This window comes from Streptomyces sp. NPDC048277 (assembly GCF_040652235.1).
GTDB lineage: Bacteria > Actinomycetota > Actinomycetes > Streptomycetales > Streptomycetaceae > Streptomyces.
Genome location: NZ_JBEZLQ010000004.1, coordinates 412,435 through 526,574 on the forward strand (window position 1 = coordinate 412,435; position 114,140 = coordinate 526,574).

103 protein-coding genes, 1 pseudogene and 1 riboswitch (1 of these 105 running past the window's edge) are annotated in these 114,140 nt (G+C 71.1%); of the genes and pseudogenes, 82 read left to right on the forward strand and 22 right to left on the reverse strand.

Features of this window, described 5'->3' with window-relative positions; translation table 11 throughout:
• Positions 1 to 424: 424 nt before the first annotated feature.
• The 5 genes from yajC to AB0D85_RS12235 all read left to right on the forward strand — a co-directional run bounded on the left by yajC (position 425) and on the right by AB0D85_RS12235 (position 7,298).
• Entirely contained in the window at positions 425 to 943 is a 519-nt protein-coding gene (yajC, locus tag AB0D85_RS12215; RefSeq protein ID WP_362317586.1) for a preprotein translocase subunit YajC, read from the forward strand.
• A 141-nt stretch (positions 944 to 1,084) separates the two neighbouring features.
• Positions 1,085 to 2,884, forward strand: a complete 1,800-nt coding sequence (gene secD / locus AB0D85_RS12220; protein ID WP_362317590.1) for a protein translocase subunit SecD — start codon at positions 1,085 to 1,087, stop codon at positions 2,882 to 2,884.
• Between the two features lie 3 nt (positions 2,885 to 2,887).
• Entirely contained in the window at positions 2,888 to 4,000 is a 1,113-nt protein-coding gene (gene secF / locus AB0D85_RS12225) for a protein translocase subunit SecF (RefSeq protein ID WP_362317593.1), read from the forward strand.
• Positions 3,997 to 4,545 carry an adenine phosphoribosyltransferase gene (locus tag AB0D85_RS12230; RefSeq protein WP_362317596.1) on the forward strand — a complete coding sequence of 183 codons (549 nt, stop codon included), beginning with the start codon at positions 3,997 to 3,999 and terminating at the stop codon, positions 4,543 to 4,545. The genes secF and AB0D85_RS12230 overlap by 4 nt, the downstream gene beginning before the upstream one ends.
• A 227-nt stretch (positions 4,546 to 4,772) precedes the next feature.
• Positions 4,773 to 7,298 (forward strand): bifunctional (p)ppGpp synthetase/guanosine-3',5'-bis(diphosphate) 3'-pyrophosphohydrolase, encoded by a 2,526-nt coding sequence (locus AB0D85_RS12235; RefSeq protein ID WP_362317599.1) that lies wholly within the window; start codon positions 4,773 to 4,775, stop codon positions 7,296 to 7,298.
• A gap of 85 nt (positions 7,299 to 7,383) precedes the next feature.
• On the opposite strand, the gene AB0D85_RS12240 is transcribed toward AB0D85_RS12235, so the two are convergent.
• Both AB0D85_RS12240 and AB0D85_RS12245 read right to left on the reverse strand, forming a co-directional pair.
• On the reverse strand, positions 7,384 to 8,613 hold the full coding sequence (locus AB0D85_RS12240; protein ID WP_362317602.1) for a DUF349 domain-containing protein: 1,230 nt from the start codon (positions 8,611 to 8,613) through the stop codon (positions 7,384 to 7,386).
• 135 nt (positions 8,614 to 8,748) lie between these two features.
• A complete protein-coding gene (locus tag AB0D85_RS12245) occupies positions 8,749 to 9,570 on the reverse strand; it encodes a peptidylprolyl isomerase (protein WP_362317605.1) in 822 nt (273 codons plus the stop codon).
• Positions 9,571 to 9,748: 178 nt separating this feature from the next.
• Between AB0D85_RS12245 and AB0D85_RS12250 the strand changes: the two genes are divergently transcribed.
• Together AB0D85_RS12250 and hisS are read left to right on the forward strand one after the other, a co-directional pair.
• On the forward strand, positions 9,749 to 10,456 hold the full coding sequence (locus tag AB0D85_RS12250) for an MBL fold metallo-hydrolase (protein ID WP_362317608.1): 708 nt from the start codon (positions 9,749 to 9,751) through the stop codon (positions 10,454 to 10,456).
• A 13-nt stretch (positions 10,457 to 10,469) separates the two neighbouring features.
• Positions 10,470 to 11,732 (forward strand): histidine--tRNA ligase, encoded by a 1,263-nt coding sequence (hisS, locus tag AB0D85_RS12255; RefSeq protein ID WP_362317611.1) that lies wholly within the window; start codon positions 10,470 to 10,472, stop codon positions 11,730 to 11,732.
• A gap of 158 nt (positions 11,733 to 11,890) precedes the next feature.
• Here the strand turns inward: hisS and AB0D85_RS12260 are convergent, their stop codons facing one another.
• From AB0D85_RS12260 to AB0D85_RS12275, 4 genes are read right to left on the reverse strand one after another with little or no spacing between them, the layout of a single operon-like run.
• Complete coding sequence (locus AB0D85_RS12260) at positions 11,891 to 12,346, reverse strand: response regulator transcription factor (RefSeq protein ID WP_362317614.1); 456 nt, start codon at positions 12,344 to 12,346, stop codon at positions 11,891 to 11,893.
• On the reverse strand, positions 12,343 to 13,539 hold the full coding sequence (locus AB0D85_RS12265; RefSeq protein ID WP_362317617.1) for a sensor histidine kinase: 1,197 nt from the start codon (positions 13,537 to 13,539) through the stop codon (positions 12,343 to 12,345). The genes AB0D85_RS12260 and AB0D85_RS12265 overlap by 4 nt, the downstream gene beginning before the upstream one ends.
• The gene (locus AB0D85_RS12270) at positions 13,536 to 14,384 is read right to left on the reverse strand and encodes an ABC transporter permease (protein ID WP_362317620.1); all 849 of its coding nucleotides are present in this window, start codon (positions 14,382 to 14,384) and stop codon (positions 13,536 to 13,538) included. The genes AB0D85_RS12265 and AB0D85_RS12270 overlap by 4 nt, the downstream gene beginning before the upstream one ends.
• Positions 14,381 to 15,247: an ABC transporter ATP-binding protein gene (locus AB0D85_RS12275; protein WP_362317623.1), complete on the reverse strand. Its 867-nt coding sequence runs from the start codon at positions 15,245 to 15,247 to the stop codon at positions 14,381 to 14,383. Before AB0D85_RS12275 ends, AB0D85_RS12270 begins: the two co-directional genes overlap by 4 nt.
• Positions 15,248 to 15,393: 146 nt before the next feature.
• Here AB0D85_RS12275 and AB0D85_RS12280 point away from each other — a divergent pair, with 146 nt between their 5' ends.
• From AB0D85_RS12280 to rpsD, 3 genes are all read left to right on the forward strand, one after another.
• Positions 15,394 to 16,050: a vitamin K epoxide reductase family protein gene (locus tag AB0D85_RS12280; RefSeq protein WP_362317626.1), complete on the forward strand. Its 657-nt coding sequence runs from the start codon at positions 15,394 to 15,396 to the stop codon at positions 16,048 to 16,050.
• Positions 16,051 to 16,093: 43 nt separating this feature from the next.
• Positions 16,094 to 17,449 (forward strand): replication-associated recombination protein A, encoded by a 1,356-nt coding sequence (locus AB0D85_RS12285; RefSeq protein WP_362317629.1) that lies wholly within the window; start codon positions 16,094 to 16,096, stop codon positions 17,447 to 17,449.
• A gap of 303 nt (positions 17,450 to 17,752) precedes the next feature.
• Entirely contained in the window at positions 17,753 to 18,367 is a 615-nt protein-coding gene (rpsD, locus tag AB0D85_RS12290; RefSeq protein WP_181803162.1) for a 30S ribosomal protein S4, read from the forward strand.
• A 27-nt stretch (positions 18,368 to 18,394) separates the two neighbouring features.
• On the opposite strand, the gene AB0D85_RS12295 is transcribed toward rpsD, so the two are convergent.
• Positions 18,395 to 20,560 (reverse strand): AAA family ATPase, encoded by a 2,166-nt coding sequence (locus tag AB0D85_RS12295; protein ID WP_362317634.1) that lies wholly within the window; start codon positions 20,558 to 20,560, stop codon positions 18,395 to 18,397.
• 151 nt (positions 20,561 to 20,711) lie between these two features.
• Between AB0D85_RS12295 and AB0D85_RS12300 the strand changes: the two genes are divergently transcribed.
• The 13 genes from AB0D85_RS12300 to nusB all read left to right on the forward strand — a co-directional run bounded on the left by AB0D85_RS12300 (position 20,712) and on the right by nusB (position 33,749).
• Positions 20,712 to 21,152 (forward strand): DUF948 domain-containing protein, encoded by a 441-nt coding sequence (locus AB0D85_RS12300; RefSeq protein ID WP_362317637.1) that lies wholly within the window; start codon positions 20,712 to 20,714, stop codon positions 21,150 to 21,152.
• 12 nt (positions 21,153 to 21,164) lie between these two features.
• A complete protein-coding gene (locus AB0D85_RS12305) occupies positions 21,165 to 21,512 on the forward strand; it encodes a hypothetical protein (RefSeq protein ID WP_362317640.1) in 348 nt (115 codons plus the stop codon).
• On the forward strand, positions 21,512 to 24,184 hold the full coding sequence (alaS, locus tag AB0D85_RS12310; protein ID WP_362317643.1) for an alanine--tRNA ligase: 2,673 nt from the start codon (positions 21,512 to 21,514) through the stop codon (positions 24,182 to 24,184). Before AB0D85_RS12305 ends, alaS begins: the two co-directional genes overlap by 1 nt.
• A gap of 14 nt (positions 24,185 to 24,198) precedes the next feature.
• Complete coding sequence (ruvX, locus tag AB0D85_RS12315; protein ID WP_362317646.1) at positions 24,199 to 24,663, forward strand: Holliday junction resolvase RuvX; 465 nt, start codon at positions 24,199 to 24,201, stop codon at positions 24,661 to 24,663.
• Positions 24,664 to 24,785: 122 nt separating this feature from the next.
• Entirely contained in the window at positions 24,786 to 26,519 is a 1,734-nt protein-coding gene (gene mltG / locus AB0D85_RS12320; protein WP_362317649.1) for an endolytic transglycosylase MltG, read from the forward strand.
• 72 nt (positions 26,520 to 26,591) lie between these two features.
• A complete protein-coding gene (locus AB0D85_RS12325) occupies positions 26,592 to 27,431 on the forward strand; it encodes a shikimate dehydrogenase (RefSeq protein ID WP_362317652.1) in 840 nt (279 codons plus the stop codon).
• A gap of 249 nt (positions 27,432 to 27,680) precedes the next feature.
• Positions 27,681 to 28,865, forward strand: coding sequence for a chorismate synthase (aroC, locus tag AB0D85_RS12330; protein WP_362317655.1), 1,185 nt, complete (start codon positions 27,681 to 27,683; stop codon positions 28,863 to 28,865).
• An 11-nt stretch (positions 28,866 to 28,876) separates the two neighbouring features.
• Positions 28,877 to 29,380, forward strand: a complete 504-nt coding sequence (locus tag AB0D85_RS12335; protein ID WP_362318011.1) for a shikimate kinase — start codon at positions 28,877 to 28,879, stop codon at positions 29,378 to 29,380.
• Complete coding sequence (gene aroB, locus AB0D85_RS12340) at positions 29,377 to 30,468, forward strand: 3-dehydroquinate synthase (protein WP_362317658.1); 1,092 nt, start codon at positions 29,377 to 29,379, stop codon at positions 30,466 to 30,468. The genes AB0D85_RS12335 and aroB overlap by 4 nt, the downstream gene beginning before the upstream one ends.
• A gap of 143 nt (positions 30,469 to 30,611) precedes the next feature.
• Positions 30,612 to 31,439 (forward strand): Pro-rich N-terminal domain-containing protein, encoded by an 828-nt coding sequence (locus AB0D85_RS12345; RefSeq protein WP_362317661.1) that lies wholly within the window; start codon positions 30,612 to 30,614, stop codon positions 31,437 to 31,439.
• 150 nt (positions 31,440 to 31,589) lie between these two features.
• Complete coding sequence (locus AB0D85_RS12350; protein WP_362317664.1) at positions 31,590 to 32,696, forward strand: aminopeptidase P family protein; 1,107 nt, start codon at positions 31,590 to 31,592, stop codon at positions 32,694 to 32,696.
• Positions 32,697 to 32,748: 52 nt separating this feature from the next.
• Positions 32,749 to 33,315, forward strand: coding sequence for an elongation factor P (gene efp / locus AB0D85_RS12355; RefSeq protein WP_046726575.1), 567 nt, complete (start codon positions 32,749 to 32,751; stop codon positions 33,313 to 33,315).
• 2 nt (positions 33,316 to 33,317) lie between these two features.
• Positions 33,318 to 33,749, forward strand: a complete 432-nt coding sequence (gene nusB / locus AB0D85_RS12360) for a transcription antitermination factor NusB (protein ID WP_189264621.1) — start codon at positions 33,318 to 33,320, stop codon at positions 33,747 to 33,749.
• Between the two features lie 295 nt (positions 33,750 to 34,044).
• Here nusB and bldD read toward each other — a convergent pair whose 3' ends face one another.
• Positions 34,045 to 34,548 carry a transcriptional regulator BldD gene (gene bldD, locus AB0D85_RS12365; RefSeq protein WP_020938842.1) on the reverse strand — a complete coding sequence of 168 codons (504 nt, stop codon included), beginning with the start codon at positions 34,546 to 34,548 and terminating at the stop codon, positions 34,045 to 34,047.
• Between the two features lie 253 nt (positions 34,549 to 34,801).
• On the opposite strand from bldD, the gene pyrR reads away from it, so the two are divergent.
• The 13 genes from pyrR to metK all read left to right on the forward strand — a co-directional run bounded on the left by pyrR (position 34,802) and on the right by metK (position 49,170).
• Positions 34,802 to 35,392, forward strand: a complete 591-nt coding sequence (gene pyrR, locus AB0D85_RS12370; RefSeq protein WP_362317670.1) for a bifunctional pyr operon transcriptional regulator/uracil phosphoribosyltransferase PyrR — start codon at positions 34,802 to 34,804, stop codon at positions 35,390 to 35,392.
• Positions 35,393 to 35,477: 85 nt separating this feature from the next.
• Complete coding sequence (locus AB0D85_RS12375) at positions 35,478 to 36,458, forward strand: aspartate carbamoyltransferase catalytic subunit (RefSeq protein WP_362317673.1); 981 nt, start codon at positions 35,478 to 35,480, stop codon at positions 36,456 to 36,458.
• 5 nt (positions 36,459 to 36,463) lie between these two features.
• Positions 36,464 to 37,750: a dihydroorotase gene (locus AB0D85_RS12380; RefSeq protein WP_362317676.1), complete on the forward strand. Its 1,287-nt coding sequence runs from the start codon at positions 36,464 to 36,466 to the stop codon at positions 37,748 to 37,750.
• Positions 37,747 to 38,316 (forward strand): hypothetical protein, encoded by a 570-nt coding sequence (locus AB0D85_RS12385; protein ID WP_362317679.1) that lies wholly within the window; start codon positions 37,747 to 37,749, stop codon positions 38,314 to 38,316. Before AB0D85_RS12380 ends, AB0D85_RS12385 begins: the two co-directional genes overlap by 4 nt.
• Positions 38,313 to 39,455, forward strand: coding sequence for a glutamine-hydrolyzing carbamoyl-phosphate synthase small subunit (gene carA, locus AB0D85_RS12390; protein WP_362317682.1), 1,143 nt, complete (start codon positions 38,313 to 38,315; stop codon positions 39,453 to 39,455). Before AB0D85_RS12385 ends, carA begins: the two co-directional genes overlap by 4 nt.
• The gene (gene carB, locus AB0D85_RS12395; protein ID WP_362317685.1) at positions 39,448 to 42,759 is read left to right on the forward strand and encodes a carbamoyl-phosphate synthase large subunit; all 3,312 of its coding nucleotides are present in this window, start codon (positions 39,448 to 39,450) and stop codon (positions 42,757 to 42,759) included. Before carA ends, carB begins: the two co-directional genes overlap by 8 nt.
• A gap of 121 nt (positions 42,760 to 42,880) precedes the next feature.
• Positions 42,881 to 43,987: a quinone-dependent dihydroorotate dehydrogenase gene (locus tag AB0D85_RS12400; RefSeq protein ID WP_362317688.1), complete on the forward strand. Its 1,107-nt coding sequence runs from the start codon at positions 42,881 to 42,883 to the stop codon at positions 43,985 to 43,987.
• Entirely contained in the window at positions 43,984 to 44,829 is an 846-nt protein-coding gene (gene pyrF, locus AB0D85_RS12405) for an orotidine-5'-phosphate decarboxylase (protein WP_362317691.1), read from the forward strand. Before AB0D85_RS12400 ends, pyrF begins: the two co-directional genes overlap by 4 nt.
• Positions 44,830 to 45,096: 267 nt before the next feature.
• Positions 45,097 to 45,420, forward strand: coding sequence for an integration host factor (locus tag AB0D85_RS12410; protein WP_003977346.1), 324 nt, complete (start codon positions 45,097 to 45,099; stop codon positions 45,418 to 45,420).
• 60 nt (positions 45,421 to 45,480) lie between these two features.
• Positions 45,481 to 46,074 (forward strand): guanylate kinase, encoded by a 594-nt coding sequence (gene gmk, locus AB0D85_RS12415; protein WP_362317694.1) that lies wholly within the window; start codon positions 45,481 to 45,483, stop codon positions 46,072 to 46,074.
• A gap of 51 nt (positions 46,075 to 46,125) precedes the next feature.
• Positions 46,126 to 46,398, forward strand: a complete 273-nt coding sequence (gene rpoZ, locus AB0D85_RS12420) for a DNA-directed RNA polymerase subunit omega (protein WP_005319902.1) — start codon at positions 46,126 to 46,128, stop codon at positions 46,396 to 46,398.
• 118 nt (positions 46,399 to 46,516) lie between these two features.
• Complete coding sequence (gene coaBC / locus AB0D85_RS12425; protein WP_362317697.1) at positions 46,517 to 47,722, forward strand: bifunctional phosphopantothenoylcysteine decarboxylase/phosphopantothenate--cysteine ligase CoaBC; 1,206 nt, start codon at positions 46,517 to 46,519, stop codon at positions 47,720 to 47,722.
• Between the two features lie 239 nt (positions 47,723 to 47,961).
• Positions 47,962 to 49,170, forward strand: a complete 1,209-nt coding sequence (gene metK, locus AB0D85_RS12430; RefSeq protein ID WP_362317700.1) for a methionine adenosyltransferase — start codon at positions 47,962 to 47,964, stop codon at positions 49,168 to 49,170.
• 350 nt (positions 49,171 to 49,520) lie between these two features.
• Here metK and AB0D85_RS12435 read toward each other — a convergent pair whose 3' ends face one another.
• Positions 49,521 to 50,861 (reverse strand): MFS transporter, encoded by a 1,341-nt coding sequence (locus AB0D85_RS12435; RefSeq protein WP_362317703.1) that lies wholly within the window; start codon positions 50,859 to 50,861, stop codon positions 49,521 to 49,523.
• Between the two features lie 182 nt (positions 50,862 to 51,043).
• On the opposite strand from AB0D85_RS12435, the gene AB0D85_RS12440 reads away from it, so the two are divergent.
• Positions 51,044 to 53,191 (forward strand): primosomal protein N', encoded by a 2,148-nt coding sequence (locus tag AB0D85_RS12440; protein ID WP_362317704.1) that lies wholly within the window; start codon positions 51,044 to 51,046, stop codon positions 53,189 to 53,191.
• A 96-nt stretch (positions 53,192 to 53,287) separates the two neighbouring features.
• On the opposite strand, the gene AB0D85_RS12445 is transcribed toward AB0D85_RS12440, so the two are convergent.
• A complete protein-coding gene (locus AB0D85_RS12445) occupies positions 53,288 to 53,836 on the reverse strand; it encodes a hypothetical protein (RefSeq protein ID WP_362317706.1) in 549 nt (182 codons plus the stop codon).
• Positions 53,837 to 54,128: 292 nt separating this feature from the next.
• Between AB0D85_RS12445 and fmt the strand changes: the two genes are divergently transcribed.
• From fmt to AB0D85_RS12475, 6 genes are all read left to right on the forward strand, one after another.
• Positions 54,129 to 55,061 carry a methionyl-tRNA formyltransferase gene (fmt, locus tag AB0D85_RS12450; protein ID WP_362317709.1) on the forward strand — a complete coding sequence of 311 codons (933 nt, stop codon included), beginning with the start codon at positions 54,129 to 54,131 and terminating at the stop codon, positions 55,059 to 55,061.
• Between the two features lie 83 nt (positions 55,062 to 55,144).
• A complete protein-coding gene (locus AB0D85_RS12455; protein ID WP_362317711.1) occupies positions 55,145 to 56,563 on the forward strand; it encodes a transcription antitermination factor NusB in 1,419 nt (472 codons plus the stop codon).
• Positions 56,564 to 56,692: 129 nt separating this feature from the next.
• Positions 56,693 to 57,112 (forward strand): YciI family protein, encoded by a 420-nt coding sequence (locus AB0D85_RS12460; RefSeq protein ID WP_362317714.1) that lies wholly within the window; start codon positions 56,693 to 56,695, stop codon positions 57,110 to 57,112.
• The gene (locus AB0D85_RS12465; protein WP_362317717.1) at positions 57,109 to 58,263 is read left to right on the forward strand and encodes a DUF6596 domain-containing protein; all 1,155 of its coding nucleotides are present in this window, start codon (positions 57,109 to 57,111) and stop codon (positions 58,261 to 58,263) included. The genes AB0D85_RS12460 and AB0D85_RS12465 overlap by 4 nt, the downstream gene beginning before the upstream one ends.
• Positions 58,264 to 58,384: 121 nt before the next feature.
• Complete coding sequence (rpe, locus tag AB0D85_RS12470; protein ID WP_362317720.1) at positions 58,385 to 59,071, forward strand: ribulose-phosphate 3-epimerase; 687 nt, start codon at positions 58,385 to 58,387, stop codon at positions 59,069 to 59,071.
• Between the two features lie 78 nt (positions 59,072 to 59,149).
• Complete coding sequence (locus AB0D85_RS12475) at positions 59,150 to 60,193, forward strand: sugar-binding domain-containing protein (RefSeq protein ID WP_362317723.1); 1,044 nt, start codon at positions 59,150 to 59,152, stop codon at positions 60,191 to 60,193.
• Between the two features lie 52 nt (positions 60,194 to 60,245).
• Here AB0D85_RS12475 and AB0D85_RS12480 read toward each other — a convergent pair whose 3' ends face one another.
• Both AB0D85_RS12480 and AB0D85_RS12485 read right to left on the reverse strand, forming a co-directional pair.
• Entirely contained in the window at positions 60,246 to 60,833 is a 588-nt protein-coding gene (locus tag AB0D85_RS12480; protein WP_362317726.1) for a TetR/AcrR family transcriptional regulator, read from the reverse strand.
• A 55-nt stretch (positions 60,834 to 60,888) separates the two neighbouring features.
• Positions 60,889 to 62,190, reverse strand: coding sequence for an MFS transporter (locus tag AB0D85_RS12485; protein ID WP_362317729.1), 1,302 nt, complete (start codon positions 62,188 to 62,190; stop codon positions 60,889 to 60,891).
• A 191-nt stretch (positions 62,191 to 62,381) separates the two neighbouring features.
• On the opposite strand from AB0D85_RS12485, the gene AB0D85_RS12490 reads away from it, so the two are divergent.
• From AB0D85_RS12490 to AB0D85_RS12505, 4 genes are all read left to right on the forward strand, one after another.
• Positions 62,382 to 63,344 carry a Dyp-type peroxidase gene (locus tag AB0D85_RS12490; RefSeq protein ID WP_362317732.1) on the forward strand — a complete coding sequence of 321 codons (963 nt, stop codon included), beginning with the start codon at positions 62,382 to 62,384 and terminating at the stop codon, positions 63,342 to 63,344.
• A gap of 92 nt (positions 63,345 to 63,436) precedes the next feature.
• Positions 63,437 to 63,748 carry a barstar family protein gene (locus tag AB0D85_RS12495; protein ID WP_362317735.1) on the forward strand — a complete coding sequence of 104 codons (312 nt, stop codon included), beginning with the start codon at positions 63,437 to 63,439 and terminating at the stop codon, positions 63,746 to 63,748.
• 151 nt (positions 63,749 to 63,899) lie between these two features.
• A complete protein-coding gene (locus tag AB0D85_RS12500; RefSeq protein ID WP_362317738.1) occupies positions 63,900 to 65,342 on the forward strand; it encodes a GuaB1 family IMP dehydrogenase-related protein in 1,443 nt (480 codons plus the stop codon).
• Positions 65,343 to 65,648: 306 nt separating this feature from the next.
• Positions 65,649 to 66,101: an Lrp/AsnC family transcriptional regulator gene (locus tag AB0D85_RS12505; protein ID WP_123978555.1), complete on the forward strand. Its 453-nt coding sequence runs from the start codon at positions 65,649 to 65,651 to the stop codon at positions 66,099 to 66,101.
• A 183-nt stretch (positions 66,102 to 66,284) separates the two neighbouring features.
• Here AB0D85_RS12505 and AB0D85_RS12510 read toward each other — a convergent pair whose 3' ends face one another.
• Positions 66,285 to 67,025: a GntR family transcriptional regulator gene (locus tag AB0D85_RS12510; RefSeq protein WP_362317743.1), complete on the reverse strand. Its 741-nt coding sequence runs from the start codon at positions 67,023 to 67,025 to the stop codon at positions 66,285 to 66,287.
• 210 nt (positions 67,026 to 67,235) lie between these two features.
• Between AB0D85_RS12510 and AB0D85_RS12515 the strand changes: the two genes are divergently transcribed.
• The 10 genes from AB0D85_RS12515 to AB0D85_RS12560 all read left to right on the forward strand — a co-directional run bounded on the left by AB0D85_RS12515 (position 67,236) and on the right by AB0D85_RS12560 (position 78,727).
• On the forward strand, positions 67,236 to 68,396 hold the full coding sequence (locus AB0D85_RS12515) for an extracellular solute-binding protein (RefSeq protein ID WP_362317746.1): 1,161 nt from the start codon (positions 67,236 to 67,238) through the stop codon (positions 68,394 to 68,396).
• Entirely contained in the window at positions 68,393 to 69,292 is a 900-nt protein-coding gene (locus tag AB0D85_RS12520) for an ABC transporter permease (protein WP_362317749.1), read from the forward strand. Before AB0D85_RS12515 ends, AB0D85_RS12520 begins: the two co-directional genes overlap by 4 nt.
• On the forward strand, positions 69,277 to 70,095 hold the full coding sequence (locus AB0D85_RS12525; protein WP_362317752.1) for an ABC transporter permease subunit: 819 nt from the start codon (positions 69,277 to 69,279) through the stop codon (positions 70,093 to 70,095). Before AB0D85_RS12520 ends, AB0D85_RS12525 begins: the two co-directional genes overlap by 16 nt.
• A 3-nt stretch (positions 70,096 to 70,098) precedes the next feature.
• Positions 70,099 to 71,175: an ABC transporter ATP-binding protein gene (locus AB0D85_RS12530; protein ID WP_362317755.1), complete on the forward strand. Its 1,077-nt coding sequence runs from the start codon at positions 70,099 to 70,101 to the stop codon at positions 71,173 to 71,175.
• Positions 71,176 to 71,209: 34 nt separating this feature from the next.
• A complete protein-coding gene (locus tag AB0D85_RS12535; RefSeq protein WP_362317758.1) occupies positions 71,210 to 72,676 on the forward strand; it encodes an HAD-IA family hydrolase in 1,467 nt (488 codons plus the stop codon).
• A 78-nt stretch (positions 72,677 to 72,754) separates the two neighbouring features.
• Positions 72,755 to 75,139 carry a nitrate- and nitrite sensing domain-containing protein gene (locus tag AB0D85_RS12540; RefSeq protein WP_362317761.1) on the forward strand — a complete coding sequence of 795 codons (2,385 nt, stop codon included), beginning with the start codon at positions 72,755 to 72,757 and terminating at the stop codon, positions 75,137 to 75,139.
• Complete coding sequence (locus AB0D85_RS12545; protein WP_362317764.1) at positions 75,129 to 75,656, forward strand: roadblock/LC7 domain-containing protein; 528 nt, start codon at positions 75,129 to 75,131, stop codon at positions 75,654 to 75,656. Before AB0D85_RS12540 ends, AB0D85_RS12545 begins: the two co-directional genes overlap by 11 nt.
• 7 nt (positions 75,657 to 75,663) lie before the next feature.
• Positions 75,664 to 76,044 carry a DUF742 domain-containing protein gene (locus AB0D85_RS12550; protein WP_362317766.1) on the forward strand — a complete coding sequence of 127 codons (381 nt, stop codon included), beginning with the start codon at positions 75,664 to 75,666 and terminating at the stop codon, positions 76,042 to 76,044.
• Positions 76,045 to 76,189: 145 nt separating this feature from the next.
• Positions 76,190 to 76,978, forward strand: a complete 789-nt coding sequence (locus AB0D85_RS12555; protein WP_362317769.1) for a carbon-nitrogen hydrolase family protein — start codon at positions 76,190 to 76,192, stop codon at positions 76,976 to 76,978.
• Between the two features lie 51 nt (positions 76,979 to 77,029).
• Positions 77,030 to 78,727 (forward strand): NAD(P)/FAD-dependent oxidoreductase, encoded by a 1,698-nt coding sequence (locus tag AB0D85_RS12560; RefSeq protein ID WP_362317771.1) that lies wholly within the window; start codon positions 77,030 to 77,032, stop codon positions 78,725 to 78,727.
• On the opposite strand, the pseudogene AB0D85_RS12565 reads toward AB0D85_RS12560, so the two are convergent.
• Positions 78,724 to 79,536 (reverse strand): annotated as a pseudogene (locus AB0D85_RS12565) (LLM class F420-dependent oxidoreductase). The gene AB0D85_RS12560 and the pseudogene AB0D85_RS12565 overlap by 4 nt on opposite strands.
• A gap of 94 nt (positions 79,537 to 79,630) precedes the next feature.
• Positions 79,631 to 80,317: a DUF5995 family protein gene (locus tag AB0D85_RS12570; protein ID WP_362317774.1), complete on the reverse strand. Its 687-nt coding sequence runs from the start codon at positions 80,315 to 80,317 to the stop codon at positions 79,631 to 79,633.
• 149 nt (positions 80,318 to 80,466) lie between these two features.
• On the opposite strand from AB0D85_RS12570, the gene AB0D85_RS12575 reads away from it, so the two are divergent.
• A complete protein-coding gene (locus tag AB0D85_RS12575; protein WP_362318014.1) occupies positions 80,467 to 81,567 on the forward strand; it encodes a glycoside hydrolase family 6 protein in 1,101 nt (366 codons plus the stop codon).
• Here AB0D85_RS12575 and AB0D85_RS12580 read toward each other — a convergent pair.
• Complete coding sequence (locus tag AB0D85_RS12580) at positions 81,546 to 82,925, reverse strand: solute carrier family 23 protein (protein WP_362317777.1); 1,380 nt, start codon at positions 82,923 to 82,925, stop codon at positions 81,546 to 81,548. The two genes, AB0D85_RS12575 and AB0D85_RS12580, sit on opposite strands and share 22 nt — an antisense overlap.
• A gap of 140 nt (positions 82,926 to 83,065) precedes the next feature.
• Here AB0D85_RS12580 and AB0D85_RS12585 point away from each other — a divergent pair, with 140 nt between their 5' ends.
• Complete coding sequence (locus AB0D85_RS12585; protein WP_362317780.1) at positions 83,066 to 84,334, forward strand: alginate lyase family protein; 1,269 nt, start codon at positions 83,066 to 83,068, stop codon at positions 84,332 to 84,334.
• Between the two features lie 71 nt (positions 84,335 to 84,405).
• Positions 84,406 to 84,864, forward strand: a complete 459-nt coding sequence (locus AB0D85_RS12590) for a thioesterase family protein (RefSeq protein ID WP_362317783.1) — start codon at positions 84,406 to 84,408, stop codon at positions 84,862 to 84,864.
• Here the strand turns inward: AB0D85_RS12590 and AB0D85_RS12595 are convergent.
• On the reverse strand, positions 84,824 to 86,038 hold the full coding sequence (locus AB0D85_RS12595; protein WP_362317786.1) for an MFS transporter: 1,215 nt from the start codon (positions 86,036 to 86,038) through the stop codon (positions 84,824 to 84,826). The two genes, AB0D85_RS12590 and AB0D85_RS12595, sit on opposite strands and share 41 nt — an antisense overlap.
• 122 nt (positions 86,039 to 86,160) lie before the next feature.
• Here AB0D85_RS12595 and AB0D85_RS12600 point away from each other — a divergent pair, with 122 nt between their 5' ends.
• The 10 genes from AB0D85_RS12600 to AB0D85_RS12645 all read left to right on the forward strand — a co-directional run bounded on the left by AB0D85_RS12600 (position 86,161) and on the right by AB0D85_RS12645 (position 95,297).
• Entirely contained in the window at positions 86,161 to 87,396 is a 1,236-nt protein-coding gene (locus AB0D85_RS12600) for an ROK family transcriptional regulator (RefSeq protein ID WP_362317789.1), read from the forward strand.
• A 235-nt stretch (positions 87,397 to 87,631) separates the two neighbouring features.
• Positions 87,632 to 87,762: riboswitch (FMN riboswitch) on the forward strand.
• Between the two features lie 156 nt (positions 87,763 to 87,918).
• Entirely contained in the window at positions 87,919 to 88,524 is a 606-nt protein-coding gene (locus AB0D85_RS12605) for a riboflavin synthase (protein WP_362317791.1), read from the forward strand.
• Positions 88,521 to 89,162, forward strand: coding sequence for a nicotinamide mononucleotide transporter family protein (locus tag AB0D85_RS12610; protein ID WP_362317794.1), 642 nt, complete (start codon positions 88,521 to 88,523; stop codon positions 89,160 to 89,162). The genes AB0D85_RS12605 and AB0D85_RS12610 overlap by 4 nt, the downstream gene beginning before the upstream one ends.
• A complete protein-coding gene (locus AB0D85_RS12615) occupies positions 89,159 to 90,451 on the forward strand; it encodes a bifunctional 3,4-dihydroxy-2-butanone-4-phosphate synthase/GTP cyclohydrolase II (protein ID WP_362317797.1) in 1,293 nt (430 codons plus the stop codon). Before AB0D85_RS12610 ends, AB0D85_RS12615 begins: the two co-directional genes overlap by 4 nt.
• Positions 90,452 to 90,473: 22 nt before the next feature.
• Positions 90,474 to 90,959, forward strand: coding sequence for a 6,7-dimethyl-8-ribityllumazine synthase (ribH, locus tag AB0D85_RS12620; RefSeq protein ID WP_362317799.1), 486 nt, complete (start codon positions 90,474 to 90,476; stop codon positions 90,957 to 90,959).
• Positions 90,960 to 90,993: 34 nt separating this feature from the next.
• Positions 90,994 to 91,266, forward strand: a complete 273-nt coding sequence (locus tag AB0D85_RS12625; protein ID WP_362317802.1) for a phosphoribosyl-ATP diphosphatase — start codon at positions 90,994 to 90,996, stop codon at positions 91,264 to 91,266.
• Positions 91,267 to 91,311: 45 nt separating this feature from the next.
• Positions 91,312 to 92,160, forward strand: coding sequence for an ATP phosphoribosyltransferase (gene hisG / locus AB0D85_RS12630; protein WP_362317805.1), 849 nt, complete (start codon positions 91,312 to 91,314; stop codon positions 92,158 to 92,160).
• A 14-nt stretch (positions 92,161 to 92,174) separates the two neighbouring features.
• Complete coding sequence (locus tag AB0D85_RS12635; protein ID WP_362317808.1) at positions 92,175 to 92,630, forward strand: PH domain-containing protein; 456 nt, start codon at positions 92,175 to 92,177, stop codon at positions 92,628 to 92,630.
• Between the two features lie 256 nt (positions 92,631 to 92,886).
• The gene (locus AB0D85_RS12640; RefSeq protein ID WP_362317811.1) at positions 92,887 to 94,215 is read left to right on the forward strand and encodes a hemolysin family protein; all 1,329 of its coding nucleotides are present in this window, start codon (positions 92,887 to 92,889) and stop codon (positions 94,213 to 94,215) included.
• Positions 94,212 to 95,297, forward strand: a complete 1,086-nt coding sequence (locus AB0D85_RS12645; protein ID WP_362317814.1) for a hemolysin family protein — start codon at positions 94,212 to 94,214, stop codon at positions 95,295 to 95,297. The genes AB0D85_RS12640 and AB0D85_RS12645 overlap by 4 nt, the downstream gene beginning before the upstream one ends.
• A gap of 108 nt (positions 95,298 to 95,405) precedes the next feature.
• Here the strand turns inward: AB0D85_RS12645 and AB0D85_RS12650 are convergent, their stop codons facing one another.
• A complete protein-coding gene (locus AB0D85_RS12650; RefSeq protein ID WP_362317816.1) occupies positions 95,406 to 97,268 on the reverse strand; it encodes an AAA family ATPase in 1,863 nt (620 codons plus the stop codon).
• A 430-nt stretch (positions 97,269 to 97,698) separates the two neighbouring features.
• The gene (locus tag AB0D85_RS12655; protein WP_362318017.1) at positions 97,699 to 98,319 is read right to left on the reverse strand and encodes a hypothetical protein; all 621 of its coding nucleotides are present in this window, start codon (positions 98,317 to 98,319) and stop codon (positions 97,699 to 97,701) included.
• Positions 98,320 to 98,570: 251 nt separating this feature from the next.
• Between AB0D85_RS12655 and AB0D85_RS12660 the strand changes: the two genes are divergently transcribed.
• From AB0D85_RS12660 to AB0D85_RS12695, 8 genes are all read left to right on the forward strand, one after another.
• Positions 98,571 to 99,521: a hypothetical protein gene (locus AB0D85_RS12660; protein WP_362317819.1), complete on the forward strand. Its 951-nt coding sequence runs from the start codon at positions 98,571 to 98,573 to the stop codon at positions 99,519 to 99,521.
• Positions 99,522 to 99,608: 87 nt separating this feature from the next.
• Entirely contained in the window at positions 99,609 to 101,063 is a 1,455-nt protein-coding gene (locus AB0D85_RS12665; RefSeq protein WP_362318020.1) for an amino acid permease, read from the forward strand.
• A gap of 179 nt (positions 101,064 to 101,242) precedes the next feature.
• Positions 101,243 to 102,625 carry a peptidase C39 family protein gene (locus AB0D85_RS12670; RefSeq protein ID WP_362317821.1) on the forward strand — a complete coding sequence of 461 codons (1,383 nt, stop codon included), beginning with the start codon at positions 101,243 to 101,245 and terminating at the stop codon, positions 102,623 to 102,625.
• 96 nt (positions 102,626 to 102,721) lie between these two features.
• Positions 102,722 to 102,862: an SCO1431 family membrane protein gene (locus AB0D85_RS12675; protein WP_362317824.1), complete on the forward strand. Its 141-nt coding sequence runs from the start codon at positions 102,722 to 102,724 to the stop codon at positions 102,860 to 102,862.
• Between the two features lie 65 nt (positions 102,863 to 102,927).
• The gene (locus AB0D85_RS12680; RefSeq protein ID WP_362317827.1) at positions 102,928 to 103,587 is read left to right on the forward strand and encodes a TetR/AcrR family transcriptional regulator; all 660 of its coding nucleotides are present in this window, start codon (positions 102,928 to 102,930) and stop codon (positions 103,585 to 103,587) included.
• A gap of 413 nt (positions 103,588 to 104,000) precedes the next feature.
• On the forward strand, positions 104,001 to 105,173 hold the full coding sequence (locus AB0D85_RS12685) for an acyl-CoA dehydrogenase family protein (protein ID WP_362317830.1): 1,173 nt from the start codon (positions 104,001 to 104,003) through the stop codon (positions 105,171 to 105,173).
• A gap of 352 nt (positions 105,174 to 105,525) precedes the next feature.
• Positions 105,526 to 106,626, forward strand: coding sequence for a hypothetical protein (locus AB0D85_RS12690; RefSeq protein WP_362317833.1), 1,101 nt, complete (start codon positions 105,526 to 105,528; stop codon positions 106,624 to 106,626).
• Between the two features lie 11 nt (positions 106,627 to 106,637).
• Positions 106,638 to 107,741, forward strand: coding sequence for a phosphotransferase family protein (locus AB0D85_RS12695; RefSeq protein WP_362317835.1), 1,104 nt, complete (start codon positions 106,638 to 106,640; stop codon positions 107,739 to 107,741).
• A gap of 1 nt (position 107,742) precedes the next feature.
• Here the strand turns inward: AB0D85_RS12695 and AB0D85_RS12700 are convergent, their stop codons facing one another.
• Positions 107,743 to 108,201, reverse strand: coding sequence for a hypothetical protein (locus AB0D85_RS12700; protein ID WP_362317838.1), 459 nt, complete (start codon positions 108,199 to 108,201; stop codon positions 107,743 to 107,745).
• A gap of 266 nt (positions 108,202 to 108,467) precedes the next feature.
• Between AB0D85_RS12700 and AB0D85_RS12705 the strand changes: the two genes are divergently transcribed.
• From AB0D85_RS12705 to fxsA, 4 genes are all read left to right on the forward strand, one after another.
• Complete coding sequence (locus AB0D85_RS12705) at positions 108,468 to 108,908, forward strand: Lrp/AsnC family transcriptional regulator (RefSeq protein ID WP_004002750.1); 441 nt, start codon at positions 108,468 to 108,470, stop codon at positions 108,906 to 108,908.
• Between the two features lie 125 nt (positions 108,909 to 109,033).
• Positions 109,034 to 110,647 carry an amidohydrolase gene (locus tag AB0D85_RS12710; RefSeq protein ID WP_362317842.1) on the forward strand — a complete coding sequence of 538 codons (1,614 nt, stop codon included), beginning with the start codon at positions 109,034 to 109,036 and terminating at the stop codon, positions 110,645 to 110,647.
• Between the two features lie 608 nt (positions 110,648 to 111,255).
• Complete coding sequence (locus AB0D85_RS12715; RefSeq protein WP_362317845.1) at positions 111,256 to 112,050, forward strand: polyprenol monophosphomannose synthase; 795 nt, start codon at positions 111,256 to 111,258, stop codon at positions 112,048 to 112,050.
• Between the two features lie 105 nt (positions 112,051 to 112,155).
• The gene (fxsA, locus tag AB0D85_RS12720; protein WP_362317848.1) at positions 112,156 to 112,719 is read left to right on the forward strand and encodes an FxsA family membrane protein; all 564 of its coding nucleotides are present in this window, start codon (positions 112,156 to 112,158) and stop codon (positions 112,717 to 112,719) included.
• Between the two features lie 146 nt (positions 112,720 to 112,865).
• Here fxsA and AB0D85_RS12725 read toward each other — a convergent pair whose 3' ends face one another.
• Positions 112,866 to 113,240 carry an RNA polymerase-binding protein RbpA gene (locus tag AB0D85_RS12725; RefSeq protein WP_010046329.1) on the reverse strand — a complete coding sequence of 125 codons (375 nt, stop codon included), beginning with the start codon at positions 113,238 to 113,240 and terminating at the stop codon, positions 112,866 to 112,868.
• A 268-nt stretch (positions 113,241 to 113,508) separates the two neighbouring features.
• On the reverse strand, positions 113,509 to 114,140 hold the 3' portion of the coding sequence (locus AB0D85_RS12730) for an MFS transporter (RefSeq protein ID WP_362317852.1). It continues 715 nt past the right edge of the window; only the last 632 of its 1,347 coding nucleotides appear in the window; its start codon lies beyond the right edge, outside the window — the gene reads right to left on this strand; it ends in the stop codon at positions 113,509 to 113,511.

Genomic DNA, 114,140 nt, shown 5'->3' on the forward strand with positions numbered 1-114,140 from the left:
GGATCCTGCGTCGGCCTGTCGGCCGGGCCCTGCGTCGGTTTGTCGGCCGGATCCTGCGTCGGTTTGTCGGCCGGACCCCGCACCGGTCCGTCCGCCGGTCCCCGCACCGGCTCGTCGGCGTACGTGGCCCCGGGTCGGCCCTGCGCTGCCCTGCCCGCCCTGTCCTCCCGGGTCGGCCCCGCCCCGTCCGCGTCCCGGCCTCCGGACTCATCGCCGTCCGCCCGGTAGGGTCCCGCGGCAGACGTGATCTCTTCGTGACGGCGGGGCATTGGCGGGGTCAGGAACCCAGGTGCCATGCTGAGCGTTGTTCCATGCGCGCGGACTCGCTTAGACTCCGCCGATGCCGCCCTTGCGGGTGGCGCCCACCACGCCCCCATCATCCAGGCCGCTCACCGCCGCGGCTGCGCGAAGGAAATTCCGTCCCGTGAATACCTTGACCCTTCTCCCGCTCATCGTGCTCATCGCGGCCATGTTCCTGCTGACGCGCTCGAACAAGAAGCGGCAGCAACAGGCCCAGAACATGCGGAACGATCTGCAGCCCGGCAGCGGCGTCCGCACCATCGGGGGCATGTACGCGACGGTCAAGGAAGTCAACGAGGACACGGTCCTCCTCGACGCCGGCCCGGGCGTCGAGCTTCTCTTCGCGAAGAACGCGATCGGCGCCATTCTCACCGACGACGAGTACAACCGCATCGTGCACGGCGTCGAGCACGACCTGAAGGCCGACACCGACATCGTCCCGGACGACGCCTCCTCCCTCACCGAGACCGACGACGAGCCTGCCGACGCTGCCGCCGCCTCCGACGACAAGGCCGTCGACCTCGGGAAGAAGGACGCCGCCGAGGAGAAGGCCGAGGAGGCCGCGACCGCCGAGGCCGAGACCGCCGAGGCGAAGGCCGACGAAGAGCCGAAGAAGACCGACGGCGACTCCGACGCGAAGTAGCCGCGACCCGGGGAGCGGTGCGCGCACCATGCGCGCACCCCGCACCCCGGGCGCGTCTGTTTCTCGCACGGGATCCCGACACCATGTCATGGCCGACCGCGCCGACCAGGAGCGCGGCGGCCCGAGAGGGAGTACAAGAAGGTGGCAGCACCTAAGAGGGGCCGGAGCGCGAGTGCCCAGAGCAGGCCAGGGCGCTCGCTGGCCCTGATCCTGATCGCCATCGTGGCGCTCACCGGGGGAATGTTCGCCTCCGGAAACACCACTCCGCGTCTTGGTATCGACCTGGCCGGTGGTACGAGCATCACGCTTCAGGCGCAGAACGAGCCGGGCCAGCCGAACGCGATCAACAAGGCCAACATGGACACCGCGGTCGAGATCATGAACCGCCGTGTCAACGGTCTGGGTGTGTCCGAGGCGGAGGTGCAGACCCAGGGGACGAGCAACATCATCGTCAACATCCCCAAGGGCACCAACTCCGAGGAGGCCCGTCAGCAGGTCGGCACCACCGCGAAGCTGTACTTCCGCCCGGTCCTGGCCACCGAGGCCAGCGTCGGCGCCGCGTCGTCCGCCTCTCCGAGCGCGTCCTCCAGCGCCGGCTCCAGCTCCTCCCCGAGCGCCACCCCGTCGAGCAGCGCGTCGGCGTCCCAGAAGGCGACCGGGTCGTCCTCCGCCTCGCCGTCGTCCTCGGCCACCTCGCAGGGCCGCGCCGTCACCGACGCCCTGAAGGCCGGCTCCACGCCGTCCTCCTCGGCCTCGGCGAGCGCGTCCGCCTCGGCGAGCCCCTCCGCGTCCTCCTCGGCCGATGCGAGCGCCTCCGCCGCGGCCAGCAAGCTGGAGGCCGAGTACACCGCGCTGGACTGCTCCAAGCAGGCACAGCGCGCCACCGCCGGCAAGGGCGCCAAGCCCACCGACTCCACCGTGGCCTGCGGCAAGATCTCCGGTGTCTGGTACAAGTACGTGCTCGGCCCGGCCGCCGTCGACGGCACCGAGGTCAAGAAGGCCCAGGCCGTCTTCGACACGCAGGGTGCCTCCGGCTGGCAGGTCCAGATGAACTTCAACTCCAGCGGAGCCAAGAAGTTCGCGAACATCACCGCCGAGCTGGCCAAGAACTCCCAGCCGCAGAACGAGTTCGGCATCGTGCTCGACGGCGAGGTCGTCTCCAGCCCGTACGTGAGCCAGTCCATCACCGGCGGCCAGGCGGAGATCTCCGGCAGCTTCACCCAGGAGGAGGCCCAGAGCCTCGCCAACATGCTGTCGTACGGTGCGCTCCCGCTCACCTTCAAGGAGCAGAGCGTCACCACCGTCACCGCCGCCCTCGGCGGCGAGCAGCTGCACGCCGGTCTGATCGCGGGCGCCATCGGTCTCGTCCTGGTCGTGCTCTACCTGCTGGTCTTCTACCGCGGTCTGTCGGTCGTCGCGATCCCCTCGCTGCTGGTCTCCGGCGCCCTCACCTACGTGATCATGGCGCTGCTCGGCCCCGCGATCCACTTCGCGCTGAACCTGCCGGCCGTCTGCGGTGCGATCGTCGCGATCGGTATCACAGCGGACTCGTTCATCGTGTTCTTCGAACGCATCCGGGACGAGATCCGCGAGGGCCGCACGCTGCGTCCCGCCGTCGAGCGGGCCTGGCCGCGTGCCCGGCGCACCATCCTGGTCTCCGACTTCGTGTCGTTCCTGGCCGCCGCCGTGCTGTTCATCGTGACCGTCGGCAAGGTCCAGGGCTTCGCGTTCACCCTCGGTCTGACCACCGTGCTCGACGTGGTCGTCGTCTTCTTCTTCACCAAACCGCTGATGACGATCCTCGCCCGTCGTAAGTTCTTCGCGAACGGCCACAAGTGGTCCGGGCTCGACCCGAAGGGCCTGGGCGCCAAGCCCCCGCTGCGCCGCACCCGCCGTCCCGCCGGTCCCGTCGCCGGCCCTGTCGACCCGAAGGAAGCGTGAGCGATGTCGAAACTCGGCAACCTCGGCGCCCGACTCCACCGCGGCGAGATCAGCTACGACTTCGTCGGTAAGCGCAAGATCTGGTACGGCGTCTCCATCCTGATCACCATCACGGCCATCCTCGGCCTGGCGGTGCGTGGCCTGCACATGGGCATCGACTTCCAGGGCGGCGCCGTCTTCACCACCCCGAAGACCAGCGTCTCGGTGGCTCAGGCGGAGACCTACGCGAAGGATGCCTCCGGCCAGGAAGCGGTCGTGCAGAAGCTCGGCACGGGCGGTCTGCGCATCCAGATCGCGGGCATGGACACCACCAAGTCGGACGCGACCAAGGCCGCGCTGGCCAAGGACATGAAGCTGAACCCCGAGTCCATCGCCGCCGACCTGGTCGGCCCGAGCTGGGGTGACGAGATCGCCAACAAGGCCTGGGAGGGCCTCGCGATCTTCATGGTCCTGGTGGTCGTCTACCTGGCGATCGCCTTCGAGTGGCGCATGGCGGTCGCGGCCCTGGTCGCGCTGATCCACGACATCACCATCACGACCGGTATCTACGCCCTGGTCGGCTTCGAGGTCACGCCCGGTACGGTCATCGGTCTGCTGACGATCCTCGGTTACTCGCTCTACGACACGGTCGTCGTCTTCGACAGCCTCAAGGAGCAGACGAAGGACATCACCAAGCAGACCCGGTTCACCTACAGCGACATCGCCAATCACTCGATCAACGGCACCCTGGTCCGTTCGATCAACACCACGGTCGTCGCACTGCTGCCGGTCGCGGGCCTGCTGTTCATCGGCGGCGGCTTCCTCGGCGCGGGCACGCTCAACGACATCTCGCTGTCGCTGTTCGTCGGTCTCGCCGCCGGTGCCTACTCGTCGATCTTCATCGCCACGCCGCTCGTCGCCGACCTCAAGGAGGCCGAGCCGCAGATGAAGGCCCTGAAGAAGCGCGTCCTCGCCAAGCGGGCCCAGGCCGCCGCCGAGGAGGAGATGGCCGAGGCCCGGGGCACCGGCGCCGACGAGGACGAGTCCGACGACGCCGCCCCGGCCGTGGTCGGGCCGCGCAACCAGCCCGCGTCCCGCACCCGGGGCCGTGGCCGCCCCTCGGGGAAGCGCCGATGACCGAGCTCGCCGACATCACGACACTCCTGCTCAGCCGCATCCGGGACGTCGAGGACTACCCGGAGCAGGGCGTGATGTTCAAGGACATCACCCCGCTGCTGGCGGACCCGGCCGCGTTCACCGCGCTCACCGACGCGCTGGCCGGGATCGCGGCCGACACCGGCGCCACCAAGGTCGTCGGCCTGGAGGCCCGGGGCTTCATCCTGGGCGCCCCGGTCGCCGTCCGCGCCGGCCTCGGCTTCATCCCGGTCCGCAAGGCGGGCAAGCTCCCCGGAGCCACCCTGCGCCAGGCCTACGAGCTGGAGTACGGCTCGGCCGAGATCGAGGTGCACGCCGAGGACCTCGGCAAGGACGACCGGATCCTGATCGTCGACGACGTGCTCGCCACCGGCGGCACCGCCGAGGCCTCGATCCAGCTGATCCACCGCGCCGGCGCCCAGGTCGCGGGCGTCGCGGTCCTGATGGAACTGGGCTTCCTGGGCGGCCGCGCCCGTCTGGAGCCCGCGCTGGACGGGGCGCCGCTGGAGGCCCTCCTCCAGGTCTGAGCGTCGTACGGCCGACAGAACGCCCGCCCCCCGGGGCGGGCGTTCCGCATGTCCGCAGGGCCCCTGGAAACCCACGGGACACCCCCGAGGAATCCCCCGGCAGCCTCCCGTGTTTCTCCCGTATACGGTCCTCGGTTCGGCCTCCAGGCGATGACATGGCTCAGGCTCGCTACCATGGGGTCTCCGGAGCCTGACTGGGGGACCCGGATCGCGCACGAGGAGTCCTCTTGCCAGACGAGGCCCAGCACCTGACCGCCGCCAAGCCCGAGCCGGCCTCGGCAGCCGCGGCCAAGCCCGCGCCGAACGTGTCGCAGACGAAGAACGACACTCGCGGGCCGGTCGAGCACGCCCAGTCCGCGCCCGCCGAGAAGTCGGCCGAGACCTCGCGCCCCAAACCGACCCCGCCCGAGCGCCCCGCGGCCCGCCCCAACACGGGCCAGCCCGCGCGCTCCGGCTCCTCCAACCGCGTCCGCGCCCGCCTGGCCCGGCTCGGCGTGCAGCGCGCGAACCCGTACAACCCGGTCCTGGAACCGTTGCTGCGCATAGTCCGCAGCAACGACCCCAAGATCGAGAACGCCACGCTGCGCCAGATCGAGCGCGCCTACCAGGTCGCCGAGCGCTGGCACCGCGGCCAGAAGCGCAAGAGCGGCGACCCGTACATCACCCACCCGCTCGCGGTCACCACGATCCTCGCCGAGCTGGGCATGGACCCCGCGACCCTGATGGCCGGGCTGCTGCACGACACCGTCGAGGACACCGAGTACGGCCTGGAGGACCTGCGCCGCGACTTCGGCGACGTCGTCGCGCTGCTCGTCGACGGCGTCACGAAGCTGGACAAGGTCAAGTTCGGCGAGGCCGCGCAGGCCGAGACCGTGCGCAAGATGGTCGTCGCCATGGCCAAGGACCCGCGCGTCCTGGTCATCAAGCTCGCCGACCGCCTGCACAACATGCGCACCATGCGCTACCTCAAGCGCGAGAAGCAGGAGAAGAAGGCGCGCGAGACCCTCGAGATCTACGCGCCGCTCGCCCACCGGCTGGGCATGAACACCATCAAGTGGGAGCTGGAGGACCTCGCGTTCGCGATCCTCTACCCCAAGATGTACGACGAGATCGTCCGGCTGGTGGCCGAGCGGGCGCCGAAGCGGGACGAGTACCTGGCCATAGTGACCGACGAGGTCCAGTCCGACCTGCGCGCCGCCCGTATCAAGGCGACCGTCACCGGCCGGCCGAAGCACTACTACAGCGTCTACCAGAAGATGATCGTCCGCGGCCGGGACTTCGCGGAGATCTACGACCTGGTGGGCATCCGCGTCCTGGTGGACACCGTCCGCGACTGCTACGCGGCCCTGGGCACCGTCCACGCGCGCTGGAACCCGGTTCCGGGGCGCTTCAAGGACTACATCGCGATGCCCAAGTTCAACATGTACCAGTCGCTGCACACGACGGTCATCGGCCCCAACGGCAAGCCCGTCGAACTCCAGATCCGCACGTTCGACATGCACCGCCGCGCCGAGTACGGCATCGCCGCGCACTGGAAGTACAAGCAGGAGGCCGTCGCCGGCGCCTCCAAGGTGCGCACCGACGTGCCGAAGGCCGGCAAGGGCAAGGACGACCACCTCAACGACATGGCGTGGCTGCGCCAGCTCCTCGACTGGCAGAAGGAGACCGAGGACCCCAGCGAGTTCCTGGAGTCCCTGCGCTTCGACCTGTCCCGCAACGAGGTCTTCGTCTTCACCCCCAAGGGCGACGTCATAGCGCTCCCGGCCGGTGCCACCCCCGTCGACTTCGCCTACGCGGTGCACACCGAGGTCGGCCACCGCACGATAGGCGCGCGGGTCAACGGCCGCCTGGTCCCGCTGGAGTCCACCCTGGACAACGGCGACCTGGTGGAGGTCTTCACCTCCAAGGCACCTGGTGCGGGGCCCTCCCGTGACTGGCTCGGCTTCGTCAAGTCGCCGCGCGCCCGCAACAAGATCCGCGGTTGGTTCTCCAAGGAGCGCCGGGACGAGGCGATCGAGCAGGGCAAGGACGCCATCGTCCGCGCGATGCGCAAGCAGAACCTGCCGATCCAGCGCATCCTCACCGGCGACTCGCTGGTCACCCTCGCGCACGAGATGCGCTACCCGGACATCTCCTCGCTGTACGCGGCGATCGGCGAGGGCCATGTGGCCGCGCAGAACGTCGTGCAGAAGCTGGTGCAGGCGCTCGGCGGCGAGGAGGCGGCCACCGAGGAGATCGACGAGGCGGTCCCGCCGTCCCGCACCCGAGGCCGCAAGCGGCGCAGCAACCAGGACCCCGGCGTGGTCGTGAAGGGCGTCGACGACGTCTGGGTCAAGCTGGCCCGCTGCTGCACCCCCGTACCCGGCGACCCGATCATCGGCTTCGTCACGCGCGGTAGCGGCGTATCGGTTCACCGCAGCGACTGCGTCAACGTGGAGTCACTGTCCCGCGAGCCCGAGCGCATCCTCGACGTCGAGTGGGCGCCCACCCAGTCCTCGGTCTTCCTGGTCGCCATCCAGGTCGAGGCCCTGGACCGCTCCCGGCTCCTGTCGGACGTCACCCGCGTCCTGTCCGACCAGCACGTCAACATCCTCTCCGCGGCCGTCCAGACCTCCCGCGACCGGGTGGCCACCTCCCGCTTCACCTTCGAGATGGGCGACCCGAAGCACCTGGGCCACGTCCTGAAGGCCGTACGGGGCGTGGAGGGCGTGTACGACGTCTACCGGGTCACGTCGGCGCGCAACCGGTCGTAGCAGCGGCCGTAGAGCGCCCTCGGGCATACGACGAGAGGGGCCCCGTACGCCACGTACGGGGCCCCTCTCGGTGTTTCGGGCAACCTCAGCCGCCGAACTCCTGCAGGCCCTTCAGAGCCTGGTCCAGGAGCGCCTGGCGGCCCTCCAGCTCACGCTCCAGCTTCTCCGCCTTGGACGCGTTGCCCTGGGCGCGGGCCTGCTCGATCCCCGCCCTCAGCTTGTCCACGGCGGCCTGCAGCTGACCGGTCAGACCCGCGGCACGCGCGCGTGCCTCCGGGTTCGTCCGGCGCCACTCGGCCTCCTCGGCCTCCTGGATGGCCCGGTCGACCGTGTGCATCCGGCCCTCGACCTTCGGACGCGCGTCGCGCGGCACATGGCCGATGGCCTCCCAGCGCTCGTTGATCGAGCGGAAGGCGGACCGCGCGGACTTCAGGTCCGTGATCGGCAGGAGCTTCTCGGCCTCGCCGGCCAGCTCCTCCTTCAGCTTGAGGTTCTCGGTCTGCTCCGCGTCCCGCTCGGCGAAGGCCGAGCCACGGGCCGCGAAAAACACGTCCTGGGCACCGCGGAAGCGGTTCCACAGGTCGTCCTCGTGCTCACGCTGCGCCCGGCCCGCGGCCTTCCACTCCGCCATCAGCTCGCGGTAGCGCGCGGCCGTCACACCCCAGTCCGACGAGTCGGACAGCGCCTCCGCCTCGGCGACCAGCTTCTCCTTGGCCTTGCGGGCGTCCTCGCGCTGCGCGTCGAGCTGCGCGAAGTGCGCCTTGCGGCGCTTGGAGAACGCCGACCGGGCGTGCGAGAAGCGGTGCCACAGCTCGTCGTCGGACTTGCGGTCCAGGCGCGGCAGCCCCTTCCAGGTGTCCACCAGGGACCGCAGCCGCTCACCGGCGGCCCGCCACTGGTCGGACTGGGCCAGCTGCTCCGCCTCGACGACCAGGTCCTCCTTGGCCTTGCGGGCCTCGTCGGACTGCTTGGCACGCTGTGCCCTGCGCTCCTCGCGGCGCGAGTCCACGGTCTTCACCAGGTCGCCGAGCCGGGTGCGCAGCGCCTCCAGATCACCGACCGCGTGGTGCGCCTCCACCTGCTCGCGCAGGTGGTCGATGGCGACCTGGGCGTCCTTCGCGGACAGGTCGGTGGTCTGTACTCGCTTCTCGAGGAGGCCGATCTCGACAACCAGGCCTTCGTACTTGCGCTCGAAGTAGGCCAGCGCCTCCTCGGGGGAGCCTGCCTGCCAGGAACCGACGACCTGCTCGCCGTCGGCCGTACGCACGTACACGGTCCCCGTCTCGTCGACGCGGCCCCACGGGTCGCTGCTCACAGCGCCTCCTCCACATGATGCCTGCGAGGGGCCTCAGTGCCCCCGGGCATCGTCCACAGTTTCGTCACGGCCAACATAGGCGACCGGCGGGTTGCCTGTCCGCATCCCGCGCGACCGAAATTTCGCAGTTGGTGCTCAGGATTTCGTGACCGTGGCCTTGTTGATCACGACCGTCGCATTCGGTGCTCCGTCACCGGCTCCGGTGCTCTCTCCGGCGGCGGCGATTTTCTTCAGAACCTTCAGTCCGGCGGCGTCGATCGTGCCGAACGGGGTGTAGCTGGCCGGCAACTGGCTGTCCTGGTAGACCAGGAAGAACTGGCTGCCGCCGGTGTGCTTCTGGCCGGTGTTGGCCATCGCGACCGTACCCGCCGGGTAGACACCGCCCTTCAGGCTTTTGTCCTTCAGGTTCTCGTCGGGGATCGTGTACCCCGGACCGCCGCTGCCGGTACCCGTCGGGTCGCCGCACTGCAGCACGTAGATGCCGTTGGTGGTGAGCCGGTGGCACTTCGTGTGGTCGAAGAAGCCCTTCGACGCGAGGAAGTCGAACGAGTTCACCGTGTGCGGGGCCGCCGCGGTCTTCAGCGCGATGTCGATGTCACCGCACGTCGTCGCCAGCTTCATGGTGTAGTTCGCCGACGTGTCGATCGACATCGCCGGCTCCTTCTTCCAGCTGAGCTTCGCGACCTTGCCGGCGGCTGCCTTCTCGCACGGGTCCGGCGCCTTGCTGGCGCTCGGCGAGGCGCTGGGCGTCGTCTCCGAGCTGGCGTTCGCCTTGTCGTCGTTCTTCAGCACGCCGGTCGTGTACAGCGCGACGCTGCCGATCACGATCACGCCGAGCACGGACGCGATCACGGAGTTGCGCATGCGTGACTTGCGTCGTGCGCTGGTGCGCCGCTGCTGCTGCCGCAAGAACTTCTCCCGGGCGAGCTGACGCCGCCGCTGCTCCTGGCTGACCACCGGGTTCTCTCCTCATGCGTGTCGTGTGTCGACCGGTACGCGTGCGTCCTGTGCGCTGTGTGAGCCGACTGCTGCGTGTAGCCCCGTACCGTATATGGGTTCGCTGAGGAAACGGCAGCGCCGGTAGGCTCTGGACCACAGCTTGTAGCCACCCGTATCGACACAACGAAGGACGATCGTGCTCATTGCCGGGTTCCCCGCCGGGGCCTGGGGGACGAACTGTTATCTCGTCGCCCCCGCCGCCGGTGAGGAGTGCGTTATCATCGACCCCGGCCACCAGGCCGCCGAAGGCGTCGAGGAAGCACTGAAGAAGCATCGGCTCAAGCCCGTCGCCGTCGTCCTCACCCATGGCCACATCGACCACGTGGCCTCGGTCGTCCCCGTGTGCGGAGCGCACGACGTACCGGCCTGGATCCACCCCGAGGACCGGTACATGATGAGCGACCCCGAGAAGGCGCTCGGCCGGTCGATCGGCATGCCGCTGATGGGCGAGCTGACGGTGGGGGAGCCGGACGACGTGTTCGAACTGGCCGACGGGGTGCGGCTGGAGCTGGCCGGACTGGGGTTCTCCGTCGCGCACGCGCCGGGCCATACCAAGGGGTCGGTGACCTTCCAGATGCCGGAGACGGCCGAGATCCCCTCGGTCTTCTTCTCGGGCGATCTGCTCTTCGCCGGCTCCATCGGACGCACGGACCTGCCGGGCGGCTCCATGGACGACATGCTGGCCTCGCTGGCCCGCGTGTGCCTGCCGCTCGACGACTCCACCGTGGTGCTGTCCGGCCACGGCCCCCAGACGACCATCGGCCAGGAGCGCGCCACCAACGCCTACTTGCGGCAGGTGGCCGCCGGCCAGGGAGCGCAGGACGCTCCCCGACGAGGAATGTGACGAGAGACCTTCCGTGAGCACCTTTCAGGCCCCCAAGGGCACGTACGACCTGATCCCGCCCCGTTCCGCGAAGTTCCTCGCGGTGCGCGAGGCGATCGCGACCCCGCTGCGCAACTCCGGCTACGGCTACATCGAGACCCCCGGCTTCGAGAACGTCGAGCTGTTCGCACGCGGCGTCGGTGAGTCGACGGACATCGTGACCAAGGAGATGTACGCCTTCGAGACCAAGGGCGGGGACAGGCTGGCCCTGCGGCCGGAGGGAACCGCTTCGGTCCTGCGCGCCGCCCTTGAGGCGAACCTGCACCGGCAGGGCAACCTCCCCGTGAAGCTGTGGTACTCGGGCTCCTACTACCGGTACGAGCAGCCGCAGGCCGGCCGCTACCGCCACTTCTCGCAGGTCGGCGCGGAGGCGATCGGCGCCGAGGACCCGGCCCTCGACGCCGAACTGATCATCCTGGCCGACCAGGCGTACCGCTCGCTGGGCCTCAGCAACTTCCGCATCCTGCTGAACAGCCTGGGCGACAAGGAGTGCCGCCCGGTGTACCGCGCGGCCCTGCAGGACTTCCTGCGCGGCCTGGACCTGGACGAGGACACCCTGCGCCGCGCCGAGATCAACCCCCTGCGCGTCCTCGACGACAAGCGGGAGTCGGTCCAGAAGCAGCTGGGCGACGCGCCCCTTCTGCGCGACTACCTCTGCGACGCCTGCAAGGCGTACCACGAGGAGGTCCGCGAACTGATCACGGCGGCGGGCGTCGCCTTCGAGGACGACCCGAAGCTGGTCCGCGGCCTGGACTACTACACGCGTACGACCTTCGAGTTCGTCCACGACGGTCTGGGCTCCCAGTCCGCGGTGGGCGGCGGCGGCCGCTACGACGGTCTCTCCGAGATGATCGGCGGCCCCGCGCTGCCGTCGGTCGGCTGGGCCCTCGGCGTCGACCGCACGGTCCTCGCGCTGGAGGCCGAGGGAGTCGAGCTCGACATCCCCTCCGCCACGAGCGTCTTCGCGGTACCGCTGGGCGAGGAGGCGCGCCGCGTGCTCTTCGCCAAGGTCACCGAACTCCGCAAGGCCGGCGTCGCGGCGGACTTCTCCTACGGGGGCAAGGGCCTCAAGGCGGCGATGAAGGCTGCCAACAGGTCCGGCGCCCGCTTTGCGCTCGTAGCCGGCGAACGCGACCTCTCCGAGGGCGTCGTCCAGCTCAAGGACATGGAGTCCGGAGAGCAGGTGGCCGTCGGCGTGAATGAGATCGTGGCGGAGCTGGAGTCGCGGCTCGGATGAGAGGTGGGCCGGGCGGCGCATCTGCCCGGCCCACAACCCCGCGTCGGCGGGGAGCACGCTCCGCTTCGGTTGGCGCTCTTCATGGCGCCCGGACCACCCCCGCGGCGGCAGGGAACGATGCTCGGAGCACCCGGTGCAACGAGCCGCGGACCCATTGGTCACAGCAACCCGTGGCGCAGCGCCCTGGTGACCGCCGCCGTTCGGTCGTCCACCCCCAGCCTCGCCGCGACCGACGGCGCCAGGACCGTCTCGCCGCGCACCGCCGCCCGTACCGCGTCGGCCAGTTCGCCCCGGGGCAGGTCCTTCAGCAGGTAGCCCGCCGCGCCCGCCTCCACCGCCCGCAGGATGTCCCGGTCGTTCTCGTACGTGGTCAGCACGACCACCCGGCAGCGCAGGCCCGCCTGCGTCATCCGCACGATCGAGTCGACGCCCCCGCCGCCCGGCATGCGCAGGTCCATCAGCACGATGTCGGGGGCGAGTTCCGCCGCCAGCGCCTCCGCCCGCGGCCCGTCGGACGCATCGGCGACCACCTCCAGGTCCGGCTCGGCGCTCAGCATCGCGCGCAGTCCCTCCCGTACGACGGGATGGTCGTCGGCGAGCACGATCCGGATCACAGCGGATCACCTCCCAGGGGCAGTTGTACGGTCACTGTCGTACCGTCGCCCGGTGCGCTGCGTACCGTCGCCGTACCGCCCGCCTCCGCGGCCCGCGCCCGCAGACCCGCCAGACCGTAGCCGGAGCACTCGGCACCCGCGTCGAACCCGCAGCCGTCGTCGTGGACGGCGACGGTGAGCGCTTCGTCCGTGTAGCTGAGGCGGATGGCGACCGGCACGGAACTCCCCGCGTGCTTGCGCGCGTTGGTCAGGCCCTCCTGGCAGGAGCGGAGGGCGACCACCTCGGTGCCGGCGGGCAGTGGCCGTACCGGGCCGGTCACCTCCAGGGTGGCCGCCCCGTGCCGGTCGACCAGGCGGCGCAGTGCGTCCGGCAGCGACGCGCCGTCCAGGTCCGCCGGCGCGCCCCCGGCGACGAGCGCGCGGGCCTCGGCGAGGTTCTGCCGGGCCGTCCGGTCCATCAGGGCCAGATGGCGGCGGGCCTGCGGCAGATCGTGGTCCAGTTCCGCCTCCACCGCCTGCACCAGCATCAGCAGGCTGGTGAAGCCCTGCGCGAGGGTGTCGTGGATCTCCCGCGCCATGCGCTGGCGTTCGGCGAGTGCGCCGTGCGCTGCCGAGAGGCGGGAGATCTCGTGCCGGCTCGCGTCCAGCTCCGCGATCAGCTCGGCGCGTTCCGAGCTCTGCTCGATGATCCGGATGATCCAGCTGCCGAGTGCCACCGAGAAGACCAGAGTCACCACGGCGAACAGGGAGTTGGCGAACAGGTCAGGGACCTCCGGCCGCCACAGCAGCGCCCAGCCCGCCACCGGAGCCAGGTTGATCACGGTGACCGCGATCAGCGCCCGGCGCATCCGCAGGGTCATGAAGCACTGCGGGATCAGCGCGAACGACATCAGCCGCGTCTCGCCGACCAGCACCGCCGACGGCAGGAACAGCAGCATGGCCCCCGCCAGGTAGCGCACCGCCCGCGACTCGTCCGGATCGCGCAGCTGGATCACCGCCCGGCCGACCACCGCGTACCAGGGCACCAGGGGGACGAGCAGCAGCACGACGACGAGCCGGACCGGCCACCCCGGGTGCTCCGCGCCGAGCACGAAGACCAGGGTGGCCGTCCAGGCGACCGCGAAGTAGGCGTCCCAGAGCCGGATGGTGCGGTCCCAGGCGTGCTCGTCGCGGGCCCCCTGCCACCGGGTCATCCGTCGCGTCGGTTCTTCCAGCGGAAGGTCAGCAGACACAGCACCAATCCTCCGACGCACCAGGCGGCCAGCACCAGCGCGATCCGCCCGAACTCCCAGGCGCCCGCCTGCTCCAGGACCTTCGCCGAGTCGGGCAGGAACACCCCGCGCAGCCCCTGGCACAGCCACTTCAGCGGGAACAGGGCGCCGATGTCCAGCATCCAGCCGGGGATCGTGTCGATCGAGATGTACACCCCGGAGATGAACTGCAGAAGCAGGAAGGGCAGTATGACCACCGAGCTGGCGCTCTTCGCCGACTTCGGCACCGAGCTGATCGCGATGCCGAGCAGGGCGCACCCCGTCAGCCCGAGCACGAAGATCCAGGCGAAGTCCAGCCAGCGGGTCGCGGAGGAGGGCAGCGGGACGTCGTACAACGTCGTGCCCACGACGAGCAGGATCGCTGTCTCCAGGATTCCCGTGCAGAGAACGAGCCAGATCTTGCCCAGGAAGTACGCGGACGGTGGCATCGGCGTGCCGCGCAGCCGGCGCAGGACCTTCTCGTCGCGTTCGACCGCGATGGAGATGCCGAGCGACTGGAAGCTCGTCGACATGATCCCCGAGGCCATCATGGCCGGCACGTACAGCTGGGAGGCGGTGACGCCGGTGCCCCGGACGGCGTCGTGGAAGATCGATGCGAAGAGGAAGAGGAAGACGACCGGGAAGGAGAAGGTGAAGACCACCTGGTCGCGCTGGCGGAAGAACTGCCTGATCTCCAGGGCGCCCCGGCGCAGTCCGATCGTCCAGGCGCTCGGCAGGCGTTCCGCGGCGCCGTGGGTGCGTACGGGTGTGCCGGTCGTCGTGGTCATCGTGCGGCCTCCTGTCCGGTCAGGCGGAGGTAGACGTCCTCCAGGGTGGGGCGGCTCACCCGCAGCCCCGGGATCTCGCCGTCGAAGCGGCGCATGAGCTCGGCGACCGCCTTCGTCGGGGTCTGAGTGTGCTCCGCGCGCGTGGTGCCGTCCGGTTCCGTCCACTCGACGGTGGCGCCGGTGCCGAAACGGTCCCGGAGCGCCTGCGGCTCGCCCTCGGCGACCACCCGGCCGCGGGCCACGATCGCCAGCCGGTCCGCGAGGGCCTCCGCCTCCTCCAGGTAGTGGGTGGTCAGCAGGATCGTCGTGCCCTCGTCGGCGAGGAGGCGGATCAGGCCCCAGAACCGGCGCCTGGCAGCCGGGTCGAAGCCGGTCGTCGGCTCGTCCAGCAACAGCAGATCCGGATCGCCGATCACGCCGAGCGCCACGTCCAGCCGGCGGCGCTGGCCGCCCGACAGCGCCTTGATCCGGCTGTCCGCCTTGGCCTCCAGACCGACCAGCCCGATGACCTGCTCCGGGTCGCGCGGCCTCGGGTAGTAGCGCGCGAAATGCCGTACCGTCTCGCGGACCGTCAACTCGGCGGGTGCCGATTCGTCCTGCCAGACGATTCCCACCCGGGACCGCCACGCGCGCGTGCCCTTGGCCGGGTCCGCGCCCAGCACCGAGACCTCGCCCGCGTCCCGGGTCCGGTTGCCCTGGAGGATCTCCACCGTCGTGCTCTTGCCCGCCCCGTTGGGTCCGAGCAGGCCGAACACCTCGCCGCGCCGGATGCCCAGATCGATGCCGTCCACCGCGGTCACGTCGCCGTACCGCTTGCGCAGCCCCCGGACGTCCACCGCGAGTTCGTTCGCGTGTGCTGTCATGCCCCCGAGCGTCGGCCAGAACCGAGCGTTCCGGGACGACCGTGCGTACTTCCTTATGTCCACCGAACGGTGGACAGGGCGCCTCGTGCGGCACAATGGCCCCTGCCCGAAGAAGTTCCAACTCTCAAACAGACGGAATCGGCGTGATGAGCAAGACGACAGTCAAGGACGTCTCCACCGAGCCCGAGCCCGAGCACGCCTCCGCGGCATCGCGTACGGAGGGCGGCAGTCTCGCCTTCGCGCTGCTGCTGATCATCACCGGCGCCGCCGGACTGCTCGCCGCGTGGGTCATCACGATCGACAAGTTCAAGCTGCTGGAAGCCAAGGTCGAGGGCAAGACGTTCACCCCCGGGTGCAGCCTCAACCCGGTCGTCTCCTGCGGCAGCGTCATGCAGTCCAAGCAGGCCGCCGCCTTCGGCTTCCCCAACCCGATGCTCGGCCTGGTCTGCTACGGCATCGTCATCTGCGTCGGCATGAGCCTGCTGACCCGGGCCCGCTTCCCGCGCTGGTACTGGCTGACCTTCAACTTCGGCACGCTCTTCGGCGTGGCCTTCTGCACCTGGCTGCAGTTCCAGTCCCTGTACCGGATCAACGCGCTGTGCCTGTGGTGCTCGCTGGCCTGGGTCGCCACCATCACCATGTTCTGGTACGTGACCTCCTTCAACATCCGCAAGAGCTTCCTGCCGGCCCCGAACTGGCTGAAGTCCTTCTTCGGCGAGTTCACCTGGGTGCTGCCGGTCCTGCACATCGGCATCATCGGCATGCTGATCCTGACCCGCTGGTGGGACTTCTGGACCAGCTGACAGCACGGGCCGTGTTGTCAGTGCCGTGATTTAGGGTTTCAGCGTGGAACCCGACCTGTTCACCGCAGCCGCAGAAGAACGCCAGGAGAAGGACCCGACCGGCAGTCCCCTGGCGGTGCGGATGCGCCCGCGCACCCTCGACGAGGTGGTGGGCCAGCAGCACCTGCTGAAGCCGGGCTCCCCGCTGCGCAGACTGGTCGGCGAGGGCAACGGCGGTCCCGCCGGAGCGTCCTCCGTGATCCTCTGGGGACCGCCGGGCACCGGCAAGACGACTCTGGCGTACGTCGTCTCCAAGGCGACCGACAAGCGGTTCGTGGAGCTCTCCGCGATCACCGCCGGAGTCAAGGAGGTCCGCGCGGTCATCGACGGCGCCCGGCGCGCCAGCGGGGGATACGGCAAGGAGACCGTCCTCTTCCTCGACGAGATCCACCGCTTCAGCAAGGCCCAGCAGGACTCCCTGCTCCCGGCCGTCGAGAACCGCTGGGTCACCCTCATCGCCGCGACCACCGAGAACCCGTACTTCTCGGTGATCTCCCCGCTCCTCTCCCGCTCCCTGCTCCTCACCCTCGAACCGCTCACCGACGACGACGTGCGGGGGCTCCTGCGCCGGGCCCTCACCGACGAACGCGGTCTCAAGGCGGCCGTCACCCTCCCCGAGGACACCGAGGAGCACCTGCTGCGGATCGCCGGCGGCGACGCCCGGCGCGCCCTGACCGCCCTGGAGGCCGCCGCCGGGGCCGCCCTCGACAAGGGCGAGCCGGAGATCGGCCTGGGCACCCTGGAGGAGGTCGTCGACCGGGCCGCAGTGAAGTACGACCGCGACGGCGACCAGCACTACGACGTCGCCAGCGCCCTCATCAAGTCCATCCGGGGCTCCGACGTCGACGCGGCCCTGCACTACCTGGCCCGGATGATCGAGGCCGGCGAGGACCCCCGCTTCATCGCCCGCCGGCTGATGATCTCGGCCAGCGAGGACATCGGGCTCGCCGACCCGAACGCCCTGCCCATAGCCGTGGCCGCCGCCCAGGCCGTCGCGATGATCGGCTTCCCCGAGGCCGCCCTCACCCTCAGCCACGCCACCATCGCCCTCGCCCTGGCCCCCAAGTCCAACTCCGCGACCACCGCGATCGGCGCCGCCCTGGAGGACGTACGCAAGGGACTGGCCGGCCAGGTGCCCCCGCATCTGCGCGACGGGCACTACAAGGGCGCCGCCAAACTGGGGCACGCGCAGGGGTACGTGTACCCGCACGACCTGCCCGAGGGCATCGCCGAGCAGCAGTACGCCCCGGACACCGTCAGGGACCGCGAGTACTACACCCCGACCCGGCACGGCGCCGAGGCGCGCTACGCCGACGCCGTCGAGTGGACCAGGAAGCACCTCGGTCGCAGGCGGTCCTGAGCAGCCTGTAGACTTCCCCGAAGCGCCGAGTCCCGCGCTGTCAGAGCGGGACAGCCGGCCGGAACCCCCGCAAGGGGGATCCAGGAGCGTCGCGCACCGTCGAACGGTGTCGCGGGCAGCCCACCACCACTCGCCGTACGGCGGAATCGGTCGGTGGGCCACTCGCGTGCTGCACGTTTGTGCCCAGACCAGGGGAGCGGCTGCCCACCAGACCCGGCAACGGATCCGGAGGGTTTCCCCGGCTGCGGATTGCGACCTCCTTCAACCCTGACAAGCCGAATAATCAGAAGGAAGAAAGAGACAGTGGCGAACCAGTCCCGCCCCAAGGTCAAGAAGTCGCGTGCCCTCGGCATCGCGCTGACCCCGAAGGCCGTCAAGTACTTCGAGGCCCGCCCCTACCCGCCGGGTGAGCACGGCCGCGGCCGCAAGCAGAACTCGGACTACAAGGTCCGTCTGCTGGAGAAGCAGCGTCTGCGCGCGCAGTACGACATCTCCGAGCGTCAGCTGGTCCGTGCCTACGAGCGTGCCTCCAAGGTGCAGGGCAAGACCGGTGAGGCCCTGATCGTCGAGCTGGAGCGCCGCCTCGACGCGCTGGTCCTGCGTTCGGGCATCGCCCGCACGATCTACCAGGCCCGCCAGATGGTCGTCCACGGCCACATCCAGGTCAACGGCCAGAAGGTCGACAAGCCGTCCTACCGCGTGCGTCCGGACGACGTCATCCAGGTCCGCGACCGCTCGAAGGACAAGACGCTCTTCCAGATCGCCCGTGAGGGTGGCTTCGCCCCCGACGGCGAGACCCCCCGCTACCTGCAGGTGAACCTCCGCGCCCTTGCCTTCCGCCTGGACCGCGAGCCGAACCGCAAGGAAGTTCCGGTCATCTGCGACGAGCAGCTCGTCGTCGAGTACTACGCCCGCTGATCACCAGCCGGGTGTAGCACCTCAGCGTCAGCCCGCCGTCTCCCCGCCCTTCCGGGTGGGCGAGGCGGCGGGCTTCCGCATGCCGGTGCCGTCCCGCCGCTGCCGTACCGGCCCGCGCGGCGCCGGCAGCACCTCCGGCGGCCGTACTCCGAGGTAGGCCAGCGCCCGCGCCACCGCCGCCTCACGGTCGAGCAGCGCCCCCTGCCGTACGCACTCCGTGTACCGCTCGTCGCCCAGCGCCCGCCGTGCCGTCGCCTCGCACAGCTCGTGCGGGGCGTTGTAGTAGGCCGAGCCGAACAGCGGCAGCCCCACCGACGGCCACATCCGTTCCGCCGCGCCCTGCAGCACCGCGGCCTCGGCCGGATCGCCCTGCGCCACCGTCACCAGGGCGAGGAGCTCGATCGACAGCACCGAGCCCAGCAGGTCCCGGAAACCGTGCGCATGGCCGAGACAGTCGGTCAGCAGCTCACGGGCGGCCGGGTGGTCGCCGTCCCGCCAGGCCGCGTACGCCAGCACGTACAGCGCGTACGACCTGGCCCAGTGCTCGCCGTGGTCCTCGCACACCCGGCGCACGTCCTCGCACAGCCGCACCGCGTCCGCCAGATCACCCAGGAACGCCCTGGCCATCGCCAGCTCGACCTGGCCCATCAGGACGTTGCTGTTGAGCTCGCCGATCTCCTGGTAGCGGCCCAGGGCCGAGCGCAGCAGCGTTTCCGCGCGCGCCATGTCATCCGTGACCAGGGCCAGACAGCCGGTGCGGTGCTCCGCGTACGCCACCGCCGTGGGGTCGGCGACCAGCTCGGCCTCCTCGCGGCACTCCTGGAGCGCGGCCAGCGCGGGCACCGCGTCACCCTGGAGGATCGCCACATAGCCCAGCACCCACAACGCCTTCAGCCGGGACTGCGGGTACTCCGAGTCCAGCTCCAGACTGCGCTCCAGCCAGCGCCGGCCCTCCGACAGCCGTCCGCAGCCCGCCCAGTAGAACCACAGCGAGCCCGCCAGGTACTGGCCCAGATGCGCCTCGTCCGGCTCGGTCAGACAGTGGTCCAGGGCGGCCCGCAGGTTCGGCAGCTCGGCCTCGACCCGCGCCGCCACCTCGCCCTGCCGCGGCGAGAACCAGTCCAGCTCGCACCAGGTCGCCAGGCCCATGAACCAGTCCCGGTGCCGGCGCCGCAACCGCCCCGCGTCGCCCGCCGCCGCCAGCCAGTCGGCGCCGTACGCCCGCACGGTGTCGAGCATCCGGTAGCGCACCCCCGTCGGGGTCTCCTCGCGGGCCACCACCGACTGCGCGAGCAGCTCCGCCAGCACGTCCAGGACGTCCTCGGCGGCCAGCCCGTCACCGCTGCACACGTACTCGGCGGCCTCCAGCTCGAAGGTCCCCGCGAACACCGAGAGCCGCGCCCACAGCAACCGCTCGGCGGGGGTGCACAGTTCATGGCTCCAGCCGATCGCCGTGCGCAGGGTCCGGTGGCGGGGGAGCCCGTCCCGCCCGCCGCCGGTCAGCAGCCGGAACCGGTCGTCCAGCCGCGCCAGCAGCTGCCCCGGTGCCAGTGCCCGCAGCCGCCCCGCCGCCAGCTCGATCGCCAGCGGGATACCGTCCAGGCGCCGGCACACCTCCCGCACGTCCGCGCAGTCCCGCACGTCCAGCCCCTGCCGTTCCGCGCGCTCGGCGAACAGCTCCACCGCCTCGTCCGCACCGAGCGGCGCCAGCGGGAACAGCACCTCACCCGCCACCCCCAGCGGCCGCCGCCCCACCGCCAGCACGGTCAGGTCCGGCAACCGCCGCAGCAGCTCGGCCACCAGCTCCGCGCACGCGTCGACCAGATGCTCGAACCCGTCGAGGACCAGCAGGATCCTGCGGCCCGCGAGATGCTCCAGCAGCGTCTCGCGCGGCAACCGGGTGGTGTGGTCGGTCAGGCCGAGCGCCTCCACGACCGCGTACTCCACGAACTCCGGGTCGCGCACCGGCGCCAGCTCCACCCGCCACACCCCGTCCCGGGGCGCCGCGCCGGCCGCGGCCCGGGCCGCGAGCCGTGACTTGCCGACCCCGCCGACCCCGGTCACGGTGACCAGCCGGCCGGACTCCAGGGCCCGGGCCAGTGCGCCGAGTTCGGCCGAGCGGCCCACGAAGGCGGTCAGTTCCAGGGGCAGATTGCCGTCCGCCGAAGGGCCGGGGCGCTGAGGACCTCGCATGGGACACGGAGCGTACTTAACCGTGTTCGGTCCGTACAATCGCTTCCCGGAACCGAGCCGCCCGCGCGCGGTAATCCGGTACGGAGTCCCATCCCCGGCGCGATAGGCTCGGGACAGACTTTTCGATGTTGAGACACATGTCAGGGAGCGGGTGCGCGCAGTGTCCGGTGGAGAGGTGGCCGGGATCCTGGTGGCCGTCTTCTGGGCGATCCTGGTCTCCTTCCTCGCCGTCGCACTGGTGAGGCTGGCCCAGACGCTCAAGGCGACCACCAAGCTCGTGGCGGACGTGACCGACCAGGCCGTCCCGCTGCTCGCCGACGCCTCCGCGGCCGTACGCTCCGCGCAGACCCAGATCGACCGGGTCGACTCGATCGCCTCCGACGTCCAGGAGGTCACGTCCAACGCCTCCGCGCTCTCCAGCACCGTCGCCTCCACCTTCGGCGGCCCGCTGGTCAAGGTCGCGGCCTTCGGCTACGGCGTGCGCCGGGCGCTGGCCGGCCGCAAGGCGGACGTGCCCGTGAAGGAGCCCAGGCGTACCGTGATCGTGGGCCGGACGGTCCCGGCCGCGCGGCGGAAGAACCGGGGAAAGTAGGAGCCAGGTCAGATGTTCCGCCGTACCTTCTGGTTCACCACCGGTGTCGCCGCCGGTGTCTGGGCCACCACCAAGGTCAACCGCAAGCTCAGGCAGCTGACCCCGGAGAGCCTCGCCGCCACCGCCGCGAACAAGGCGCTGGAGACCGGCCACCGGATCAAGGACCGGGCGGTCGGCTTCGCGCTCGACGTCCGCGACAACATGGCCCAGCGGGAGGAAGAACTGGGGGATGCCCTGGGCATCAACACGGACCCCGAACTCCCCGCGCCCCGGCGGCTCGCCGCCATCGAGAACCGCAGCAACCCGAAGTACGCCGAAGACAGGACGACGTACTCGTACAACCGGAATGAGGACCACTGATGGAGTCGGCTGAGATTCGCCGCCGCTGGCTGAGCTTCTTCGAGGAGCGCGGGCACACCGTCGTCCCTTCGGCGTCGCTCATCGCGGACGACCCGACTCTGCTCCTCGTCCCGGCCGGCATGGTGCCCTTCAAGCCCTACTTCCTGGGTGAGGTCAAGCCGCCCTTCGACCGCGCCACGAGCGTGCAGAAGTGCGTGCGCACTCCGGACATCGAAGAGGTCGGCAAGACCACCCGCCACGGCACCTTCTTCCAGATGTGCGGCAACTTCTCCTTCGGCGACTACTTCAAGGAAGGCGCCATCAAGTACGCCTGGGAGCTGCTCACCAGCCCCCAGGACAAGGGCGGTTACGGCCTGGAGCCGGAGAAGCTCTGGATCACCGTCTACAAGGACGACGACGAGGCCGAGCGCATCTGGCACGACGTCGTCGGCGTGCCGAAGGAGCGCATCCAGCGCCTCGGCATGAAGGACAACTACTGGTCCATGGGCGTCCCCGGCCCCTGCGGCCCGTGTTCCGAGATCAACTACGACCGCGGCCCCGAGTTCGGCGTCGAGGGCGGCCCCGCCGTCAACGACGAGCGGTACGTGGAGATCTGGAACCTCGTCTTCATGCAGTACGAGCGCGGCGAGGGCATCGGCAAGGACAACTTCGAGATCCTCGGCGAACTGCCCAGCAAGAACATCGACACGGGCCTGGGCCTGGAGCGTCTCGCCATGATTCTGCAGGGCGTGCAGAACATGTACGAGATCGACACCTCCATGGCCGTCATCGAGAAGGCCACCGAGCTGACCGGCGTCCACTACGGCGACGCCCACGCCTCGGACGTCTCGCTGCGTGTGGTCACCGACCACATGCGCACCTCCGTGATGCTCATCGGCGACGGCGTGACCCCCGGCAACGAGGGCCGCGGCTACGTCCTGCGCCGCATCATGCGCCGCGCCATCCGCAACATGCGGCTGCTCGGTGCCACCGGTCCGGTCGTCCTCGACCTGATCGACACCGTGATCCGGATGATGGGCCAGCAGTACCCCGAGCTGGTCACCGACCGCGAGCGCATCGAGAAGGTCGCCGTCGCCGAGGAGAACGCCTTCCTCAAGACGCTCAAGGCCGGCACCAACATCCTCGACACCGCCGTGACGGAGACCAAGGACGCCGGTGGCTCGGTCCTCGCCGGCGACACGGCCTTCCTGCTCCACGACACCTGGGGCTTCCCGATCGACCTCACCCTGGAGATGGCCGCCGAGCAGGGGCTCTCCGTGGACGAGGAGGGCTTCCGCCGCCTGATGAAGGAGCAGCGGGACCGCGCCAAGGCCGACGCCCAGGCCAAGAAGACCGGGCACGCCGGTGCCGGCGCCTACCGCGAGATCGCCGACAAGACCGGCGAGACCGACTTCATCGGCTACGGCGACACCGAGGGCGAGACCACGATCGTCGGCATCCTCGTCGACGGCGTCTCCTCGCCGGCCGCCTCCGAGGGCGACGAGGTCGAGATCGTCCTGGACCGCACCCCCTTCTACGCCGAGGGCGGCGGCCAGATCGGTGACACCGGCCGGATCAAGGTCGACACCGGTGCCGTCATCGAGATCCGCGACACCCAGAAGCCGGTCCCGGGCGTGTACGTCCACAAGGGCGTCGTCCAGGTCGGCGAGGTCACCGTCGGCGCCAAGGCCCACGCCTCGATCGACTCCCGTCGCCGTACCGCCATCGCCCGTGCCCACTCGGCCACCCACCTCACCCACCAGGCGCTGCGCGACGCCCTCGGCCCGACGGCCGCCCAGGCCGGTTCCGAGAACCAGCCCGGCCGCTTCCGCTTCGACTTCGGCTCCCCGTCCGCCGTCCCGACGGCCGTGATGACCGACGTCGAGCAGAAGATCAACGAGGTGCTCGCCCGCGACCTCGACGTCCGCGCCGACATCATGGGCATCGACGAGGCCAAGAAGCAGGGCGCCATCGCCGAGTTCGGCGAGAAGTACGGCGAGCGGGTCCGTGTGGTGACCATCGGCGACTTCTCCAAGGAGCTGTGCGGCGGCACCCACGTGCACAACACCTCCCAGCTGGGTCTGGTGAAGCTGCTCGGCGAGTCCTCGATCGGTTCGGGTGTGCGCCGTATCGAGGCCCTCGTCGGGGTCGACGCCTACAACTTCCTCGCCCGTGAGCACACGGTCGTCGCCCAGCTCCAGGAGCTGATCAAGGGCCGTCCGGAGGAGCTCCCGGAGAAGGTCTCCGCCATGCTCGGCAAGCTGAAGGACGCCGAGAAGGAGATCGAGAAGTTCCGCGCGGAGAAGGTGCTGCAGGCCGCCGGCGGTCTGGTCGAGTCCGCCAAGGACGTCCGCGGCATCGCCGTGGTGACCGGGCAGGTCCCGGACGGCACCACCCCGGACGACCTGCGCAAGCTGGTTCTCGACGTGCGCGGGCGCATCCAGGGCGGACGTGCCGCCGTGGTCGCCCTGTTCACGGTCAACAACGGCAAGCCGCTCACGGTCATCGCCACCAACGACGCCGCCCGCGACCGCGGCCTCAAGGCCGGTGACCTGGTCCGCACTGCCGCCAAGACCCTCGGCGGCGGCGGTGGCGGCAAGCCGGACGTCGCCCAGGGCGGTGGCCAGAACCCGGCCGCCGTCGGTGAGGCCATCGACGCGGTCGAGCGCCTCGTCGACGAGACCGCCAAGTAAGGAAACGGTCGGAGATGCGCAGAGGACGTCGACTCTCGATCGACGTCGGGGACGCCCGGATCGGGGTCGCCTCGTGCGACCCCGACGGGATCCTCGCCACCCCGGTCGAGACCGTCCCCGGCCGGGACATTCCGGCGGCCCACCGCCGGCTGCGGCAGCTGGTCGAGGAGTACGAGCCGATCGAGGTCGTCGTCGGGCTCCCGCGTTCACTCAAGGGCGGCGAGGGCCCGGCCGCCGTCAAGGTCCGGGCCTTCACCCAGGAACTCGCCCAGGGCATCGCGCCGGTGCCGGTCCGGCTGGTCGACGAACGGATGACGACTGTAACGGCGAGCCAGGGGCTGCGCGCTTCTGGAGTGAAGGCCAAGAAGGGCCGCTCGGTCATCGACCAGGCCGCGGCGGTCATCATCCTTCAGCAGGCACTGGAATCCGAACGGGTGTCAGGTAAACCACCCGGCGAGGGCGTCGAAGTAGTCATCTGATCGCGATACGGTAACGTTCCGCGCGATGCGATGGTTTTCGAACAGCCACCGCACAGCAAGAGGCGGAACGGTCACCGGCCCACCAGCCGCGTGACGCGCCGCCTCGCGGCTCTAGGGGATCGATGACTGAGTATGGCCGGGGCCAAGGCTCCGAACCGTGGCATCCGGAGGACCCGTTGTACGGGGACGACGGATGGGGCGGACAGCAGGCCCACATGGGCCAGCAGTCCCCCTACGGCGGCCAGCCACAGCACTACCCGCAGCAGTCGCAGCAGCAGCAGTACGGCGACTGGGGCCAGCACCCGCAGGCCGGGTACGACCAGCAGCAGTACACGTACTACGACGAGCAGGGCCAACTCCAGTACGCCGACGGGCACGGTCAGCAGCAGTACGGCCAGCAGCAGTACGACCAGCAGTACGCCGGGCATGCCCCGCAACAGCAGCACCACCAGGGCGGCTGGGACGCCACCGGCACCCACGGTCACGTCCCCTACGCCGCCGACCCGGGCGACCCCTACGGCCAGCAGCCCGTGGCCTACGGCAATGAGCAGCCCGACTTCTACGGCACCGAGGACGCCTATCCGCCGCCGGAGCCCCCCGGCCGCCGGCGCGATCCGGAGCCGGAGGCGCAGACCGAGCCCGCCGTCGAGGAGGAGGAGCAGCACCCCTTCTTCACGGGCGCGGACGACGGCGACGACGACGAAACCGACGACGACCCGAAAGGGCGCCGCGGCGACGACCGGGGCAAGAACGCCAAAGGGGGCAAGGGCGCCAAGAAGCGCCGCAACGGCTGCGCCTGCCTCGTGGTCTGCCTGGTCTTCGGCGGCGGTGCGGCCACCGTCGTCTACTACGGCTGGCACTTCTACAAAAATCGTTTCGGCGCCGCCGCCGACTACGCGGGTAGCGGCAACGGCGAGACGACGACCGTCGAGATTCCCAAGGGCGCGGGCGGCTACGACATCGGCCGCATCCTGAAGGCGGCCGGCGTGGTCGAGAGCGTCGACGCGTTCGTCTCCGCGCAGACGGCGAACCCCGACGGCAAAGCGATCCAGGACGGCGTCTACACGCTGCAGAAGCACATGTCCGCCGCCAGCGCCGTGGCACTGATGCTCGACACGAAGAGCCACAGCAACCTCATCATCGCCGAGGGCCTGCGCAACACCGCGATCTACGACATGATCGACAAGCGTCTCGCCGTGGCGAAGGGGACCACCGCGAGCGTGGCGAAGCAGGACTACAAGTCCCTCGGTCTGCCCAAGTGGGCACTGAACCACGCCAACCTGAAGGATCCGCTGGAAGGATTCCTCTATCCCTCCAGTTACGCCGTGGCGAAGGGGCAGAAGCCCAAGGCGGTGCTGGCCGAGATGGTGGCCCGCGCCAACGAGAACTACCAGGCGCTCGGCCTGGAGAAGAAGGCGACCGGCCTGGGCCTCGACGGGCCGTGGCAACTGCTCACCGTGGCCAGCCTGGTGCAGGCCGAGGGCACCAGCCACGACGACTTCCGCAAGATGGCCGAGGTGGTCTACAACCGCCTCAAGCCCGCGAACCCCGAGACCTACGGCGCGCTGGAATTCGACTCCACGTACAACTACGTGAAGAACCAGAGCAAGATCGACCTGTCGATCGCCGAACTGCGGCGCTACAACAACCCGTACAACACGTACTACGTCAAGGGCCTGCCGCCCGGGCCCATCGACAACCCCGGCGAGGAAGCGCTCAGGGGCGCACTCGATCCGACGCACGACGGCTGGTACTACTTCATCTCGACGGACGGAAAGACCAGCAAGTTCACGAAGACGCTCGCCGACCACGAGAAACTCGTGAACGAGTGGAACGCCTCCAGGAAGAAGAGCTGACCGGTGGCTGACGCGGCCGACCGGTAACATCGCGACGTTTACCGCAAGTCGCGAGGCACAAGGACAGATCCCATGCCAACTCGGGCAACCGACGCCCGCCGGGCCGCCGTGCTCGGTAAGCCCATCGCCCATTCCCTCTCCCCGGTGCTGCACCGGGCCGCGTACGACGAACTCGGGCTCACCGACTGGTCGTACGAGCGCTTCGAGGTCGACGAGGCAGGGCTGCCCGGATTCTTCGGGAAGCTGGGACCGGAGTGGGCGGGGCTGTCGCTGACCATGCCGCTGAAGCGGGCGGTCATCCCGCTGGTCGACGAGATCAGCGAGACGGCCGCCTCCGTCGACGCGGTCAACACGGTCGTCTTCACGGAGGACGGACGCCGAGTCGGGGACAACACCGACATCCCGGGCATGGTCGCCGCGTTGCGTGAGCACGGCATCGAACAGGTCGACAGCGCCGCCATCCTCGGCGCCGGCGCCACCGCCTCCTCCGCGCTGGCCGCGCTCGCCCGGATCTGCACCGGCGAGGTCGTGGCCTATGTCCGCAGCGAAGAGCGCGCCGCCGAGATGCGGCACTGGGGTGAGCGGCTCGACGTCGAGGTCCGCACCGCCGAGTGGGCCGACGCCGAGCAGGCGCTGCACGCGCCGTTGGTGATCGCCACGACGCCGGCCGGTACGACCGACGCGCTCGCCGCGGCCGTGCCGGAGCGGCCCGCCACTCTTTTCGACGTGCTCTACCACCCCTGGCCCACCGCCCTCGCGGCCCGCTGGTCGATGTTCGGGGGCGCCGTGGTGAGCGGCCTCGATCTCCTGGTGCACCAGGCCGTGCTGCAGGTCGAGCAGATGACCGGGCACAGTCCGGCGCCGCTGGACGCGATGCGCCGGGCGGGGGAGAAGGCGCTCGCCGAGCGCTGAGCGCTTCGCCGGAGATGCGGCGACGGACCCGTTCGGCTGCGGCGCCGTTGTGGCTGGTCGCGCAGTTCCCCGCGCCCCTTCGGGACGCCGCCGACGTCCGTCTGCTGGACCGGCGACCGGGTTCGGCGCCCGGACGTGGGAGGATCGGGGTGGCGGACCGGGGCCGCGCACCCGGTCGGGCCGTCGCCGTACGCGAGGACGTGCGTACGCAGGGCAGTAGTACCAGGGCGCGAGCACTGAGGAGCATCGTTGAGCAGGCTGCGTTGGCTGACCGCGGGGGAGTCCCACGGTCCCGCACTTGTCGCAACGCTGGAGGGCCTTCCCGCCGGCGTGCCGATCACGACCGAGATGGTCGCGGACCACCTCGCGCGGCGGCGGCTCGGCTATGGCCGCGGTGCGCGCATGAAGTTCGAGCGCGACGAGGTCACCTTCATCGGCGGCGTCCGGCACGGCCTCACCCTCGGCTCCCCGGTCGCGATCATGGTGGGCAACAGCGAGTGGCCCAAGTGGGAACAGGTCATGGCGGCCGACCCGGTCGACCCGGAGATCCTGGCGGGGCTGGCGCGGAACGCGCCGCTGACCCGCCCGCGCCCCGGCCACGCCGACCTCGCCGGCATGCAGAAGTACGGCTTCGACGAGGCCCGCCCGGTCCTGGAGCGTGCCTCCGCCCGCGAGACCGCCGCCCGCGTGGCGCTCGGCGCCGTCGCCCGCTCGTACCTGAAGGAGACGGCGGGCATCGAGATCGTCTCGCACGTCGTCGAGCTGTGCTCCGTGAAGGCCCCGCAGGGTGTGTACCCCACACCGGCCGACGTCGAGAAGCTGGACGCCGACCCGCTGCGCTGCCTGGACGCGGACGCGTCGAAGGCGATGGTCGCGGAGGTCGACCAGGCCCACAAGGACGGCGACACCCTCGGCGGTGTGGTCGAGGTGCTGGCGTACGGCGTTCCGGTCGGCCTCGGCTCGCACGTGCACTGGGACCGCAAGCTGGACGCCCGCCTCGCCGGAGCCCTCATGGGCATCCAGGCGATCAAGGGCGTCGAGGTCGGCGACGGCTTCGAACTGGCCCGGGTGCCCGGCTCGAAGGCCCACGACGAGATCGTCAACACGCCCGAGGGCATCCGCCGCGTCTCCGGCCGCGCCGGCGGCACCGAGGGCGGCCTGTCCACCGGTGAGCTGCTCCGCGTGCGGGCCGCGATGAAGCCCATCGCGACCGTGCCGCGCGCCCTGCAGACCGTCGACGTCACCACCGGCGAGGCCACCCAGGCCCACCACCAGCGCTCCGACGTCTCCGCCGTGCCGGCCGCCGGCATCGTCGCCGAGGCGATGGTCGCCCTCGTCCTCGCGGACGCGGTCGCGGAGAAGTTCGGCGGCGACTCGGTCACCGAGACCCGCCGGAACGTGCGGTCCTACCTCGAGAACCTGGCCATCCGGTGAGCGGCGCACCGATGGTGGTGCTGGTCGGTCCGATGGGCGTCGGCAAGTCCACGGTCGGGCAGCTGCTCGCCGAGCGGCTCGGCGTCGGCTACCGCGACACGGACGAGGACATCGTGGCCGCCGAGGGCCGCGCCATCGCCGACATCTTCGTCGAGGAGGGCGAGCCCGCCTTCCGCGCCATCGAGAAGTGGGCGGTGCACACGGCGCTGGCCGGGCACGAGGGAGTCCTCGCGCTCGGCGGCGGCGCGATCCTCGACGCGGACACGCGCGCGCTGCTCGCCGGACAGCGGGTGGTCTACCTCTCGATGGACGTCGAGGAAGCCGTCAAGCGCACCGGCCTGAACACGGCCCGGCCGCTGCTCGCCCTCAACCCGCGCAAGCAGTGGCGCGAGCTGATGGAGGCGAGGCGGCACCTGTACGAGGAGGTCGCCACGGCCGTGGTACCGACCGATGGCCGTACGCCCGAAGAGGTCACCCAAGCAGCCCTGGACGCACTGGAGTTGAAGGAAGCATGAGCGAGGCAGTCACCCGGATCCAGGTCGGCGGCACGGCGGGCACCGAGCCGTACGAGGTCCTGGTCGGCCGTCAACTGCTCGGCGAACTGGGTGGGTTGATCGGCGAGAAGGCCAAGCGGGTGGCCGTGATCCACCCCGAGGCGCTCGCCGAGACCGGCGACGCGCTCCGCGCCGACCTGGCCGGGCAGGGCTTCGAGGCCGTCGCCATCCAGGTTCCGAACGCCGAGGAGGCCAAGACCGCCGAGGTCGCCGCCTACTGCTGGAAGGCGCTCGGCCAGTCCGGCTTCACCCGCTCCGACGCGATCGTCGGCGTGGGCGGCGGCTCGACCACGGACCTGGCCGGTTTCGTGGCCGCGACCTGGCTGCGCGGAGTGCGCTGGATCGCCATCCCGACGACGGTGCTGGCCATGGTCGACGCGGCGGTGGGCGGCAAGACCGGGATCAACACGGCCGAGGGCAAGAACCTGGTCGGCGCCTTCCACCCCCCGGCGGGTGTGCTGTGCGACCTGGCCGCCCTGGACTCCCTCTCCGTCAACGACTACGTCTCCGGGCTCGCCGAGGTCATCAAGGCCGGCTTCATCGCCGACCCGGTGATCCTGGAGCTCATCGAGTCCGACCCGGAGGCCGCGCGTACCCCGGCGGGCCCGCACACGGCCGAGCTGATCGAGCGGTCCATCCGGGTCAAGGCCGAGGTCGTCTCCTCCGACCTCAAGGAGTCGGGCCTGCGGGAGATCCTCAACTACGGCCACACGCTCGGCCACGCCATCGAGAAGAACGAGCGCTACAAGTGGCGGCACGGCGCCGCGGTCGCCGTCGGCATGCACTTCGCCGCCGAACTCGGCCGGCTGGCCGGGCGCCTGGACGACGCGACGGCGGACCGCCACCGCACGGTCCTGGAGTCGGTCGGCCTGCCGCTGCACTACCGCTACGACCAGTGGCCCAAGCTGGTCGAGACGATGAAGGTCGACAAGAAGTCCCGCGGCGACCTGCTGCGCTTCATCGTCCTGGACGGCCTCGCCAAGCCGACGGTCCTGGAGGGCCCCGACCCGGCCGTGCTGCTCGCCGCGTACGGCGAGGTCGGGCAGTAGGTCCGCTCCTGTTCCCCGCGCCCGTGTTCGCCTCGCGACACGGGCACTTCGGACCGCCCCCGGCCGTTTCACCAAACGACGACCGCGGGCGGTACCGTTCGGTAACGAGCGCAGCCGAACATGACGAGACGGAGTGGCACCGGATGCAGCACGCAGTGGGATCTCCGCTGCCGCCGCCCCATCAGCCGGGGCAGGGACCGACCGGCTGGCAGCCGGCCGCACACCATCCGGGAGCGCCCCAGGGCTCCGCACCCGTGCCGCCGCCACCGTCCGCGCCGCCACAGCCGTCGATGCCGCCGCTTCCCTCGGCCCCGCCGCCGCCCGACACCACGGGCCATGTCCCGCTGCCGCCGGGCGGCCCGGTGGGGATGCCGAGCGCACCCCCCGCCGCGACGACCGTGCCGGATCCCACGACCACCACCCTGGCCGTCCTTCTGATCGGCCCGGCCGGGGCGGGCAAGACCAGCGTGGCCAAGTACTGGGCGGACCACCGCCGGGTCCCCACGGCCCACGTCAGCCTCGACGACGTCCGCGAGTGGGTCCGCTCCGGCTTCGCCGACCCCCAGTCCGGCTGGAACGACAACTCCGAGGCGCAGTACCGCCTGGCCCGCCGCACCTGCGGCTTCGCCGCGCGCAACTTCCTGGCCAACGGCATCTCCTGCATCCTCGACGACGCGGTCTTCCCGGACCGCCCGGTCGTCGGCCTCGGCGGCTGGAAGCGCCATGTCGGCCCCGGCCTCCTCCCGGTCGTCCTCCTCCCGGGCCTCGACATAGTCCTGGAGCGCAACGCGGAACGCCGGGGCAACCGCCGCCTCACCGACGAGGAGGTGGCCCGCATCCACGGCCGCATGGCGGGCTGGTACGGCTCGGGCCTCCCGATCATCGACAACTCCCAACTGGACGTCCCCACCACGGCCCGCGTCCTGGACGAGGTCCTGGCAAGAGCGATAGCGAGCCCCCCGAACTGGTAGCCGGGGGGACTGAACCCACCTTCTTGTTCTTGGGGGGCACGGGGAACTGCGCAAAGCCCCTCACGCACCCGCACCCGGCAACGGCGCCCCACCACCCCACTCGGCCCTCCCCAACCGGCGCAAATCACCCATGACTCCTACGCTCGTGTCATGTCAGAGGTGTACGCCGCCCGCCGATCCCGCCTACGGGACCGCTGCCAAGCCAGCGGCAGCGCTTCCGCGCTGATCTCGCGCCCCGCCAACGTGAGATACCTCGCCGGCGCCGCCCCGGCCGGCTCCGTCCTGCTGCTCGGCAAACGCGAGGACCTCCTCGTATGCCACGGCCCCCAGGACGACCGTCCCGCCGAGGCCCGCCCCGACGAGTCCCTTCGGCAGCACCTCCTGGAAGGACCCGGCGGTGACCCCGCCGTCGCCGCCGCCGACCTCGCCGCGGCCCAGGACGCCGACACCCTCGCCGTCGAGGAACACCACCTCACCGTGGCCCGGCACCGCGCCCTCGCCTCGGTCGCCCCCGACCTGCGCCTCACCGACCTCGGTTCCGCCGTCGAACAGCTCAGGGTCGTGAAGGACGAGGAGGAGATCTCCTGCCTCCGCATCGGCGCCGAGATCGCCGACCAGGCCCTCGGCGAGCTGCTGGAGTCGATCCTCGTCGGCCGTACCGAACGGCACCTCGCCCTGGAGCTGGAGCGCCGCCTGGTCGACCACGGCGCCGACGGGCCGGCCTTCCGCACCTCCGTCGCCACCGGCCCGAACTCCGGCCGCCGAGGGCACCGCCCCACCGACCGCCGGGTCGAGGAGGGCGACTTCCTCTCCGTCTGCCTCGGCGCCACCTACCGCGGCTACCGCTGCGAGATCGGCCGCACCTTCGTCATCGGCACCTCGCCCGCGGACTGGCAGATCCAGCTGTACGACCTGGTCTTCGCCGCCCAGCGGGCCGGCCGGGAGAGCCTCGTGCCCGGCGCCGCCTACCGCGACGTGGACCGCGCGGCCCGCCAGGTGCTGGACTCCGCGGGCTACTCCGAAGGCCTGCAACCCCTCACCGGACACGGTGTCGGACTCGAAATCGACGAGGAGCCGCAGCTCGCCCCCTCGGCCATGGGTAAACTGGACGCTTGCGTGCCGGTCACCGTCGAACCGGGGGTTCACCTCCCGGGCCGGGGTGGTGTCCGGATCGATGACACGCTCGTCGTCCGCCCTGAGGCGGACGGCGGACCCGAGCTACTCACCATCACGACCAAGGAGCTGCTCGCACTATAGGGAACGTGCGTGCCCCGGGGTCGTCCACGTCAGTCCAGGAGATTCCGCAACCGTGGCTTCCACGAACGACCTCAAGAACGGCCTGGTGCTCAAGCTCGAAGGCGGCCAGCTCTGGTCCGTCGTCGAGTTCCAGCACGTCAAGCCCGGCAAGGGCCCCGCTTTCGTGCGCACCAAGCTCAAGAACGTGCTGTCCGGCAAGGTGGTCGACAAGACCTTCAACGCCGGCGTCAAGGTCGAGACGGCCACTGTCGACAAGCGCGACATGCAGTTCTCGTACATGGACGGCGAGTACTTCGTCTTCATGGACATGGACACGTACGACCAGCTGCACATCGACCGGAAGACCGTCGGCGACGCCGCGAACTTCCTGATCGAGGGCTTCACGGCCGTCGTCGCCCAGCACGAAGGCGAGGTGCTCTTCGTCGAGCTCCCCGCCGCCGTCGAGCTGACCATCCAGGAGACCGAGCCGGGCGTCCAGGGCGACCGCTCCACCGGTGGCACCAAGCCGGCGACCCTGGAGACCGGCCACCAGATCCAGGTGCCGCTCTTCATCACCACCGGTGAGAAGATCAAGGTCGACACCCGTACGAGCGACTACCTCGGCCGGGTGAACAGCTAACCGTGGCTGCCCGCAACACGGCCCGCAAGCGCGCCTTCCAGATCCTCTTCGAGGGCGACCAGCGCGGGGCCGATGTCCTGACGGTCCTCGCGGACTGGATCCGGCTCTCCCGGGACGACACCCGGCAGCCGCCGGTGAGCGAGTACACGATGCAGCTGGTCGAGGGCTACGCGGTGCACGCGAAGCGGATCGACGAGCTGATCGCCCAGTACGCGGTCGGCTGGACGCTCGACCGGATGCCGGTCGTCGACCGCAACATCCTGCGCCTGGGCGCGTACGAGCTGATCTGGGTCGACGAGACGCCGGACGCGGTCGTCCTCGACGAGATGGTGCAGCTCGCGAAGGAGTTCTCCACGGACGAGTCGCCCTCGTTCGTGAACGGGCTCCTCGGGCGTCTGAAGGAGCTGAAGCCGTCGCTGCGCCGTGAGGCGTAGCCGACGGAACGCGAACGCCGGAAGGCCCGCAGCTGCTTGCTGCGGGCCTTCCGGCGTTCGTGCGCCCAATGGGGTGGGTGGTGCGATGGTCGGGCGGCTGACGGTCGTCTGTGGCTTGTCGCGCAGTTCCTCCCCCAGCCTTCGGCCGGGGGTACCCCCAGCGCCCCTGGGGAGGTGGCGGTGGCCCTGCGCCGAGAAGTCCCGTCAGTGCCCCGAAAAGCGAACCGCCGGGCCGACCGGAACCATCCAGTTCCAGCCACCCCGGCGGCACGTTTCTGCTCAGGTGTTGCGCGGCTTACGCGTCCTCGTGCGTGGCCACCGCGCGGCGTGCGTCCGCGTCCAGGACGCCCCAGCTGATCAGCTGCTCGGTGAGGACCGAGGGGGACTGGTCGTAGATGACGGCCAGTGTGCGCAGGTCGTCCTGGCGGATCGACAGCACCTTGCCGTTGTAGTCACCCCGCTGGGACTGGATCGTCGCCGCGTAGCGCTGCAGCGGGCCCGCCTTCTCGGCCGGCACCGTGGCCAGCCGCTCCAGGTCCAGGACCAGCTTCGGCGGGGGCTCGGCGGCACCGCCGGGGGTGGTGCCCGGAAGCAGCTCCTGGACCGGCACACCGTAGAAATCCGCCAACTCGGCGAGGCGCTGCACGGTCACGGCACGGTCGCCGCGCTCGTACGAACCGACCACCACGGCCTTCCAGCGCCCCTGGGACTTCTCCTCGACACCGTGGAGGGAAAGGCCCTGCTGGGTGCGGATGGCCCGGAGCTTGGCCCCGAGCTGTTTGGCGTATTCGCTGGACATATAGCTCCCCGGACACTGTGTCGACGCGGCCGGCCTTGGTTCCCGCCGCGCGGCTGGTAACTCACTGTGAGGTTACGCAGCGTTACTCTCTCGCGTCAAGCCGAATGGTCCGCACCGGCTCTTCCGTGGTTGCGATGACCGGTTACGCCAGGGGGGTGATCGGGGGGCTCTCCGTCACCTGCTACGGTTGATGGCGCAAATCCGACGTCCTTTAAGGTCCGTCCCGTGAGGCGGAGAAGGGGGTCCGTTTCGTATGGACAAGATGGACAAGCAGGAAAAGCCCGAGGCTTCGGCGCAGGGCTCCGATGCACGGCCCGTTCTCGAAGGGCCCGACATCGCGCGGGTGCTGACCCGCATCGCCCACGAGATCGTCGAGCGCGCCAAGGGCGCCGACGACGTGGTGCTCCTCGGCATCCCGACCCGCGGTGTCTTCCTCGCCCAGCGGCTCGCCGTCAAGCTGCGGGAGATCACCGACCGCAAGATTCCCGTCGGTTCGCTCGACATCACCATGTACCGCGACGACCTGCGCATGCATCCGCCGCGCGCGCTGGCCCGCACCGAGATCCCCGGTGACGGCATCGACGGCAGACTGGTCGTCCTCGTCGACGACGTGCTGTTCTCCGGCCGCACCATCCGCGCCGCCCTCGACGCCCTGAACGACATCGGGCGCCCGCGCGCGGTCCAGCTCGCGGTCCTCGTCGACCGCGGTCACCGCGAACTCCCCATCCGCGCCGACTACGTCGGCAAGAACCTCCCCACGTCGCTGCGGGAGACGGTCAAGGTCCTGCTCGCCGAGGAGGACGGTCGCGACACCGTGCTGCTCGGTGTGAAGCCGACCCAGTAGCGAGCCGAGGGGCACGCACCGCTCCGGTGCGCCCCCGCTTGCCCGGAATCTCCCGATACGTGAACTTCCCTACGGAGCCTGACAGATGCAGCGTCATCTCATCTCGGCCGCCGACCTCACCCGCGACGACGCCGTACTGATCCTCGACACCGCCGAGGAGATGGCCCGGGTCGCCGACCGGCCGATCAAGAAGCTGCCGACCCTGCGCGGCCGCACCGTCGTCAACCTCTTCTTCGAGGACTCGACCCGGACCCGGATCTCCTTCGAGGCCGCCGAGAAGCGCCTCTCCGCCGACGTCATCAACTTCACCGCCAAGGGGTCCAGCGTCTCCAAGGGCGAGTCCCTGAAGGACACCGCCCAGACCCTGGAGGCCATGGGTGTCGACGCCGTCGTCATCCGGCACGGTGCCTCCGGAGCCCCCTACCGCCTCGCCACCTCCGGCTGGATCGACGCCGCCGTCATCAACGCCGGCGACGGCACCCACCAGCACCCCACGCAGGCCCTCCTCGACGCCTTCACCATGCGCCGCCGGCTCGTCGGCCGGGACGCCGGGATAGGGCAGGACCTGGCCGGCAAGCGCATCACGATCGTCGGCGACGTCCTGCACAGCCGGGTCGCCCGCTCCAACGTCGACCTGCTGCACACCCTCGGCGCCGAGGTCACCCTGGTCGCCCCGCCCACCCTGGTGCCGGTCGGCGTCGAGCGATGGCCCTGCGAGGTGTCGTACGACCTCGACGCGGTCCTCCCCAAGTCCGACGCCGTGATGATGCTCCGCGTGCAGCGCGAGCGCATGAACGCCGCGTTCTTCCCGACCGAGCGCGAGTACTCGCGGCGCTACGGCCTCGACGGCGAGCGCATGGCGAAGATGCCCGAGCACGCCATCGTGATGCACCCCGGCCCGATGGTCCGCGGCATGGAGATCACCGCGGAGGTCGCCGACTCCGAGCGCTGCACCGTAGTCGAGCAGGTCGCAAACGGAGTCTCCATCCGGATGGCCGTTCTGTACCTCCTGCTCGGCGGCAACGAACCCGCCGTCAGCCATGCCCGCACCACCGAGGAGAAGTAAGACCCATGAGCAAGATCCTGATCCGTGGTGCGAAGGTGCTCGGCGGTGAGCCGCAGGACGTCCTGATCGACGGCGAGGTCATCGAGGCGGTCGGCTCCGGGCTGTCCGCCGAGGGGGCCGAGGTCGTCGAGGCGGCCGGGAAGGTGCTGCTGCCGGGCCTGGTCGACCTGCACACCCACCTGCGCGAGCCCGGCCGCGAGGACTCCGAGACCGTGCTGACCGGCACGCGCGCGGCGGCCTCCGGCGGCTACACGGCCGTCTTCGCCATGGCCAACACCTTCCCGGTCGCCGACACCGCCGGTGTCGTCGAGCAGGTCTACCGGCTCGGCCAGGAGCACGGCTACTGCGACGTCCAGCCGATCGGCGCCGTCACCGTCGGCCTGGAGGGCAGGAAGCTCGCCGAGCTGGGCGCCATGCACGAGTCGGCCGCCGGGGTCACCGTCTTCTCCGACGACGGCAAGTGCGTCGACGACGCCGTGATCATGCGCCGGGCGCTGGAGTACGTGAAGGCCTTCGGCGGGGTCGTCGCCCAGCACGCGCAGGAGCCCCGGCTGACCGAGGGCGCCCAGATGAACGAGGGCGTCGTCTCCGCCGAGCTGGGGCTGGGCGGCTGGCCGGCCGTCGCCGAGGAGTCGGTCATCGCGCGCGATGTGCTGCTCGCCGAGCACGTCGGGTCGCGGGTGCACATCTGCCACCTGTCGACCGCCGGGTCCGTCGAGATCGTGCGCTGGGCCAAGTCCCGGGGCATCGACGTCACCGCCGAGGTCACCCCGCACCACCTGCTCCTCACCGACGAGCTGGTGCGGTCGTACAACCCGGTCTACAAGGTCAACCCGCCGCTGCGCACCGAGCGCGACGTCTTCGCCCTGCGCGAGGCCCTCGCCGACGGCACGATCGACATCGTCGCCACCGACCACGCCCCGCACCCGCACGAGGACAAGGACTGCGAGTGGGCCGCGGCCGCCATGGGGATGGTGGGCCTGGAGACCGCGCTGTCGGTGGTGCAGGAGACCATGGTGGACACGGGCCTGCTGACCTGGGCCGGCGTCGCCGACCGGATGTCCGTCAAGCCCGCGCGGATCGGACAGGCCGCCGGCCACGGCCGTCCCGTCTCGGCTGGTGAGCCCGCCAACCTCACGCTCGTCGACACGGAATACCGTGGCCTGGTGGACCCCGCGGGATTCGCCTCGCGCAGCCGCAACACCCCCTACGAGGGGCGCGAGCTGCCGGGCCGTGTCACCCACACGTGGCTGCGGGGCAAGGCGACGCTCGTGGACGGGAAGCTCACGTGACACCTCTGATCCTGCTGGCGGACGAGAAGAAGTCGGCCGCGGTCACCGACTGGGCCGCGCGTATCGGCTGGCTGGTCGGCCTGGCCCTCTTCGTCGCGCTCGTCTACTGGCTGATGCGCGAGGGCTGGAAGTGGCGCGGCACCCTCCAGGGCGACCTGCCGGAGCTGCCCAGCGCGCCGGACGACCCCGGTGCCGCGAAACTGACGATGAGCGGCCGCTACCACGGCTCCACCACCGCCGGGCAGTGGCTGGACCGCATCGTGGCCCACGGCCTCGGCTCCCGCAGCCGGGTCGAGCTCACCCTGACCGACGCGGGCCTGGACGTCGTACGCCCCGGCGCGACCGACTTCTTCATCCCCGCCGCCGCGCTCCGCGAGGCCCTGCTGGGCAAGGGCATCGCGGGCAAGGTCCTCACCGAGGGCGGACTGCTCGTGGTGACCTGGGCGCACGGCGACCGGCTGATCGACTCCGGCTTCCGCTCCGACCTCGCGGCCGAGCACACCGAGTGGGTCGACGCCATCAACTCCATGATCAAGACAAACAGCACGGAAGGCGCCGAACGATGACGACCTCCACAAGGGGAACCGGCAAGGTTCCCGCGGTACTCGTCCTGGAGGACGGCCGGATCTTCCGCGGTCGCGCCTACGGGGCCGTGGGGGAGACCTTCGGCGAGGCCGTGTTCTCCACCGGCATGACCGGCTACCAGGAGACCCTGACCGACCCGTCGTACGACCGCCAGATCGTGGTCGCCACCGCCCCCCAGATCGGCAACACGGGGTGGAACGACGAGGACGACGAGTCCAGCCGCATCTGGGTCTCCGGCTACGTCGTGCGCGACCCCGCGCGCGTGCCCTCCAACTGGCGGGCCAAGCGTTCGCTGGACGCGGAACTGGTGGCGCAGGGCGTGGTCGGCATCTCCGGGATCGACACCCGCGCCCTCACCCGCCACCTCCGCGAGCGCGGCTCGATGCGCGCCGGTGTCTTCTCCGGCGAGGCGATCGCCACCGACGCAGAGCTCCTCGCGCGCGTGCAGGCGCAGCCGCACATGAAGGGCGCCTCGCTGTACGAGGAGGTCGCCACCAAGGAGGCGTACGTCGTCCCGGCCGTCGGGCAGAAGCGATTCACCGTCGCCGCGATCGACCTCGGCATCAAGGGCATGACCCCGCAGCGGATGGCCGAGCGCGGCATCGAGGTGCACGTGCTGCCCGCGACCGCCACCGAGGACGACGTGTACGCGGTCTCCCCGGACGGCGTGTTCTTCTCCAACGGCCCCGGCGACCCGGCCACGGCCGACGGCCCGGTGGCCCTGATGACCGCCGTCCTGGCGCGGAAGACCCCGCTCTTCGGCATCTGCTTCGGCAACCAGATCCTCGGCCGCGCGCTCGGCTTCGGCACCTACAAGCTGAAGTACGGCCACCGGGGCATCAACCAGCCGGTCCAGGACCGTACGACCGGCAAGGTCGAGGTCACCGCGCACAACCACGGCTTCGCCGTCGACGCGCCGCTCGACAAGGTCAGCGACACGAAGTTCGGCCGCGCCGAGGTCTCCCACGTCTGCCTGAACGACGACGTCGTGGAGGGGCTGCAGCTGCTCGACCAGCCGGCCTTCTCCGTCCAGTACCACCCCGAAGCGGCAGCCGGCCCGCACGACGCCGCCTACCTGTTCGACCGCTTCGTTTCCCTGATGGAGGGCCAGCGTGCCTAAGCGCACCGATATCCAGTCCGTCCTGGTCATCGGCTCCGGCCCGATCGTCATCGGCCAGGCCGCCGAGTTCGACTACTCCGGCACCCAGGCCTGCCGCGTGCTGCGCGCCGAGGGCCTCCGCGTCATCCTCGTCAACTCCAACCCGGCGACGATCATGACCGACCCGGAGATCGCCGACGCCACCTACGTCGAGCCGATCACCCCGGAGTTCGTCGAGAAGATCATCGCCAAGGAGCGCCCCGACGCCCTGCTGCCCACCCTGGGCGGCCAGACGGCCCTGAACACCGCGATCTCGCTCGACGAGAACGGGGTCCTGACCAAGTACGGCGTCGAGCTGATCGGCGCCAACGTCGAGGCCATCAACAAGGGCGAGGACCGCGACCTGTTCAAGGAGGTCGTGGAGGAGGTCCGCCGCAAGATCGGGTACGGCGAGTCCGCCCGCTCGGTCATCTGCCACACCATGGACGAGGTCGTCGCCGGCGTCGAGACGCTCGGCGGCGGCTACCCGGTCGTCGTCCGCCCCTCCTTCACCATGGGCGGCGCCGGTTCCGGCTTCGCCCACGACGAGGAGGAACTGCGCCGCATCGCCGGCCAGGGCCTGACCCTCTCGCCGACCACCGAGGTGCTCCTGGAGGAGTCCATCCTCGGCTGGAAGGAGTACGAGCTGGAGCTGATGCGCGACAAGCACGACAACGTCGTGGTCGTCTGCTCCATCGAGAACTTCGACCCCATGGGCGTGCACACCGGTGACTCGATCACCGTCGCGCCCGCGATGACCCTCACCGACCGCGAGTACCAGATCCTCCGCGACATCGGCATCGCCGTGATCCGCGAGGTCGGCGTCGACACCGGCGGCTGCAACATCCAGTTCGCGGTCAATCCGGAGGACGGCCGGGTCATCGTCATCGAGATGAACCCGCGCGTGTCGCGGTCCTCGGCGCTCGCCTCCAAGGCGACCGGCTTCCCGATCGCGAAGATCGCCGCGAAGCTCGCCGTCGGCTACACCCTCGACGAGATCCCTAATGACATCACGCAGGAGACCCCGGCCTCCTTCGAGCCCACGCTCGACTACGTGGTCGTCAAGGCGCCGCGCTTCGCGTTCGAGAAGTTCCCGCAGGCCGACTCCACGCTGACCACCACCATGAAGTCGGTCGGCGAGGCCATGGCCATCGGCCGCAACTTCCCCGAGGCCTTCCAGAAGGCGCTGCGCTCGCTGGAGAAGAAGGGCAGCCAGTTCACGTTCGTCGGCGAGCCCGGCGACAAGGACACGCTGCTGCGCGAGGCGGTACGGCCCACCGACGGCCGGATCAACACCGTCATGCAGGCCATCCGCGCGGGCGCCACACCCGAGGAGGTCTTCGAGTTCACGAAGATCGACCCGTGGTTCGTCGACCAGCTCTTCCTGATCAAGGAGATCGCCGACGAGCTGGCCGCGGCCGACCGGCTGGACGCCGAGCTGCTCGCCGAGGCCAAGCGGCACGGCTTCTCCGACCAGCAGATCGCCGAGATCCGCGGCCTGCGCGAGGACGTCGTCCGCGAGGTCCGGCACGCGCTGGGGGTCCGCCCGGTCTACAAGACGGTCGACACCTGCGCCGCCGAGTTCGCCGCGCGGACGCCGTACTTCTACTCCTCCTACGACGAGGAGACGGAGGTCGCCTCCCGCGAGAAGCCGGCCGTCATCATCCTGGGCTCCGGCCCCAACCGCATCGGCCAGGGCATCGAGTTCGACTACTCGTGCGTGCACGCGTCCTTCGCGCTGAGCGACGCGGGCTACGAGACGGTGATGGTCAACTGCAACCCGGAGACCGTCTCCACCGACTACGACACCTCCGACCGGCTGTACTTCGAGCCGCTCACCCTGGAGGACGTGCTGGAGATCGTCCACGCCGAGCAGCAGGCCGGTCCGGTCGCGGGCGTGGTGGTCCAGCTGGGCGGGCAGACCCCGCTCGGCCTCTCGCAGGCGCTGAAGGACAACGGCGTGCCGATCGTGGGCACGTCGCCGGAGGCCATCCACGCGGCCGAGGACCGGGGCGCCTTCGGGCGGGTGCTCGCCGAGGCGGGCCTCCCGGCCCCCAAGCACGGCACCGCCACCACCTTCGCCGAGGCCAAGGCCATCGCCGACGAGATCGGCTACCCCGTCCTCGTCCGGCCGTCGTACGTGCTCGGCGGACGCGGCATGGAGATCGTCTACGACGAGACCCGCCTCGCCTCCTACATCGCCGAGTCGACCGAGATCAGCCCCTCCCGGCCGGTCCTCGTCGACCGGTTCCTGGACGACGCGATCGAGATCGACGTCGACGCCCTCTACGACGGCGAGGAGCTGTACCTCGGCGGGGTCATGGAGCACATCGAGGAGGCCGGCATCCACTCCGGCGACTCCGCGTGCGCCCTGCCGCCGATCACGCTGGGCGGTTTCGACATCAAGCGGCTGCGGGCGTCCACCGAGGCCATCGCCAAGGGCGTCGGCGTACGCGGCCTGATCAACATCCAGTTCGCCATGGCCGGGGACATCCTCTACGTCCTCGAAGCCAACCCGCGCGCGTCCCGTACCGTGCCCTTCACCTCGAAGGCGACCGCGGTGCCGCTGGCCAAGGCCGCGGCCCGGATCTCGCTGGGCGCGACTGTCGCCGAGCTGCGCGCGGAGGGGCTGCTGCCCGCGCGGGGCGACGGGGGCGAGCTGCCGTTCGACGCGCCGATCTCCGTCAAGGAGGCGGTCATGCCGTGGTCGCGGTTCCGGGACATCCAGGGGCGCGGTGTGGACACCGTGCTCGGCCCGGAGATGCGCTCCACCGGTGAGGTCATGGGCATCGACTCCGTCTTCGGCACGGCGTACGCCAAGTCGCAGGCGGGCGCGTACGGGCCGCTGCCGACCAAGGGCCGCGCGTTCATCTCGGTCGCCAACCGCGACAAGCGGTCGATGATCTTCCCGGCGCGTGAGCTGGTCGCCCACGGCTTCGAACTGCTCGCCACGTCCGGCACGGCCGAGGTGCTCAAGCGCAACGGCATCAACGCGACCGTTGTCCGAAAGCAGTCGGAGGGCGTCGGACCCGAGGGCGAGAGGACGATCGTCCAGCTGATCCACGACGGCGAGGTGGACCTCATCGTCAACACCCCGTACGGGACGGGGGGTCGCCTGGACGGGTACGAGATCCGGACGGCCGCGGTGGCCCGGTCGGTGCCGTGTCTGACGACCGTGCAGGCGCTGGCGGCGGCTGTGCAGGGCATCGATGCGCTGAACCATGGCGGCGTGGGGGTGCGGTCGCTTCAGGAGCATGCGGAGAGGTTGACGGCCGCGAGGGACTGATAGGCCGTGGTTCGGCTGCGGGCCGGTGGGGGCCGGTCGCGCAGTTCCCCGCGCCCCTTCGGGGGCGCTCGACCGAGGGGGGACTCCGGAGACGGCGTCCCCCCTTCGTGTGAGGACACCGATGTACAAGATCTTTTTCCAGCTCGTCTTCCGGCGGATGGATCCCGAGGCCGCCCACCATCTCGCCTTCCGGTGGATCCGGCTCGCCGCCCGGGTCCCCGTGCTGCGTACCTTCGTCGCGGCCGCCCTGGCTCCCCGCCACAAGGAACTGCGCACCGAGGCCTTCGGGCTGCGGATGCACGGGCCCTTCGGGCTTGCCGCCGGGTTCGACAAGAACGCGGTCGCGATCGACGGGATGTCGATGCTCGGGTTCGACCACGTCGAGATCGGCACCGTGACCGGGGAGGCGCAGCCGGGCAATCCCAGGAAGCGGCTGTTCCGGCTCGTCGCCGACCGGGCGCTGATCAACCGCATGGGCTTCAACAACGACGGCTCGCTGGCCGTCGCCGCCCGGCTGGCGACGCGTGAGCCCGTGTTCAGGACCGTCGTGGGCGTCAACATCGGCAAGACCAAGGTCGTACCGGAGGCCGAGGCCGTCGGTGACTACGTGAAGTCCGCCGAGCGGCTCGCGCCGTACGCGGACTACCTGGTCGTGAACGTGTCGTCCCCGAACACACCGGGTCTGCGCAACCTCCAGGCCACCGAGGCGCTCAGGCCGCTGCTGAGCGCCGTCCGTGAGGCCGCCGACCGTGTGGTGGCGCACCGCCGGGTGCCGCTCCTGGTGAAGATCGCGCCGGACCTCGCCGACGAGGACGTCGACGCCGTCGCCGACCTGGCCGTCGAGCTGGGACTGGACGGGATCATCGCGACCAACACCACCATCGCCCGGGAGGGGCTGGGGCTGCGGTCCGACCCCGGCCTGGTGAAGGAGACCGGGGGGCTCTCCGGGGCGCCGCTGAAGGCGCGCTCCCTGGAGGTGCTGCGGCGGCTGTACGCGCGCGTGGGCGACCGGATCACCCTGGTGGGTGTCGGCGGCGTCGAGAACGCCGAGGACGCCTGGCAGCGCATCCTGGCCGGTGCCACGCTGGTCCAGGGCTACAGCGCCTTCATCTACGAGGGTCCGTTTTACGCTCGCGACCTCCACAAGGGCCTCGCGGCGCGCCTGCGCACCAGCCCGTACGCCACCCTCGCCGACGCGGTCGGCGCCGATGTGAGGACGTCCGTATGAGCCCGCTGGAGCCCTTCGGCGCGCGGCTGCGCCGTGCCATGGACGAGCGCGGTCCGCTGTGTGTCGGCATCGATCCGCATGCCTCACTGCTCACCGAGTGGGGTCTGAACGACGACGTGGCGGGGCTGGAGCGGTTCAGCCGCACCGTCGTGGAGGCGGTGGCCGACCGGGTCGCGGTCATGAAGCCGCAGAGCGCGTTCTTCGAGCGGTTCGGCTCGCGCGGGGTCGCGGTCCTGGAGCGGGTGGTGGAGGAGGCGCGGGCCGCCGGGACGCTGGTCGTCATGGACGCCAAGCGCGGCGACATCGGCTCGACCATGGCCGGGTACGCGCAGGCCTTCCTGAGCAAGGACGCCCCGCTGTTCTCGGACGCCCTGACCGTCTCGCCGTACCTCGGCTACGGCTCGCTCTCCCCGGCCGTCGCACTGGCCCGGGAGAGCGGGGCCGGCCTGTTCGTGCTGGCGCTGACCTCCAACCCGGAGGGGCCCGAGGTCCAGCACGCGGTCCGTGCCGACGGCCGTACGGTCGGCGCGACCATGCTGGCCCACCTGGCGGCCGAGAACACGGGGGAGGAGCCGCTGGGCTCCTTCGGCGCCGTCGTCGGCGCGACGGTCGGCGACCTGTCGTCGTACGACCTCGGCATCAACGGCCCGCTCCTCGCGCCGGGCGTCGGCGCGCAGGGCGCGACGGCGGCCGACCTTCCCGGAGTCTTCGGGGCCGCGGTACGCAACGTGGTTCCAAACGTGAGCCGAGGTGTTTTGCGTCACGGTCCCGATGTCGGGGCACTCCGGGCGGCCGCGGAGCGGTTCGCGGGTGAGATCCGGGATGTCGTCGCAGGTCGGTGAGTCCTCCGATGAGTGCTCCGGCGGGCTCTTCGGCGACGGCTCGAGTGTGAATACATCCTCAAATCCAGGGCAATATGTCTGAAATGTCCGGCCTGGCGGAGGCTGACCAGGACTTTTCCGCTGTTCTCGCTGACTCTGGCGGACTTGCCCGCTAGTCTCCGAGCAGAGTCAACGGGCAAGCGTGTTGCTCGTAGCTCCCCTGGTGTGGGGCGACTAGGTTCCTCACCGGTCCGTATCCGACAGTTCGACATCCGAGGTGACGTAGGCGTGGCTCTTCCGCCCCTTACCCCTGAACAGCGCGCAGCCGCGCTCGAAAAGGCCGCCGCGGCTCGCCGGGAGCGGGCCGAGGTCAAGAATCGACTCAAGCACTCCGGCGCCTCTCTTCACGAGGTCATCAAGCAGGGTCAGGAAAACGACGTCATCGGCAAGATGAAGGTCTCCGCCCTGCTCGAGTCCCTGCCGGGCGTGGGCAAGGTCCGCGCCAAGCAGATCATGGAGCGACTCGGGATCTCCGAGAGCCGCCGCGTGCGTGGCCTCGGTTCCAACCAGATCGCCTCCCTGGAGCGCGAGTTCGGCAGCACCGGCTCCTGATCACCGGGCCGTCCGGGACAGCCGTCCCGGGCAACCTGCGATTGCTGGAATAATCGCTGCATGGCTGCAACATTCCGGGGGACGACCCCCGAGCCCCCGGACGTACGTCCGCGGCTGACCGTGCTCTCCGGCCCCTCAGGGGTCGGCAAGAGCACGGTCGTCGCCCATATGCGCAAGGAACACCCCGAGGTCTGGCTCTCGGTGTCGGCGACCACCCGCAGGCCCCGCCCCGGCGAGAGGCACGGAGTCCACTACTTCTTCGTCTCCGACGAGGAGATGGACAAACTGATCGCCAACGGCGAGCTCCTGGAGTGGGCCGAATTCGCCGGCAACCGCTACGGCACCCCGCGGCACGCGGTGCTGGAGCACCTGGAGTCCGGCGTCCCGGTCCTCCTGGAGATCGACCTCCAGGGCGCCCGGCAGGTCCGCGAGTCCATGCCGGAGGGCCGGCTGGTGTTCCTGGCCCCTCCCTCCTGGGAGGAGCTGGTGCGCAGGCTCACCGGGCGCGGCACCGAGGCGCCCGAGGTGATCGAGCGGCGCCTGGACGCAGCCAAGATCGAACTCGCGGCCGAGCCGGAGTTCGACGAGACCTTGGTCAACACCTCCGTCGAGGACGTGGCACGCGAGCTGCTAGCCTTGATGGACGTTGTGTGATCGTCGCTGATCATTCAGACTGAATCTTTCCCATCCATCGGAAGGCAGAGCGTGTCCTCTTCCATCACCGCGCCCGAGGGCATCATCAACCCTCCGATCGACGAGCTCCTCGAGGCCACCGACTCGAAGTACAGCCTCGTGATCTACGCGGCCAAGCGTGCCCGTCAGATCAACGCGTACTACTCGCAGCTCGGCGAGGGCCTCCTCGAGTACGTCGGTCCGCTCGTCGACACCCACGTCCACGAGAAGCCGCTCTCCATCGCCCTGCGCGAGATCAACGCGGGTCTGCTGACGTCCGAGGCCATCGAGGGCCCGGCGCAGTAGTACTTTCGTATTGAAGTTGACTTATCCACAGGCCCGGCAACCGACTGCCGGGCCTGTGGTGTGTGATGGAGACGTGCGCGGGAGCCGAGCGCACGCGAGCCGAGTGCGGGGAGAGACGGTGGACAAGCCGAAGGTCGTGCTGGGGGTCAGTGGTGGCATCGCCGCCTACAAGGCCTGTGAGCTGCTGAGAAGGTTCACGGAGTCGGGGCATGACGTCCGGGTCGTCCCCACCGCCTCCGCGCTGCACTTCGTCGGCGCCGCCACCTGGTCCGCCCTCTCCGGCAACCCCGTCTCCACCGAGGTCTGGGATCACGTCGAAGAGGTCCCGCACGTCCGCATCGGCCAGCACGCCGACCTGGTCGTCGTCGCCCCCGCCACCGCCGACATGCTCGCCAAGGCGGCCCACGGCCTCGCCGACGACCTGCTCACCAACACCCTCCTCACCGCCCGCTGCCCGGTCGTCTTCGCTCCCGCGATGCACACCGAGATGTGGGAACACCCGGCCACCCAGGAGAACGTGGCCACGCTGCGCCGCCGCGGCGCCGTCGTGATCGAACCGGCGGTCGGCCGGCTCACCGGCGTCGACACCGGCAAGGGCCGGCTGCCCGACCCCGGGGAGATCTTCGAGGTCTGCCGCCGGGTGCTGGCCCGGGGCGTCACCGAGCCCGACCTCAAGGGCCGCCATGTCGTGATCTCCGCCGGCGGCACCCGAGAGCCCCTCGACCCCGTGCGCTTCCTCGGCAACCGCTCCTCCGGCAAGCAGGGCTACGCCCTCGCGCGCACGGCCGCCGCGCGGGGCGCCCGGGTGACGCTGGTCGCGGCGAACGCCACCGGCCTGCCGGACCCGGCCGGCGTGGACGTCGTCCCGGTCGGCACGGCCGTACAGCTGCGCGAGGCCGTGCTGAAGGCGGCCGCCGACGCCGACGCCGTGGTGATGGCCGCGGCCGTCGCCGACTTCCGCCCCGCGGTCTATGCGGCCGGGAAGATCAAGAAGAAGGACGGCCAGGAACCGGAGCCGATCGTTCTCCTGCGGAATCCGGACATCCTCGCGGAGATCTCGGCCGAGCGGGCGCGGCCCGGACAGGTGATCGTCGGCTTCGCCGCCGAGACCGACGACGTCCTCGCCAACGGCCGGACCAAGCTGGAGCGCAAGGGCTGCGATCTGCTCGTGGTGAACGAGGTGGGAGAGCGAAAGACCTTCGGCTCCGAGGAGAACGAGGCGGTGGTGCTCGGTGCCGACGGCAGCGAGACGCCGGTGCCGCACGGGCCCAAGGAGGCCCTGGCCGACATCGTGTGGGATCTGGTCGCGGCCCGTTTGGGTTAACTTATTTCAGCCATATGTCAACTTTCCCGGACGCCACATTGCGGCGTGGTGACTCTGGCCAAGGGCGCCGACCATTGGGCAGAATGCGCGTGCCGCAGGTCACAGCACTCCCGAGTGTCGAGACAGGTGGGCCGGCGGCACAGTGCGACCGATAAACTGTTCTCGGACGACGCCCGGGTGCAGCCCCCGTGTCGTCCGCCAATGATCAGACAGCAGCCGCTGCAACCCCAGGGAGCGTTGTGTCCCGTCGCCTGTTCACCTCGGAGTCCGTGACCGAGGGTCACCCCGACAAGATCGCTGACCAGATCAGCGACACCATTCTCGACGCGCTTCTGCGCGAGGACCCGACCTCCCGGGTCGCCGTCGAGACGCTGATCACCACCGGCCTGGTGCATGTGGCCGGCGAGGTCACGACCAAGACGTACGCGGACATCGCGACGCTGGTCCGCAACAAGATCCTCGAGATCGGCTACGACTCCTCGAAGAAGGGCTTCGACGGAGCCTCCTGCGGCGTCTCGGTGTCGATCGGCGCGCAGTCCCCGGACATCGCGCAGGGCGTGGACACGGCGTACGAGAACCGGGTCGAGGGCGACGAGGACGAGCTCGACAAGCAGGGCGCGGGCGACCAGGGCCTGATGTTCGGCTACGCGACCGACGAGACGCCCACCCTGATGCCGCTGCCGATCTTCCTGGCGCACCGCCTGTCGAAGCGGCTCTCGGACGTCCGCAAGAACGGCACCATCCCCTACCTGCGCCCCGACGGCAAGACGCAGGTCACCATCGAGTACGACGGCGACAAGGCCGTCCGCCTCGACACGGTCGTCGTCTCCAGCCAGCACGCCTCGGACATCGACCTGGAGTCGCTGCTCGCCCCCGACATCCGCGAGTTCGTCGTGGAGCCGGAGCTCAAGGCCCTGCTGGACGAGGGCATCAAGCTCGACACCGAGGGCTACCGCCTCCTGGTCAACCCGACCGGCCGCTTCGAGATCGGCGGTCCGATGGGTGACGCGGGCCTGACCGGCCGCAAGATCATCATCGACACCTACGGTGGCATGGCCCGCCACGGTGGCGGTGCCTTCTCCGGCAAGGACCCGTCCAAGGTCGACCGCTCCGCCGCCTACGCCATGCGCTGGGTCGCGAAGAACGTGGTCGCCGCCGGTCTGGCGTCCCGCTGCGAGGTCCAGGTCGCGTACGCGATCGGCAAGGCCGAGCCGGTGGGCCTGTTCGTCGAGACCTTCGGCACCGCCAAGGTCGACGCCGAGAAGATCGAGAAGGCGATCGACGAGGTCTTCGACCTGCGTCCGGCCGCGATCATCCGCGACCTCGACCTGCTCCGCCCGATCTACTCCCAGACCGCCGCGTACGGCCACTTCGGCCGTGAGCTGCCCGACTTCACGTGGGAGCGCACGGACCGCGTGGAGGCCCTGCGCAAGGCCGTCGGCCTCTGAGCCACAGGCACCCGGTACGACTGACGGCGGCTTCCGTCACCACCGAGCGGTGGTGACGGAAGCCGCCGTCGTTGTGCGGGGAGTGCAGGGAGTGCGGGGAGGGGGCGAAAACGGTGACGGGGTGTCGGTCGATCCGGCCGGACGGCACCTCTTCGATGCCCGACCCCGGTGGAGCCCGGCTGGGCGTCCCGGCAGCCGCGGCGCCCGGCCCGTCCGGGCACCCCTGGCTGGCGTTCGGCCTGGCTGGGCACTCCTGGCTGGTCGAGGGATCTCCGGCGGGTGCGGATCGGGCCGGCCGCGAGAGACGGTGTCGTCGGCCCGCGACGCCGACGGGACCGACCGGACAGCCTCTAGGCCACGCGGGGCTGCTCCGTGTCGGTGTCCGCGGGGGTCGCCGGGAGGGGTGCGTCGGCCGTCAGGGTGCCGCGGATGTAGCGGGCCGCGAGGATCGCGAGCAGGGATGCGGCGGAGAGGGTGTAGAGGCCGCCGTTGGTGGAGCCGGTCGTGTCCTTGAGGTACCCGAACAGGAACGGGGAGACGAAGCCGCCGAGGTTGCCGATCGAGTTGACGAGCGCCAGCCCCGGTGCCGCGATCCTCAGATCCAGGCCGGACTGGGCCATCGGCCAGAACAGGGTGGCCGCGCACTTGGAGCCGACCCCGGCGAGGGTGATGGCGGCGAGTCCGAACCAGGGCGAGCCCAGCGTGGCCAGGTAGGTGCCGATGGCGGCCAGCAGCAGGGTCACCGCCAGGTAGGGGCGCCGGTCGGGGGCGCGGTCGGTGAAGTGGCTCATCGAGTACATCGCGATCATGGACGCGATCGCCGGTATCGCCGAGAGCAGGCCGACCTCGAAGGGCGACAGCCCCTTGATCTCCTCGATCAGGCTGGGCAGCCAGAAGGTGATCGCGTACCCGGTGAGCGTCATCGCGAAGAACGCCCCGGTCAGCAGCGCGACCTGTGGATGGACCATGAGACGCAGCCGCGAGACCTTGGGTGCGCGCTCCCGCTCGGCCTCGTCCTGGGTCACGGCCGCGCGCAGGGCGCCCTTCTCCTCGGCGGACAGCCAGCGCGCGTCCTCGATCCGTGAGACGAGGAAGAAGCCGGCGACGACGCCGACGACGATCGAGAAGGTGCCTTCGAGGCCGAACATCCAGCGCCAGCCGGCGATCCCGCCCGCGCCGTGCAGTTCGAGCAGCGCGCCGGTGACCGGTCCGGTGACGATACCTGCGGCGGCCGAACCGCCCAGGAAGATCGCGGTGGCCCGGCCCCGGCTGGAGTCGGGCAGCCACTGGGTGATGTAGAGCATCGCGCCCGGGAAGAAGCCCGCCTCGGCGACACCGAGCAGGAAACGCATCACATAGAACGTGGTGACGTTGTGGATGAAGCACATCGCCACGATCACCAGACCCCAGGTGATCATGATCCGGGTCAGCCAGACCCGGGCGCCGAAGCGCTCCAGGAGCATGTTGCTGGGCACCTCGAACAGCGCGTACCCGATGAAGAACAGTCCCGCCCCGAGTCCGTACGCGGTCGCGCTGACCCCCACGTCGGCCCGCAGCTCGTCCTGGATGAACCCGACGTTCGTCCGGTCCAGGTTGTTGACCAGCAACATCAGGACCAGGATCGGCATCATCCGACGGAGGAATTTTCCGACCGCCCGCTGTTCGGCCCCTACAACAGCCACGTCTGACATCGTTGTCTCCCGTTCGTGCATGTACGTGAATTGCAGTCACGTAGATGGGCAGATTAGGGAAGCGGATCTTCCGGGTCAATGAGTTGAACCTGTGGACATGTATGTGAACGAGGGGGGTGCTGATGGCGGAACGCCGGTCCGCGGCCCGGCCGTTGTCAGTGGCGTTTGGTAAGAATGCAAGCGTGAGCAGCGAGAACGAGCAGGGGGGCGACGGCGCCGGAGGGGCGCCGCCGGAGCAGCTCGCGCTCATCCGGGAGAGCGTGCGGGGTGCCAAGGTGCCCCGGGCCAAGCCCCGCACCTGGCGGGGGGCCGCGCTGGCCGAGCGGCTGCCGGTCGCGCGGGTGCTCGTGGACAAGGGCGTGCTGCATCTCGACCGGTACTTCGACTACGCCGTGCCGGCCGAGCTGGACGCCGACGCACAGCCGGGGGTGCGGGTGCGGGTGCGGTTCGGCGCCGGGCGGCACCGGGTGCGGGACGGACGCCGGGAGGGCGGCGGGCTCATCGACGGCTTCCTGGTCGAGCGGCTCGCCGACTCCGACTACTCGGGACCGCTGGCCGCGCTGGCCCAGGTCGTCTCGCCCGAACCGGTACTGGGCGAGGAACTGCTGCGGCTCGCGCGGGCGGTCGCCGACCGTTACGCGGGCAGCCTCGCCGATGTGCTGCAGCTGGCGGTGCCGCCGCGCAGCGCGAGGGCAGAGAAGCGGCCGTCGCCCGAGCCGCTGCCGCCCCCGCCCGCGCCCGACGCCGGTTCCTGGGCGCGGTACGAGCACGGGGCCGCCTTCGTCGAGTCGCTGGCCGCCGGCGGCGCGCCGCGCGCGGTGTGGAACGCCCTGCCGGGACCCGAGTGGAGCGCCGAGCTCGCCCGGGCCGTCGCCGCCGCCCTCGCCTCGGGACGCGGCGCGCTCGTCGTCGTACCGGACGGGCGGGCCGCCGCGCGGGTCGATGCCGCGCTGACCGAGGTCCTCGGCGCGGGGCGGCACGCGCTGCTCACCGCCGACGCCGGGCCCGAGAAGCGGTACGCGCAGTGGCTCGCCGTCAGCCGTGGGTCGGTGCGGGCGGTGGTGGGGACGCGGGCGGCCATGTTCGCACCCGTACGGGACCTCGGACTCGTCGCCATCTGGGACGACGGGGACGACAGCCACAGCGAGCCGCACGCCCCGCAGCCGCACGCCCGGGACGTCCTGCTGCTGCGCGCCGCGCTGGACAAGTGCGGCTTTCTGCTCGGGAGCTGGAGCTGCACGGTGGAGGCCGCGCAGCTCGTGGAGAACGGCTGGGCGCGCCCCCTGGTGGCGGGCAGGGAACAGGTGCGACGGTCCGCGCCCCTGGTGCGGACCGTGGGGGACGGGGACCTCGCGCGGGACGAGGCCGCGCGGGCCGCTCGGTTGCCGACGCTCGCCTGGCAGGCCGTACGGGAGGGGCTGCGGCACGGGCCGGTGCTGGTGCAGGTGCCACGGCGCGGCTATGTGCCCCGGATGGCCTGCGACCGGTGCCGGGAACCCGCGCGCTGCCGGCACTGCGCCGGGCCGCTGGAGGCACAGGACGCCGGGGCGCTGCGCTGCGGGTGGTGCGGGCGCGGGGAGACCGACTGGCACTGCCCCGAGTGCGGCGGCTTCCGGCTGCGCGCCCAGGTGGTCGGCGCCCGCCGGACCGCGGAGGAACTGGGGCGTGCCTTTCCGGCCGTACCCGTACGGACCTCCGGGCGCGAGCAGGTGCTGGACACCGTGCCGGGGACACCCGCACTGGTCGTGAGTACACCGGGCGCCGAACCGGTCGCCGAGGGCGGCTATGCGGCGGCCCTGCTGCTGGACGGCTGGGCCATGCTCGGGCGGCCGGATCTGCGGGCCGGCGAGGACGCGCTGCGCCGCTGGATCGCGGCCGGGGCGCTGGTACGGCCGCAGGGGGAGGGAGGGACCGTGGTCGTCGTGGCGGAGCCGACGCTGCGGCCGGTGCAGGCACTGGTCCGCTGGGACCCGGTCGGGCACGCGGTGCGGGAACTGGCCGAGCGGGCGGAGCTGGGGTTTCCGCCGGTGTCGCGGATGGCGGCGGTGTCGGGGACGGCGGAGGCCCTTGCGGAGTTCCTCGGTACGGCCGAACTGCCGTCGGACGCCGAGGTGTTGGGGCCGGTGCCGCTGCCCGTGGTGCGGGCCGGGGCGCCCCGGCGGGTGGGTGCGCCGCCGCCCGGGGAGCACTGGGAGCGGGCGCTGGTACGGGTACGGCCGGGGAGCGGCGCCGCGCTCGCGGGCGCGTTGAAGACGGCTCAGGCCGCGCGGATGGCGCGGGGGAGCGGGGAGCCGGTGCGGGTGCGGATCGATCCGCCCGACATCGGGTGAGGAGCAGACGGGCGTGCACGGCTGCCCTCCCGGATGCTTGCCGGGAGGGCAGAGGGCGGGCGGGGCAGCCGTGGTGTACGTCGGCCGCGGTGTGTGTCAGCCGTTGCGCGGGCCGGGGAAGGCCGTTGGCCTCGCCTCGTCGCGGAGGGTGGGGCTGCCCGCAGTCGGCTGGGTCGGCATGGAGCGGGCGGCCGGGACCGTCGGCACCGTGGGGAGGCCGCCGCCCACGTTGATCGTGCGGGTGCCGGACGGCTCCGTCGACCGCTCGGCCTCGGTGGGCGCCGCTGCCTGGGCGGCGGCGCGACGGGCGCCGTAACGGCGGTGCACCGCCTGCTTGGTGACCCCGAGTGCGGAGCCCACCGCGTCCCACGAGAAGCCGAGTGAGCGGTCGAAGTCCACGGCGGCCGTGACCAGGGTTTCGACACTGTCCCGGAGTTCCTGGGCGAGACGGACCGTCGGGGCGGGGGCGCGTCCGTAGACGACGAAGCCCGTGGACGGGCCGGAGCGGCGCGGGCGGTATACGTTGCCCAACTGGGCGGTGAGCGTGCGCAGTGCGTCCACCTGCCGGCGGACCCGCTCGATGTCCCGCACCAACAAGTGCAGGCTGGCCCGGGCCTGGGCGTCGTGGGTTGCGTGGTCGGCCATGAACAAGCCTCTCGAACCGGCGTTGAAAGGAATGGGCCGCGCGTATGCGGCCCGTTGTGGTCAACTCTCTCTTGACCAACGCGTGGGCGCTCCGCTGGTCACGGTGTGGGGGCGTATGGGCATATGCGTACGCCGGTTGACGGGCCGCGCACCACCGATTCCTCTCCCACCCGCGCACCGTCCGTCCAGGCCGGCCGAGAGGCCGAGCGACCGGTGGGCGGTGGTTTCGGGATGCGGCATAGACTTGTGCGTTGCCCGTGACCGACCCCGTCCGAGAGGCTCTCAGCCGCCCATGAAGCTTGTCTTCGCCGGTACTCCCGAAGTCGCCGTTCCCGCTCTGGACGCTCTCATCGCCTCCGGGCGGCACGAGGTGGCCGCCGTGGTCACGCGGCCCGACGCGCCGGCCGGGCGGGGGCGCAGGCTGGTCGCTTCTCCCGTGGCCGAGCGGGCGATGGAGGCCGGGATCGAGGTGCTCAGGCCCCTCAAGCCGCGGGACCCGGAGTTTCTGGAGCGGTTGGCGGCCATCGGTCCGGACTGCTGTCCGGTGGTGGCGTACGGGGCGCTCCTGCCGCGCGTCGCCCTCGACGTTCCGGCCCACGGGTGGGTCAACCTGCACTTCTCGCTGCTTCCCGCGTGGCGGGGGGCCGCGCCCGTCCAGCACTCCATCATGGCGGGGGACGAGATCACCGGGGCCTCCACCTTCCTCATCGAGGAGGGGCTCGACTCCGGGCCCGTCTACGGGACCGTCACCGAGGCGGTCCGGCCCACCGACACCAGCGGTGATCTGCTGACCCGGCTCGCCTTCGCCGGGGCCGGACTGCTCGCCGCGACCATGGACGGGATCGAGGACGGCACGCTCAAGGCCGTACCGCAGCCGGCCGAGGGCATCACCCTCGCGCCGAAGATCACCGTCGAGGACGCGAAGGTCGAATGGTCGGCGCCCGCGCTGCGCATCGACCGGGTCGTACGCGGCTGCACCCCCGCCCCCGGTGCCTGGACCACCTTCCGCGGTGAGCGGCTCAAGCTGATCCAGGCCACCCCGGTGCCCGAGCGGACCGATCTCGCGCCCGCCCAGATCGCCGTCGGGAAGAACAGCGTGCACGTGGGCACGGGGTCGTACGCCGTGGAACTGCTCTGGGTGCAGGCCCAGGGCAAGAAGCCGATGCGCGCGGCCGACTGGGCGCGCGGCGTGCGCATCGGCGCCGGGGAGACCCTCGGCGCCTGAGCCCCCCTTCTCAGCAGCGGCTTTCCAGCGTGCCCGGCGTACGCTGGGAGTCGCATCATTCCCATACCCGGAGCACCTTTTACGTGAGCGAGCAGTCCCGGCGGCCGCGCAGGCCCGCCAAGCCCTACCGCCGTCCCCAGAAGGACCCCGTCCGCATCCTCGCCTTCGAGGCGCTGCGCGCCGTGGACGAGCGGGACGCGTACGCCAACCTCGTGCTGCCACCGCTGCTGCGCAAGGCGCGCGAGAAAGGCGACTTCGACGGGCGGGACGCGGCGCTCGCGACCGAACTGGTCTACGGGACGCTGCGCCGCCAGGGGACGTACGACGCGATCGTCGCCGAGTGCGTGGACCGGCCGTTGCGCGAGGTGGACCCGCCGGTGCTGGACGTGCTGAGCCTCGGCGTGCACCAGCTGCTCGGCACGCGCATCCCGACCCACGCCGCCGTGTCCGCCTCCGTCGAGCTGGCCCGTGTGGTGCTGGGCGACGGACGGGCCAAGTTCGTCAACGCCGTGCTGCGCAAGGTCGCACAGGACGACCTCGACGGCTGGCTCGCGAAGGTCGCGCCGCCCTACGACGAGGACCCCGAGGACCATCTCGCCGTCGTGCACTCGCATCCGCGGTGGGTCGTCTCCGCGCTCTGGGATTCGCTGGGCGGCAACCGCGCGGGTATCGAGGAACTGCTGGCGGCCGACAACGAGCGGCCCGAGGTGACCCTGGTCGCCCGGCCGGGGCGGGCCACCGCCGAGGAACTGCTCGGCGAGGAGGCCGCCGTACCGGGGCGCTGGTCGCCGTACGCCGTGCGGCTCACCGAGGGCGGGGAGCCCGGCGCCATCGCGGCCGTGCAGGAGAGCCGGGCCGGTGTACAGGACGAGGGCAGCCAGCTGGTCGCCCTCGCGCTCGCGGCCGCGCCGATCGACGGCCCCGACGAGAAGTGGCTCGACGGCTGTGCCGGACCCGGCGGCAAGGCCGCGCTGCTGGCCGCCCTCGCCGCCGAGCGCGGGGCCGTACTCCTCGCCTCCGAGAAGCAGCCGCACCGGGCCGGGCTCGTCGAGAAGGCGCTGCACGGAAACCCGGGGCCGTACCAGGTCATCGCCGCCGACGGGACGCGACCGCCGTGGCGCCCCGGCACCTTCGACCGGGTCCTGATGGACGTCCCGTGCACGGGGCTCGGCGCACTGCGCCGCCGGCCCGAGGCACGGTGGCGCCGCCGCCCCGAGGACCTCGACAACTTCGCCCCGCTGCAGCGCGCCCTGCTGCGCACCGCCATCGACTCGGTGCGGGTGGGCGGAATCGTCGGCTACGCCACCTGCTCCCCGCACCTCGCGGAGACCCGCGCGGTGGTGCAGGACATCCTCAAGCAGCGCCCGGAGACGGAGCTCGTGGACGCGCGTCCGCTGCTGCCGGGCGTGCCGGCTCTGGGCGAGGGCCCGGACGTACAGCTGTGGCCGCACCTGCACGGGACCGACGCGATGTATCTGGCGCTGATCCGGCGGACCGGCTGAGGGGCCGGAAGGCCGGAGAAAAAAATCTGCAGATAAAAGTCCGGCGGCGATGTCGAGAACCGGTGGGCCGCTCCGTCCCCGGGGTGAACGCGACCACAATGGGTCGCATCCGCACCGAGGAGAACCACCATGGCCAAGTACCTGCTGCTGAAGCACTACCGTGGCGCCCCGTCCCCGGTCAACGACATCCCCATGGACAAGTGGACGCCGGAGGAGATCTCGGCCCACATCCAGTACATGAACGACTTCGCGGCCAGGCTGGAGAAGACCGGCGAGTTCGTCGACGGCCAGGCCCTCGCCCCCGAGGGACAGTGGGTCCGGTACGACGGCGAGGGGCGCCCGCCGGTCACCGACGGCCCGTTCGCCGAGACCAAGGACCTCATCGCCGGCTGGATGGTGATCGACGTCGACAGCCACGAGCGCGCCGTCGAGCTGGCCGGGGAACTGTCGGCCGCCCCCGGCGCGGGCGGGCGGCCGATCCACGAGTGGCTCGAACTGCGCCCGTTCCTGGCCGCCAAGCCCAGCACCACGGAGTGCACCTTCAAGTGACGCAGCCGAACGAGGCCCTGATCAGGAGCCTCACGCCGGGCGTGCTCGGTGTCCTCGTCCGCCGCGGAGCCGATTTCGCGGCGGCCGAGGACGCCGTGCAGGACGCGCTCGTCGAGGCGCTCCGCGTGTGGCCGGCCGACCCGCCACGGGATGCCAAGGGCTGGCTGGTCACCGTGGCCTGGCGCAAGTTCCTCGACGCGAGACGGGCGGACACCGCCCGCCGCCGGCGCGAGGACGTCGTCGACGAGGAGCCGGCGGCCGGGCCCGCAACCGGGGTGGACGACACGCTCCAGCTCTACTTCCTGTGCGCCCACCCGTCGCTGACCCCGTCGTCCGCGGTCGCGCTCACGCTGCGCGCCGTCGGCGGGCTGACCACCCGCCAGATCGCCCAAGCCTACCTGGTCCCCGAGGCGACCATGGCGCAGCGCATCAGCCGGGCCAAGCGCACGGTCTCCGACGTGCGGTTCGACCAGCCCGGCGACGTGGCCACCGTGCTGCGCGTCCTCTACCTGGTCTTCAACGAGGGCTACTCCGGCGACGTCGACCTCGTCGCCGAGGCGATCCGGCTCACCCGGCAGCTCGCCGCCGCGATCGACCACCCCGAGGTGGCCGGACTGCTCGCGCTGATGCTCCTCCACCACGCCCGGCGTGCTGCCCGCACCGCGCCCGACGGCAGCCTGGTGCCGCTCGCCGAGCAGGACCGCGCCCGCTGGGACACCGCGACGATCGCGGAGGGCATCGAGATCCTGCAGACGGCCCTCGCCCGCGACCGCCTCGGCGAGTTCCAGGCCCAGGCCGCCATCGCGGCCCTCCACGCGGACGCGCCCACCGCGGGGGAGACCGACTGGGTCCAGATCGTCGAGTGGTACGACGAACTGGTACGCCTGACCGACAGCCCGGTGGTCCGCCTGAACCGTGCGGTCGCCGTGGGCGAGGCCGACGGCCCGCAGGCCGGCCTCGCCGCACTCGCGGAACTGGACCCCGCACTGCCCCGCCACACCGCGGTGGCGGCCCACCTCCACGAACACGCCGGCGACGTGGCCACCGCGGCCCGCCTGTACGCGGAGGCCGCCGCAAAGGCCCCGAATCTCGCGGAACGCGACCACCTGACCCGCCAGGCGGCCCGTCTGCATCACGCCGGTGACTGCTAGCGCCCTTCAGGGGCGCGGGGAACTGCGCGACAAGCCCCCACCGACCCGCACCAACCCCACAACCTCAACCACCCCCGATCCCCATTCGGCTCCCCCCGGCAGGGCATGGCACGCTTGGGGCATGGCCGTGCAGATCAACCCCAGCATCCTGTCCGCCGACTTCGCCCGCCTCGCGGACGAGGCGAAGGCGGTCGAAGGCGCCGACTGGCTCCACGTCGACGTCATGGACAACCACTTCGTCCCGAACCTCACGCTCGGTGTGCCGGTCGTAGAGTCCCTGGCCCGTGCTACGGACACCCCGCTGGACTGCCATCTGATGATCGAGGCCCCCGACCGGTGGGCACCCCAGTACGTCGAAGCGGGTGCCTCCTCCGTCACCTTCCATGTCGAGGCGGCGGCCGCCCCGGTGCGGCTCGCCCGCGAGATCCGGGCGATGGGCGCCCGTGCCTCCATGGCGCTCAAGCCCGCGACGCCCATCGAGCCGTACGAGGACCTGCTCCCCGAGCTCGACATGCTGCTGATCATGACGGTGGAGCCCGGTTTCGGAGGTCAGGCCTTTCTCGACATCATGCTGCCGAAGATCCGCCGCACCCGGGAGCTGATCAGCAAGCACGGACTGGAACTGTGGCTCCAGGTCGACGGCGGAGTCTCGGCGTCGACGATCGAGCGGTGCGCGGAGGCGGGAGCCGACGTTTTCGTGGCAGGTTCGGCCGTGTACGGGGCAAACGACCCGGCAGAGGCGGTACGTGCACTACGCACCCAGGCGGAGTCGGCCACCGCCCGGGCGTCATGGGCGTGCGACCACTGAGGTACGGGAACGTGAACGGCTCCGATCAGGGCTGATCAAGTGCGCCGGATCTGCAAGGATGAACGGCGTATCCAGAGTGTGAACAGCAGTGAGGAGATGGCCGTGTCGGGTATGTCGGCGGGCCGGTCAGCCATGCGGATGGGACCCGCTGAGCTGGTGCAGGCGGCGGCCATGGCCCGCCGCTTCTACCTCGAGGGCAAGTCCAAGATCCAGATCGCTGAGGAGTTCGGCGTCAGCCGCTTCAAAGTGGCCCGGGTACTGGAGACTGCCCTCGAAAGGGATCTCGTACGCATCGAGATCCGTGTGCCGGCCGAACTGGACGCCGAGCGCTCCGACGCGCTCCGCGCCCGCTACGGCCTGCGGCACGCCGTGGTGGTCGAGTCCCCGGCCGAGGCCGAGGAGACACCGGACCCGGAGAACCTCGGCGAAGTCGCCGCGGACCTGCTCGGTGAGCTCGTCAACGAGGGGGATGTGCTCGGCCTCGCCTGGGGCCGGTCCACCATCCACATGGCGGCGGCGCTCGACCGGCTGCCACCGTGCACGGTCGTGCAGCTGACGGGTGTGTACGACGCCGGGACCTCCGAGCGCGGCTCGGTCGAGGCCGTGCGGCGCGCCGCCCAGGTGTCGGGCGGCGACGCCCACCCGATCTACGCGCCGATGCTGCTGCCGGACGCGGCCACCGCGGCCGCGCTGCGCAACCAGACGGGCATCGCCCGGGCCTTCGAGTACTTCGACAAGGTCACGGTCGCCTGTGTCTCCATCGGCTCCTGGGAGCCCGGCATCTCCACGGTGCACGACATGCTCAGCGACGAGGAGCGGGCGCACTACGCCACGCTCGGGGTCGCCGCCGAGATGGCCGCGCACCTCTTCGACGCCGACGGCCGCCGGGTCGGACGGGACCTGGGGGAGCGGTGCATCACGGTCAAGGCCGACCAGCTGCGCCGGATCCCCGAGGTCGTCGCGATCGCGGGCGGGCAGCGCAAGGCGGCCGCCATCGACGCGGTGCTGCGGTCGGGGCTGGTCACCAGCCTCGTCACCGACACCTCGGCCGCCGACTATCTGATGACGACGGGGCCGACGCCCAAGCCGACGCTGAACCGCTCCGACCCGGACGGCTCCTGACGGAGAACGTGGCACCGCCGCGGCAGCGCTGACAACGCTGCCGCGGCGCTCCTCAGGAACCGTCGGCCAGTGCCGCGTCGATCAGGACCGCGGCCGTCTGCCGGGCGACGACGCCCGCCGACGGGTCGCGGTCCATCCGCGCGGACAGTGCGCCCCCGTCGTACAGCAGGTGCAGCCGGCGGCCGAGGGCCTCGGGGTCCGGGGCGCCGGCGTCCCGGGCGAGGCCGGTGAACAGGGCCCGGACCCAGGCGCGGTAGGCGTCGGAGGCCTCTTCGATGGCGCTGCCGTGCTTGGCCTCCGCGCTGGCCGCCACGAAGGCGCACCCGTGGTAGCTGTCCTCGGCGAACAGCTCGGCCTGCGCGTCGAAGACGGCCAGCAGCCGGTCCCGCGGGGTGTCGGCGGCGTCGACACCGCGCAGCAGCCGCTCGCTCAGCTTGGCGTGCCGGGAGCCGAGGTAGGCGCGGATGAGCTCTTCCTTGCCGCCGAAGGTGTTGTACAGCGAGGCCTTGGCGACCCCGGCGTGCTCGATGATCCGGTCGATACCGACCGTCTGCACGCCCTCCGCGTAGAACAGCTCGTTCGCCGCCGAGAGCAGCCGCTCCCGGGCGGTGGGGGCCTTGGCACTCAACGCCTTCGTCATGCCACTCACCTTCTCGACACTCGCAGTCTACGGCTGACCAGACCGGTCTACTCAGTCACCCGGAGGTGCCCACCCGCTCGGCCTCGACGGCCGGCGAGCCTCCGGAGGCCACCAGCACCCCGGGCGCGCTCTGCGGCCTGCCGCGCAGCAGCAGGGCGGCGAGGGCCAGCAGCGCCAGGGCGATGACCACCGCGCCGTACTCCTCGGAGGTCGGCAGCAGCCCGCCGCCGTGCACCACCAGCACCCCGGCGAGGACGGAGGGGACACCCATGCCGAGGTAGGAGACGACGAAGAGCAGGGACAGCACGCCCGAACTCTCATGCGGCCTGGCCAGCGGCATCACCGTGCGGATGCCGCCCTGGAAGCCGCTGCCGAACCCGAGGCCGGCCACGGCGGTGCCGACGAAGAACAGGACCGGTGCGCTCCGGTCGACGGCCACCAGGGTGAGCGCCACCCCGGCGATGAGCGCCGCGATGCCGGTGTACATCACAGTGGTCGCCGCGGCCTTGCGCAGGGCGAGGGCCGAGCTTGCCGCCACGAACGCCAGAACGAAGAGGCCCAGGCCGCCGTAGACGGCGGAGGTGGAGCCGACCAGGGTGCGGACCAGAGCGGGGCCGAGGGAGCCGTAGAACCCGGCGAGCGCCCAGACGGCGAACATGACGGGGGCCGTGGCGAGGACGGCGCCGCGGACCGTGCGCGGGAGCCTGATCTCGGGCACCAGGCTGGCCAGGGCGCCCCGCTGCCGGGTGACCGTCTCGTCGATCAGCGTGACGGCGACGGCCTGGGCCACGAACACGCCGAGCAGGGCGAGATAGATCGTGTGCGTGGGGGCGGGCAGGTACTGCACGACGAAACCGCTGACCAGGGCTCCGGTCGCGGTGCCCAGTCCGGGCACGAAGGCGTTCGCCACCGTGCCGCGCGAGCGGTCGATGTCCATCATCGCGGCGCCGACCGCGCCGAGCGCGGCACCGGTGGACAGGCCCTGCACGATGCGGCCGACGAGCAGTTCGCCGACGCCCGAGGCGGTGGAGAAGACCAGCATCGCGGCGGCCTGGGCGGCGATCGCCGCGATCAGCACCGGGCGGCGGCCGACGTGGTCGGAGAGCTTTCCGAGGACCAGCAGGCCGGAGAGGACGGCGATCGCGTAGATGCCGAAGACGACGGTCGTGGTGATCGGGGTGAATCCCCAGGCGGCCTGGTAGGTCGCGTACAGCGGGGTGGGCGCGCTGGAGGCGGCGAGGAAGGAGACGACGACGGAGGCGAGCACGTAGAACGCCGCACGGGGCGGGATCGGCTTGCGCGCTGCCTTGGAGCGCTCGGAGCGCTCGGTGCGCTCGTGCGGTGCGGGGTGGTTCATCGGAGATCCTTCGCGGGGACGGGGCCGAAGAGCGTCGGTTCGGAGGTCTGGACTGGGTAGACCGGTCTGTCTGCTTGCCTTGCACGGTCAAGCACCTAGACAGGTCTGTCTATTCCGTCGTCGTGAAAAATCTTCCACGGACCCCGAGTATGTGTACGACAGACCGAGCGCCATCGGACCTGGAGGACGCGTTGACCACTGGACCCCAGCCCGTGCCCGGAGCGGAACCACAGCCGGTGCTCGGCCCGTTGACCACCGCCGCGATCTTCCTGGTGGTCACCGTCCGCCCCGGGGGCGAGGAGCAGGCACGGGACGTGCTGGGTGATCTGGGCGGGCTGCGGCGCAGCTTCGGCTTCGGTGCGCCGGAAGCCGCCCTGAGCTGTGTGGCGGGGATCGGCTCCGCCGCCTGGGACCGCCTGTTCGACCATCCCCGTCCGGCCGGTCTGCACCCCTTCCGGCCCCTGGACGGCCCCCGGCACAGCGCGGTCGCCACCCCCGGCGACCTGCTCTTCCACATCCGGGCCACCCGGTTCGACCTGTGCTTCGCGCTCGCCGCCGAGATCATGCGCCGGCTGCGCGACGCGGTGACCGTCGAGGACGAGGTACGGGGCTTCAGGTACCTCGACGCCCGCGACCTGCTGGGCTTCGTCGACGGCACCGAGAACCCGGTCGGCGCCGCCGCCCGCAAGGCCGTCCTGATCGGCCGGGAGGACCCCGCGCACGCCGGCGGCAGCTATGTGATCGTGCAGAAGTACGTCCACGACCTGGACGCCTGGAACGAGCTGCCGGTCGAGACGCAGGAGCGGATCATCGGCCGTACGAAGGCCACCAACATCGAACTGGACGAGCCGGCCTCCCACAAGGACCTGAACACGGTCACCGGACCGGACGGCGAGGAGCAGAAGATCCTGCGCGACAACATGCCCTTCGGCAGCCCCGGGCAGGGCGAGTTCGGCACCTACTTCATCGGGTACGCCCGTACGCCGGACGTCATCGAGCGCATGCTGCACAACATGTTCCTGGGCACCCCCGACGCCACCCACGACCGGATCCTCGACTTCTCCACGGCGGTCACCGGAACGCTCTTCCACGTGCCGTCGGCGGACTTCCTCGACGATCTGCCCGCGGCTCCCGGCGCCGGCGGGGAGGGGTGACGAGATGCCCGCGGGCGCCGCGTTGTCACCCGGCCCGGTGATGGGATCTACTGCACCGGTGATCCGTACAACTCCCCCCGGACGGTGCTGAGATGACGACGAGTCCGTATCTGGTCACCCTGGATCTGGACGGGGTCGCCGACAAGGCCGCCCTCATGGACCGGGCCGTCTCCGCCCTGGGTCTGCCCAACTGGTTCGGCCGCAACTGGGACGCCCTCGCCGACAGCCTCCGCGACCCCTCGGTCTGGCCGCCGGAGGCCGTGGACCGGGGCCTCCTCGTCGTCGTCACCGGCTGGCAGGGGTACGCGCGGAGCCGTCCGGACGAGTGGCAGGTCGCCCAGGACGTCTTCGCGCAGGCGGCCGGCGACGAACCCGCCCTGACCGTGGCCCTGGCTCTCGGCTGACGCCTTGGACGTTCCTCTGAACCGCCGCTGACCTGCCTGGATGTTCGTCCCGGGCATCACATACCGGTCGCCATGGGACAATGAAGTACGTGCTCTTCCCCTTGGCCGGCCGGTCCGGGGGTCACCTCTGATCGACTGGGATGTGCGGCACGTGCGTTTCCTCAATGACATCCAGCCCGCGTACGACCTGACGTACGACGACGTCTTCATGGTGCCGAGCCGCTCCGCGGTCGGCTCGCGGCAGGGCGTGGACCTCAACTCGCCGGACGGCACGGGCACCACGATCCCGCTGGTCGTCGCCAACATGACCGCGATCGCGGGCCGGCGGATGGCCGAGACGATGGCCCGGCGCGGCGGACTCGTCGTCATCCCGCAGGACATCCCGATCGACGTGGTCACCGATGTCATCACCTGGGTGAAGAGCCGCCACCTGGTCCTCGACACCCCGATCGTGCTCGCCCCGCACCAGACCGTCGCCGACGCGCTGGCCCTGCTGCCCAAGCGCGCGCACAACGCCGGTGTGGTCGTCGACGAGGACGGCCGCCCCGTCGGTGTCGTCACCGACCGCGACCTCACCGGCGTCGACCGCTTCACCCAGCTCATCGAGGTCATGTCCCGTGACCTGCTGCTGCTCGACGCGGACATCGACCCGCGCGAGGCGTTCAACAAGCTCGACGGGGCCAACCGCCGGTACGCCCCGGCGGTGGACCGGGACGGCAAGCTCGCCGGCATCCTGACCCGCAAGGGCGCCCTGCGCGCGACCCTGTACACCCCGGCGACCGACGCGAACGGCAGGCTGCGTGTCGCCGCGGCCGTCGGCATCAACGGCGACTTCGTGGAGAAGGCCAGGCAGCTGCTCGACGCGGGTGTGGACACGCTCGTCATCGACACCGCGCACGGCCACCAGGAGTCGATGATCAGCGCGATCAAGCTGGTCCGCGACCTCGACCCGCAGGTGCCGATCGTGGCCGGCAACATCGTCTCCGCCGAGGGCGTCAAGGACCTCGTCGACGCGGGCGCGGACATCATCAAGGTGGGTGTGGGCCCCGGTGCCATGTGCACGACCCGCATGATGACCGGCGTCGGCCGCCCGCAGTTCTCGGCGGTCCTGGAGTGCGCCGCCGAGGCGAGGAAGTACGGCAAGCACGTGTGGGCCGACGGTGGTGTCCGGCACCCGCGTGACGTCGCGATGGCGCTGGCCGCGGGCGCGTCCAACGTGATGGTCGGCTCCTGGTTCGCGGGCACGTACGAGTCGCCGGGCGACCTTCAGCAGGACGCCGACGGGCAGCTGTACAAGGAGTCCTTCGGCATGGCGTCGGCGCGGGCGGTGCGCAACCGCACGTCCGACGAGTCGGCCTACGACCGGGCCCGCAAGGCGCTGTTCGAGGAGGGCATCTCGACGTCCCGGATGTACCTCGATCCCGCGCGGCCGGGTGTGGAGGACCTGATCGACTCGATCATCGCCGGGGTGCGGTCGTCGTGCACGTACGCGGGCGCGGCGTCGCTGGAGGAGTTCGCCGAGCGGGCGATCGTGGGGATCCAGAGCGCGGCCGGCTACGCCGAGGGCAAGCCGCTGCACGCCAGCTGGAGCTAGGGCCTGTCCGGCGGATCATGCCGCAGACGCGGGGCATGGCACGCCCATCTGCGGCGTTGTCGTCGGTTGCCGACGCTCCGCGTCGACGCCCTCCTCCGCCTTGCAGCTGCACGCACCATGCCCCGCTCACCGGCACCGATGAGTCGCCGCCGATTTCCTGCGACTTGATCCGCCGGACAGGCCCTACCTGCTTCGCCGGTGGCGCCGTACTCGGGCGTGGGTCCGTCGTGGCCCGTCGCTCGTGTTCTACTTCGGGTACGGCTGCCGCCGGTCCCGTCCTGCACCATCTGAGAGCTGAACGACCCCTTGCTGAACGATCTCGACGAACGCATCGTGCACGCCCTCGCCGAGGACGCCCGCCGCTCCTACGCGGACATCGGGCAACTGGTCGGCCTGTCCGCGCCCGCGGTGAAACGGCGCGTGGACCGGCTGCGCGCGACCGGGGCGATCACCGGGTTCACCGTGCGGGTCGACCCGGCGGCCCTCGGCTGGGAGACGGAGGGGTTCGTCGAGATCTACTGCCGGCGCAACACGTCCCCGGAGACCATCCAGCGGGGGCTGGAGCGGTACCAGGAGGTGGTGGCCGCGTCGACGGTCACCGGCGAGGCCGACGCGATCGTGCAGGTCTTCGCGTCGGACATGCGGCACTTCGAGAGGGTGCTGGAGCGGATCGCCGGGGAGCCGTTCGTGGAGCGGACCAAGTCGGTGCTGGTGCTGTCGCCGCTGCTGAGGCGGTTCTCTTCCGGTGCGCCGGGGTGAGTGACAGCGCGGAGTAGAGCTCGGGCGGTGCGGTGGAGTGCCGGGTGCGGGTGGTGTGTGGCTGGTCGCGCAGTTCCCCGCGCCCCTAGGGATGCGGCGGCGCGGCCAACCCAGGGGCGCGGGGAACTGCGCGACCAGCCCCCACCGGAGCCGCACCCGGCATCGGACAGCGCACCCCGAGCTCTACTCCGCGGTCTTCCGCGCCAGCGCGTTGCTCCCGATGGAGTTGTGCACACTGAAACTCACCGCGTCCGAGCGGTACCGGTCGTCCGACCACTCCACCGGCCGGCCTTCCCGCGTCGTCGTCACCCGCCGCACCCGTAGCAGCGGACTCGACCGGCGCACCCCCAGCAATTCGGCGTCCCGCGCGCCGCAGGCGACCGCGTCGATGACATGCTCGCCGTACGCGAAGACCAACCCCGTGGTCTCGTACAGGCGTTGCGTCACCGACGGGCAGTCCGGCTCTATCGACTCCACCGCCGGGGCGATCCAGTCGGCGTACACCGTCCGCTCCAGCAGCACCGGCTCGCCGTCCAGTCCGCGTACCCGGAGCACATGCAACACGGGCGTGCCGAGCGCCAGTTGGAGGCGTACGGCGTCCTCCTGCGTGGCCGGCCGGTACTCCTGGGACACCACGTGGCCCGTCGCCTCGCGGCCCATCGCCTTCGCCCACTGGGCGAAGCTGCGCAACTCCGCGAAGCTCTGGCTGCGACGGCTGGCCAGCACCACCCGGCGGGCGCCCTGCCGGGAGCCGATCAGCCCCTCGGCGGTGAGTGCCGCGACGGCCTGGCGGACCGTGCCGCGCGAGACGCCGTACTGCGTGGCGAGCTCCGTCTCCGAGGGCAGCCGGCTGCCGACGGTGTACTCCTCGCGGTCGATGGCCCGCCGCAGTTCGTCGGCGATCTCCTCGTGTCGCGCCGTCATGCTTCCCCTCTGAGTAGACCGCTGTGCACAGCGTGACCAGCCTAATCGACGTGCTCAAGTGATTCGTGTCAGCCTCGATCCGGTCAAGACTGTGCAGGGAACCGGGGGTCAGGGTTATCGCCGTGTTCACGTTCGCGACACCCACGGCGGGCGTACTAGGGCCAACTTGTTCAGACAAGTTCCACCCTCGTGCGTACTCCTGGAGAGACCGTGACCGTGTCCCTGCCGAGAACCGCCGTCCTCGGCGGCTCCCTCGCCGTCGTTGCCGCGCTCGCCCTGAGCGCCTGCGGCGCCGCTCCCGACAACGCGTCGTCCACCACCTCCGGCGGCAAGAGCGCCGCCACCGCCACCTCCGCCGCGGACCTCGGCGGCATGGACAAGCTGATCGCCGCCGCCAAGAAGGAGGGCACGCTGCACATCATCGCCGTGCCCCGTGACTGGGCGAACTACGGCGCCATCATCGACGGCTTCAAGAAGAAGTACGGCATCAAGATCGAGGACGAGAGCCCCGACGGCTCCAGCCAGGACGAGATCAACGCCGTGACCTCGCGCAAGGGCCAGGACCGGGCGCCGGACGTCCTGGACCTCGGTTCGTCGTTCGCGCTCAGCGCGGCCCAGCAGGGGCTGCTCGCGCCGTACAAGGTGACCTCGTACGCCGACATCGCCACCGGCCAGAAGGACCCGCAGGCCCGCTGGTACAACGACTACGGCGGCTACATCTCCATCGGCTGCGACGCCAAGCGCGTCAAGACCTGCCCGACCACCTTCGCCGACCTGCTCAAGCCGCAGTACAAGGGCCAGGTCGCCCTCAACGGCAACCCGACCAAGTCCGGTTCGGCCTTCGGGGGCGTGTACGCGGCCGCGCTCGCCAACAAGGGCTCCTTCGACGACATCCAGCCCGGCCTGGACTTCTTCGCCAAGCTGAAGAAGAACGGCAACTACACGCCCGTCGAGTCCACCCCGGCCACCGTCGAGAAGGGCGAGACGCCCATCTCCATCGACTGGGACTACCTGAACGCCGGGTACGCCGACGAGTTCAAGTCCAAGGGCGTCGACTGGAAGGTGTCCATCCCGAGCGACGGCCAGTACGCCCAGTACTACTCCCAGGCCATCAACAAGGACGCCCCGCACCCGGCGGCCGCCCGCCTGTGGCAGGAGTACCTGTACAGCACCGAGGGCCAGAACCTGTGGCTCAAGGGCTACGCCCGCCCGGTCCTGATGTCCTCGATGGAGACGGCCGGCACGCTCGACAAGACCGCCGCCGCCAAGCTCCCCGCGGTCACCGGTACGCCGACCTTCCCGACCGAGGCCCAGCAGGAAAAGGCCAAGACGGTCCTCTCGTCCGGTTGGTCGAAGGCCGTCTCCGGATGACGACCACGCTCACGCGGGCCGACGTGGTGTCCGCCGCTTCCCAGAAGCGGCGGCGCCGCGCCCCCGGCTGGCTCGCCGTCGTCCCGCTGCTGGCCTTCACGGCCGTCGCCTTCGGGCTGCCGGCCGTGGCCATGCTGAACGGCGCCTTCACGGTCAAGGACCCGACCAGCGGGGTGAGTTCGTACACCGCGAGCAATCTCAGCGACTCGCTCCAGGGGCCGTACCTCACCGCCCTCGTCGGCAGCGTGAAGCTGTCCGCGCTCTCCGCCCTCATCGCCGCCGTCCTCGGTCTGCCGCTCGCGCAGGCCGTCGTCAGCTCGCGCTCCCGGGCGCTGCGCGAGGCCGTGCTCACCGCCTCCGGTGTGCTCGCCAACTTCGGCGGTGTGCCGCTGGCGTTCGCGTTCGTGGCGACCCTCGGCAACGCCGGTGTGCTCACCACGCACCTCGGGCTCGCGGACCACGGCTGGGACCTGTACAGCTTCTGGGGGCTCGTGCTCGTCTACCTGTACTTCCTGATCCCGCTGATGGTCCTCACCATCACCCCGGCCCTGGACGGACTGCGCTCCCAGTGGCGGGAGGCCGCGCTCAACAACGGCGCCACCGGCGTGCAGTACTGGCGGTTCGTGGCGCTGCCCGTGCTCGCGCCCTCGCTGCTCGGCGGACTCGTGCTGCTCTTCGGCAGCGCCTTCGCCGCCTACGCCACCGCCGCCGCGATGGTCGGCAGCGCGGTCCCGCTGGTCACCCTCCAGATCGCCGACGCCCTCTCCGGCAACGTCCTGGTCGGCCAGGAGAACGTGGCCCTCGCCCTGAGCCTGGACATGGTGCTGGTGGCGGGCCTGGTGATGGCCGTGTACCTGCCCCTGCAACGACGGAGCGCCCGATGGCTCGACGCCTGACCCCCTGGCGCTGGGCCGTCCTCGGCCTGGCCGCCCTCTACTTCCTCGTCCCGCTGGGCGCCTCCGTCCTCTTCACGGTGGACGTGCCCGGCCAGGGCGTCACCTTCGACGCCTACACCCAGATCGTCTCCGCCGACGGCTTCGTCTCCAGCCTGTTGCTCTCGCTGGAGCTGGCCCTCGCCACCATCGCCGTCGTGCTGCTGCTGATGGTGCCCGCCGTGGTGGCCCTGCGGCTCAGCGCGCCCAGGCTGCGGCCGGTCGTCGAGATCGTCTGCTCGCTGCCGCTGGTGGTGCCGCCGATCGCGTTCGTGGCCGGCATCGTCACCGTGCTGAAGTGGGGCCCCGACTATTTGTCCCGGACCCCGCTGTTCGAGACGTTCGTCGCCGTCCAGAACCCGACCTTCCCGGTCGTGCTCGTCCTCGCCTACGTCGTGATGGCACTGCCCTTCGTCTACCGCGCGCTGGACGCCGGACTGCGCGCGATCGACGTGCGCACCCTCGTCGAGGCCGCCCGCAGCTGCGGCGCCTCGTGGCCGCAGGCCCTGGTCCGGGCCGTCCTGCCCAATCTGCGCGGGGCGCTGCTCAACGCGTCCTTCCTCACCCTGGCGCTGGTGCTCGGTGAGTTCACCGTCGCCCGGCTGCTGGGCTACCAGCCCTTCGCCGTGTGGATCTACAACGTCGGCGGCTCGCAGGCCCAGATGTCCGTCGCCGTGTCCGTGCTCAGTCTCCTGGTGACCTGGGCCCTGCTCCTCGCGCTCGCCGGTGCCGGCGGCCGCGACCGAACCGCTTCCTCCCGGGGATGAACCATGAGTGTCAGCACGCCCGAGAAGGCCGTTGAAAAGGCCGCCACCGTCGAATTCCGCGCACTGCGACGGGAGTTCGGCACCACCGTCGCCCTCGACGGACTCGACCTGACCGTCCGGCCGGGGGAGTTCCTGGCGCTGCTCGGCCCGTCCGGCTGCGGCAAGACCACCGCGCTGCGCATGCTCGCCGGGTTCGAACACCCAGACTCCGGCGCGGTGCTGGTGGACGGCGAGGACGTCACCCACGTCCCGGCGCACCGCCGTGACGCCGGGATGGTCTTCCAGTCGTACAGCCTCTTCCCGCATCTGAACGCCGTCGACAACGTGGCGTTCGGGCTGCGGATGCGCAAGGTGCGGACCGGTGAACGCCGGGCGCGGGCCGCCGAGTTGCTGGAGCTGGTCGGGCTCGGCGACAAGGGGGAGCGGTTTCCGCACCAGCTCTCCGGCGGCCAGCAGCAGCGCATCGCGCTCGCCCGCGCCCTCGCCCTGCGGCCCCGCGTGCTGCTGCTCGACGAGCCGCTGTCCGCGCTGGACGCCAAGGTGCGGCTGTCGCTCCGCGAGGAGATCCGCCGGCTCCAGCAGGAACTCGGCATCACCACCCTGTTCGTGACGCACGATCAGGAGGAGGCGCTGTCCGTCGCCGACCGGGTCGCCGTGATGCGCGCCGGGCAGCTCGAACAGTGCGCGGAACCCGCCGAGTTGTACGGCCGTCCGGCCACCGCCTTCGTCGCCGAGTTCGTCGGCACGATGAGCCGGATCCCGGGGACGGTCAAGGACGGCTCGGTCGAGGTGCTCGGGCAGCGGCTGCCCATCGACGGGCAGGCGCCGGGCGCCGCCGAGGTCGACGTCCTGGTGCGGCCCGAGGCGGTCCAGGTGCGCGGGGACGGGACCGGTACGGCCACCGTCGTCGCCACCGCCTTCCTGGGCGCGGTCGTCCGGGTCACCGTACGGCTCGCCGACGGCACCGAGGCCAAGGCCGACCTGCCCGCCCACGACGCCGCCGAACTGGGCGCCGGATCCGCCGTGAGCGTGTCGCTGCCCGAGCGGCCCGTGCTGGTGGCCGACCGTACGCAGCAGTGAGGAAACCCCTTCCGAAGTGAGGAACGACAACAACGTGACCCCCCACCCACGACTCCCCCTCCAGGCCGTCCTGTTCGACATGGACGGAACGCTCGTCGACACCGAGCGACTGTGGTGGGAGGCGGTGGAACAGATCGCCGGACGCCCGCTCACCGAGGCGGACGAGCCGGAGGTGCTCGGCCGTCCGGTGGAGCACACCGCCGAGTGGCTGGCGGCCGCCACCGGCGGGTCGGCCGCCGGCCTCGCGGCCGTGCTGCACCGGGAGTTCGCGGACCGCGTCCGCACCGGCATCGTGCCCCGCCCCGGCGCCCTCGACCTGCTGGACGCGCTGGCCGCGGCCGATGTCCCCACCGCCCTGGTCACCGCGTCCCCACGCGCGGTCGCCGACCTCGTGCTCGACGCCCTCGGGGCCGGCCGGTTCGCCGTCTCCGTCACCGCCGACGACACCGGGCGCACCAAACCCGCCCCCGATCCCTACCTCGCCGCCTGCCGCGCCCTCGGTGTGGAACCCGGGGCCTGTGTCGCCGTCGAGGACACCGAGACCGGGGTCGCCTCCGCCGAGGCGGCCGGCTGCGCCGTGCTGGCCGTACCCTCGCTGGCACCGATCGGCAGCGCCCCCGGCCGGACCGTCCGGGACACCCTCGTCGGGGTCACTCCGAAGGAGCTGAGCGCGATGGCCGTACCGGAACTGCGGGTCATGTCCTGGAACCTGTGGCTCGGCGGCAGCCGGATCGACGACCACCGCGCCAAGCAGGTCAAGGCGATCCTCGACGCGGGCGCGGACGTCGTCGGCCTCCAGGAGACCGCCGGGACCAGCGCCCGGGAACTCGCCGAGGCCCTCGGCTGGCACCACCACGCGGCCGGCGAGAACCTCGGGATCATCAGCCGGTACCCGATCACCGCCCGCCTCGGCGACCCGGACGTCGGTTTCTACGGAGCCGGCGGGGTGCGGATCGCCGTACGCCCCGGACGCGAGGTCGACATCTGGACGGCGCATCTGCACTACACGCCGTACGGGCCCTACGAGTTCCACTTCGACGGGCTCGCGGCCGCCGGGCTGATCGCCCACGAGGAGGTCCGGCTCGGGCAGATGGGGGAGGCGCTGCGATGGATCGGGGACGGTGAAGTGCCGGTGGTGCTGACAGGGGACTTCAACTGCCCCTCGCACCTGGACTGGCCGGAGGTCGCATGGCCGGTGACGAGAGCGGCGGAGGAGGCGGGGTTCCGGGACTCCTACCGGGAGGCGCACCCGGACCCGGCCGCCGCGCCCGGGCACACCTGGTCGCCGATCCATCCCGTCCACGAGGACGGCAGCGGGCGGCCCGAGCCGCAGGACCGGATCGACTACGTGCTGCACAGGGGGCTGCGCGTGGTCGACTCCCGGACCCACGTCAGCGGAACTCCGGCGCCCTGGCCCGAGGTTGCGGACAACGACTGGCCCTCCGACCACGCGGCCGTCGTGACAACGTTCGCCATGGTGCCCCAGCCACCGATTACCTGAGGTAACCATTGTGGTCGGGGTGGGGATCCCGTAGGTTGTGCGGGCTCCTTACTGACTGGTAACACCGGCAGGTAATCCATGCGCTGGCCCCTCGGCCGTCCCACCACCGTCCGTGCGCGGATCGTGGCGCTCGCGCTCGCCCCGGTCGTCGCGCTGACGGTGCTGTGGAGCTTCGCCATGGTGTCCGTCACCGCCGAACTGCGCGCGCTGATCCGGCTCCAGGGGGTGTACGACGACTTCGGCACCCCCGTCGACACGGCCGTCGGGCAGATCCAGATCGAACGGCGGCTGTCGGCGGCCTATCTGGGCGCCCGGCTCGACACGGCGGCCGCCGCCGACCTGCTCGCGCAGCAGCGGCGCACCGACCGGGCGGTGGACGCCATGCGGGACGCGATCCAGCACGGTGACCGCGGCCGGCTCAGCGACCGGCAGCGCGAGACGCTGGACGCGATGGTGACCGCCACCGGCAAGCTGGAGAAACTGCGCGAACGGGTGCTGTCCCGGGAGACCTCCTGGGACAGCGCGGTCGCCGACTACAGCGCCCTCGTCGAGCCCGGCTTCGACGTCGAGTCCACCCTCACCGCCCTCCAGGCCGGGCAACTGGCCCGTGAGTCGCAGGTCGTCATCGAACTGGTGCGGGTACGGGAGTTCGTCTCACGTGAGGACGCCCTGGTCGCCGGGGCGCGGGCCGCCGGACGGCTCACCGACCGGCAGTACGACACCCTCACCGCGACGATCGAGGACCGACGCGTCTTCGAGCGGACCTATGTCCCCGACCTGCCGTCGGACTCACGGGCACTGTTCGAGGATTTCCAGCGCGGGCAGCTGTACCGGTCGCTGGTGAGCGGCGAGGACGCGCTGTTGCGGGCGGGTGCGGACCGGGCCGGTGCGGCCGTTGCCGCGGACACCTGGCGGTCGACCACCGACCGGGCCGTGAAGCAGTACATGCTGCTGTGCACCAGGTCGGCGGAGAACTCCGGCGCGCGCGGACGGGCCTTCGCCTACCGGGAGTTGACCAAGGCGGCCGTCGTCGGCGTGGCCGGGCTGGCCGCGGTCGGCCTCTCGCTGTGGTTCGCCTGGCGCGGGGCACGCCGTATCTCGCGCCGCCTGGAAACCCTGCGGGACGCGGCCGACCTGCTGACCGCACGCCAACTGCCCTCCCTGGTGGAGCGGTTGAGTGCCGGTGAGCACGTCGACGCGGTCACCGAGGCGCCACCGCTGGCCGCCGGGGAGGCCGGGGACGACGAGATCGGGGACGTCGGCCGGTCGTTCAACCGGGCGCGGCTCGCCGCCGTCGAGGCCGCGGTCACCCAGGCCACCCTCCGCAGAGGCCTGTTCGCGGTCCTCCTCAACATCGCGCGCCGCAACCAGGCCCTCGTCCACCGCCAGCTGAAACTGGTGGACACCCTGGAGCGGCGCACCGACGACCCGGTGATCCTGGGCGAGCTGTTCCGTATCGACCATCTGACCACCCGGATGCGGCGGCACGCCGAGAGCCTGATCATCCTCTCCGGTTCGACCCCCGGCCGGCGCTGGCGGCGGCCCGTGCCGCTCGCCGACGTGGTGTCCTCGGCCGTCGGCGAGATCGAGGACTACCCGCGGGTCGTGGTGCCGCCGATGCCCGAGGTCGGGGTCGCGGCGGACGCGGTCGCCGACGTCGTGCACCTGGTCGCGGAACTGCTGGAGAACGCCACGGTGTTCTCGCCGCCGCACACCCAGGTCACCCTGCGCACCGCCGCGGTGGGCCAGGGCTTCGCCCTGGAGATCGACGACCGGGGCCTCGGCCTCGACGCCGACCAGCTCACCGAGGCCCACCGCACCCTCACCGACCCCGACGCCTTCGACCCGACCCGCCACGACCGGCTCGGCCTGTACGTCGTGGGCCGGCTGGCCGCCCGGCACGGCATCGAGGTGACCCTGCGGCCGTCGCCGTACGGCGGGACGACGGCCGTGGTGCTGCTGCCGGGGTCGGTGCTGGCGGAGGTGGAGCCGGAGAGCGGCCGCCGGGGCGGCGAGCGGGGACGGCAGGCGTCCGCGGAGGAACCCGGGCGTCTGCCGACGCGTGTGGAGAGCCGCCCCGAATCGGCGGTCGGCGTCCTGCCGCCCCACGGCGGTAGGACGGTCACCGGGGAGGCCTCGGCACCCGGCGGACCGGGCGCGTCGGCACCGGCCGGCTCGGCCGGGGGCCATGCCACGGGCCCCCGGCCGGGCCTGACCGAGGCCCCCATTCCCGGCACGGCCCCGCCCCCGGCCCTGCCCACCCGCGTCCGCCAGACCTCCCTCGCCCCTGAGCTGCGCACGGAGCCGGTTCGCGGCGAGGCGCGTGACCTGGACGCCGACGAGATGCGGGCGGTCTTCGGTGCCTTCCAACGAGGCCTGGACCGGGGCCGCAGGGGAGTGCCGACCGGGCCGGAGAAGCCGGACCACACCGAGGAAGGGACGCGCGCCGACGATGCCCACTGACCACCAGCCCCAGCCACCAGACCCGACCCCGGCCTCGCCGTCGGCCCCCGGCTCGGCCTCGGCGTCCATCTCCGCCTCCGCTTCTGCCCCCGGTCCGCAGGCCCCCGTCGACCCAGGGCCCGGTGGCCGGCCCGGTAGTGATCTCGGGTGGCTCCTCGATGATCTCGTCGCCCGGACCGATCATGTCCGGCAGGCCGTGCTGCTCACCGCCGACGGGCTTGCGCTCAGCAACTCGGACGGCATGCGGCGGCGCGACATCGAGCATCTCGCGGCCGTCTGCTCCGGCTTCCACAGCCTGGCCCGCTCCGCGGGCGACCGGTTCGGCGCGGGGGAGGTGCGGCAGACCATGGTGATGCTCGACGACGCCTACCTCTTCGTCACCCCCGCCGGGCACGGCAGCCGGCTCGCCGTCCTCAGCGACGTCCGCACCGATGTCGGCCAGCTGGCCCACGAGATGGCCCTGCTCGTCCGCAGGCTCGGCAGCCACCTGGACGCGGCCACCCGCTCGGCCCCCTGACACCGCGGTGAGCGACGAGCACTGGTACGAGGACGAGACCGGCTCGCTGGTCCGCCCCTACACCGTGACCCGGGGCCGTACCGAGCCGTCCGGACGGCACACCATCGATCTGATGTCCCAGGTCACGGCCCTGGACACGGACCCGGCCCAGCCGGATGTCGACCATGCCCGCGCCGCCCTGCTCGCCCTCGTGCGGCGCGGCGCCCGCCCGGTCGTCGAGCTCGCCGCGGACGCCGACCTGCCGCTCACCGTCGTACGCGTCCTGCTCGGCGATCTCGCCGAGGCCGGCCTGGTCCGCATCGACCGGCCGCGCCGGCTGGAGCCGACCGGACCCGCCGCCGACCCCGAGCTGCTGAAGGAGATCGTGGAGCGGCTGCGGGAGCTCTGACCGCGTGCAACGAATCGCCGCCCGACCTCCGTATCACGCAACGAACCGCTCACCGGCACGCAACGGCTCCTTCTTGTCGGGCCCGGCCCGCCGACCGTACGGTCTAAATGGCCCCAGACCCCCTCCGTACCGGTGAGGACCCCGCATGCGCACCGCCCTGCTCCAGAACTCCGGCCGCCCCGGCTCCACCGTCGAGAACCTCAAGGTGCTCGACGAGGCCGCCGGCCGTGCCGCCGCCGCGGGCGCCGCACTGCTCCTCGCCCCGGAGATGTTCCTGACCGGCTACGCGATCGGCGACGACATCGCCCGCCTCGCCGAGCCCGCCGACGGCGACAGCGCGGACGCGATCGCGGAGCTGGCCCATCGCCACGGCCTGGCGATCACCTACGGCTACCCGGAGCGCGACGGCGACACCGTCCACAACTCCGCCCAGCTGATCTCCGCCGACGGCACCCGGCTCGCGAACTACCGCAAGTCCCACCTCTTCGGCGGCTTCGAGCAGGACCACTTCACCGCGGGCGACCAGCCGGTCGTCCAGGCCGAGCTGAACGGCCTCACCGTCGGGATCATGATCTGCTACGACGTCGAGTTCCCGGAGCCCGTCCGCGCCCACGCCCTGGCCGGCACCGACCTGCTCCTCGTCCCGACGGCGAACATGCACCCGTTCGAGCTCGTCGCCGAGTCCCTGGTCCCGGTACGGGCCTGGGAGAACCAGATGTACGTGGCCTACGCCAACCGGATCGGCCAGGAAGGCGAGTTCGAGTTCTTCGGCCTCTCCACACTGGCCGGCCCCGACGGGGTCGCCCGCGCCCGCGCCGGCCGCGGTGAGGAACTCGTCCTCGCCGACGTCGACCCCGCCCTCCTCGCCGCCTCCCGCGAGGCGAACCCGTATCTGAAGGACCGCCGCCCCGGTCTCTACGGGTCCCTGGCCTGATCCCTCCCCTCCCCGCTGTTCCTCACGCATGCCGCAAGGAGTCCGTACCCCATGACGTCCACCGTGCCCAACGCCGTCGAGCACGCAGACGAGCAGCAGCCGCCGATCACCATGTTCGGCCCGGACTTCCCGTACGCCTACGACGACTTCCTCGCCCACCCGGCGGGCCTCGGCCAGATCCCGGCCGGCGAGCACGGCACCGAGGTCGCGGTGATCGGCGGCGGCCTGTCCGGCATCGTGGCCGCCTACGAGCTGATGAAGATGGGCCTGAAGCCGGTCGTCTACGAGGCCGACGAGATCGGCGGACGGCTGCGCACCGTCGGCTTCGAGGGCTGCGACCCCTCGCTCACCGCCGAGATGGGCGCGATGCGCTTCCCGCCCTCCTCCACCGCGCTCCAGCACTACATCGACCTGGTGGGCCTCGAGACCCGCCCGTTCCCCAACCCCCTCGCGGAGGTGACCCCTTCGACCGTCGTCGACCTCAAGGGCGAGTCGCACTACGCCGAGACGGTCGACGACCTGCCGCAGGTCTACCGCGATGTCGCCGCCGCCTGGAACAAGTGCCTCGAAGACGGCGCCGACTTCTCCGACATGAACCGCGCCATGCGCGAGCGGGACGTGCCGCGCATCCGTGAGATCTGGGCGAAGCTCGTCGAGAAGCTCGACAACCAGACCTTCTACGGCTTCCTCTGCGACTCCGAGGCCTTCCGGTCCTTCCGGCACCGCGAGATCTTCGGCCAGGTCGGCTTCGGCACGGGCGGCTGGGACACCGACTTCCCCAACTCCATCCTGGAGATCCTGCGGGTCGTCTACACCGAGGCCGACGACCACCACCGCGGCATCGTCGGCGGCAGCCAGCAGCTCCCGGTCCGGCTCTGGGAACGCGAGCCGGAGAAGATCGTGCACTGGGCGTACGGCACCTCGCTGAAGTCCCTGCACACCGACGGGAGTCCGCGCCCCGCCGTGACCCGGCTGCACCGCACCACCGGCAACCGGATCACGGTGACGGACGCGGCCGGTGACATCCGGACGTACCGGGCGGCCGTCTTCACCGCCCAGTCCTGGATGCTCCTCTCGAAGATCGCCTGCGACGACTCGCTCTTCCCGATCGACCACTGGACCGCGATCGAGCGCACCCACTACATGGAGTCCTCGAAGCTGTTCGTGCCCGTCGACCGGCCCTTCTGGCTGGACAAGGACGAGCAGACGGGCCGGGACGTCATGTCGATGACGCTCACCGACCGTATGACGCGCGGGACTTACCTCCTCGACGACGGACCGGACAGGCCGGCCGTCATCTGCCTCTCCTACACCTGGTGCGACGACAGCCTGAAGTGGCTCCCGCTGTCCGCGAACGAGCGGATGGAGGTCATGCTGAAGTCGCTCCGCGAGATCTATCCCAAGGTCGACATCAGGAAGCACGTCATCGGCAACCCGGTGACCGTGTCCTGGGAGAACGAGCCCTACTTCATGGGCGCGTTCAAGGCCAACCTGCCCGGCCACTACCGCTACCAGCGGCGCCTGTTCACGCACTTCATGCAGGACCGGCTGCCCGCGGACAAGCGGGGCATCTTCCTCGCCGGCGACGACATCTCCTGGACGGCGGGCTGGGCCGAGGGCGCCGTCCAGACCGCGCTGAACGCGGTCTGGGGCGTCATGCACCACTTCGGAGGCGAGACCGACACGGCCAACCCCGGTCCGGGCGACGTCTACGAGGAGATCGCGCCGGTCGAACTGCCGGAGGACTAGACCCCGGCCGCCCGCGCCTTCTCGTACACCTCGGCGGCGACGTCCTTGAGTTCCCGGGCGTCCCGCGGGGTGCTCTGGAGGTCGATCAGGATCTCCTCCAGGCCGACCGCCGCATGGGCCACCAGGTCCTCGACGATCTGGTCGACGCTGCCCTGGAACGGCTGGCGGTCGGCGCCGTCGTGGGCCTTGGCCGTGTACAGGGCGTTGACCCGCAGGACTGTCTGGATCGGTTCCTCGCGGCCTCGGTCGGCCGCCAGGTCCCGCAGCTCCTGCCACTGTGCCGCGAGCTGCTCGACGCCCATGCCCACCGGCAGCCAGCCGTCCGCGTGGTCGACCAGCCGGCGCAGGGCCTTCCCGGTGTTCGCGGCCAGCAGGATCGGGATCGGCCGCGCCGGCTTGGGGCCGACCACCGCGGAGGCGATCTTCGTGAGCCGCCCGTCGTAGCGCACGGGGTCGGGGCCCCACACCGCACGGAACACGTCGATGGTCTCGTCGAGCACCTTGCCGCGCTCCTCGAACGGACGTACACCGGAGGCCGCGTACTCGTCGAGCGACCAGCCGGTGCCCAGGCCCGCGATCACCCGGCCGCCGCTCGCCGCGTCCAGCGAGGCCAGCGCCTTGGCCAGTTGGAAGGGGACGTGCAGCGGTGCCACCAGCACGCTGCTGCCGAGCCGGGCCCGCTCGGTGGCCGCGGCGGCGAGTGTGAGGGTGACCAGCGGGTCCGCCACGTTGCGGTACACGTCGGGGACGTCCGTGCCGAGGGACTACCGCCGCATCTGGGGAAGACTGAGACCGAGCCGAGTCGTCATACCGGTGCTCCTATGCAGTCGGGTGCGTCCGTCAACGTGAGGCGATCACACGGGGATTCCGATGCGGCGCGTGTGCCGATCGGATCAGGCCACCTCAGTCGCGCAGCGGAGTGAGCAGCATGCGGCCCGCGAAGCCGACCGCCGCGTCCAGCCGCTCGGTGAACTCCTCGACGAGGTCGTCGAACCGGCGCAGTGCCCACAGCGCCCGCGCCGCCGACCAGGTCGCGTCCCGGGCCCGCTCCAGGCTCCAGGAGCCCAGCAGATGGGTCAGCGGATCGGCGATCTGGAGCAGGTCGGGCCCCGGCATCAGGTCCTCGCGGATGCGCTCCTCCAGCGAGCCGAGGAGTTCGCCCACGCGGTCGAACTCGTCCTCCAGGTCGGCCGGTTCGCAGCCGAGCGTACGACAGGCGTCCACCACGGCCAGCGCCAGGTCGTGCCCGATGTGCGCGTTGATACCCGCGAGCGCGAACTGCAGCGGCCGTACGCCGGGATGGCGGCGGAACTGGAACAGCGGGCGCCAGCAGGCCGGCGGACGGTGGTCGTCCGCCTCCGCCTCGACGGCGGCCAGGTACCGCTCCGCGAACCGCACGTCCAGGGTCGCCGCGGCCCTCGGATCGGTGAACCGGCCCGCGTCCAGGCGCCGTTCGACCTCCTCCGTGACGGCGAGGTAGACACGGTTGAAGACCGCGATCCCGTCCCGCTCGGGCAGGGCCGCGTCGAGGGCGCGCATCCGGGAGACGACGGTGTCGACCGGAGCGGTGAGGTGTTGCGACTGCGCCATGGGGGAAGGGTCCCAGCCCTTGGCCGACGCGCGTGCCGACGGGCCCGGCGCTTCCCCGGAACGGGGGAACGTACCCGTCGTGCGCGAGGGGGGAGTACAGCGTGGCCGGTTTGCACGCCCGACGGCGGGGCGACGGGAAGCGGGCGGTCATGCTGGCCGTCGCCTCGGTCGTGGCCGCCGTCGGGACCGTGACCGGGATGCTCTCGGCCCTCGGCGAGGAGGGCGGCGGCGGGGCCGCGGGAAAGGCCCGGCCCGTGGTGACGTACGGGGCGACATCGACTCCGCGGGTCCTCGCACCGTCCGGCTCCGTGACGCCCGCCCGATCGCGGGCACCGTCCCCGGCGAGGACCGCGGTGAGCCCGGCTCCCACCCTGGACGGGCAGCGGTCGCCCCTTCTCTACCGCCACCCCGGCTCCCAGGCCGCCGACTGGGTCCGCGCCCACCCGGACGATCCGCGCGCCGCCGTCATCGGGAACCGCATCGCCGACCGGCCGGCCGCCGTGTGGTTCGCCGACTTCGCACCGGCGGCCATCACCTCGCGGGTCCGCGCGGTCACCTCGGCCGCCGCCGCGCAGGACCGGGTCCCGGTGCTGGTGCCGTACGTGATCCCGGACCGGGACTGCGGCGGGGCCTCGCACGGCGGGGCGCCGGATCTCACCGCGTACGACGGCTGGATCGACGCCTTCGCACGGGGGCTGGGCTCCGGCGAGGTGATCGTGGTCCTGGAGCCGGACTCGGTCGCCCAGTCCGGCTGTCTCTCCGCGGCCGGCCGCGCCCGGCGGTTCGCCTCGCTGGCCCGCGCGGGCCGGGTACTGAAGTCGGCGAACCCGAGGGCGCGCGTCTACTACGACGCCGGTCACTCCGGCTGGAACCCGCCGGCCCGGCAGGCGGCCCTGCTGAAGCAGGCCGGAGCCGCGTCCGCCTTCTCCGACGGCGTCTTCAGCAACGTCTCCAACTTCCAGACCACGCGGGACGAGATCGCCTACGACCGCCAGGTCCTCGGCGCCCTCGGCGGTCCGGCCTCCCTCGGCGCGGTCATCGACACCAGCCGCAACGGCAACGGCGCCCCGGCGAACGGCGCCTGGTGCGATCCGGCGGGGCGGCGCATCGGCCGGGCCCCGACCCTGGACACCGGCCGGGCGCGGATCGACGCCTATCTGTGGGTCAAGCTGCCGGGGGAGTCCGACGGCTGCAAGGGCAGGGCCGGGACGTTCACCCCGTCGTACGCCTACGACTTGGTGTCGTCGTAGGAGCTGGTGCCCTCGTCCAGCAGTGGTTCCTGCGACTTGAGGTGGGCCGGGGCCATGGCACGCAGGGCGTGGTAGCCGGTGATGACGACCAGCGTGCCGAGCGCGATGCCGCTGAGGGAGAAGGTGTCGGAGAACTTCATGCTGACGTTGCCGACGCCGATGATGATGCCCGCGGCCGCCGGGACCAGGTTCAGCGGGTTGCGCAGATCGACCTTGCCGTGCAGCCAGATCTGGGCGCCGAGCAGGCCGATCATGCCGTAGAGGATGACCGTGATGCCGCCGAGGACCCCGCCCGGGATCGCGGCCACGATCGCGCCGAACTTGGGGCAGACACCGAAGAGCAGCGCGAAGCCGGCGGCGGCCCAGTAGGCGGCGGTGGAGTAGACGCGGGTCGCGGCCATCACGCCGATGTTCTCGGAGTAGGTGGTGTTGGGCGGGCCGCCCACGGCGGTGGACAGCATGGAGGCGACGCCGTCGGCCGAGATGGCCGTACCGAGCTTGTCGTCGAGCGGGTCGCCGGTCATCTCGCCGACCGCCTTGACGTGTCCGGTGTTCTCGGCGACCAGGGCGATGACGACGGGGAGCGCGACGAGGATCGCCGACCACTGGAAGGACGGGCCGTGGAAGGACGGCAGGCCGATCCAGTCGGCCTTGCCGACACCGGAGAGGTCCAGGCGCCAGTGGTCGGTGACCTTGCCGCTCGGGCCCATGGAGTGGATCTTGCCGAAGATCCGGTCGAAGGCCCACGAGACGGCGTACCCGAAGACCAGCCCGAGGAAGATCGCGACACGTGACCAGAAACCACGCAGACAGACGACGGCCAGACCGGTGAACGCCATCACCAGCAGGGCCGTCCACTGGTCCTGCGGCCAGTAGGTGGCGGCGGTGACGGGCGCGAGGTTGAAGCCGATCAGCATCACGACCGCGCCGGTGACGATCGGCGGCATCGCGGCGTGGATGATCCGGGCGCCGAAGCGCTGGACGGCGAGGCCCACCAGGAAGAGCGCGACCCCGACCACGAAGATCGCGCCGGTGACGGTGGCACTGCTGCCGCCCTGCGCGCGGATGACGGCGGCCACGCCGACGAACGACAGCGAACAGCCCAGGTAGCTGGGCACCCGGCCCCGGGTCGCGAGCAGGAAGATCACGGTCGCGACACCCGACATCATGATCGCCAGGTTGGGGTTCAGACCCATCAGCACCGGGGCGACGAAGGACGCGCCGAACATGGCGACCACGTGCTGGGCGCCCAGGCCCACCGTGCGGGGCCAGGAGAGCCGCTCGTCGGGGCGTACCACCGCTCCGGGCGCGGGCGTGCGCCCGTCGCCGTGCAGTTTCCAGCGGACGCCGAGATCCATGGTGGGGCTTCGCTTTCCTCGTACGTGAAATCGGTCCGAACCATTGTCACGGCTACCTCGCGGTCCTACGCTCGCACGGTCCTACTCATGAACTGAGTTCACGTATCTGATTGATGACTCACGTCTGATCGGAGTGCTCGATGAGTGGAAGATCCCGCGCGGCCGTCGTCCTGACGGCCCTGGCGGCCATCGGGGCCGTCCTCGTCCCCTCCGCCCATGCGACGGCCGGGGTCCCCAAGGCGCCGGACACCGCCGTCCTCGACGGCACCCGCCTCCAGCGGACCAGGGCCGAACTCGACCACGGCGACCCCCGACTCCGCCGCGCTGTCCAGGACCTGACGACCCGCGCCGACGCCTGGCTGGACCAGGGCCCCTGGACGGTGGTCGACAAGCCGAAGCCCGCCCCCGGCGGTGACGTCCACGACTACCTGAGCCAGGCCCCCTACTGGTGGCCCACCACCACACCCACCGCGGACAACCCCTGGGGCTGCCCCTACGTCCAGCGCGACGGACAGCGCAATCCCGAGGTCGACAGCGGCACCGACCGCCAGGACGTGGAGAAGGTCTTCGACTCGACGTACGACCTCTCCCTGGCCTGGTACTACACGGGCAGGCGGGAGTACGCCGAGAAGGCCGGGCAGGTCCTGCGCACCTGGTTCCTGGACCCGGCGACCCGGATGAACCCCAACCTGAACCACGCCCAGTTCATCCCGTGCAAGTACGACGGCCGGTCCATCGGCATCATCGACTTCTCCCAGTCGTACACGAGCGTGGTCGACGCGCTGGCGATCCTCGGCACCGGGGCGCCCGGCTGGAGCGCCGGGGACCGTGCCGGGATGCGCGGCTGGAACAGCGACTTCCTCGACTGGCTGAAGGACAGCGCCTTCGGCAAGGAGGAGGGCGCCGCCGCCAACAACCACGGCACCTTCTACGACATGCAGCTCGCCGCCCTCGCCTACGCGACCGGCGACAAGGCGCTGGCGAAGAAGACCGTGCTGGACGCGCGGGCCAGGCGGATCGACCCGCAGATCGCCGCCGACGGGAGCCAGCCGCAGGAGCTGGCCCGGACCAGGAGCTGGCACTACTCCACCTTCGACCTGGTCGCCTACACCCGGCTCGCGGCCATCGGCCGGCATGTCGGGGTGGACCTCTGGGCCTACCGGGGGCCGGACGGACAGAGCCTGTCCAAGGCCGTCGACTACCTGCTGCCCGCGGCCACCGGGGCCGCCGCCTGGGCGTATCCGGAGCTGGAGTTCCACCGCTACGCGGCGGCCGACGTCGTCCACGCGGCGGCCGACTCGGGCGACCGGGCGGCCCGGCGGGCGGTACGACTGCTTCAGGCCCCGCCCGGCGGCGACCTCTGGACGCTGCGGCCGGCCGCCGAGCAGCTGGACTCGATCGCCGGCTGAGGGCACCCACGGAGGGGCTCCTGAGCGCTCGCTTAGGATGGTGGCGTACCCGATGCTCAGGAGCCCCACCCGTGACCGCCGAAGCCGTGCCCGCCCCCGCCCTCTCCTACGGCCGACTGCTGCCCGTGAGCGTCCACTTCGACGACCTTGACGCGCTCGGGATGCTGCACAACGCCCGCTACCCGCTGCTCGTCGAGCGGGCCTGGACCGAGCTGTGGCAGGAGCACGGCGTCCGCTTCGACGGCGACTGGGCCACCGCCGGGGACGCCTGCAACGTGGTCAGGGACCTGCGGATCGGCTACGAGGCCCCGGTCACCAGGTCGGGCACCTACGCGGTCCACCTCTGGCTGGAACGGCTCGGCACCACCGGCCTGACCTACGGCTTCCGGTTCTGCTCGCGGGACGGCGCGCTGACCTACGCGCAGGGCACCCGGGTCCTGGTCCGGCTGGACGCGGCCACCCTGCGCCCCGCGCCGTGGAGCGAGCGTTTCAGGGCCGTGGGTCGGGAACTGCTGCGGCCTGCGGGCTGACCTCCGCCCGGCGCCCCCGCTCCCCGGCGCGCAGTACGCCGGCGAACGCCACCAGACCCAGCGCCAACGCCGTGACCAGGCAGAACGACACCACCAGGCTGGTCGCCTGGGCCACCCCGCCGATCAGGCTGGGCGCGATCAGGCCCGAGGTGTAGGTGATCGTCGCCACGCCCGCGATCGCCTGACTGGGGTTCGGCCCGGCGTGCCCCGCCGCCGCGAAGCACAGCGGCACGACGACCGCGATACCGAGCCCCATCAGCCCGAACCCGGTCATCGCCACGGCCGGATTCCCGGCGAGCACGACCAGCAGACCGCCGAACGCGGCCAGCACGCCCCCGGCCCGCACGGTACGGACCGCGCCGAACCGGTTCACCACCGCGTCCCCGCTGATCCGGGCCACCGCCATGGCCAGCATGAACCCCGTGGTGGTGGCCGCCGCGAGCCCGGCCGAACTGTCCATCCGGTCCCGCAGGAACACCGCCGACCAGTCCAGGCTCGCGCCCTCCGCGAACACCGCGCAGAAGCCCACCGTGCCGATCAGCAGCGCCGACCGGGGCGGCAGCGTGAACCGCGGCGGCGGCTCCTCGTCCTCGCCTGGCTGTACGTCCAGGACCCAGCCGGCGGCCAGCACGCCGAGCACGGTGAGGACGGCCGCCGCCAGGGCGAAGTGCACGCGCGCGTCCGTGCCCAGATGCGCGGCGAGGGTGCCCGCCGCCGAGCCGACCAGGGTGCCCGCGCTCCACATGCCGTGCAGCCCCGACATGATCGACCTGTCCAGCAGCCGCTCGATCTCCACGCCGAGCGCGTTCATCACCACGTCCGCCATGCCCGCGCTCGCGCCGTACACGAACATCGCCAGGCACAGCGTGTAGAGGTTCGGCGCGAGGGACGGCAGGACCAGCGCCAGCGTCCACATCGCGATCAGCCCGCGCAGCGCCGTACGGCTGCCGAAGCGGTGGCTGATCCGGCCCGCGAGCGGCATCGAGCACGAGGCGCCGAACGCGGTGAACGCGAGCGCGAAGCCGAGCTGCCCCGCACCCAGGCCGGCGTGCTCCTGGATCCACGGCACGCGGGTCGCGAACGAGCCGGTGACGGCGCCGTGCACGGTGAACACGGCCGCGACGGCATACCGCGCGCGCCTCACGTCGTGCTGCCCGTGCCCCACGTCTTTCATGGTCCTGCCCCTCCCCGGTGGGTGCCGCCCCGCTGTCCGCCGTAAACTATCAGGGACCCTGCCTGATAGATAGATGGATATGTGGCCGTCCCGGCCCGCGCCGATCTGGGAGGATGCCCGCCATGCCCGCATCACCGAGCACCGCCCGGGCCATCAACGACCGGCTCGCCCTGGGCCTGCTCCAGGAGGAAGGCCCGCTGACGGCCGGGCAGTTGAAACAGCTGACCGGACTGTCCCGGCCGACCGTCGCCGACCTGGTCGAACGGCTCGCCGAAGCTGGTCTGATCGCGGTGGTCGGCGAGTCCGGGGAGCAGCGCCGGGGGCCGAACGCCCGGCTGTACGGCATCGTCGCCGACCGCGCGTATCTGGCCGCCCTCGACGTGCGCACCGAGAGCGTCTCGGTGCTGGTGTCCGACCTGGTGGGGAAGGCGCTGGCCGAAGGGTCGGTGCCGGTCGGGCCGGAGGCCGGGACGACGGGGGCCGTCGAGCAGGCGGTGGGGCTGGTGGAGCGGGCGCTGAAGGAGGCGGAGGCTCCCGGCGGGGGGCGGTTGCACACCGTCGGCATCGGGGCGCCCGGGCTCATCGACCCGGGCACCGGCGAACTCCGCGACTCGGCGGGCCTGCCCGCCTGGCACCGCCGGCTGGTCGCCGCCCTCCAGGAACGCTTCCCGCAGGCCCGGGTCAGCGTCGAGAACGAGACCAACCTGGCCGCCCTCGCCGAGCAGCGGGAGGGCGTCGCGCGGGACCGGGACACCTTCGTCCTGCTCTGGCTGGGCCACAGCTGCGGTGCCGCCGTCGTCCTCGACGGCCGCCTGCGCCGGGGCGCCTCCGGCGGCACGGGCGAGATCGGCTTCCTGCCGGTACCGGGGACGCGCGCGCTGCCGTCGGCGACGGACTGCTCGGGCGGCTACCACTCCCTGGTGGGTTCGGCGGCGATCACTGAACTGGCGGCGGGGTACGGGATGTTGGGGGAGGGGGCGTGGGTGGTGAAGGAGGCGGTACGACTAGCGCCCCAAAGGGGCGCGGGGAACTGCGCGACCAGCCACAACGCACCCGCCCCCGATCGACCACCCGCCACCCACCCTTTCCTCGACGCTCTCGCCGACCGCATCGCCCTGGGCGTAGCCGCCGTTGTATCGGTCCTGGACCCCGGCTGCGTGGTCCTCGGCGGCGAGATCGGCGCGGCCGGCGGCGCGGTACTCGCCGCCCGGGTCGAGGAACGGCTGCGCCGGATGTCACCGCTGGCCACGGAGGTGCGGGCGAGCGGCCTGGGCGGCGCGGCCGTCCTGCGGGGCGCCCTGCTGACCGCACGGGAACGGGCCCAGGAGGAGCTGTTCGCACCTCCGGACCACGTGTAACGACCCGGCGACGGGCAAGGGCCGTCGTCACCGTCACCGGGCCCATCCGCACCCTAAAAGGACTAGACCAGTAGGGTCAATAGATGTGGGTCAAAGTCAAGATCCCTGGTCCGGAGCCCAGTTGCGCACATGACGGGCTGTCAGGGAAGTCCAGTGACGCGACTTGTGAGGCACCCCACATCATTCCCTTGCATGGTCCACCACCGGGCGTGGCACACTGGCCCTGTACCAGAAGCAGCGCACTCCGGGGTCGGTGAAAGTCCGAACCGGCGGTTACAGTCCGCGACCCGTCCGCTTCCAGCGGCCGGTTGACCAGGTGAAATTCCTGGACCGACGGTTAAAGTCCGGATGGGAGGCAGTGCGCGGCGGGCGAGCATGTACCTGTGCGCGCCGCCGTATCTGGTCTCGTCCGTCACGGACGGGACCTTGTCGGCGTCGCCCCCGGTGTGCTCACCCGTACATTCTGTCGTCCGTCGACAGGCCCCGGAGTCCGTGCCCCGTTGAGGCAGGAGGACCCGGGAAGTGTTCACCGGAATCGTCGAAGAGCTGGGTGAGATCACCGCCGTCGAGAATCTCGGCGACGCCTCCCGTTTCCGGCTCCGTGGCCCCGTAGTGACCCAGGGCGCACAGCACGGCGACTCCATCGCCGTGAACGGCGTCTGTCTGACCGTCGTGGAGCACGAGGGCGACGAGTTCACCGCCGACGTCATGGCGGAGACCCTGAAGCGTTCCTCCCTCGGCGCCCTCGGCGTCGGCTCCCGCGTCAACCTGGAGCGCCCCACCGCGGTCGGCTCCCGCCTCGGCGGCCACATCGTGCAGGGCCACGTCGACGGCACCGGTCAGGTGCTGGCGCGCACGCCCTCCGAGCACTGGGAGATCGTCAAGGTCTCGCTCCCGGCCGACCTCGCCCGCTACGTCGTCGAGAAGGGCTCCATCACCGTCGACGGCATCAGCCTCACCGTCGTCGAGGCGGGCCCGGACTACTTCACCGTCAGCCTCATCCCCACCACCCTCGACCTGACCACGCTCGGCCTCAAGCAGCCCGGCGACCCGGTCAACCTCGAGGTCGACGTCGTCGCCAAGTACGTGGAGCGGCTGCTCGCGAGCACGCAGGGAGCGGGCCGGTGAACTGGCTCAACTCCGAGGCGTTCACCATGTTCGGCCAGCACATCCTCTGGTCGGACATGATCGGCAACATCCTCGGCCTGATCGCCCTCGCCCTGGGCTGGCGCCGCAACCTGTGGAGCTGGCCGGTCCAGTTCGCCTCCGGCCTGATCCTCTTCGGCGCCTTCTTCGGCCACCTCACCGGCAGCGCCGGCAAGCAGGCCGTCGTCATGGCCGTGGCCCTGTACGGCTGGTGGCAGTGGAACCGCGACAAGGGCCAGGGCACCGATGGCCACATCACCCCCCGCTTCGCCACCTGGCGCGAGCGCGGCGCGATGGTCGCCGCCGCGGCCGTCGGCACCGTCGCCGTAGCGATGCTCTTCAAGGCCTACCCGTCCCTGTCCTGGGACCCCTGGCCCGACGCCTACATCTTCGTCGGCACCATCGTCGCCATGTACGCCCAGGCCCGCGGCATGGTCGAGTTCTGGATCGCCTGGCTCCTGGTCGACCTGGTCGGCGTCCCGCTGAACTTCACCAACGGCTACGCCTTCTCCGGCTTCGTCTACGTCATCTACGGCGCGCTCGTCCTGTGGGGCATGCGCGACTGGTGGCTGCGCTCCCGCCAGGGCACGCGGCCCGCTCTGGAAGGAGCACCCGCATGACCGCGGCACCCATCCTCTACAGCACCGACGGCATGGACGACCTCACCCTCGACCCCGTCGAGCAGGCCATCGCCGACATCGCGGCCGGCCGCCCCGTCGTGGTCGTCGACGACGAGGACCGCGAGAACGAGGGCGACCTCGTCATCGCCGCAGAGAAGGCCACCCCCGAGATCATCGCCTTCATGATGAGCGAGTGCCGCGGTTTGATCTGCGCCCCCATGGAGGGCGAGGAGCTGGACCGGCTCCGGCTGCCGCAGATGGTCGACGACAACACCGAGTCGATGAAGACCGCCTTCACCGTCTCCGTGGACGCCTCCGCCGCGCACGGCGTCACCACCGGCATCTCCGCCGCCGACCGCGCCACCACGCTCCGGCTGCTGGCGAGCGGGGACGCCGAGCCGTCGGACTTCGTCCGCCCCGGCCATGTGTTCCCGCTGCGCGCCCGGCCCGGCGGCGTCCTGACCCGCAACGGCCACACCGAGGCCGCCGTCGACCTCGCCCGGCTCGCGGGCCTGCGCCCGGCCGGCACGATCGTCGAGATCGCCGGCGAGGACGGCCGGATGCTCCGCCTCCCCGAGCTGATCCCGTTCGCCCGCAAGCACGGCCTGACGATCATCTCCATCGCGGACCTGATCACCCACCGCCGGGCCGCCGAGCCCACCGTCCGCCGCGAGGCCGAGGTCAACCTGCCCACCGGGCACGGCACCTTCACGGCGTACGGCTACCGCTCCACCACCGACGGGGTCGAGCACGTCGCCCTCGTCCACGGCGAGATCGGCGACGGCGAGGACGTCCTGGTCCGCGTCCACTCCGAGTGCCTCACCGGGGACGTCTTCGGCTCCGCCCGCTGCGACTGCGGGCCCCAGCTCGACGCCGCCCTGGACCGCATCCAGGAGGAGGGCCGGGGGATCGTCGTCTACCTGCGCGGACACGAGGGCCGCGGTATCGGGCTGCTGTCCAAGCTGCGCGCGTACGAACTCCAGGAGCGTGGCCGGGACACCCTGGACGCCAACCTCGAACTCGGCCTGCCCGCCGACGCCCGCGACTACGGCGCCGGCGCCCAGATCCTGGCCGACCTCGGCGTGCACAGCGTGCGCCTCATGACCAACAACCCCGACAAGACGGACGCGCTGCTCAGCCATGGCCTCAAGGTCAGCGGCCGGGAGCCGATGCCCGTACAGGCGGGCGAGCACAACCTCCGCTACCTGCGTACCAAGCGGGACCGGATGGGCCACGACCTGCCCTGGCTGGACACGGCGGCCCCGCTGTCCAGTTGCGGCAACCAGTAACAGAACAGCACTGAGGAGAGACGTGAGCGGCAAGGGTGCACCGGAACTGTCCGTACGCAATGTCAGCGACCTGCGGGTCGCCGTCATCGCGGCCCAGTGGCACGAGAAGGTGATGGACGGACTGGTGGACGGCGCCCTGCGCGCCCTCGGCGACCTGGGGATCGACGAGCCGACCCTGCTCCGGGTCCCCGGCACCTGGGAGCTCTCGGTCGCCGCCAAGGTCCTCGCGGGCCGTGGCTACGACGCGGTGGTCGCCCTCGGTGTCGTCATCCGCGGCGGCACCCCGCACTTCGAGTACGTGTGCCAGGGCGTCACCCAGGGCCTCACCCAGGTCTCCGTCGAGACCGGCGTCCCCGTCGGCTTCGGCGTACTCACCTGCGACAACGAGGAGCAGGCCCTGGACCGGGCAGGCCTTGAGGGCTCCCACGAGGACAAGGGCCACGAGGCGGTGACGGCCGCGGTGTCGATGGCGGCCACCCTCCGCTCAGTATCTGAACCCTGGCACTGAGCGAGGCGGCATTTGGCGTAGTCTGGCGCTCACCATGTCCAACAAGACTTTCGAGGAGCTCTTCACCGAGCTCCAGCACAAGGCCGCCCACGGCGACCCCGCCACTTCCCGCACCGCAGAACTGGTCGGCAAGGGCGTCCATGCCATCGGCAAGAAGGTCGTCGAGGAGGCCGCCGAGGTCTGGATGGCCGCCGAGTACGAGGGCAAGGAAGCGGCCGCCGAGGAGATCTCGCAGCTGCTCTACCACGTCCAGGTGATGATGGTCGCCCGCGGAATCTCGCTGGACGACGTCTACACCCACCTGTAAACCATCTGCCGCACCACCCCCTTCAGAGCAAAGGAAGCCGACCTCATGCTGCGCATCGCCGTCCCCAACAAGGGTTCCCTCTCAGGCCCTGCGGCGGACATGCTGCATGAGGCCGGCTACCGGCAGCGGCGGGAGTCCAAGGAACTGCGCATCGTCGACCCGGTCAACGACGTCGAGTTCTTCTACCTCCGCCCCCGCGACATCGCGATCTACGTCTCCTCCGGCCGTCTCGACATCGGCATCACCGGCCGCGACCTGCTCGTGGACTCCGGCGCCAACGCCGAGGAGATCCTGCCGCTCGGCTTCGCCCGCTCCACCTTCCGCTTCGCCTCCAGGCCCGGCGAGGCGAACGGCCTGGCGGACCTCAAGGGCAAGACGGTCGCCACCTCCTACGAGGGCATCGTCGCCAAGCACCTCGCCGACAGCGGCGTCGACGCCTCCGTCGTCCACCTGGACGGCGCCGTCGAGACCGCCATCGAACTGGGCGTCGCCGAGGTCATCGCCGACGTCGTCGAGACCGGCACCAGCCTGCGTAATGCCGGCCTGGAGGTCTTCGGCGAGCCGATCATGAAGTCCGAGGCGATCGTCGTCCGCCGCACCGGCGCCGACGCCGAGGAGCCCAAGGTCCAGCAGTTCCTGCGCCGCCTCCAGGGCGTCCTGGTCGCCCGGACCTACGTGATGATGGACTACGACTGCCGGGTCGAGCAGCTGGAGAAGGCCGTAGCCCTCACCCCCGGCCTGGAGTCGCCGACCGTCTCCCCGCTGCACAACGAGGGCTGGGTCGCCGTCCGCGCCATGGTCCCCACCAAGGACGCCCAGCGCATCATGGACGACCTGTACGACCTCGGCGCCCGCGCCATCCTGACCACGGCCATCCACGCCTGCCGCCTCTGAGGGGCACGCGAGAGATGTCCGAGCTTCCCGCACTGCCCGTCACCTTCCGGCCGGGCCTCACCCGGGTGATCCTGCTCACCGCGGGCATCGCGATCTTCGCCACCATCTCCGGGGTCGCCCTGCTCCTCGAGCAGCTCGGCCCGGGGGAGAAGCTCAGCTTCGTCGTCACCGGCGCGCTGATCTTCTGGGTGCTGGCCCGGCTGGCCCGGGTGAAGGTCGTCGCCGACGAGTCCGGGGTCACCGTCGTGAACATCGCCGGCAGGCGGCACCTGGAGTGGGCGGAGATCCTCCAGGTGAACCTCCGCCCGGGTGACCCGTGGGTGTTCCTCAACCTCAGCGACGGCACCAGCCTGCCCGCGCTCGGCATCCAGCCGGGCATCGCCAAGCAGCACGCCATCGCCGACGCCAAGGCCCTGCGGGCCCTCGCCGAGGCCCGTGCGACCCACGACCCCGAGCGGCATCAGGGCTGAGATCACGCAACTTCGGGGCCACCTCCGGGTCGTCGACCCTGCCGCATCGGCCCATGTCTTGATTAATCTGTTGGCGGAGGCTTTTCACGTCCTGCCTCCACCCCTGTGGCGCGCCCCGCGCACAGGGGTTCCTGCTACCCGAGGAGTGACCCTCTCCGGCGATGGACGGATCGTCCTGTAGTACCTGCGCCGCCCCCTCCCGACATACCGCGGACCTCCCATTCGAGGTCCGCGACGGATCGGAGGCGGCGGCATCATGACCACCCCTCTGCTGCTCCTGGCAGCCGCGCTCCTGCTCATCCTGGCCAACGGCTTCTTCGTGGCCGCGGAATTCGGCCTGGTGACCGTCGAGCGACCGGAGGCCGAGAAGGCCGCCGCCGACGGCGACAAACGCGCCCGTACGGTCGTCGAGTCGCTCAAGGAGCTGTCCTTCCAGCTCTCCGGCACCCAGCTCGGCATCACCATCACCTCGCTGGTCGTCGGCATGCTCGCCGAACCGGCACTGGCCGAGCTGCTGCGCGGCCCGCTCACCGCGACCGGCCTGCCCGAGGGCGCGGTCTCCGGTATCGCGGTCGTCATCGGCATGCTGCTCGCCTCGGCGATCCAGATGGTGATCGGCGAACTCGTACCCAAGAACTGGGCCGTCTCCAAGCCCCTCCAGGTCGCGCGCTTCGTCGCCGGCCCGCAGGCCCGCTTCTCGCGCCTGTTCCGCCCGGTCATCGCCGCGCTGAACACGGTCGCCAACCGGCTCGTCCGCGCCCTGGGCGTCGAACCCACCGAGGAGCTGGCCTCCGCCCGCACCCCCGGCGAGCTCGTCTCCCTGGCCCGGCACTCCGCCCAGGCCGGCGCCCTGGAGCAGGACACGGCCGACCTGTTCGTCCGCACCCTGTCCCTGGGCGAGCTCACCGCACAGCACGTGATGACCCCCCGGGTGAAGGTCAGCGCGCTCCAGGACTCGGCGACCGCCGAGGACGTCGTCAACCTCACCCGGGCCACCGGCCTCTCCCGCTTCCCGGTCTACCGGGAGAAGATCGACGAGATCGTCGGCATGGCCCACCTCAAGGACGCGCTGGCGGTCTCCGTGCACGAACGCCTGCACACCCCCGTCGGCCGTATCGCCCGCCAGGCGCTGCTGGTGCCCGAGACGCTCCCGGTCCAGCCCCTGCTGGCCCGGCTGCGCAGCGAGCAGCCCATCGCCGTCGTCGTCGACGAGTACGGCGGCACGGCCGGCCTGGTCACCCTGGAGGACATCGTCGAGGAACTCGTCGGCGAGGTCCGCGACGAGCACGACAGCCTCGACGCGCCGGAGCTCGCGGCCGCTCCGCCGCAGGACGGCAAGCCCGCGTGGGACGTCGACGGCAGTGTCCGCGTCGACATCCTCCAGCGGATAGGCCTCGACGTGCCCGAGGGCCCCTACGAGACGGTCGCCGGCCTGGTCGCCGACCTGCTCGGCCGGATCCCGGCGCCGGGCGACCGCGCGGAGCTGCCCGGCTGGCGGCTCTCGGTCCGCCGGGTGGGCCACTACCGCGCCGAGCGTGTCCGCCTGGTGCGTACGGCCCCCGCCGTCGCGGAGGCCGCCCGATGAGCGTCCTCCAACTTGTCTTCGCCGGACTGCTGGTACTGGCCAACGGCTTCTTCGTGGGCGCGGAGTTCGCTCTCGTCTCCGTCCGCCGCAGCCAGATCGAACCGCTCGGCACGGCCCGGGCCCGCCAGGTCCTCTACGGCCTGGAACGGCTCCCGCAGATGATGGCCGCGGCCCAGTTCGGCATCACGGTCTGCTCCCTGACCCTCGGCGCGGTCGCCGAGCCGACGGTGGCGCACCTGCTGGAGCCGCTGTTCGAGGCGGTCCACCTCCCGGACGGCATGATCCACCCGCTGGGCTATGTCATCGCCCTGGCCGCCGTGGTCTTCTTCCACCTCGTCATCGGCGAGATGGTGCCGAAGAACCTGGCGATGGCGGCGCCGGAGAAGGCGGCGCTGTGGCTGAGCCCCGGCCTGGTGGCCTTCGAGCGGGTGTGCCGGCCGATCACGGTCGCCCTCGGCGCCTGCGCCCGGGGCATCCTGAAGCTCTTCCGAGTGGAGCCGAAGGACGAGGTCGAGGCCGTCGTCACCAGCGAGCAGCTCAACCGTCTCCTGGAGGACTCCGGCCAGGCCGGACTCCTCGACCCCGAGGAGCAGGAGCGCCTGGAGGACGCGCTGGAACTGGGCTCCCGCCCGGTGACGGACGTCCTGCTGCGCCGTGAGTCCCTGATCACGGTCCCGCCATCGGTCACGCCGGGCCAGATCGTCGAGCTCACGGCCCGCACGGGTTACTCCCGCTTCCCGGTCGCGACCGAGTCCGGGGCCTTCATGGGCTACGTGCATGTGAAGGACGTACTGGACCTGGAGGACTCCGACCGAGCGGTACCCCAGCAGGTGTGGCGCCCGATGACGACCCTCCGCGCGGAGCTCCCCCTGGACGACGCGCTGACGGTGATGCGCCGAGCGGCCACGCACCTGGCGCAGGTGGCCGACGGGAAGGGCAGGGTGCTGGGGCTGGTCGCCCTGGAGGACGTACTGGAACTGCTGGTGGGCGAGGTGACGGACCCGGCACACCGGGAGCGGCCGCCGGCGCGGACCCCGGAGCCGCGGTCCAGTGGTGAGCCGGAGGAGGTCATGGCCGGCTGAGGTGGTGGGGGAGCTGCGGGCCGGTGGGAGCCGGTCGCGCAGTTCCTCCCCCAGCCTTCGGCCGGGGGTACCCCCAGCGCCCCTCACGGGGCGCCGCACTCGCCCCGCCTACATACCGGCCGCCGGATCCTGCGGGCCCCGTCCTGACAGGACTTCCCCGTACGCCTGCATCAGGTCCGGCAGTCGGAGCGTCGCCAGGTCGTCCCGCGACAGCAGACCCGGATATGTCGACAACCGCAGATCCCGGTACGCGCAGCTCTTCTCGTACAGCGTCCGCAGGAACCGGCCGTTCCCCAGCTCGTCGATCCACCCTTGATCGACCACGTGCCCGGCGATCGACCGCAGCTCCTCCAGCGCCTCCTCGTCCCAGACGTCCCCGTTCTCCGCGGCCAGCACCTCGCCGATCGAGGTCAGTTCGAGGGGGCGGTAGGAAGGGAAGTCCACGCGGGTCGTGAAGCGCGAGGAGAGGCCGGGGTTGGCGGCCAGCAGCCGGTCCATGCCCTCCGGGTAGCCGGCCAGGATCACCACCAGGTGGTCGCGGTTGTCCTCGGCCCGCTTCAGCAGCACCTGCAGCGCCTCGTCACCGTAGGCGTCGCCCTTTCCGTAGCCGGAGTTGGAGAGGGAGTAGGCCTCGTCGACGAAGAGCACCCCGCCGATCGCGGAGTCGATCAGTTCGTTCGCCTTCACGGCGGTCTGGCCGAGGTACTCGCCGACGAGATCGGCCCGCTGCGCCTCCACCAGGTGGTCGCCGCCGAGCAGGCCCAGGGCGTAGAAGACCCGCCCGAGAATGCGGGCGACCGTGGTCTTCCCGGTACCCGACGGCCCGGAGAAGACGAAGTGGCGTTTCGGCGGCTGCACCGGCAGCCCCTGCCCGGCCCGCAACCGGGCCATGTTCAACTGTGCGGACAGCGCCTTGACCTGGCGCTTCACGGGCTCGAGCCCGACCATGCGCTCGAGTTCGGCGAGCGCCTCCTCGAGTAACGCGGGGTCGGTCGGCCCGGCGGGCAGCGGCGGCGACGGCACGACCTTCTCGCGCACCGCGGGGTCGATCACCGACGGCATCGCCCCGGCCGGCGGCTCCGGTTCCCCGAGCCGCAGATCGCGCCCCTCCGTGCCGAACAGCGGGTCGAGCATGTCCGGCCCGTCCATGACGTCCTGCCCGGCGCCGGTGAGCGTGATCGCCGCGAGGTCGGCGGCGTCGTCGTACCCGTCGCCCTCGGCTATCGCGGCCAGCCGCGCCGAGGTGTCCATGAACGCGGGGTCGACCCGGTGCACGGCCCGGTAGAGGGGGAGCGCGGCGGCGCTGCGCCCGGTGCCCTCGTGGGCCCGCGCCAGCCAGTAGCGCAGCTCCTTGCGCTGCGGCTGCTCGCTGCGGCAGCGCATCAGCGCGGCGGAGAGATGCGGTTCGGCCTGGCCGTACATCTCGAGGCGGACCCGGGCCATCCCGCCGAAGAGGCCCGCCTCGATGCCGAGCATGGGGTCGTCGATGAGCGGGTCGGTGTGCCGGACCAGCTGTTCCCAGTCCTTGACCAGATAGGCCCGGCAGGCGTGCAGGAAACGGACCTGCGGGTCGGCGTCCACCGGCGGCAGCCCCGCGAGGGCCCGGTCGAGCTCCGGGACATGCCGGCCGTCCAGCCAGTGCGATGCGTGCGCGAGCAGCAGATCGCGCGGGCTCTCCAGCACCGGCTGCACCCACCAGCCCAGCCAGTACCAGGAGTTGAGCGTGCGCCGGTGCCGGCCGCGCTGTTCTCCGAAGCGGTCCCGGTGCCGGAACATCCGCAGCAGCGCGGTCGTCGTGTCCACGCGCAGTGCGTGCAGCCCGAGCCAGCCGTCGGCCATCCCCGGATCCATCCGCACCGCGGCGCGGAACTCCTCCTCCGCCTGCGGATAGGCGCCCATCGTGTAGGCGTCCACGCCTCGCAGCCAGGCGAGGTCGGCCGGGGCCTCGGGGCCCTGCATGCCGAAATCCATCACGTCCCCCACAAACCGTGCCCCCGTGGTTGGCCCCCGGGCTCCCCCCGATGGCCGCCGTTGGTCGAACCGCTGTGCCGCGGACCGGAGTTGCAGGTGCGCGAAGCAGCCGTTCGAAGGTCGCACCGAGGGCATCGTACCTGCGCTTCCACCACCCTTCGAAGGGTGCCGCACAGGCCGTTTGGCGAGGTGGGGGCAGACGGGGCGCACACGGCACGGTGACCGAGGGTGAGCGGGGGAGTGCACGCGGCGCACACAAAAGGGGTAAAGGGCAGAACGAAGCCCCCGATCACGGGGGAACAACCGGGGGCTTCGCGTCTGCAGGGCGGCTCCCAAGGGCCGCACATTGAGAACGTAAGACCTGTACGGCCCCCGGGTCAAGCCGAGTTGAGGTACTCGGGCAACTTGTCCGGGGCGCGCCTTCACAAGTTCAGCACACTGCGGACGGTCCGTCACGGTGGGTGACCTTCTGGTCCGGTCCAATCGCCTTCATAGGGCCCGGGAGTACCTCGTACCCCTTTTGTGACTGTGTCACCAGGAGGTCGGCATACGGCCTGGAGGGGTCCTCGGCGAAGTGCGCGCGTTCCGCTCCGACCCATTCGACCCAGAAGTCCCGTTGTTCCGCGCCGTCCCGCAGTCTGCCCCGCGTCCAGGACTCGTCGTACGGCACCTCCATCCACAGCAGTCGCGCCAGGTGCGGGCGCAGCGCCCGGCGGCCGGCGCCGACGCCCTCGACGAGGATCACGGGGGCGGGCGGCAGCGGGCGGGGCGGGCCGAAGCGGCGGGCGCGCCAGTCGTAGGGGGAGTAGTGCGCGGTCTCGCCGCGGCCGAGCGGCTCGATCACCTGGGTCAGCAGCCGGCCGGTCCAGGCGAACAACTCCTCGTGGCTGGCGATGTCGTCGAGGTGGAGCACCGGCGCCCCGCCCAGCGCGACGGCCAACCGCCCGGCGAACGTGGTCTTTCCGGAGCCGGCGTGTCCGTCGACGCCGACGAGGCGGACCGGGCCGCAGGAGGGCGGCAGGGCCTGGAGCGCGGAGGCGAGTCGGTGAATGACGATTCCCGAGGTGTGCTGCGGTGTGGGGCGTTTTCCGGAAACAGTCTAGTAGCGCGGCGCATAGCGGGCGTTCGCGGCCCCGGAAAAGTAGTGGCTTGAACTATTTTTGAGTCGTTCTCAACCGTCCTCGCCAATATTTCCGACGGGTTGACCGATATGTCGACCAAGAACGTTCCCGGCGTGCCCGCCGCTGAGTAGGGTGCCTTCTGCGCGACTGCGAAGCGTCGTACGGGGACGGACAGGGGAAGATGGCCGCGGAGTTATTCGAGGGGCACTATGTATGGCACCCGGCGGCCGATGACCGCTTGCTCGCGAGCGTATGCGTGGACGTGCGCGCCGGGAGATATCTGAGCGCCCGCGAGGCCCTGGCCGAGACCCGTTCCGACTTCGCCCTGCGCGCCCACCGCTCCCTGGTCCTGGCCTCCGAGGCGGCCGGCACCGATCTGGTCGAACGCTGGCTGGCCGAGGAGCCGGGCCCCGAGTCCACGCTGATGTGGGCCCGGGTGGCCGTGCAGCGGGCGATCCGGGCGGCCGACGCCCGCGACGAACGCGCCGAGGCGCTGGAGCGGATCGCCCTCGCCGCCTGCGACCGGGCCGCCGCCACGGACCCCGCCGACCCCACGCCCTGGGCCGCCAAACTGGCCATGGCCCGGCTGCACCGCCCGCACGACCCCGCCCCCGCCGGCCTGCTGACCTCCCCGCCCGGCCCCTGGCGGCTGTTCGCGCGCGTCCTCGCCCTCGACCCCTGGCACCGCGAGGCCCACCACCGCTTCCTGTCCTTCTTCTTCACCCGGTACGGCGGCTCGGTCAACGCCGCCTGGGACGTCGCCGCCTACCTCGGTCAGCGGGCCCCCGCCGACTCCGCGTTGCGGCTGCTGCCGCTGGTGGCCCTGGTGGAGAGCCACAACCCGACCCGGCTGCTCGCCGAGCATGTCTGGGAACAACCCCAGTGGCGCGGCCTCGCGCTGTCGACCTACCGCAACTGGCTGCCCACGATGGCCGGATACCGCTTCACCCCGGTGCTCGACCTGGCCTACCTGGCCCACGCGCTGGTCATGGGCCGGTGCGAGTTCGAGGCCCGGGCGGTCTTCACGGCCGTCGGGCCGTACGCCTCACGCATGCCCTGGAGCGTCTTCGGCGAGCCCGCCGACCAGCTCTCCCGCGCCCGCCGCGCCTGCGGCCTGCCCGTCCCCTCATAGAGAGACCCTCAGAGAGAGAAAGGCCGGTAAGTGTCAGAACGCACAGCGGACTCCGCCACCCTCGACGACGACGCGACCCTGCACGCGATGGGATATCCGCGGAAACTCACCCGCCGATTCCAGGCATTCGACAATTTCGCGATCTCCTTCACCATCATCAACGTCCTCTCCGGAATTTTCTCGTCCTTCGGATTCGGTATGAACGCGGGCGGCCCCCGCATTCTCGTGTTCGGCTGGATCGGCGTCTGCGTGATGGTGCTCTGCATCGGAGCGGCGATGGCGGAAGTCGCCTCCGCCTATCCGACGAGCGGCGCGCTCTATTTCTCGGCCGGCAAACTCGCCAAGCGGCACAAGGGCGCCTGGTCCTGGTACACGGGCTGGCTGAACTTCGTGGGCCAGATCGGCGGCACGGCGGCCACCGGCTACGCGGCCGCCACCTTCATCCAGGCCTTCATCGCCCTGCAGTGGCCCTCGTACACGCCGACCGCCCACCAGACGGTCCTGATCACGGCCCTGATCATCGTGCTCCAGGGGCTCGCCAACACCTACACCGTCCACCTCGTCGCCGTACTGAACCGGATTTCCGTGTGGTGGCTGCTGATCGGACTCGTGGTGATCGTGAGCACACTGATCGTGATGCCGGACCACCACAGGTCGGCGTCCTTCGTGACGCATTTCGTGAACAACACCGGTTTCACCAACGGCCTTTACGGCGGCTTGCTCGGCCTGCTGGTCACCAGCTGGACCTTCACCGGCTTCGACGGCAGCTTCCACATGTCCGAGGAAACGGTCCAGGCGACCGTGAACGCCCCCAAGGGGATCACGCGTTCGATCGGTTATTCGGCGATCACGGGCCTCGTCCTGATGCTCGCGCTGGTGTACAGCATCGGCGACTACGACAAGGTGGCGAGCTCCTCCGCGCCGCCCGTGCAGATCCTCATCGACGGACTCGGCATGGGCTGGGCCAAGGCGATGCTGCTCGTCGTCATCGGCGCCATGCTCTTCTGCGGCCTCGCCAACCTCACCAGCAACACCCGGCAGATCTTCGCCTTCTCCCGAGACGGCGCCATGCCCGGCTCCCGCCTCTGGCACTCGGTCTCGCCCCGCACCCGTACGCCCGTCAAGGCCGTGTGGCTCGCGGTGGCCTGCTCCGTCGCCCTGGTGGTGCCCGGCTGGTGGTCGCACACGGCGTTCACCGCGATCGTCAGCGTCAACGTCGTCGGCCTGTTCCTCGCCTACGCCGTCCCGGTGTTCCTGCGGCTGCGGCTGGGCGACGAGTTCCAGCCGGGCCCGTGGAACCTGGGGCGCTGGAGCAGGCCGATCGGCTGGCTGGCGGTGACCTGGATCCTGCTCAGCAGCGTCCTGTTCATGCTCCCGCAGGCCTCGCCGATCACCGTCGACACCTTCAACTACGCGCCGATCGCCCTGGCCGTCGTCCTGGTCGTGGCCACGGTCTGGTGGTTCGCCACCGCCCGCCGCCGCTTCCAGGGCCCGGTCAGCTACGGCCGCCCCGACGAGGTCGCCGCGATGGACCTCATCTGACGCGTCCGACCCTCCGAAAAGCGGCCCCGGTGCACGGCGCCGGGGCCCTTTCGGTGGACCAGACCAATATTGGTGGGCGTGGCATGGGCGGAAGTGCTGGCAGGGGCATGGCGGCTGTTCCATAGTTGGCGCACTGACTTGGACCAGCTCCGACTCGTACCCCTGGGGGTCCCCCACCGATGAGCAGAGCCGAACAGCCGTCCCGCAGAACCGTTCTGGCAGCCGCGGCCTCCGTCGCGGCAGTGGCCGTGGCCGGGGGAGTCGTCCCCGCGGTGCCCGCGGCCGCGGCGCCGGAGACCGAGGCCGACGAGAGCCGCGGCCGGGCCGAGACCCGGCCGATCGACTACCGCTCCTGGACGACCTACAGCGACTGGCGGACCGGTACCGCCAAGGGTGCCGGGGCCGTCGCGGGGGACCGTCCCGGCCTGGTGATCGGCACCCCGGCCGGCACCACCGCCTACACCGACCCCCACACCGGCACCAAGGCCACCTGGGAGTACGCCACCTGGACCGGCCCGGTGCACCAGCTCGCCGTCCCCGCCACCGAGACGATCGCCTCCTGGAACGCGGACACCCCGGCCGGCACCTGGATCCAGGTCGAACTGCACGGCACCTACTCCGACGGCACCGACACCCCCTGGTACGTGATGGGCCGCTGGGCGGCCGGCGACCAGGACATCAAGCGGACCTCGGTGGACGGCCAGACGGACGGCAAGAGCACCATCTGGACGGACACCTTCGCCGTCGACGACGCCACGACCGGCCTGCGCCTCACCTCGTACCAGCTGCGCCTGACCCTCTACCGCAAGCCCGGCACCAAGCTCACCCCGACCGTCTGGCGGCTCGGCGCCATGGGCTCCGACATCCCGGACCGCTTCACCGTCCCCGCCTCCACCCCGGGACTGGCCCAGGAACTCAAGGTCCCGCGCTACTCGCAGGAGATCCACAAGGGCCAGTACCCCGAGTACGACAACGGCGGCGAGGCCTGGTGCAGCCCCACCTCCTCGCAGATGATCGTCGAGTACTGGGGCGCCCGCCCCACCGCCGCCCAACTGGCCTGGGTCGACCCCTCGTACGCCGACCCCCAGGTCTGCTACGCGGCCCGCTACACCTACGACTACCAGTACGGCGGCTGCGGCAACTGGCCGTTCAACGCCGCCTACGCCTCCACCTACAAGGACCTCCAGGGCGTGATAACGCGACTGGCCTCCCTCACCGACCTGGAGACCCTGATCGCGGCGGGCATCCCGGCCATAACGTCACAGTCGTTCCTGTCCTCGGAGCTGACGGGCGCCGGGTACGGCACCTCCGGGCATCTGATGACCGTGATCGGGTTCACCGCGGAGGGCGACGTGATCGCCAACGACCCGTTCTCGGCCGACGACAACGCGGTCCGGCGGGTCTATCCGCGGCGCGAGTTCGAGAACATCTGGCTGCGCACCAAGCGGTACAACGCCAGCGGCAAGGTCGCCTCCGGCACCGGAGGAGTCTGCTACCTGTACTTCCCGGCCTGCCCGAGCCCGAGCCAGCTGAAGGCGCTGGACGCGGTGGGCGTGCGCTGACCAGGCACGACAGCGGCCCCCGGGTGCTCCGGGGGCCGTTCTCCTGTGACCAAGCTCTCCGCCGCAAAAGCCGCAATCGGTGGCATGGTGGACGACATGACCACGAACTCCGCCACCGCCGCCCGTGCCCGCACCGGCGGCCCCGAGGACCACGGCCCGAAGGCACTGGAACACGTCATGGGCTGGACGCTTGTCGTGGTCATCGCCATGCTGGTGACTCAACTCGGGCTGCTGTGACCTGATCCACGACCCGAGCTGACATACTGCGGATGTCCCGCAGCCCGTTGAGACCAGGGTCGAAATTGAATATCAGTCAACAGCGTGCCGCCGCCCGTCCCCGGGCGCGCGGCACTGAGCGCTCAGTGGCTCGTCGTGCCGAACTCATCGCCATCGGGCGGAAGTTGTTCGCCGACACCTCCTACGACGCGCTCTCCATGGACGACATCGCCAGGCAGGCGCATGTCGCCAAAGGGCTGATCTACTACTACTTCCAGTCCAAGCGCGGCTACTACCTGGCGATCATCCAGGACTCCGTCGCCGACCTGGTCACCTTCGCCGCGAGCGGGCTGGAACTGCCCCAGGTGGACCGAGTCCACCGCACCATCGACAGCTACCTGCGCTACGCCGAGCACCACCAGGCCGCCTACCGCACCATCGTCAGCGGCGGAGTCGGTTTCGACACCGAGGTGCACGCCATCCGGGACGGAGTGCGCGAGGCGATCGTGGCCACCATCGCCGAGGGCGCCTACGGCCGCACCGACATCGCCCCGCTCGCCCGGATGGGCCTGCTCTCCTGGCTGTGCAGCGTGGAGGGCGCCACCCTCGAGTGGATCGACCGCCCCGGGCTCTCCCGCGACACCATGTGCGAACTGCTGGTCAAGACGCTCGGCGGCACCCTGCGGGCCATCGAGGAACTCGACCCGGCCTACCGGGCCCCGGCGCCGGCCCGCCGGGACGCCTGACACCACAAGGGGCGGAGGTCTCGTGGTACCCCCGCCCCGAGTCCCCCGTGACCGGGGTCGGTTGAAGGCCCTGATCGGCTCACCGTGCGTAGTGTCGCCGAGTCCCCGGAGCGCGCGCCGATTGGCATGAACGCGGTAAAGCATTGGTCATGGACATTACGAGGACTGGACCAGTCAGGTCAATGGTTCGGACCAATTTCGGGACTGGCGAATGTTGTCCTGGAATTAGCGAAGTAAGCGGTCGTTAACTGGTGACGGGAGGTCCCCGATCGGGCATACTCACTGCGCAGCCGCAGGTCAGCCGCTTCCGAGACCCGGAAAAGCTCACCTCGGCCGCACTCGAACGACAGGCGGAGCCGCCCCTACCCGAAGGGCGGCGGCCGCCGGCGCCCGACAGGGAGGAGACCGACGCCATGTCCGACCGCGACCCGCAGCCGGTGGAGCGTCAACTGCCCACGGAAGAGGCGAGGGACCTGCTCGCGCTCGTCCGGGAGATCGCCCGGCGCGAGATCGCGCCCAAGGCGGCCGAGGAGGAGGACGCCGGACGCTTCCCGCGCGAGGTCTTCACCCTGCTCTCCGAGTCGGGCCTGCTCGGTCTGCCCTACGACGCCGAGTACGGCGGTGGCGACCAGCCCTATGAGGTCTACCTCCAGGTACTGGAGGAACTGGCCGCGGCCCGCCTCACCGTCGGCCTCGGCGTCAGCGTGCACACCCTCGCCGGTTACGCGCTCGCCGCCTACGGCACCAAGGAGCAGCAGGTCGAGCATCTGCCCGCGATACTCGGCGGCGGCCTGCTCGGCGCCTACTGCCTCTCCGAGCCCGCCTCCGGCTCCGACGCCGCCTCCCTGCGCACCAGGGCCGTCCGGGACGGCGACTCCTGGGTGATCAACGGCACCAAGGCCTGGATCACGCACGGCGGCATCGCCGACTTCTACACGGTCATGGCCCGCACCGGCGGCGAGGGCTCACACGGGATCACCGCCTTCCTGGTCCCCGGCGACGCCGAGGGCCTGAGCGGCGCGGTGCCGGAGAAGAAGATGGGCATGAAGGGCTCGCCCACCGCCCAGGTCCACTTCGACGACGTCCGGGTCTCCGACGGCCGCCGCCTCGGCGAGGAGGGCCAGGGGTTCGCCATCGCCCTCTCCGCGCTGGACTCCGGCCGGCTCGGCATCGCGGCCTGCGCGATCGGCCTGGCCCAGGCCGCCCTGGACGAGGCGGTCGCCTACGCCACCGGGCGACGGCAGTTCGGACACCCCATCGCCGACTTCCAGGGCCTGCGCTTCATGATCGCCGACATGGCCACCCAGATCGAGGCCGGCCGCGCCCTCTACCTCGCGGCGGCCCGGCTGCGGGACGCGGGGCGGCCGTTCGCCAAGCAGGCCGCGATGGCCAAGCTGCACTGCACCGACACCGCGATGAAGGTGACCACCGACGCCGTCCAGATCCTCGGCGGCTACGGCTACACCGCGGACTTCCCGGCCGAGCGCTATATGCGCGAGGCCAAGGTCCTGCAGATCGTCGAGGGCACCAACCAGATCCAGCGGATGGTCATCGCCCGTCATGTGGCGGGACCTGAAAGCCGCTGAACTGCCCGCGTGAGACCGTCGGGGCCGCCAGCCTGATCCACTCCGGGTCGTGGCGGCCCGGCAGGGTGCGGCCCCGGTCCGCCCAGGTGCGCATGAGGTCGCGGTAGATGGGCGGATCCGGTGGCGTCGGGGGCGGAAGCGATGGTGCGGGCGGGGACACGAAGATGCGGCGCTGACGGCCGAGGGTCGAGTAGGTGGTCGTCATGCCCGGCCAACGCGGGGGCGGCCGCCCCGGTCACCGATCACCGGAATCGCGCGTGAGTTCACGGGCGTCCGGTCCCCGCGTCTGGCCAGTCCCCATTTTCTGACGTACCGTCAGCCGGACCGTCTCCAGCCTCCGGGGAGGCCCGCCGTGGCCGACGACCGTCCCGTACCGCTCGACGAGTACCCCGTGCACCAGGTCCCGCTCTCCATGAAACATGTCGCCACCGGCGACCGGAACGCCTACGACCGCTGCATCTTCCACGTCCTCGACCACAGCGGCCGGGCCCTGCTCATCCTCGGCCTCGGCGTCTACCCCAACGTCGGCGTGATCGACGCCTACGCCACCCTGCGCACCGGGGACACCCTGCACGCCGTACGCGCCTCCGACGCCCTAGGCGACGACCGGATGCGGCTCGCGGTCGGCCCGCTGCGCATCGAGGTCGAGGAACCGCTCCGGCGCTTCCGCCTGACCTGCGACGACGACGCGCTCTCCTACGACCTCGTCTGGACCGCCGCCTTCCCGGCCCTGTGGGAGCCGCACCACCTCCAACGCCGGGGCGACCGGCTGACGTTGGAGGGCCGCCGGTTCGTTCAGGCCGGGGGAGTGTCCGGGGTGATCCGGGCCGGCGGCGAGGAGTTCCGAGTCGATCCCGCCGACTGGACCGGCACCCGGGACCGCAGCTGGGGCGTCCGGCCCGTCCCGGGGGAGGAGGGCGGGCGGCTCGCCGAGGCGCACCCGACCGAGGGCTTCCACTGGATCTGGTGCCCGGTCCGCTTCGAGGACCGCTTCCTGATGGTCATCACCCAGGAGGACGCCGACGGCTACCGCACCCTGAACGACGCCACCCTGGTCCGCCCCGGCCACCGCGACCGCCAACTCGGCTGGCCGGGGACAGAGATCACCTACCGCTCCGGCACCCGGCACCCCGAGCGCGCCGTCGTCCACCTGGGCGACCCGCGCAAACCCCGGGAACTGGAGGTGGAGATCCTCACCTCCTCACCGCTCGCGGTCGGCGCCGGCTACCCGCCGGCGGACGACTGGCAGCACGGCACCTGGCAGGGCCCGGGGTGGGTGGACCGCCGTACCTACGACCTGACCGCTCCGCACCCCCGCGCGGCCTACGGCGTCACCGACCACTCCGCCCGGTTCCGCCTGGACGGCCGGGTCGGCCACGGCATCTTCGAGCACGGCTCGTTCGGCAGACACGATCCGAGCGGCTTCACCGGCTTCGACTCGGTGGCGCCCTGAGGGAGGCCGCGATGACCACGAAACCGCGCCCGCGCACCACCACCCGCGACCCCGAGGACCTCACACGCCGGCTGACGGCCTGGCTGGACACCCGGCTCCCCGGCGCCAAGGCCGTCGGCGTCACCGTCCCCGCCTCCAACGGCCTGTCCAGCGAGACCCTGCTGTTCGAGATCGAACACCCCGAACCTCCCTTGCGGGCCTGCGCGTTGAGGCTCGCGGCGGACCCGTCGGCCTACACGGTCTTTCCGTCGTACGACATGACCCGCCAGTACCGCACCATGCGCCTGGTCGCCGAGCACACCGACCTGCCCGTGCCCCGCGTGCTGTGGCTGGAGGAGGATCCCGGACCGCTCGGGGCGCCCTTCTTCGTCATGGCGCGGGTCGAGGGGCGCGTCCCGCCCGACGTCATGCCCTATACATACGAGGGGAACTGGCTGCAGACGGCGAGCGACGCCGAACGCGAGCACCTCGAAGCCGCGTCCGTCGGCCTGTTGGCCCGACTGCACGACCAAGTCCCTCTGGAGGAGGCGGGGTTCCTCGCCCTTCCCGGGGACGGGGACGTCCTGCGCCGCCATGTCGAATCCCAACGCGCTTACTACGACTGGGTGGTGGACGGACTCGCCCGCTCGCCCCTGATCGAGGACGCCTTCGACCGGCTGGCGGAGTCGTGGCCGCGGGAGACCGGCACACCCGTCCTCAACTGGGGCGACGCACGCATCGGAAACGTCGTCTACGACGGCTTCGACCCCGTCGCCGTCCTCGACTGGGAGATGGCGGCACCGGCCCCGCGCGAGGTGGACCTCGGCTGGACCGTCTATCTGCACCGCTTCTTCCAGGACCTCACGGCCTCCTCCGGACAGCGGGGGCTGCCCGGATTCCTGCGCCGCGACCACGTCGAGGCCCGCTACGCCCGGCTGACCGGTCACACCCCGCGCGACATGGACTTCTACACCCTGTACGCCGCCCTGCGGCACGCGATCGTCATGCTGCGCATCGCCTATCGGCAGGTGTACTTCGGAGAGGTCGCCGTCCCGGCGGATCCGGACACACTGATCCTGCACCACGGCAGTCTGCGCGCCATGGTGCAGGGCAGTTACTGGGATGCGATGCGGTGACTCAGGCAGCCTGGCGGGCGACGGCGTAACCGCCGTGGCGCACCGTCGGTACGCGCATCGGGCGCGAGCTCGGGCCGCCGACGTGCGAGAAGGGCTGCGTCCGCCAGTTCAGGCTCTGCGGGAGCGTGAGCAGGAGGGCGGTCTCCTGCTCCTGCGGCTCGGCCGACTCGTCCGTGGAGCGGGCCTCGGCCGCCGAGCGACCCGTACCGGCACAGACCGTGAGACCGAACGGGTTCCACGGCGAGGCGCACAGCGCGTGCTCCGGCAGGAACTCCTCGTCCGCCAGCAGCGCGATGGACTGCGCGCAGTCCGGGCAGATCACCCGGTACATCTCGAAGGTGTCGTAGGCATCCAGTTCCTCGGCCTCGTAGAGGTCGGGTTCGACGCCCTCCGGCTCGGGCTCGACGACCAGCTGCGGGCGCTTGGACGTGGTACGACCAGGGCGCTTAAGACTCTGCATGGGTAACTCCCCCTCGGGCTGGGCCGTAAGGCGCTGCGGCCTCGACCACAGCAAGCACTTCCCGTCCGGTCTCGGCGGTAATCACGAGAACATCACGGAGCCCGTTCGAGGGCTGTGGCGTTCGTCACATGCCGAACGCAGGTGCCCGGTGCGGTGGATTTGTCCCTCAGGCGGCTCACAGTCTGCCCTCCGTCACATCACGAACCGGCCATGACCTGCGCCGCTGAGGTATCCCAGGAGATCGGGCGCACTGTAGTTTTTGCGCCATGGAGGAGCTGGACCGTCAAATTGTGCAGCTGCTCGTCAAGGACGGGCGGATGAGCTACACCGACCTGGGCAAGGCCACGGGTCTTTCTACATCGGCCGTGCACCAGCGGGTGCGCCGGCTGGAACAGCGCGGCGTGATCCGCGGCTATGCCGCGGTCGTCGACCCGGAGGCCGTCGGGCTGCCCATGACGGCGTTCATCTCGGTGAAACCGTTCGATCCCAGCGCCCCCGACGACATCGCGGACCGCCTGGCGGGCGTGCCCGAGATCGAGGCGTGCCACAGCGTGGCGGGCGACGAGAACTACATCCTCAAGGTGCGGGTGGCGACCCCGCACGAACTGGAGGAGCTGCTGGCCCGGCTGCGCAGCCTGGCGGGGGTGTCGACCCGGACGACGGTGGTGCTGTCGACGCCTTATGAGGCGCGTCCGCCGCGCATCTGAGCTGCTACCGCTGTGGGCAGTCGTTCCGCAGGGCGGAACGGGTGGGCACAGCCGACAGCGCCGGACACCTTCCCAAGCCCGCCCCAGGTGCAGCTCCCGTACCGCAACGCGAGAAACTGTCGGCTATGAGTGATCGCACCGACCAGCCGAAGACCGTTCTCCTCCGTAGAGGAGAGGTGCACAGTCCCGCCGATCCGTTCGCGACCGCGATGGTCGTGGAGCGGGGACAGGTCGCCTGGGTCGGTTCCGAGGGGGCCGCCGACGCCTTCGCGGACGGTGTCGACGAGGTCGTCGACCTGGACGGTGCCCTGGTCACCCCCGCCTTCACGGACGCCCATGTGCACACCACGTCCACCGGGCTGGCGCTGACCGGCCTCGACCTGTCCGGGGCCGGCTCGTCGGCCGCGGCCCTCGCGCTGGTGCGGGACTTCGCCGCCGCCCGCCCGGACGACCGGGTGCTGCTCGGGCACGGCTGGGACGCCTCCCGCTGGTCCGACGGCCGGCCGCCGACCCGCGCCGAGCTGGACGCGGCCACCGGTGGACGCCCGCTCTATCTCTCCCGTATCGACGTCCACTCGGCCGTCGTCACCACGGCCCTGCTGGACCTGGTCCCGGGCGCGGCCCCTCGGGAGGACGCCCCGCTGACCGGCGATGCCCACCACGCCGTACGCGCCGCGGCGTTCGCGGCTGTGACGCCCGCGCAGCGCGCCGGGGCCCAGCGCGCCGCCCTCGCGCACGCGGCCTCCCTCGGCATCGGCACCGTGCACGAGTGCGGCGGGCCGAAGATCTCCTCCGAGGACGACTTCGCCGCTCTCCTGGCCCTGGCGGCCGAGATCCCCGGCCCACGGGTGGTCGGCTACTGGGCGGAGGCAGCCGACGAAGGCATCGCCAGGGCGCGCGAACTGGGCGCGCTCGGCGCCGCGGGCGACCTGTTCGTCGACGGTGCCCTCGGCTCCCACACCGCCTGTCTGCACGAGCCGTACGCCGACGCCGGCCACACCGGCGCCGCCTACCTGGACGCGGGCGCCGTGACCGCCCATGTCACCGCCTGCACCGAGACCGGCCTCCAGGCGGGCTTCCACGCCATCGGCGACGCCGCCGTGACCGCCGTCGTGGAAGGCGTGCGCGCCGCCGCCGAGAAGGTCGGCCCGGCCCGCGTCCGCGCCGCCCGGCACCGGGTCGAGCACGCCGAGATGCTCACGCCCGAGCACATCGCAGCCTTCGCCGAACTCGGACTGATCGCCTCCGTGCAGCCCGCCTTCGACGCGCTGTGGGGCGGCGACGACGGTATGTACGCCCAGCGGCTCGGTGCCGAGCGGGCGCGCACCCTGAACCCCTTCGCCGCCCTCCTCAGGGCCGGGGTCCCGCTCGCCTTCGGCTCCGACAGCCCGGTCACCCCCCTCGACCCCTGGGGGACCGTCCGCGCCGCCGCCTTCCACCGCACACCGGAGCACCGCGTCTCCGTACGCGCCGCCTTCACGGCGCACACGCGCGGCGGCTGGCGGGCGATCGGCCGGGACGACGCGGGCGTCCTGGTGCCCGGCGCGCCCGCCGACTACGCGGTCTGGCGTACCGGCGAACTGGTGGTCCAGGCCCCCGACGACCGGGTCGCCCGCTGGTCCACCGACCCGCGCTCCGGCACTCCGGGGCTGCCCGACCTGACCCCCGGCCGTGACCTGCCGGTCTGTCTGCGCACGGTGGTGGGCGGCCGGACGGTGTTCGTACGACCGGGCGAGTGACCCGGCGCATTCGTACGGCCGGGCGAGTGATCTCCCGGGGTGGCGCGGCCGTGATCGTCGGCCGCCGCCCCGTCGCGCGACCTGCGCATCCTCCGCGCTGACCAGGGGTTTGAGGTCGTTTGCGCAGGTCAAACGGCTGTTGACAGCCAGCGGCAGCGGGCCGGTAGGTTCGGCCGAGTCCACCACCGGACGCCCGACCGGGGAGCAGTTCGCGCACTCGTCGCAGCGCCGCTGGGTCAGGGACGGTGTGCCGCACCGGGGCACCGTCACTGGGAGCCAGGCTCAGCGCCCGCGCCGACGAGGGAACGTTCCGGCCGGTCGGGAGGTGTGACCCGGGTGGGGCCCGGACGCTCAGTAGACAACGGCTTTCGGTCGACCCGCAGCCAGCGGGTCCCAGGTCGGCCCGAAGGGCGCCGGGCCCCCATCCGTAGGGGAACAGGATTGCTCCCGAGGGGAACACGGTGGCGAAAGCGCGGATGACGGCCACCCGAAACGGGCATCCTTACCCCGTTCTTGCGGAATCGACACCACCATACGAATGAGCTGTCACGTCAGCGCAGGCTACGGCCACTATGGTGGTCCCCTGCGTACGACATGAAGGGGCAGCAGTGAACGACGGCGACGGGACCCTCGCGGCACAGGCCCAGGGAAGGCGGTTCGGCCCGCTCGGCACGGCCTTGGTGATCATTCCGACGTACAACGAGGCGGAGAACATCAAGTCCATCGTCGGCCGGGTGCGACAGGCCGTCCCCGAGGCGCACGTGCTGGTGGCGGACGACAACAGCCCCGACGGCACCGGCAAGCTCGCCGACGAACTGGCCGCCGAGGACGACCACGTCCAGGTGCTGCACCGCAAGGGCAAGGAAGGCCTCGGCGCCGCCTACCTCGCGGGCTTCCGCTGGGGCATGGACAACGGCTACGGCGTGCTCGTCGAGATGGACGCCGACGGCTCCCACCAGCCCGAGGAGCTGCCCCGCCTGCTGACCGCGCTGAAGAGCGCCGACCTGGTGCTCGGCTCCCGCTGGGTGCCCGGCGGCCGGGTGGTCAACTGGCCGAAGTCCCGTGAGTTCATCTCCCGGGGCGGTTCTCTCTACTCCCGCCTCGCGCTCGACCTCCCGCTGCGGGACATCACCGGCGGCTACCGTGCCTTCCGCCGCGAGACCCTGGAGGGTCTGGGTCTCGACGAGGTCTCCTCGCAGGGCTACTGCTTCCAGGTCGACCTGGCCCGCCGCGCGGTCAAGGCCGGCTTCCAGGTCGTCGAGGTGCCCATCACCTTCGTCGAGCGTGAGCTGGGCGACTCCAAGATGAGCCGCGACATCCTGGTGGAGGCCCTGTGGCGGGTCACCTCCTGGGGCGTCACCGAGCGAGTGGGCAAGATCACCGGCAAGGGCAAGTCCTCCTAGCGGGGGCAGCGGGGTCGGCGGTCACAGCAGGGGCCCGGAAAACTCACAGATCCGGTTGATCATCCCCTTATTCCGCACTGAGCCGGGCCCAGGCACACTGGGAACATGACGACTGGCGCGCAGACCCCTCCGTACACCACCCGACCCCGGCGCTCCCGGCTCGCCAGATATCTGCCGCTGGGCGTCGCGGCGTGGCTGGTGCTGGAGATCTGGCTGCTGACGGTGGTCGCGGGCGCGGCCGGCGGCATGACCGTCTTCCTGCTGCTGGTGGCGGGTTTCGTCGCCGGCTCCGTGGTCATCAAGCGGGCCGGCCGGCGCGCCTTCCGGAGTCTCAACGAGGCGATCCAGCGCGGCGGCTCCCCGGAGAGCGGCGGCGGCAACGGCCTGATGATGCTGGGCGGACTGCTCCTCATGATCCCCGGCCTGGTCTCCGACGCGCTCGGCCTGCTGCTTCTGCTGCCGCCGGTCCAGAAGGCGGTCTCCCGCCTCACCGAACGCACCCTCGACCGCAAACTCCGCGCCGCCGCCCCCGGCACCCTGGGCAACGCCTTCCAGCAGGCCCGTATCCACCGCCCGGACGGCAAGGTGGTCCAGGGCCAGGTGATCCGGAACGACGGCCCGGAACCGGGCGACGAGCCGATGGGGGAGCGGCCGCCGCTGACCCGGTGACCGGCCCCGGCCCCGGCCGCAGGCCCCTCAGGGCCTGCGCAGGCCTCTTGGCGCGGCTTCTTCGGGCATGCCAAACCGAGGGCGCCGTACGTTCACTGAACGTACGGCGCCCTCGGTTTGTTGTGTCGGCTTCCCGTTAAACGGAACTATGCGGACTTACGGCTGTCCCTGGGATGAATCGCGATGTTCATCGCCCCGGAGCGCAGAACCGCCAGACGCTCCTCGAGGACCTCTTCGAGTTCCTCACGGGTACGCCGCTCCATCAGCATGTCCCAGTGGGTACGCGCAGGCTTGGCCTTCTTTTCCTCAGGGCCGTCGCCGTCCACGAGGAGTGCCTGGGCCCCGCAGACCTTGCACTCCCACTCCGGCGGGATCTCCGCCTCGACCGAGAAGGGCATCTCGAACCGATGCCCCTTCTCGCATGCGTACTCCACGGCCTGGCGCGGGGCCAGGTCGATACCGCGGTCCGTCTCGTAGCTGGTCACCACGAGGCGCGTACCGCGAAGAGCTCGCTCACTCATGAATCGTGCCTCCCGGGCTTGTCGCCCACAGGACAGGTGTCGCTGTCGTCGTCATCCGGTCAACGTCCGGTCGGCGGTAAAGATTCCCGTTCCGGGTCATGCGTCGCCGTCGTAGCCGCCCCTTGTTGTACCCACCAGCGCCCGGTTTGTCACATCTGCTAGCAGATGTCACCCAGCGTTTCGGCATCTTTGACGCGCAGTAACGGTACGCCTGGCAGGCCAAACGCGTACACTACCGCTCTTCCGCGTTGAACGCTAAACCTTCCTGCTAGATCTTCTGTGGCACCGGGTTGCCGGCCTCGCCGATCGCCCGCCGCACCGGCACCCGCGCGAGCAGCGCGAACCCGATGACGAAGAAGGCCACCAGCGAGATGATCGCCGACCGGTAGCTGCCGGACAGCTGGTAGGTGATCCCGAACAACAACGGTCCCAGCCAGCTCATCCCCCGATCGCTCATCTCGTACGCCGCGAAGTACTCGGCTTCTTTGCCGGGCGGCACGAGATGCGAGAACAGGGAGCGGGACAGGGCCTGGCTGCCGCCCAGGACGAGACCGATGCCGGACGCGAGGACGAAGAACCACACCGGTGCCTTGGCCGGGAGGAAGTACCCCGCCGCCAGCGTCACCGTCCACGCCACCAGCGAGCCCAGGATCGTGCGCTTCGCCCCGTACGTCCGCGCCAGCCGCCCCATCGTCAGGGCGCCCGCCACGGCCAGCACCTGGACGAGCAGGACCGCCCCGATGAGCGTCGACTGACCGAGCCCGAGTTCCTCGGAGCCGTAGACGGACGCCTGGGAGATCACGGTCTGGATGCCGTCGTTGTAGACGAGGTACGCCAGCAGGAAGGAGAGCGTCAGCGGATGGCGGCGCATGTCCCGGACGGTCGCCGTGAGTTGGCGCA

Excerpts from the sequence above, each read along its gene's own strand:
- AB0D85_RS12400 (WP_362317688.1), top strand. The coding sequence starts at position 42,881 with ATGTACAAGATCTTTTTCCAGCTCGTCTTCCGGCGGATGGATCCCGAG.
- AB0D85_RS12270 (WP_362317620.1), bottom strand. The coding sequence starts at position 14,384 with ATGACCACGACGACCGGCACACCCGTACGCACCCACGGCGCCGCGGAA.
- AB0D85_RS12700 (WP_362317838.1), bottom strand. The coding sequence starts at position 108,201 with ATGCAGAGTCTTAAGCGCCCTGGTCGTACCACGTCCAAGCGCCCGCAG.
- secF (WP_362317593.1), top strand. The coding sequence starts at position 2,888 with ATGTCGAAACTCGGCAACCTCGGCGCCCGACTCCACCGCGGCGAGATC.
- AB0D85_RS12350 (WP_362317664.1), top strand. The coding sequence starts at position 31,590 with ATGTCAGAGGTGTACGCCGCCCGCCGATCCCGCCTACGGGACCGCTGC.
- AB0D85_RS12460 (WP_362317714.1), top strand. The coding sequence starts at position 56,693 with ATGGCCAAGTACCTGCTGCTGAAGCACTACCGTGGCGCCCCGTCCCCG.
- AB0D85_RS12595 (WP_362317786.1), bottom strand. The coding sequence starts at position 86,038 with ATGAAAGACGTGGGGCACGGGCAGCACGACGTGAGGCGCGCGCGGTAT.
- AB0D85_RS12375 (WP_362317673.1), top strand. The coding sequence starts at position 35,478 with ATGCAGCGTCATCTCATCTCGGCCGCCGACCTCACCCGCGACGACGCC.
- rpe (WP_362317720.1), top strand. The coding sequence starts at position 58,385 with ATGGCCGTGCAGATCAACCCCAGCATCCTGTCCGCCGACTTCGCCCGC.
- AB0D85_RS12575 (WP_362318014.1), top strand. The coding sequence starts at position 80,467 with ATGCTGGCCGTCGCCTCGGTCGTGGCCGCCGTCGGGACCGTGACCGGG.
- AB0D85_RS12570 (WP_362317774.1), bottom strand. The coding sequence starts at position 80,317 with ATGGCGCAGTCGCAACACCTCACCGCTCCGGTCGACACCGTCGTCTCC.
- AB0D85_RS12560 (WP_362317771.1), top strand. The coding sequence starts at position 77,030 with ATGACGTCCACCGTGCCCAACGCCGTCGAGCACGCAGACGAGCAGCAG.
- AB0D85_RS12635 (WP_362317808.1), top strand. The coding sequence starts at position 92,175 with ATGTCCGAGCTTCCCGCACTGCCCGTCACCTTCCGGCCGGGCCTCACC.
- AB0D85_RS12725 (WP_010046329.1), bottom strand. The coding sequence starts at position 113,240 with ATGAGTGAGCGAGCTCTTCGCGGTACGCGCCTCGTGGTGACCAGCTAC.
- AB0D85_RS12555 (WP_362317769.1), top strand. The coding sequence starts at position 76,190 with ATGCGCACCGCCCTGCTCCAGAACTCCGGCCGCCCCGGCTCCACCGTC.
- AB0D85_RS12530 (WP_362317755.1), top strand. The coding sequence starts at position 70,099 with ATGAGTGTCAGCACGCCCGAGAAGGCCGTTGAAAAGGCCGCCACCGTC.
- AB0D85_RS12230 (WP_362317596.1), top strand. The coding sequence starts at position 3,997 with ATGACCGAGCTCGCCGACATCACGACACTCCTGCTCAGCCGCATCCGG.
- AB0D85_RS12615 (WP_362317797.1), top strand. The coding sequence starts at position 89,159 with ATGACCGCGGCACCCATCCTCTACAGCACCGACGGCATGGACGACCTC.
- AB0D85_RS12710 (WP_362317842.1), top strand. The coding sequence starts at position 109,034 with ATGAGTGATCGCACCGACCAGCCGAAGACCGTTCTCCTCCGTAGAGGA.
- AB0D85_RS12580 (WP_362317777.1), bottom strand. The coding sequence starts at position 82,925 with ATGGATCTCGGCGTCCGCTGGAAACTGCACGGCGACGGGCGCACGCCC.
- AB0D85_RS12275 (WP_362317623.1), bottom strand. The coding sequence starts at position 15,247 with ATGACAGCACACGCGAACGAACTCGCGGTGGACGTCCGGGGGCTGCGC.
- AB0D85_RS12305 (WP_362317640.1), top strand. The coding sequence starts at position 21,165 with ATGTTCCGCCGTACCTTCTGGTTCACCACCGGTGTCGCCGCCGGTGTC.
- AB0D85_RS12675 (WP_362317824.1), top strand. The coding sequence starts at position 102,722 with ATGACCACGAACTCCGCCACCGCCGCCCGTGCCCGCACCGGCGGCCCC.
- carA (WP_362317682.1), top strand. The coding sequence starts at position 38,313 with ATGACGACCTCCACAAGGGGAACCGGCAAGGTTCCCGCGGTACTCGTC.
- AB0D85_RS12510 (WP_362317743.1), bottom strand. The coding sequence starts at position 67,025 with ATGACGGCGCGACACGAGGAGATCGCCGACGAACTGCGGCGGGCCATC.
- AB0D85_RS12705 (WP_004002750.1), top strand. The coding sequence starts at position 108,468 with ATGGAGGAGCTGGACCGTCAAATTGTGCAGCTGCTCGTCAAGGACGGG.
- fmt (WP_362317709.1), top strand. The coding sequence starts at position 54,129 with ATGAAGCTTGTCTTCGCCGGTACTCCCGAAGTCGCCGTTCCCGCTCTG.
- AB0D85_RS12600 (WP_362317789.1), top strand. The coding sequence starts at position 86,161 with ATGCCCGCATCACCGAGCACCGCCCGGGCCATCAACGACCGGCTCGCC.
- AB0D85_RS12645 (WP_362317814.1), top strand. The coding sequence starts at position 94,212 with ATGAGCGTCCTCCAACTTGTCTTCGCCGGACTGCTGGTACTGGCCAAC.
- ruvX (WP_362317646.1), top strand. The coding sequence starts at position 24,199 with ATGCGCAGAGGACGTCGACTCTCGATCGACGTCGGGGACGCCCGGATC.
- AB0D85_RS12495 (WP_362317735.1), top strand. The coding sequence starts at position 63,437 with ATGACGACGAGTCCGTATCTGGTCACCCTGGATCTGGACGGGGTCGCC.
- AB0D85_RS12670 (WP_362317821.1), top strand. The coding sequence starts at position 101,243 with ATGAGCAGAGCCGAACAGCCGTCCCGCAGAACCGTTCTGGCAGCCGCG.
- AB0D85_RS12325 (WP_362317652.1), top strand. The coding sequence starts at position 26,592 with ATGCCAACTCGGGCAACCGACGCCCGCCGGGCCGCCGTGCTCGGTAAG.
- AB0D85_RS12640 (WP_362317811.1), top strand. The coding sequence starts at position 92,887 with ATGACCACCCCTCTGCTGCTCCTGGCAGCCGCGCTCCTGCTCATCCTG.
- AB0D85_RS12485 (WP_362317729.1), bottom strand. The coding sequence starts at position 62,190 with ATGAACCACCCCGCACCGCACGAGCGCACCGAGCGCTCCGAGCGCTCC.
- AB0D85_RS12660 (WP_362317819.1), top strand. The coding sequence starts at position 98,571 with ATGGCCGCGGAGTTATTCGAGGGGCACTATGTATGGCACCCGGCGGCC.
- fxsA (WP_362317848.1), top strand. The coding sequence starts at position 112,156 with ATGACGACTGGCGCGCAGACCCCTCCGTACACCACCCGACCCCGGCGC.
- AB0D85_RS12435 (WP_362317703.1), bottom strand. The coding sequence starts at position 50,861 with ATGTCAGACGTGGCTGTTGTAGGGGCCGAACAGCGGGCGGTCGGAAAA.
- alaS (WP_362317643.1), top strand. The coding sequence starts at position 21,512 with ATGGAGTCGGCTGAGATTCGCCGCCGCTGGCTGAGCTTCTTCGAGGAG.
- AB0D85_RS12335 (WP_362318011.1), top strand. The coding sequence starts at position 28,877 with ATGGTGGTGCTGGTCGGTCCGATGGGCGTCGGCAAGTCCACGGTCGGG.
- AB0D85_RS12585 (WP_362317780.1), top strand. The coding sequence starts at position 83,066 with ATGAGTGGAAGATCCCGCGCGGCCGTCGTCCTGACGGCCCTGGCGGCC.
- AB0D85_RS12665 (WP_362318020.1), top strand. The coding sequence starts at position 99,609 with ATGGGATATCCGCGGAAACTCACCCGCCGATTCCAGGCATTCGACAAT.
- AB0D85_RS12540 (WP_362317761.1), top strand. The coding sequence starts at position 72,755 with ATGCGCTGGCCCCTCGGCCGTCCCACCACCGTCCGTGCGCGGATCGTG.
- AB0D85_RS12525 (WP_362317752.1), top strand. The coding sequence starts at position 69,277 with ATGGCTCGACGCCTGACCCCCTGGCGCTGGGCCGTCCTCGGCCTGGCC.
- AB0D85_RS12685 (WP_362317830.1), top strand. The coding sequence starts at position 104,001 with ATGTCCGACCGCGACCCGCAGCCGGTGGAGCGTCAACTGCCCACGGAA.
- bldD (WP_020938842.1), bottom strand. The coding sequence starts at position 34,548 with ATGTCCAGCGAATACGCCAAACAGCTCGGGGCCAAGCTCCGGGCCATC.
- AB0D85_RS12265 (WP_362317617.1), bottom strand. The coding sequence starts at position 13,539 with ATGACCCGGTGGCAGGGGGCCCGCGACGAGCACGCCTGGGACCGCACC.
- pyrR (WP_362317670.1), top strand. The coding sequence starts at position 34,802 with ATGGACAAGATGGACAAGCAGGAAAAGCCCGAGGCTTCGGCGCAGGGC.
- AB0D85_RS12520 (WP_362317749.1), top strand. The coding sequence starts at position 68,393 with ATGACGACCACGCTCACGCGGGCCGACGTGGTGTCCGCCGCTTCCCAG.
- AB0D85_RS12625 (WP_362317802.1), top strand. The coding sequence starts at position 90,994 with ATGTCCAACAAGACTTTCGAGGAGCTCTTCACCGAGCTCCAGCACAAG.
- AB0D85_RS12480 (WP_362317726.1), bottom strand. The coding sequence starts at position 60,833 with ATGACGAAGGCGTTGAGTGCCAAGGCCCCCACCGCCCGGGAGCGGCTG.
- AB0D85_RS12545 (WP_362317764.1), top strand. The coding sequence starts at position 75,129 with ATGCCCACTGACCACCAGCCCCAGCCACCAGACCCGACCCCGGCCTCG.
- pyrF (WP_362317691.1), top strand. The coding sequence starts at position 43,984 with ATGAGCCCGCTGGAGCCCTTCGGCGCGCGGCTGCGCCGTGCCATGGAC.
- AB0D85_RS12650 (WP_362317816.1), bottom strand. The coding sequence starts at position 97,268 with ATGGATTTCGGCATGCAGGGCCCCGAGGCCCCGGCCGACCTCGCCTGG.
- AB0D85_RS12445 (WP_362317706.1), bottom strand. The coding sequence starts at position 53,836 with ATGGCCGACCACGCAACCCACGACGCCCAGGCCCGGGCCAGCCTGCAC.
- AB0D85_RS12380 (WP_362317676.1), top strand. The coding sequence starts at position 36,464 with ATGAGCAAGATCCTGATCCGTGGTGCGAAGGTGCTCGGCGGTGAGCCG.
- AB0D85_RS12295 (WP_362317634.1), bottom strand. The coding sequence starts at position 20,560 with ATGCGAGGTCCTCAGCGCCCCGGCCCTTCGGCGGACGGCAATCTGCCC.
- AB0D85_RS12695 (WP_362317835.1), top strand. The coding sequence starts at position 106,638 with ATGACCACGAAACCGCGCCCGCGCACCACCACCCGCGACCCCGAGGAC.
- AB0D85_RS12345 (WP_362317661.1), top strand. The coding sequence starts at position 30,612 with ATGCAGCACGCAGTGGGATCTCCGCTGCCGCCGCCCCATCAGCCGGGG.
- AB0D85_RS12280 (WP_362317626.1), top strand. The coding sequence starts at position 15,394 with ATGAGCAAGACGACAGTCAAGGACGTCTCCACCGAGCCCGAGCCCGAG.
- gmk (WP_362317694.1), top strand. The coding sequence starts at position 45,481 with ATGGCTGCAACATTCCGGGGGACGACCCCCGAGCCCCCGGACGTACGT.
- hisG (WP_362317805.1), top strand. The coding sequence starts at position 91,312 with ATGCTGCGCATCGCCGTCCCCAACAAGGGTTCCCTCTCAGGCCCTGCG.
- mltG (WP_362317649.1), top strand. The coding sequence starts at position 24,786 with ATGACTGAGTATGGCCGGGGCCAAGGCTCCGAACCGTGGCATCCGGAG.
- aroB (WP_362317658.1), top strand. The coding sequence starts at position 29,377 with ATGAGCGAGGCAGTCACCCGGATCCAGGTCGGCGGCACGGCGGGCACC.